General features: G+C 72.2%; 109 protein-coding genes and 4 pseudogenes (1 of these 113 cut by a window edge). 49 read left to right on the top strand and 64 right to left on the bottom strand.

Annotated elements, in window-relative coordinates; translation table 11 throughout:
• On the top strand, window positions 1-268 hold a 268-nt coding region (locus GGG17_RS04250), incomplete at its 5' end, for a transposase (RefSeq protein ID WP_154592522.1).
• A gap of 57 nt (window positions 269-325) precedes the next feature.
• Here the strand turns inward: GGG17_RS04250 and GGG17_RS04245 are convergent.
• Genes GGG17_RS04245 through GGG17_RS04220 form a run of 6 tightly spaced genes read right to left on the bottom strand, consistent with a single transcriptional unit; the run spans window position 326 to window position 6,359 of the window.
• Window positions 326-1,789 (bottom strand): ArnT family glycosyltransferase, encoded by a 1,464-nt coding sequence (locus GGG17_RS04245; RefSeq protein ID WP_154592521.1) that lies wholly within the window; start codon window positions 1,787-1,789, stop codon window positions 326-328.
• Window positions 1,790-3,046: an NAD(P)/FAD-dependent oxidoreductase gene (locus tag GGG17_RS04240; RefSeq protein ID WP_195849110.1), complete on the bottom strand. Its 1,257-nt coding sequence runs from the start codon at window positions 3,044-3,046 to the stop codon at window positions 1,790-1,792. It lies immediately after the preceding gene.
• Window positions 3,033-4,667, bottom strand: coding sequence for an FAD-dependent oxidoreductase (locus GGG17_RS04235; protein ID WP_375804499.1), 1,635 nt, complete (start codon window positions 4,665-4,667; stop codon window positions 3,033-3,035). The genes GGG17_RS04240 and GGG17_RS04235 overlap by 14 nt, the downstream gene beginning before the upstream one ends.
• Window positions 4,664-4,966 carry a lycopene cyclase domain-containing protein gene (locus GGG17_RS04230; protein WP_050347193.1) on the bottom strand — a complete coding sequence of 101 codons (303 nt, stop codon included), beginning with the start codon at window positions 4,964-4,966 and terminating at the stop codon, window positions 4,664-4,666. Before GGG17_RS04230 ends, GGG17_RS04235 begins: the two co-directional genes overlap by 4 nt.
• Window positions 4,959-5,327: a lycopene cyclase domain-containing protein gene (locus GGG17_RS04225; RefSeq protein WP_050347192.1), complete on the bottom strand. Its 369-nt coding sequence runs from the start codon at window positions 5,325-5,327 to the stop codon at window positions 4,959-4,961. The genes GGG17_RS04230 and GGG17_RS04225 overlap by 8 nt, the downstream gene beginning before the upstream one ends.
• 48 nt (window positions 5,328-5,375) lie before the next feature.
• Complete coding sequence (locus GGG17_RS04220; RefSeq protein ID WP_154592519.1) at window positions 5,376-6,359, bottom strand: Rieske (2Fe-2S) protein; 984 nt, start codon at window positions 6,357-6,359, stop codon at window positions 5,376-5,378.
• 155 nt (window positions 6,360-6,514) lie between these two features.
• On the opposite strand from GGG17_RS04220, the gene GGG17_RS04215 reads away from it, so the two are divergent.
• Window positions 6,515-7,576, top strand: coding sequence for an NAD(P)H-binding protein (locus tag GGG17_RS04215; RefSeq protein WP_154592518.1), 1,062 nt, complete (start codon window positions 6,515-6,517; stop codon window positions 7,574-7,576).
• 58 nt (window positions 7,577-7,634) lie between these two features.
• Here the strand turns inward: GGG17_RS04215 and GGG17_RS04210 are convergent, their stop codons facing one another.
• The 4 genes from GGG17_RS04210 to GGG17_RS04195 form a co-directional block, all read right to left on the bottom strand.
• Window positions 7,635-8,039 carry an SRPBCC family protein gene (locus GGG17_RS04210; protein WP_154592517.1) on the bottom strand — a complete coding sequence of 135 codons (405 nt, stop codon included), beginning with the start codon at window positions 8,037-8,039 and terminating at the stop codon, window positions 7,635-7,637.
• A gap of 518 nt (window positions 8,040-8,557) precedes the next feature.
• Window positions 8,558-8,935 (bottom strand): hypothetical protein, encoded by a 378-nt coding sequence (locus tag GGG17_RS04205; protein ID WP_154592516.1) that lies wholly within the window; start codon window positions 8,933-8,935, stop codon window positions 8,558-8,560.
• A gap of 133 nt (window positions 8,936-9,068) precedes the next feature.
• Entirely contained in the window at window positions 9,069-9,242 is a 174-nt protein-coding gene (locus tag GGG17_RS04200; RefSeq protein ID WP_154592515.1) for a hypothetical protein, read from the bottom strand.
• 142 nt (window positions 9,243-9,384) lie between these two features.
• Window positions 9,385-9,792, bottom strand: a complete 408-nt coding sequence (locus GGG17_RS04195; protein ID WP_154592514.1) for an SRPBCC family protein — start codon at window positions 9,790-9,792, stop codon at window positions 9,385-9,387.
• A gap of 54 nt (window positions 9,793-9,846) precedes the next feature.
• Here GGG17_RS04195 and GGG17_RS04190 point away from each other — a divergent pair, with 54 nt between their 5' ends.
• Window positions 9,847-10,251, top strand: a complete 405-nt coding sequence (locus GGG17_RS04190) for an SRPBCC family protein (protein WP_154592513.1) — start codon at window positions 9,847-9,849, stop codon at window positions 10,249-10,251.
• A 39-nt stretch (window positions 10,252-10,290) separates the two neighbouring features.
• Entirely contained in the window at window positions 10,291-10,884 is a 594-nt protein-coding gene (locus GGG17_RS04185) for a GNAT family N-acetyltransferase (protein ID WP_154592512.1), read from the top strand.
• A gap of 33 nt (window positions 10,885-10,917) precedes the next feature.
• On the opposite strand, the gene GGG17_RS04180 is transcribed toward GGG17_RS04185, so the two are convergent.
• Window positions 10,918-11,706 carry an SDR family NAD(P)-dependent oxidoreductase gene (locus GGG17_RS04180; protein ID WP_154592511.1) on the bottom strand — a complete coding sequence of 263 codons (789 nt, stop codon included), beginning with the start codon at window positions 11,704-11,706 and terminating at the stop codon, window positions 10,918-10,920.
• 234 nt (window positions 11,707-11,940) lie between these two features.
• Between GGG17_RS04180 and GGG17_RS04175 the strand changes: the two genes are divergently transcribed.
• The 4 genes and pseudogenes from GGG17_RS04175 to GGG17_RS16265 all read left to right on the top strand — a co-directional run.
• Window positions 11,941-12,333 (top strand): YciI family protein, encoded by a 393-nt coding sequence (locus GGG17_RS04175; RefSeq protein ID WP_288798490.1) that lies wholly within the window; start codon window positions 11,941-11,943, stop codon window positions 12,331-12,333.
• A gap of 1 nt (window position 12,334) precedes the next feature.
• The gene (locus GGG17_RS04170; protein WP_154592509.1) at window positions 12,335-12,721 is read left to right on the top strand and encodes a YciI family protein; all 387 of its coding nucleotides are present in this window, start codon (window positions 12,335-12,337) and stop codon (window positions 12,719-12,721) included.
• Window positions 12,718-13,962, top strand: a complete 1,245-nt coding sequence (locus GGG17_RS04165) for an RNA polymerase sigma factor (RefSeq protein ID WP_288798491.1) — start codon at window positions 12,718-12,720, stop codon at window positions 13,960-13,962. Before GGG17_RS04170 ends, GGG17_RS04165 begins: the two co-directional genes overlap by 4 nt.
• Before the next feature lie 54 nt (window positions 13,963-14,016).
• Window positions 14,017-14,550 (top strand): annotated as a pseudogene (locus GGG17_RS16265) (sigma-70 family RNA polymerase sigma factor); the annotation flags it as partial.
• A gap of 533 nt (window positions 14,551-15,083) precedes the next feature.
• Here GGG17_RS16265 and GGG17_RS04155 read toward each other — a convergent pair.
• Window positions 15,084-15,479, bottom strand: coding sequence for a type II toxin-antitoxin system VapC family toxin (locus GGG17_RS04155; RefSeq protein WP_288798492.1), 396 nt, complete (start codon window positions 15,477-15,479; stop codon window positions 15,084-15,086).
• Window positions 15,470-15,691: a type II toxin-antitoxin system Phd/YefM family antitoxin gene (locus GGG17_RS04150; RefSeq protein WP_154592507.1), complete on the bottom strand. Its 222-nt coding sequence runs from the start codon at window positions 15,689-15,691 to the stop codon at window positions 15,470-15,472. Before GGG17_RS04150 ends, GGG17_RS04155 begins: the two co-directional genes overlap by 10 nt.
• Window positions 15,692-15,810: 119 nt before the next feature.
• Here GGG17_RS04150 and GGG17_RS04145 point away from each other — a divergent pair.
• Window positions 15,811-16,698, top strand: a pseudogene (locus GGG17_RS04145) (NADP-dependent oxidoreductase); the annotation flags it as partial.
• Between the two features lie 112 nt (window positions 16,699-16,810).
• On the opposite strand, the gene GGG17_RS04140 reads toward GGG17_RS04145, so the two are convergent.
• Genes GGG17_RS04140 through GGG17_RS04130 form a run of 3 tightly spaced genes read right to left on the bottom strand, consistent with a single transcriptional unit; the run spans window position 16,811 to window position 18,552 of the window.
• Window positions 16,811-17,320, bottom strand: a complete 510-nt coding sequence (locus tag GGG17_RS04140; protein WP_288799779.1) for a putative immunity protein — start codon at window positions 17,318-17,320, stop codon at window positions 16,811-16,813.
• 31 nt (window positions 17,321-17,351) lie between these two features.
• Complete coding sequence (locus tag GGG17_RS04135; protein ID WP_154592506.1) at window positions 17,352-18,173, bottom strand: PhzF family protein; 822 nt, start codon at window positions 18,171-18,173, stop codon at window positions 17,352-17,354.
• 37 nt (window positions 18,174-18,210) lie between these two features.
• The gene (locus GGG17_RS04130) at window positions 18,211-18,552 is read right to left on the bottom strand and encodes a DUF2200 domain-containing protein (RefSeq protein WP_154592505.1); all 342 of its coding nucleotides are present in this window, start codon (window positions 18,550-18,552) and stop codon (window positions 18,211-18,213) included.
• A 61-nt stretch (window positions 18,553-18,613) separates the two neighbouring features.
• Here GGG17_RS04130 and GGG17_RS04125 point away from each other — a divergent pair, with 61 nt between their 5' ends.
• The 3 genes from GGG17_RS04125 to GGG17_RS04115 all read left to right on the top strand — a co-directional run bounded on the left by GGG17_RS04125 (window position 18,614) and on the right by GGG17_RS04115 (window position 21,279).
• Window positions 18,614-18,844 carry a ribbon-helix-helix protein, CopG family gene (locus GGG17_RS04125; RefSeq protein ID WP_154592504.1) on the top strand — a complete coding sequence of 77 codons (231 nt, stop codon included), beginning with the start codon at window positions 18,614-18,616 and terminating at the stop codon, window positions 18,842-18,844.
• The gene (locus GGG17_RS04120) at window positions 18,841-19,269 is read left to right on the top strand and encodes a TA system VapC family ribonuclease toxin (RefSeq protein WP_311966405.1); all 429 of its coding nucleotides are present in this window, start codon (window positions 18,841-18,843) and stop codon (window positions 19,267-19,269) included. Before GGG17_RS04125 ends, GGG17_RS04120 begins: the two co-directional genes overlap by 4 nt.
• A gap of 588 nt (window positions 19,270-19,857) precedes the next feature.
• The gene (locus tag GGG17_RS04115; protein ID WP_154592503.1) at window positions 19,858-21,279 is read left to right on the top strand and encodes an HNH endonuclease signature motif containing protein; all 1,422 of its coding nucleotides are present in this window, start codon (window positions 19,858-19,860) and stop codon (window positions 21,277-21,279) included.
• A gap of 182 nt (window positions 21,280-21,461) precedes the next feature.
• Here the strand turns inward: GGG17_RS04115 and GGG17_RS04110 are convergent, their stop codons facing one another.
• Window positions 21,462-23,030, bottom strand: coding sequence for a PA0049 C-terminal domain-containing protein (locus GGG17_RS04110; protein WP_154592502.1), 1,569 nt, complete (start codon window positions 23,028-23,030; stop codon window positions 21,462-21,464).
• 68 nt (window positions 23,031-23,098) lie between these two features.
• On the opposite strand from GGG17_RS04110, the gene GGG17_RS04105 reads away from it, so the two are divergent.
• The gene (locus tag GGG17_RS04105) at window positions 23,099-23,419 is read left to right on the top strand and encodes a carboxymuconolactone decarboxylase family protein (protein ID WP_154592501.1); all 321 of its coding nucleotides are present in this window, start codon (window positions 23,099-23,101) and stop codon (window positions 23,417-23,419) included.
• A gap of 13 nt (window positions 23,420-23,432) precedes the next feature.
• Here the strand turns inward: GGG17_RS04105 and GGG17_RS04100 are convergent, their stop codons facing one another.
• Both GGG17_RS04100 and GGG17_RS04095 read right to left on the bottom strand, forming a co-directional pair.
• Window positions 23,433-24,305 carry an alpha/beta hydrolase gene (locus GGG17_RS04100; RefSeq protein ID WP_154592500.1) on the bottom strand — a complete coding sequence of 291 codons (873 nt, stop codon included), beginning with the start codon at window positions 24,303-24,305 and terminating at the stop codon, window positions 23,433-23,435.
• Window positions 24,306-24,332: 27 nt separating this feature from the next.
• Window positions 24,333-24,746, bottom strand: coding sequence for a MarR family winged helix-turn-helix transcriptional regulator (locus tag GGG17_RS04095; RefSeq protein ID WP_154592499.1), 414 nt, complete (start codon window positions 24,744-24,746; stop codon window positions 24,333-24,335).
• A gap of 41 nt (window positions 24,747-24,787) precedes the next feature.
• Here GGG17_RS04095 and GGG17_RS04090 point away from each other — a divergent pair, with 41 nt between their 5' ends.
• The 3 genes from GGG17_RS04090 (at window position 24,788) to GGG17_RS04080 (ending at window position 28,343) form a co-directional block, all read left to right on the top strand.
• Complete coding sequence (locus GGG17_RS04090) at window positions 24,788-25,828, top strand: ABC transporter substrate-binding protein (RefSeq protein ID WP_154592498.1); 1,041 nt, start codon at window positions 24,788-24,790, stop codon at window positions 25,826-25,828.
• 89 nt (window positions 25,829-25,917) lie between these two features.
• Window positions 25,918-27,327: an APC family permease gene (locus GGG17_RS04085; protein ID WP_311966404.1), complete on the top strand. Its 1,410-nt coding sequence runs from the start codon at window positions 25,918-25,920 to the stop codon at window positions 27,325-27,327.
• A complete protein-coding gene (locus GGG17_RS04080) occupies window positions 27,327-28,343 on the top strand; it encodes an acetamidase/formamidase family protein (protein ID WP_154592497.1) in 1,017 nt (338 codons plus the stop codon). The genes GGG17_RS04085 and GGG17_RS04080 overlap by 1 nt, the downstream gene beginning before the upstream one ends.
• Window positions 28,344-28,748: 405 nt before the next feature.
• Here GGG17_RS04080 and GGG17_RS04075 read toward each other — a convergent pair.
• From GGG17_RS04075 to GGG17_RS04040, 9 genes and pseudogenes are all read right to left on the bottom strand, one after another.
• Window positions 28,749-29,290: pseudogene (locus GGG17_RS04075) on the bottom strand (AAA family ATPase); the annotation flags it as partial.
• A 176-nt stretch (window positions 29,291-29,466) separates the two neighbouring features.
• Window positions 29,467-30,030: a GNAT family N-acetyltransferase gene (locus GGG17_RS04070; protein ID WP_154592496.1), complete on the bottom strand. Its 564-nt coding sequence runs from the start codon at window positions 30,028-30,030 to the stop codon at window positions 29,467-29,469.
• Between the two features lie 90 nt (window positions 30,031-30,120).
• Window positions 30,121-30,954, bottom strand: coding sequence for an ABC transporter ATP-binding protein (locus tag GGG17_RS04065; RefSeq protein ID WP_154592495.1), 834 nt, complete (start codon window positions 30,952-30,954; stop codon window positions 30,121-30,123).
• Entirely contained in the window at window positions 30,951-32,042 is a 1,092-nt protein-coding gene (locus tag GGG17_RS04060; RefSeq protein ID WP_288798170.1) for a taurine ABC transporter substrate-binding protein, read from the bottom strand. Before GGG17_RS04060 ends, GGG17_RS04065 begins: the two co-directional genes overlap by 4 nt.
• A gap of 59 nt (window positions 32,043-32,101) precedes the next feature.
• Complete coding sequence (locus GGG17_RS04055) at window positions 32,102-33,040, bottom strand: ABC transporter permease (RefSeq protein ID WP_154592492.1); 939 nt, start codon at window positions 33,038-33,040, stop codon at window positions 32,102-32,104.
• Window positions 33,037-33,192 (bottom strand): hypothetical protein, encoded by a 156-nt coding sequence (locus GGG17_RS04050; protein WP_154592491.1) that lies wholly within the window; start codon window positions 33,190-33,192, stop codon window positions 33,037-33,039. The genes GGG17_RS04055 and GGG17_RS04050 overlap by 4 nt, the downstream gene beginning before the upstream one ends.
• 137 nt (window positions 33,193-33,329) lie before the next feature.
• On the bottom strand, window positions 33,330-34,226 hold the full coding sequence (locus tag GGG17_RS04045; RefSeq protein WP_154592490.1) for a TauD/TfdA dioxygenase family protein: 897 nt from the start codon (window positions 34,224-34,226) through the stop codon (window positions 33,330-33,332).
• Between the two features lie 60 nt (window positions 34,227-34,286).
• Complete coding sequence (locus tag GGG17_RS16830) at window positions 34,287-34,421, bottom strand: hypothetical protein (RefSeq protein ID WP_283809745.1); 135 nt, start codon at window positions 34,419-34,421, stop codon at window positions 34,287-34,289.
• A gap of 94 nt (window positions 34,422-34,515) precedes the next feature.
• Complete coding sequence (locus GGG17_RS04040; protein WP_154592489.1) at window positions 34,516-34,665, bottom strand: putative leader peptide; 150 nt, start codon at window positions 34,663-34,665, stop codon at window positions 34,516-34,518.
• A gap of 179 nt (window positions 34,666-34,844) precedes the next feature.
• On the opposite strand from GGG17_RS04040, the gene GGG17_RS04035 reads away from it, so the two are divergent.
• Complete coding sequence (locus GGG17_RS04035) at window positions 34,845-35,297, top strand: RrF2 family transcriptional regulator (RefSeq protein WP_288798168.1); 453 nt, start codon at window positions 34,845-34,847, stop codon at window positions 35,295-35,297.
• Window positions 35,298-35,343: 46 nt separating this feature from the next.
• Window positions 35,344-35,664, top strand: coding sequence for a hypothetical protein (locus GGG17_RS04030; RefSeq protein ID WP_154592488.1), 321 nt, complete (start codon window positions 35,344-35,346; stop codon window positions 35,662-35,664).
• Here the strand turns inward: GGG17_RS04030 and GGG17_RS04025 are convergent.
• A complete protein-coding gene (locus tag GGG17_RS04025; RefSeq protein WP_154592487.1) occupies window positions 35,628-36,554 on the bottom strand; it encodes an alpha/beta hydrolase fold domain-containing protein in 927 nt (308 codons plus the stop codon). The genes GGG17_RS04030 and GGG17_RS04025 overlap by 37 nt on opposite strands.
• A gap of 118 nt (window positions 36,555-36,672) precedes the next feature.
• Between GGG17_RS04025 and GGG17_RS04020 the strand changes: the two genes are divergently transcribed.
• The gene (locus GGG17_RS04020) at window positions 36,673-37,578 is read left to right on the top strand and encodes a DMT family transporter (protein ID WP_311966403.1); all 906 of its coding nucleotides are present in this window, start codon (window positions 36,673-36,675) and stop codon (window positions 37,576-37,578) included.
• On the opposite strand, the gene GGG17_RS04015 is transcribed toward GGG17_RS04020, so the two are convergent.
• Together GGG17_RS04015 and GGG17_RS04010 are read right to left on the bottom strand one after the other, a co-directional pair.
• Window positions 37,556-38,203, bottom strand: a complete 648-nt coding sequence (locus GGG17_RS04015) for an NUDIX hydrolase (RefSeq protein WP_195849108.1) — start codon at window positions 38,201-38,203, stop codon at window positions 37,556-37,558. The two genes, GGG17_RS04020 and GGG17_RS04015, sit on opposite strands and share 23 nt — an antisense overlap.
• Window positions 38,200-38,640, bottom strand: coding sequence for a nuclear transport factor 2 family protein (locus GGG17_RS04010; protein WP_154592485.1), 441 nt, complete (start codon window positions 38,638-38,640; stop codon window positions 38,200-38,202). Before GGG17_RS04010 ends, GGG17_RS04015 begins: the two co-directional genes overlap by 4 nt.
• A gap of 246 nt (window positions 38,641-38,886) precedes the next feature.
• Between GGG17_RS04010 and GGG17_RS04005 the strand changes: the two genes are divergently transcribed.
• The 5 genes from GGG17_RS04005 to GGG17_RS03985 all read left to right on the top strand — a co-directional run bounded on the left by GGG17_RS04005 (window position 38,887) and on the right by GGG17_RS03985 (window position 45,001).
• Entirely contained in the window at window positions 38,887-39,309 is a 423-nt protein-coding gene (locus GGG17_RS04005) for a DUF1810 domain-containing protein (protein ID WP_154592484.1), read from the top strand.
• A 152-nt stretch (window positions 39,310-39,461) separates the two neighbouring features.
• Window positions 39,462-40,982 (top strand): dihydrolipoyl dehydrogenase family protein, encoded by a 1,521-nt coding sequence (locus tag GGG17_RS04000; RefSeq protein WP_154592483.1) that lies wholly within the window; start codon window positions 39,462-39,464, stop codon window positions 40,980-40,982.
• 110 nt (window positions 40,983-41,092) lie between these two features.
• Entirely contained in the window at window positions 41,093-41,728 is a 636-nt protein-coding gene (locus GGG17_RS03995; RefSeq protein WP_154592482.1) for a TetR/AcrR family transcriptional regulator, read from the top strand.
• Between the two features lie 68 nt (window positions 41,729-41,796).
• The gene (locus tag GGG17_RS03990) at window positions 41,797-44,283 is read left to right on the top strand and encodes an MMPL family transporter (RefSeq protein ID WP_154592481.1); all 2,487 of its coding nucleotides are present in this window, start codon (window positions 41,797-41,799) and stop codon (window positions 44,281-44,283) included.
• 91 nt (window positions 44,284-44,374) lie between these two features.
• On the top strand, window positions 44,375-45,001 hold the full coding sequence (locus GGG17_RS03985; protein WP_154592480.1) for a CueP family metal-binding protein: 627 nt from the start codon (window positions 44,375-44,377) through the stop codon (window positions 44,999-45,001).
• Window positions 45,002-45,014: 13 nt separating this feature from the next.
• Here GGG17_RS03985 and GGG17_RS16260 read toward each other — a convergent pair whose 3' ends face one another.
• Window positions 45,015-45,281: a hypothetical protein gene (locus tag GGG17_RS16260; protein WP_230082653.1), complete on the bottom strand. Its 267-nt coding sequence runs from the start codon at window positions 45,279-45,281 to the stop codon at window positions 45,015-45,017.
• Window positions 45,282-45,315: 34 nt separating this feature from the next.
• Window positions 45,316-45,570, bottom strand: coding sequence for a hypothetical protein (locus tag GGG17_RS16255; protein ID WP_230082651.1), 255 nt, complete (start codon window positions 45,568-45,570; stop codon window positions 45,316-45,318).
• Between the two features lie 96 nt (window positions 45,571-45,666).
• On the opposite strand from GGG17_RS16255, the gene GGG17_RS03975 reads away from it, so the two are divergent.
• Window positions 45,667-46,050, top strand: coding sequence for a DoxX family protein (locus GGG17_RS03975; RefSeq protein ID WP_154592479.1), 384 nt, complete (start codon window positions 45,667-45,669; stop codon window positions 46,048-46,050).
• Window positions 46,051-46,345: 295 nt separating this feature from the next.
• On the opposite strand, the gene GGG17_RS03970 is transcribed toward GGG17_RS03975, so the two are convergent.
• A complete protein-coding gene (locus GGG17_RS03970) occupies window positions 46,346-46,882 on the bottom strand; it encodes a TetR/AcrR family transcriptional regulator (protein WP_154592478.1) in 537 nt (178 codons plus the stop codon).
• 398 nt (window positions 46,883-47,280) lie between these two features.
• Entirely contained in the window at window positions 47,281-48,840 is a 1,560-nt protein-coding gene (locus GGG17_RS03965; protein ID WP_154592477.1) for a GGDEF domain-containing protein, read from the bottom strand.
• A gap of 127 nt (window positions 48,841-48,967) precedes the next feature.
• Here GGG17_RS03965 and GGG17_RS03960 point away from each other — a divergent pair, with 127 nt between their 5' ends.
• Genes GGG17_RS03960 through GGG17_RS03950 form a run of 3 tightly spaced genes read left to right on the top strand, consistent with a single transcriptional unit; the run spans window position 48,968 to window position 50,207 of the window.
• On the top strand, window positions 48,968-49,150 hold the full coding sequence (locus GGG17_RS03960) for a hypothetical protein (RefSeq protein WP_154592476.1): 183 nt from the start codon (window positions 48,968-48,970) through the stop codon (window positions 49,148-49,150).
• Window positions 49,143-49,979, top strand: coding sequence for a pentapeptide repeat-containing protein (locus tag GGG17_RS03955; RefSeq protein WP_289032693.1), 837 nt, complete (start codon window positions 49,143-49,145; stop codon window positions 49,977-49,979). Before GGG17_RS03960 ends, GGG17_RS03955 begins: the two co-directional genes overlap by 8 nt.
• 54 nt (window positions 49,980-50,033) lie before the next feature.
• On the top strand, window positions 50,034-50,207 hold the full coding sequence (locus GGG17_RS03950) for a CsbD family protein (RefSeq protein WP_154592475.1): 174 nt from the start codon (window positions 50,034-50,036) through the stop codon (window positions 50,205-50,207).
• 84 nt (window positions 50,208-50,291) lie between these two features.
• On the opposite strand, the gene GGG17_RS03945 is transcribed toward GGG17_RS03950, so the two are convergent.
• Window positions 50,292-51,350 (bottom strand): quinone-dependent dihydroorotate dehydrogenase, encoded by a 1,059-nt coding sequence (locus tag GGG17_RS03945; RefSeq protein ID WP_311966402.1) that lies wholly within the window; start codon window positions 51,348-51,350, stop codon window positions 50,292-50,294.
• A 40-nt stretch (window positions 51,351-51,390) separates the two neighbouring features.
• Here GGG17_RS03945 and GGG17_RS03940 point away from each other — a divergent pair, with 40 nt between their 5' ends.
• Window positions 51,391-51,957: a DUF402 domain-containing protein gene (locus tag GGG17_RS03940; protein ID WP_195849107.1), complete on the top strand. Its 567-nt coding sequence runs from the start codon at window positions 51,391-51,393 to the stop codon at window positions 51,955-51,957.
• Between the two features lie 63 nt (window positions 51,958-52,020).
• Here GGG17_RS03940 and GGG17_RS03935 read toward each other — a convergent pair whose 3' ends face one another.
• On the bottom strand, window positions 52,021-52,578 hold the full coding sequence (locus GGG17_RS03935) for a DUF2382 domain-containing protein (protein ID WP_154592473.1): 558 nt from the start codon (window positions 52,576-52,578) through the stop codon (window positions 52,021-52,023).
• A 209-nt stretch (window positions 52,579-52,787) separates the two neighbouring features.
• Between GGG17_RS03935 and GGG17_RS03930 the strand changes: the two genes are divergently transcribed.
• The 3 genes from GGG17_RS03930 to GGG17_RS03920 are packed head-to-tail and all read left to right on the top strand — an operon-like array spanning window position 52,788 to window position 54,893.
• Window positions 52,788-53,225 (top strand): ATP-binding protein, encoded by a 438-nt coding sequence (locus GGG17_RS03930; protein WP_154592472.1) that lies wholly within the window; start codon window positions 52,788-52,790, stop codon window positions 53,223-53,225.
• A 39-nt stretch (window positions 53,226-53,264) separates the two neighbouring features.
• Window positions 53,265-54,128: a DUF5926 family protein gene (locus tag GGG17_RS03925; protein ID WP_154592471.1), complete on the top strand. Its 864-nt coding sequence runs from the start codon at window positions 53,265-53,267 to the stop codon at window positions 54,126-54,128.
• Window positions 54,129-54,140: 12 nt separating this feature from the next.
• Window positions 54,141-54,893 (top strand): glycosyltransferase, encoded by a 753-nt coding sequence (locus GGG17_RS03920; protein WP_311966401.1) that lies wholly within the window; start codon window positions 54,141-54,143, stop codon window positions 54,891-54,893.
• Between the two features lie 133 nt (window positions 54,894-55,026).
• On the opposite strand, the gene GGG17_RS03915 is transcribed toward GGG17_RS03920, so the two are convergent.
• Complete coding sequence (locus GGG17_RS03915) at window positions 55,027-57,174, bottom strand: hypothetical protein (protein WP_154592469.1); 2,148 nt, start codon at window positions 57,172-57,174, stop codon at window positions 55,027-55,029.
• A 64-nt stretch (window positions 57,175-57,238) separates the two neighbouring features.
• Here GGG17_RS03915 and GGG17_RS03910 point away from each other — a divergent pair, with 64 nt between their 5' ends.
• The 6 genes from GGG17_RS03910 (at window position 57,239) to GGG17_RS03885 (ending at window position 63,514) form a co-directional block, all read left to right on the top strand.
• Complete coding sequence (locus tag GGG17_RS03910; RefSeq protein ID WP_154592468.1) at window positions 57,239-58,621, top strand: sensor histidine kinase; 1,383 nt, start codon at window positions 57,239-57,241, stop codon at window positions 58,619-58,621.
• A 243-nt stretch (window positions 58,622-58,864) separates the two neighbouring features.
• A complete protein-coding gene (locus GGG17_RS03905) occupies window positions 58,865-59,482 on the top strand; it encodes a response regulator (RefSeq protein ID WP_230082661.1) in 618 nt (205 codons plus the stop codon).
• A 126-nt stretch (window positions 59,483-59,608) separates the two neighbouring features.
• On the top strand, window positions 59,609-60,490 hold the full coding sequence (locus GGG17_RS03900) for an ABC transporter ATP-binding protein (protein WP_289032909.1): 882 nt from the start codon (window positions 59,609-59,611) through the stop codon (window positions 60,488-60,490).
• Window positions 60,487-61,743: an ABC transporter permease gene (locus GGG17_RS03895; RefSeq protein ID WP_154592466.1), complete on the top strand. Its 1,257-nt coding sequence runs from the start codon at window positions 60,487-60,489 to the stop codon at window positions 61,741-61,743. Before GGG17_RS03900 ends, GGG17_RS03895 begins: the two co-directional genes overlap by 4 nt.
• A gap of 67 nt (window positions 61,744-61,810) precedes the next feature.
• A complete protein-coding gene (gene pheA, locus GGG17_RS03890; RefSeq protein ID WP_154592465.1) occupies window positions 61,811-62,743 on the top strand; it encodes a prephenate dehydratase in 933 nt (310 codons plus the stop codon).
• 81 nt (window positions 62,744-62,824) lie between these two features.
• Complete coding sequence (locus GGG17_RS03885) at window positions 62,825-63,514, top strand: Type 1 glutamine amidotransferase-like domain-containing protein (RefSeq protein ID WP_154592464.1); 690 nt, start codon at window positions 62,825-62,827, stop codon at window positions 63,512-63,514.
• Here the strand turns inward: GGG17_RS03885 and GGG17_RS03880 are convergent.
• The 4 genes from GGG17_RS03880 to GGG17_RS03865 are packed head-to-tail and all read right to left on the bottom strand — an operon-like array spanning window position 63,483 to window position 66,637.
• A complete protein-coding gene (locus tag GGG17_RS03880) occupies window positions 63,483-63,959 on the bottom strand; it encodes an SRPBCC family protein (RefSeq protein WP_154592463.1) in 477 nt (158 codons plus the stop codon). The two genes, GGG17_RS03885 and GGG17_RS03880, sit on opposite strands and share 32 nt — an antisense overlap.
• Window positions 63,956-64,651 (bottom strand): phosphatase PAP2 family protein, encoded by a 696-nt coding sequence (locus GGG17_RS03875; RefSeq protein WP_154592462.1) that lies wholly within the window; start codon window positions 64,649-64,651, stop codon window positions 63,956-63,958. The genes GGG17_RS03880 and GGG17_RS03875 overlap by 4 nt, the downstream gene beginning before the upstream one ends.
• A 1-nt stretch (window position 64,652) precedes the next feature.
• Window positions 64,653-65,435 carry a phosphatase PAP2 family protein gene (locus GGG17_RS17070; protein ID WP_154592461.1) on the bottom strand — a complete coding sequence of 261 codons (783 nt, stop codon included), beginning with the start codon at window positions 65,433-65,435 and terminating at the stop codon, window positions 64,653-64,655.
• Window positions 65,432-66,637 carry a diacylglycerol/lipid kinase family protein gene (locus tag GGG17_RS03865; protein WP_154592538.1) on the bottom strand — a complete coding sequence of 402 codons (1,206 nt, stop codon included), beginning with the start codon at window positions 66,635-66,637 and terminating at the stop codon, window positions 65,432-65,434. The genes GGG17_RS17070 and GGG17_RS03865 overlap by 4 nt, the downstream gene beginning before the upstream one ends.
• 191 nt (window positions 66,638-66,828) lie before the next feature.
• Here GGG17_RS03865 and serS point away from each other — a divergent pair, with 191 nt between their 5' ends.
• The 6 genes from serS (at window position 66,829) to GGG17_RS03835 (ending at window position 73,093) form a co-directional block, all read left to right on the top strand.
• Window positions 66,829-68,163: a serine--tRNA ligase gene (gene serS, locus GGG17_RS03860; RefSeq protein ID WP_311966400.1), complete on the top strand. Its 1,335-nt coding sequence runs from the start codon at window positions 66,829-66,831 to the stop codon at window positions 68,161-68,163.
• 21 nt (window positions 68,164-68,184) lie between these two features.
• Window positions 68,185-68,967 carry an HAD family hydrolase gene (locus tag GGG17_RS03855; protein ID WP_154592536.1) on the top strand — a complete coding sequence of 261 codons (783 nt, stop codon included), beginning with the start codon at window positions 68,185-68,187 and terminating at the stop codon, window positions 68,965-68,967.
• A 186-nt stretch (window positions 68,968-69,153) separates the two neighbouring features.
• A complete protein-coding gene (locus tag GGG17_RS03850; RefSeq protein WP_154592460.1) occupies window positions 69,154-70,590 on the top strand; it encodes a M15 family metallopeptidase in 1,437 nt (478 codons plus the stop codon).
• A gap of 8 nt (window positions 70,591-70,598) precedes the next feature.
• Entirely contained in the window at window positions 70,599-71,399 is an 801-nt protein-coding gene (locus tag GGG17_RS03845) for a hypothetical protein (RefSeq protein WP_154592459.1), read from the top strand.
• Window positions 71,400-71,598: 199 nt separating this feature from the next.
• Window positions 71,599-72,414, top strand: a complete 816-nt coding sequence (locus GGG17_RS03840; protein ID WP_154592458.1) for an RNA methyltransferase — start codon at window positions 71,599-71,601, stop codon at window positions 72,412-72,414.
• 43 nt (window positions 72,415-72,457) lie between these two features.
• Window positions 72,458-73,093: a VOC family protein gene (locus GGG17_RS03835; RefSeq protein WP_154592457.1), complete on the top strand. Its 636-nt coding sequence runs from the start codon at window positions 72,458-72,460 to the stop codon at window positions 73,091-73,093.
• 290 nt (window positions 73,094-73,383) lie between these two features.
• On the opposite strand, the gene GGG17_RS03830 is transcribed toward GGG17_RS03835, so the two are convergent.
• The 9 genes and pseudogenes from GGG17_RS03830 to GGG17_RS16825 all read right to left on the bottom strand — a co-directional run bounded on the left by GGG17_RS03830 (window position 73,384) and on the right by GGG17_RS16825 (window position 81,034).
• Window positions 73,384-75,660 (bottom strand): heavy metal translocating P-type ATPase, encoded by a 2,277-nt coding sequence (locus GGG17_RS03830; RefSeq protein WP_154592535.1) that lies wholly within the window; start codon window positions 75,658-75,660, stop codon window positions 73,384-73,386.
• Window positions 75,661-75,671: 11 nt separating this feature from the next.
• Window positions 75,672-75,890, bottom strand: coding sequence for a heavy-metal-associated domain-containing protein (locus GGG17_RS03825; protein ID WP_154592456.1), 219 nt, complete (start codon window positions 75,888-75,890; stop codon window positions 75,672-75,674).
• Window positions 75,891-75,917: 27 nt separating this feature from the next.
• Complete coding sequence (locus GGG17_RS03820) at window positions 75,918-76,235, bottom strand: metal-sensitive transcriptional regulator (RefSeq protein WP_154592455.1); 318 nt, start codon at window positions 76,233-76,235, stop codon at window positions 75,918-75,920.
• A 68-nt stretch (window positions 76,236-76,303) separates the two neighbouring features.
• Window positions 76,304-77,002 carry a class I SAM-dependent methyltransferase gene (locus tag GGG17_RS03815; protein ID WP_195849106.1) on the bottom strand — a complete coding sequence of 233 codons (699 nt, stop codon included), beginning with the start codon at window positions 77,000-77,002 and terminating at the stop codon, window positions 76,304-76,306.
• A gap of 450 nt (window positions 77,003-77,452) precedes the next feature.
• Window positions 77,453-78,086: pseudogene (locus GGG17_RS17415) on the bottom strand (GTP pyrophosphokinase); the annotation flags it as partial.
• Window positions 78,087-78,141: 55 nt separating this feature from the next.
• Complete coding sequence (locus GGG17_RS03805; protein ID WP_154592452.1) at window positions 78,142-78,699, bottom strand: guanyl-specific ribonuclease; 558 nt, start codon at window positions 78,697-78,699, stop codon at window positions 78,142-78,144.
• Window positions 78,700-78,704: 5 nt separating this feature from the next.
• On the bottom strand, window positions 78,705-79,229 hold the full coding sequence (locus GGG17_RS03800) for a barstar family protein (protein ID WP_195849105.1): 525 nt from the start codon (window positions 79,227-79,229) through the stop codon (window positions 78,705-78,707).
• Window positions 79,230-79,455: 226 nt separating this feature from the next.
• Complete coding sequence (gene purB / locus GGG17_RS03795) at window positions 79,456-80,862, bottom strand: adenylosuccinate lyase (RefSeq protein ID WP_154592450.1); 1,407 nt, start codon at window positions 80,860-80,862, stop codon at window positions 79,456-79,458.
• Window positions 80,863-80,902: 40 nt separating this feature from the next.
• Window positions 80,903-81,034 (bottom strand): hypothetical protein, encoded by a 132-nt coding sequence (locus tag GGG17_RS16825; protein WP_283809744.1) that lies wholly within the window; start codon window positions 81,032-81,034, stop codon window positions 80,903-80,905.
• A 379-nt stretch (window positions 81,035-81,413) separates the two neighbouring features.
• Here GGG17_RS16825 and GGG17_RS03790 point away from each other — a divergent pair, with 379 nt between their 5' ends.
• Entirely contained in the window at window positions 81,414-81,932 is a 519-nt protein-coding gene (locus GGG17_RS03790) for an Lrp/AsnC family transcriptional regulator (RefSeq protein ID WP_019285356.1), read from the top strand.
• Between the two features lie 172 nt (window positions 81,933-82,104).
• A complete protein-coding gene (locus GGG17_RS03785) occupies window positions 82,105-84,153 on the top strand; it encodes an NAD(+) synthase (protein ID WP_154592449.1) in 2,049 nt (682 codons plus the stop codon).
• A gap of 35 nt (window positions 84,154-84,188) precedes the next feature.
• Here the strand turns inward: GGG17_RS03785 and GGG17_RS03780 are convergent, their stop codons facing one another.
• The 8 genes from GGG17_RS03780 to GGG17_RS03745 form a co-directional block, all read right to left on the bottom strand.
• A complete protein-coding gene (locus tag GGG17_RS03780) occupies window positions 84,189-85,427 on the bottom strand; it encodes an MFS transporter (protein WP_195849104.1) in 1,239 nt (412 codons plus the stop codon).
• A 52-nt stretch (window positions 85,428-85,479) separates the two neighbouring features.
• Window positions 85,480-86,211 (bottom strand): ABC transporter permease subunit, encoded by a 732-nt coding sequence (locus tag GGG17_RS03775; RefSeq protein ID WP_154592447.1) that lies wholly within the window; start codon window positions 86,209-86,211, stop codon window positions 85,480-85,482.
• Complete coding sequence (locus tag GGG17_RS03770; RefSeq protein ID WP_154592446.1) at window positions 86,208-87,122, bottom strand: ABC transporter ATP-binding protein; 915 nt, start codon at window positions 87,120-87,122, stop codon at window positions 86,208-86,210. The genes GGG17_RS03775 and GGG17_RS03770 overlap by 4 nt, the downstream gene beginning before the upstream one ends.
• Window positions 87,119-87,994, bottom strand: a complete 876-nt coding sequence (locus tag GGG17_RS03765) for an ABC transporter permease (RefSeq protein ID WP_154592445.1) — start codon at window positions 87,992-87,994, stop codon at window positions 87,119-87,121. The genes GGG17_RS03770 and GGG17_RS03765 overlap by 4 nt, the downstream gene beginning before the upstream one ends.
• Window positions 87,991-88,965, bottom strand: a complete 975-nt coding sequence (locus GGG17_RS03760) for an ABC transporter ATP-binding protein (protein WP_154592444.1) — start codon at window positions 88,963-88,965, stop codon at window positions 87,991-87,993. Before GGG17_RS03760 ends, GGG17_RS03765 begins: the two co-directional genes overlap by 4 nt.
• A gap of 227 nt (window positions 88,966-89,192) precedes the next feature.
• On the bottom strand, window positions 89,193-89,918 hold the full coding sequence (locus GGG17_RS03755) for a maleylpyruvate isomerase family mycothiol-dependent enzyme (protein WP_154592443.1): 726 nt from the start codon (window positions 89,916-89,918) through the stop codon (window positions 89,193-89,195).
• A 69-nt stretch (window positions 89,919-89,987) separates the two neighbouring features.
• Window positions 89,988-90,773, bottom strand: coding sequence for a VOC family protein (locus GGG17_RS03750; protein WP_154592442.1), 786 nt, complete (start codon window positions 90,771-90,773; stop codon window positions 89,988-89,990).
• A gap of 124 nt (window positions 90,774-90,897) precedes the next feature.
• A complete protein-coding gene (locus GGG17_RS03745) occupies window positions 90,898-91,392 on the bottom strand; it encodes a low molecular weight protein-tyrosine-phosphatase (RefSeq protein WP_154592441.1) in 495 nt (164 codons plus the stop codon).
• Between the two features lie 49 nt (window positions 91,393-91,441).
• Here GGG17_RS03745 and GGG17_RS03740 point away from each other — a divergent pair, with 49 nt between their 5' ends.
• Window positions 91,442-92,404, top strand: a complete 963-nt coding sequence (locus tag GGG17_RS03740) for a hypothetical protein (protein WP_154592440.1) — start codon at window positions 91,442-91,444, stop codon at window positions 92,402-92,404.
• A complete protein-coding gene (locus GGG17_RS03735) occupies window positions 92,401-92,796 on the top strand; it encodes a GntR family transcriptional regulator (RefSeq protein WP_154592439.1) in 396 nt (131 codons plus the stop codon). The genes GGG17_RS03740 and GGG17_RS03735 overlap by 4 nt, the downstream gene beginning before the upstream one ends.
• 121 nt (window positions 92,797-92,917) lie before the next feature.
• Here GGG17_RS03735 and cydC read toward each other — a convergent pair whose 3' ends face one another.
• The 5 genes from cydC to galE form a co-directional block, all read right to left on the bottom strand.
• Window positions 92,918-94,531, bottom strand: a complete 1,614-nt coding sequence (gene cydC, locus GGG17_RS03730; protein WP_154592438.1) for a thiol reductant ABC exporter subunit CydC — start codon at window positions 94,529-94,531, stop codon at window positions 92,918-92,920.
• The gene (gene cydD, locus GGG17_RS03725) at window positions 94,528-96,177 is read right to left on the bottom strand and encodes a thiol reductant ABC exporter subunit CydD (protein WP_311966398.1); all 1,650 of its coding nucleotides are present in this window, start codon (window positions 96,175-96,177) and stop codon (window positions 94,528-94,530) included. The genes cydC and cydD overlap by 4 nt, the downstream gene beginning before the upstream one ends.
• A gap of 120 nt (window positions 96,178-96,297) precedes the next feature.
• Window positions 96,298-97,392 carry a cytochrome d ubiquinol oxidase subunit II gene (gene cydB / locus GGG17_RS03720; protein WP_154592437.1) on the bottom strand — a complete coding sequence of 365 codons (1,095 nt, stop codon included), beginning with the start codon at window positions 97,390-97,392 and terminating at the stop codon, window positions 96,298-96,300.
• 18 nt (window positions 97,393-97,410) lie between these two features.
• The gene (locus GGG17_RS03715) at window positions 97,411-98,850 is read right to left on the bottom strand and encodes a cytochrome ubiquinol oxidase subunit I (protein WP_154592435.1); all 1,440 of its coding nucleotides are present in this window, start codon (window positions 98,848-98,850) and stop codon (window positions 97,411-97,413) included.
• A gap of 493 nt (window positions 98,851-99,343) precedes the next feature.
• A complete protein-coding gene (gene galE, locus GGG17_RS03710; protein WP_154592434.1) occupies window positions 99,344-100,360 on the bottom strand; it encodes a UDP-glucose 4-epimerase GalE in 1,017 nt (338 codons plus the stop codon).
• 117 nt (window positions 100,361-100,477) lie between these two features.
• Between galE and GGG17_RS03705 the strand changes: the two genes are divergently transcribed.
• Window positions 100,478-100,527 carry the start of an iron-siderophore ABC transporter substrate-binding protein gene (locus GGG17_RS03705; protein ID WP_311966397.1) on the top strand. It continues 1,018 nt past the right edge of the window, so only the first 50 of its 1,068 coding nucleotides appear in the window; it begins with the start codon at window positions 100,478-100,480; its stop codon lies beyond the right edge, outside the window.

The raw sequence follows: 100,527 nt of genomic DNA, 5'->3' as shown, positions 1-100,527 counted from the left end.
GGCTCCGATCCCAGCCTCTTCGGGCAAGACCCACCGACACCGGCTCAACCGAGGCGGTGACCGACAAGCCAACGCCGCGCTCTACCGGATCGTGCTGTGCCGGCTGCGCTGGGATCCCCGCACCCAGACCTACCTGCACCGCCGCACTGCCGAGGGACTCTCGAAGAAGGACATCATCCGCTGCCTCAAACGACTCATCGCCCGCGAGATCTACTACGTCCTCACCCGGGAGCGCATCGAGCCCGGACACCTCGCTACCGCCGCTTGACATCCATAGGAGCATCCTCGCGCAGCCGATCGTCAGCACGGGATGGGCGCCCTGGAGTCATGCCCCATGGAAGCGGAACGCCGGCCACACCCGGGCCCACCCCCCGGACGGGGAGTCGCACCGCACCAGGGGCGCGCCGGCCACACCGAACGGATCGCTCTCTCCGCGGGCCAGGGTGCCGACGTCGACGCAGCGCGCGAAAAGGTGGCGCAGCCCTGCGGAGCGCTCCCCGACGAGCAGGACCGACTCCGTCGAGGGCGGCCCCGACCCCGACAGCGCGTTGTGGCCGGAGGCGACCCGGTCGGCCGGGATGCCGCGCGTCGGCCCGTAGAACGCGACGGCCCCCGCCAGCGCATAGGAGTCCGTGACGACGGTGGCCTGGCTGCGTCCCCGGGGAGCGCTGATCTGCTGGACATACCCGTCCCAGCCGGCCTGGTCCCGCTGGACGGGGTTGACGGCGGACACCAGCCGGAAGACCGTCGACGAGGTCGGGGCGAGGGGTAGGCAGACCAGGAGGGACACGACCGCGTTGGCGCCCACCACGACCCACCGGCGACGCCACAGCGCCCAGTCCGCCTCCGCCGCAGCCCCCCACCCGATCGACAGCGCCGGCAGGAACGCCGCGACCGGGTAGTACGGCTGGGCGGGGAACAGCACCGTGAACCCCGTCACCAGCGCAGCAGCCACTGCGAGCACCGGCACGCCCAGGCCGTGGGCACCCGGTCGCCGGCATCGCTCGGACATCCTGGGCCCCCAGGACAGCCCCCGCCACAGCACGCGGACGTATGGCGGGCCGATGAAGATCAGGACCAGAGGTACGACGAACCACCGCGTGGACGCGCCGTGGCGCGCGATCAGGTCAGCCGAGACCGCGGACATCGGAAGCCCGTGCCAGAGCTGGGCCGCCACCTGCGGACCTGCCAGCACGGCGAGAGCGACCAACCCGGTCAGGGCCCCGCGGGTGCACAGCAGCCGTGGGTGCGACGCCGCGAGGGCCACGACCAGGCCTGCGACGAGGACCATGACCAGGAGCTTGTTCCAGCAGCCCAGACCGGCCACCGCCCCCGCCCATGCCAAGGCTGACGGCCTGCCCTGGATGCCTCGGAGCACCAGCAGGATGACCGCCTGCCACACCACCAGGTCGATGCTTGCGGTGAGGAAGACGTGCCCCACCAGCAGGGGGTAGACGGTGGTCGCGTGCGCCCACGCGGCGACGCGCTGCACGCGGGCGGGATGCCCGAGCAGGCGCGGACCCGCCGCGGCCAGGAGCACCCCCGCCATCGCTGCCAGGATCGCCGGCACCCGTTGGAGCCAGGCGGCCCCGCCGAGGCCGGCCAACCGTGACAGCCACACCGTCATCGGCGGCTGGTCGTCGTACCACCAGGCCCACGGGAGCATCCGGAAGTACAGCTCGTCGCCGTGGAGCCCGTAGCGTCCGGAGGTGGCCAGCAGGACGGCCCCCATGGCCAGCGCGGCCGGAGCCGCGACCCTCACGATGCCGGCGGGCGAGGGGGTGCCCACCTACAGGTCGCCGCCGAGGTGGGCGAGGACGCGGCGTGCCGTGCGCAGGCCCGAGGCCAGAGCCCCCTGGATGGACCCGGTGTCCCGGTGGTCGCCGCAGACCATCGTGACCTCGTCGACGTCGACCGGCTGACGGAGCGTGAGGGGTGGCGGCTGGACGGGCAGAGCGTCGGGCACGTCGTGACGGACCACCAGCTGCCAGGCGTCGGCGTCGCACGCGTAGATCTCGCTCAGACGGCGGCGCAGCTCCGACTCCGTGGGCACCCCCATCGCCATGACGGCCGTTGCCTGCACCAGGTGGCGACCGCGAGGGGCGTATGACGGTGCCGCGTTGCTGACCACCGCGGTGTTGACCAGCCCACCCGCGTCCCGCCGGGCGTCCAGGATGAGCATGTCGAGGTCGGTGGGCCGCGCGTCTGCGGCGAACCACCACGTCACCAGGCCCTTGGTCGCGACGCGCGGCAGGGGGGTGAGCGTCCCTACCTCCTGCGGTGACACGGCCACGACCGATCGGCGGGCGCGCAGCGTCCTGGCCTGGGTCTCGACGACGGCATGGTCGCCCTGCTTGCGGACGCGGTTGACTCGCTCGCGGAAACTGACCCGATCCCCGAGCCGGTCCGCGAGCTGCCCTGGTAGCGCGGCCATGCCGCGCCGCGGCAGCCCGGGGGTGCCGAGCACGAAGGCCCGGATCAGCAGCTGCACGTACGTCGTCGACGACGTCCCGTCCCCCTCGAGGATGACCCCCGCCAGGAAGCGGTCCAGCACCTCGCGGCGCAGCCGCCCGGTCACCCCGGCCTGGTCCAGCGTCATCCCCCACCCGGCATCCGGTGCTGCCGCGAGTCGCTCGACCCGTCCGAGCGCCGGGATCACCCAGCGAGCCAGACCGAGCAGCTCTCCGGGGTCGAGGTAGCCGGAGGTGATCGTGTCGAGGAGACGGCCTGGGTGCCGGATCGGGTCCGCCACCAGCGAACGGCCTCGGTCGTGCATGACCCCCGCCCCCCGCCCGAAGGGCTGCAGCCCCAGCGCGTCCAGGTCCGTGTCTGCCCGGATCCGAGGGTAGGAGGGGTTGAGGACCTGGAATCCCCTGTCGCACAGGAAGCCGTCGACCTGGTCGGTCCGGATGCGACCGCCGACTCTGTCGGAGGCTTCGAGGACGAGGACGTCCAGTCCGTGCGCCTGCAGCTCCGTGGCGCAGCGCAGGCCGGCCAGCCCGGCGCCGACGACGATGACATCGGTGTCGATCTCATGGGTGGTCATGGTGACGTGCTCCTTGGGTCGGGCGGCGGCGTCGGACGGTCGAGCCGGGCAGCAGGTCGAGCCGGCGGGCCAGGCGCCGAGCGAGGTGCACGCCGGGACCCCACCGGGCCGAGGTCGGCACGCTCCAGACGTCATGCCCGGCTCGACCCCACTGCTCGAGCAGGGCATTGGCCGCCTGCACCCCGGTGGTGGCCGCACGCTCCATGAGGGCCACGGGTAGCTCGCACCGGATCCCGTCCCCGGCCAGCACGAGCTGCTCCACGGGGGTGCGCACCCCGGGGCGGTCCAGCCAGGGGTCCGTGCCGGCGAGTGGGCAGTCCTGCTGGACGAGCACCTCCTCATGAAGCACCCGCGCCTCGACCAGCTCCGGGTGCAGCCGGTGCAGCTGGGTCCGCAGGTCGGCCAGGACCTCGGCGTCCGTCACCGCGTCGGGCACGGCATACGCGTGGAGCTCGATGACACTGCCACCGGTGCGCCGGGCCCAGGCCGCGGCGCCGACTTCCAGCAGGTGCATGGCCGAGAGGTTGTCCAGGAACCCCAGAGCCGCCGTCCCCAGGAAAGCAGGCGTGTCGTCTCGGACCGGGCGGTCCAACCACAACCGCTGCACGACGAAGCGAGGGGCCATCCGACCGCGAGCGACGGCGGCGCGCCAGTCGGGGGTGCCGACCCACCCGCTCTCGTCGACGATGGCCTGCAGGGAGGGCCGGGTCACCGCGAGCACCACCCCGTCGGCGGACATGTGGCCTCCATCGCCCAGGACGACCTGTATGTCGTCGCCGGGCCCGTCACGGTCCAGCCTCAGGACGGGCGCCTCGCACCGCACCTGGACCCCCCGCTCGTGCAGCCACCGTCCCAGGGGTGCCCACAGGGTGGTGTCGAAGTCGTCCCGGGCCACGTCGAAGAGCAGCCCTTCCGCCGATCCCAGGAAGTAGGTGTGGAACATCGCCACGAGCTCGCCCCCGGAGAACTCCCTGGGGTCGGCGAAGAAGCTGCGCGCGAAGACCTCGAGGGCGAGAGCCCGCATGGGGCCGGGGAAGTGCAATGCGTCCAGGACGTCCTGCGCGCTCACGCCATCATGCTCGACGAAGGTCTTCGGGAAGTCCACGTCGAGCAGCGCGAGCGCCCGCTCCACGTCCACCCGCCGTAGGTCGGCGAGCCGGCAGGATGGGCTGAGTGCCACGAACCCCAGGGCATTCCACGGGGGACGCCGGGGGATGCGGGTGAAGGAGTCCCTGGTCCCGTCCGCATGCAGCAGCGGGTAGTCCCGGACCGGTTGGAGGATCGACAGGTCGGGGTCGATCCGGCGGAGCAGCGCGCGCAGGTTGTAGTACTGACGGAAGAAGGCGTGGAAGCCGCGGCTCATGGCGGACGAGTCGTCGTCACCGGCGACCTGGACGGGCCAGGAGGCGACGCGCCCGCCGAGCTGGCGGTCGCGCTCGAGCAGGGTGACGCGCACCCCGCGCTCTGCCAGGCAGACCGCCGCATTCAGGCCGGCGATGCCTCCGCCGACGACGACCACGTGCGGATCAGCGGGAGCCTGTCGGGCTCGTCCCGCGTCCGGTGCCACCGCGGGGATGCGGACCGCGCGACGGTCCCTTCCCGGCCTCTCGGCCCCGCTCACGTCCGCCCCGATCGCACCCACAGGAGGATGGCCAAGGTCACCATCGAGAATCCGAACAGGTAGTCCTCCACCGGAATGTCCCACGGAAACCTCACTCCCAGGTGTTGCTGCGGGTCGTACATCACGATCGGTGCGCTCAGCTTGGTGAGCCACCCGTCGACCAGGGCCTGAAAAAACGCCACGATCGCCATCGCGCACCAGTACTGCTTCGTCCGGAACACGCCCGTGCGGAGCACCTGGCACTCGAGGAGGACGACCAGGATCACGGAGAGGACGGCCAGCGCGGTGTACTCAGGCACGGGATCGCTCCTGCCCCTGCTCGGTCGCGCCACGGCCGAGGCGCAGGACCGTGCCGACGGCCTCGTACGTCAGCAGCCCGCACACCGGGATCACCACGAAGAACACCAGCTCCTCGATGGGCATCCCGAGCGGCAGGTGAACCCCGGTGGTGTAGCGCGCCGAGTAGGACCAGTGGTCCCGCCAGATCCCGAGCACGTCCCAGGCCGAGAAGATCGCCACCACAGGGACCAGAGCGACCAGCAGACGCCGTGGCCGCTGGTACACCCTGGCCCGTAGCACCAGCTCCAGCGGCAGGGTGATGAGCAGGCATCCCCCCATGAGAGCGAGGTACTGCCAGTGGTCCCAGGAGTCAGGCCACATGGGTGCCTCCGGCGCAAGGCCGTGCCGGCCCGGGACGTCTTGACCGGCTCACGTTGCCACCCGCCCGGTTCGCACGAGGAACCGGCGCTCGGCATACGCCAGATCGTCATCCCAGAGGCGCGCCTGCGTGCGTTGCACCAACGGCCGAAGCACCGGAGACAGCCGCCGCGCGGCGGTGAAGCCGGGACGGGGCGAGGAGGCGATCGTGGCCTCCGTCATGACGGTGAGGGGAAGACCGTTGGCGTCGTGGCCGACCGGGGTCGCGTGGGTCTCCACCACGCTGCCCTCGCCCTCGCCGTCGGTGATCGTCATGACGACGGTGCGCGAGTCCGGGCAGGTGAACTCGGCCCGCACGGGGACCCCCCAGGTGCGGCTCAGCCGGAAGGTGACGTCGGTGACCAGGCAGTGGTCGGTCGACGCGTCCTCGTCGACCGTGAGGTGACTGAAGGCGTAGGGGTGGAACCAGGCGCCGTGCCACGGGTCCAGGCGGTTGGCGATGATGTCCTGCGCCTCGCACCGGGCCAGGCGCACATGGACGGCGTCGAAGGACGCGCTTGCCGGTGGCCGGGGGGCTGTGCGAGGGGCTGAGCTCGGCTCCTCGCCCGAGGTCGGCACCTGCACCCACAGCAGGACGCCGTCATCATGCGCCGGTAGGGGTGCCCAGGTGCCGGGCCACTCGGAGGGCAGCCGCAGGCCGTGCCACCGGCACACGACGTCGGTGCCGTCGGTGTCGCAGCCCTCGAGACGGGCACCCATGTGCGGGCAGGCGCCGGGACCTGCGAGCACCGACCCGTCGTGGGCGCGCCAGAGCGCGACCTCGCGGTTGCCGACGCGACGCACGAGGGAGCGCCCGGCCCGAAGGTCTCGGGATGCACCCAGGACGTACCACCCTCCCGCGTCCTCCGATCGCGCCGCCGCAAGGGCTCGCTCGATGCGGGGCAGCGACGCCTCCCGCCAGGTGGACCTGACGGCGTCGGGTGATGGTTGCGGGATGCGTCGGACTGGGATGTGCCGGGAAGCGGCAGTGGGCATCAAGCGCGTTTGCCTTCCGGTGGGCTGGCCAAGCAGCAGCTGCTGCAGCGGAGGTCGGGTCCTGGTGGGGGTCAGGCGAGCCTGCCTGTCTTCAAGACGGCAGGGTGGGCAGGTAGCGTCTTGGCCATAGTAGTTCCATCGGCGAAGGAGTGCTGATGAGGGTGCTGGTCACCGGTGCTACCGGATATGTGGGGGGCAGGCTGGTGCCGCGTCTGCTGGATGCCGGCCACGAGGTGAGAACTACGACGAGCAACCTGGCCAAGCCGTCTCCGTGGTGGGCCGATCGGGTCGAGACCGTCGTCATGGACATCACCGACGAGGGCCAGGTCGACAGCGCGGTCGATGTTGTCGACGCCGTCTACTACCTGGTCCACGGGATGGGAGGGGGTGGGGACTTCGCAGAGAAGGACCGGCACGCCGCGCACAACGTCGCCCGGGCGGTGCAGTCTCACAGCGTCAGCCGAGTCGTCTACCTGTCCGGCATCCTGCCTCCCGTGCAGGTCGGGCAGCTGAGTGAGCACCTCGAGTCGCGGCACGAGGTGGAGCAGATCCTTGGCTCCACCCCCGCCACCACCGTCACGTTGCGGGCGGCCGTGGTGATGGGCAGTGGATCCACGTCCTTCGAGATCATCCGACAGGTCAGTGAGCGGCTGCCGATCCACACCGTCCCGTCGTGGATGAACTCGGAGGTCCAGCCCATCGCGGTGGTCGACGCCGTCGAAGCCCTCGTGGGCGCCCTGACCGTGCAGACCTGCACCCGCAGCTATGACATCGGTGGCCCGGACAGGATGTACTACGCGGAGCTGCTCGACCGGTATGCCGGCGTCGCGGGCTTGACGCGTCCACAGGTGCCGGTGCCCCTGGTCCCTGCGGACCTGGTGGGCCTCCTGGTCGGCGCCTTGACCGACGTGCCCACCCCGACCGTGCAGGCCTTGGTGGAGAGCTTGCACCACGACATGGTGTGCCGCGAGGAGGACTTCCGGCGCGACCTCCTCCCCACCGGGTATCACCTGGTCGGGGTGGATGAGGCCATCCGTCGATCGCTGGCCGACCCCCGCACCCACGTCCAGCATGACCCGTCCTCCGCTGACCCCATGGGCCCTATGCCGGACGACCCGTCCTGGGCCGCCGGTGGTGAGGACCAACCACTTCTCGGCAGAGCGCTGGACGCGGTCTACGACGCTCTCGGGCGGGACCCGTCCGCCTGGCGGTGGTGAGCCAGGTGGGTGTGTGCCGGGGCCAGCACATCGTTGCGCTTGCAGCAGAACTCCCTGGTCAGACGGCCTTCTGGATGGTCTGGGAGAGCCCGTCGACCGCCTTATGCAGCTCTTGCTCGATGGAGTCGGACTGCCTGTCGGTCCAGATGCGCACCGTCAGGGTCGAGGCGTTGGCGTCGTCCTCGTCCACGTCCAGCTCGCCGTGGTAGTTGTTGGGGCCCTCGGAGCCCCACTCCACGGTCATGCCATCCGAGCCCACGCGGAACCACGCCGTGCCCTGGACGTCCTTCTCCCCCTCCTCGGCGGTCTCGACGTGGGCCGTGGTGCGGATCGTGTCGCCGTCCAGCTTCTCCACGGACGTGATCTGGGGGAAGTGCTCCGGCAGCTTCTCGACGTCCTTCACGTAGTCGAAGACGTCTTGAGCAGGGCGAGGGATCTGGACACTTCGCTCGTACTGCGACATGACATGCACTCCTAGAAGTCGGAGGCCGGTCAGTAGCTGCCCCTCGGCCCCGAGTCGGCAGGGCCCTTCGGCCCCGTCAGCGCCGCGCCGGCGCCTGCGTCTCACCCTTGCCGCCCTGGCCAGGGACCGCCACCCCAGCGATCACATCCCGCTTCTGCGCCGCGCCGTCCTGGACCACCTCGTCGCATCAACGCATGTGGTTGGCCACGTCGGCACCGCCAGACCGCTGGGGTCTCCCCCACGGCGTGAGACCGCGCGGTTTGACGACCGAGAGCTACACCATGAGCACGAAGCTCGCCAAGTTTGCGCCACTCAAAGCGAAGAGAGCGACCGCGTGGGCCGCGCCCTGCCCTGTCTCGAGGCGGGCGATGGTGTCCTCGACCCAGAAGCCGACACCGGAACGAGCCAGTGATGACCAGGATCGTCAGGGCAAACTTGTTCAGCACCCACCAGTGTTTGATCAGGGGATCGTGCAACTTTGGGGCATCGGCCCGTGGCGCTGCACCCGTGCGGGCTCGTCAGCTGTAGAGCGGCCGGTCCTCGTCCAGGGGGTCCTCGGTCGCCTGGACGTCGGGGTCATGGGTGGCGGGCGACCAGGACGGGTCGCCGTGTAGGACCTGGCCCTCGTCGGTCACGACCGTGAGTCGTTCTCCGTTGCGGAGGTTCTCGGCCATGCTCTCGACCACCGGGCGTGGCTGCTCGATCCCCAGCGACTGCAGACGCTCGGCGAGCAGGTCCGCCACGTCGCCCTCGCGGCCGCCGCGGCCAGACAGCTCGACCAGCGCGGCGACCAGGTGCCGCACGCGCGACTCGTCCAGCTCGGCCAGCAGCGGCGTGCTCAGCGTCAGCACTGCGCCGCGGCCCTCGTGCTCGTGTCCGGTCTCGATCGTGGGCATGCGAACTCCGTCCGGTGCGTGGTGGTCGATGGCCCGTCAGGGAGTCATCTGCAGCCCACTCTACGCACTATTTCGACAGTGGAAAGACTTGCCAGCGCCTTGACCGGGGCCGGCGGAGCGCGAGCCCGCGAGGCTAGTCCTCCTTGGCCGCGTCGGTCAGCTCGCGCATGCGCTCCTCGGCAGCGTTGCCCTGCGGGCCCTCCTGCTCCTGCCCCTGCTCCTGCTCTTGGTTCTCACGGTTGACGTCGGACCGCTCGTTGCTGTCGCGGTCGAGGCCGGTGTGACCCTCGTCGGACTGTGCCGTCACGTCATACGTCCTTTCCTCGGGCGAGGCGCGCCCGGCGCGAGGGCCTGCGCGCCCACCGGGGGTGGGTGGTGCGCCACTGTAACCACGTCGACCCGCGCCGTGCAGGGCCGGCGAGCGGCTGAGCCGAAGTCGGCGGCACCGGTCAGGGCGTGACCAGACGCTGCAGCGCTCGCGCCGCGATCGGCAGGTATGCCGCCACGACGAGCCCGGGCCCCTCCACGCTCAGCCCGGTCGAGGTGCCGCAGTCGCGCGCGCCGGTCACGGTGTGCTCGAGATGTAGCCGGACCGGGCCCGTGCGCACCGTCCACGACCACGAGCGGGCGGCCTCGTCGACCTCGGTGACGACGAACCGAGCTCGCACCACGTGCAGCGCAGTGACCGTCCCGGTCGTGCCCGCCCTGATGACGGGCGTCGAGGCCTGCACCCCCGTGAGGTGGGGCGCCCACTGCGTCCACCGCGTCGGCGTGGAATACCTCTCCCACACCACCTCCGGCGCCGCGGCCCCGGTGGCGCGGCAGGACCGCCGTGTGGCCCAGATCGTTGCCGCCATACGCATCCAGCCTCTCGAGGGGTGGCCGCTGCTGCCCGAGGGTACCTTCACGCCATGACCACCTATGAGTCGACGACGACCATCGATGTCCCCGCTGCCGAGCTGTTCGCCTACCTGTCCGATGTGGACAACCTGCCCACCTACTTCCCCCGCGTGACCTCCGCCATGCGCACCGAGGGCGACAAGGTCACCGTCACGGCCCGCATCGAGCACGACGGCGAGCAGCGTGACGTCGAGGGCGAGGCGTGGATCAAGGTCGAGCAGGCCGACAAGACCCTCACGTGGGGCTCGCAGGGCCCCAACAACTACACCGGGCAGGTCGATCTCGACCCCATCCACGACAGCTCGTGCTCCGCCACGGTCCGCATCAGCACCGACCGCCAGGGCGACCGCATCCAGGACGGCGTCGACGAGGCGGTGGCCGGGATCAAGGAGGCCGCCGAGAAGGCGCACGCCTGATCGGTCGCCGTGACCGTGGTGAGCGCGACGACCACAGCCATGAGCATCACGACGGCGCCCGCCAACGAGGTGCCCTGCTCGGCCCTCGACGCGATCTTCGGCACGCGTGGCGGCGCGGCCGAGTGCCGTTGCCAGCGCTACCGGCTCGCGCGCGGCGAGGCCTTCGGCAACACGCCGGTCGAGGTCCGCGCGGAGCGGTTGCGGGAGCAGGCGGCGTGCGGCGACGCCGACTCCCCCCGCACCAGCGGCCTGGTCGCGCACCTCGACGGCGAGCCGGCCGGGTGGTGCGCGGTGGCCCCGCGCTCGGCATACGAAGGTCTGGTCCGCAACGCCAACCGGACCGCCTGGCGCGGTCGCCACGAGGACCGGCTGGACCCGGACGTGTGGGCGATCACCTGCCTGCTCACCCGCCCGGGGATGCGAGGTCAGGGGGTGGCGCGGGCGCTCGCGGCCGCCGCCGTCCCGCACGCCCGCTCGGGAGGGGCGCGGCGGCTCGAGGCCTACCCCATCACGGTGCCGGACGCGACGTGGGGCGAGGAGCACCCCGGCCCGCTGTCGGTCTACCTCGACGGGGGCTTCGAGGTGGTCCACCGCCCCTCGAAGCGCCGCGCCGTCGTCGCGATCGACCTGTGAGCCCACGCCAGACGATCGCGGCCCACGGACCCCTCACTGGTCGGGCCGGCTCGACCGCGCGAACCGGGCGGCCTTGACTCTGTCGGGGAGGAGCCGGTCGCGCAGGGCGCCGCGCACGGTCCTGGCGTCGCCGCCGACGACGTGGTTTTTGCCGGCGAGCAGCGCGTCGATGCCCTTGGTGGCGACCAGGACTGGATCGTTCTTCCAGTCGTTGGAGCCGAACTTCGTGTTGCCCATCCCGGCCGTGCTGTGGAACTCCGTCGCCGTCGCGCCGGGCAGCAGCACGGTGACGCTGACGCCGTACTCCTTCAGCTCCTCGCGCAGGCCCTGCCCGAAGCTGTTCATGAACGCCCGCGTGGGTCCGTAGATCGACTCGTACGGAGTCGGCGTCAGGGCCGACAGGGAGGACGTGATCAGGATCCGGCCGTGCCGCTGCGCGGCCATCAGTCGGGTCACCCGCTTGGCCAGCATCACCTGACCGGTGCCGTTGAGCGCGAGCATGTGCAGCTCGTCGTCCAAGTCGGTGTCGAGGAAGGCGCCGCCCAGGCTCTTGCCAGCGTTCAGCGCCGCCACGTCCAGCGGGCGCCCCAGGCTCTCGAAGCGCTCCCAGAGCTCCTCCACGCCCGCCGCCGTGCTGAGGTCCACGCGCACCGGCGTCACCGAGACGGTGGGCAGGCGCTCGGGAAGGGTGTCGATGCGGTCGCTGGCGCCGACCCCCACGATGTCGTAGCCGCGGGCCGCCAGCCCCTTGGCCAGCTCGAAGCAGATGCCCGCGGAGGCCCCGGTCACCAGGGCCAGCGAGCATGCGTCACCAGTCGTCATGTCTCTCCTCCAGGGGCTGTCGAGCGGCCGAGGTCGTTGGGGGCGGACCACGTCCGAGACGTGGTCGACCACTCCCGACGGTGGCCCGTCACGCCTTCTGGCGCAAGCCGAGGGCCCCCGCGGCGCGACGGGACCGTGAACCGGCCCCCGTCAGGGTGTCGTATCCGGCGTCCGGCGTTCGTGAAGATGATGAGTCCCCGACGGGGGAACATCGATCTACCGAAGGAGCCAGAGGTGACGCAGTACCTGATCTCGTTCAACGACGAGTGGGTGGCCCCCCACACGCCGGAGCAGCTGCAGGAGAAGTCCGTCGCCGGGATGACGGTGATCCGGGACATGGAGGAGGCGGGGGTCTTCGTCTTCGGCGACGGTGGTCTCGACGCCTCGAGCGTCCTGTGCCACGTCGAGGCCCGCGCCGGGGAGCCCGCCTTCACCGACGGGCCGTATGCCGAGTCCAAGGAGCACCTCGGCGGTTTCACCGTCGTGGAGGTGGCCGACGACGAGGCCGCCCGCTACTGGGCGGGACGGCTCGCGGTCGCGCTCGACTGGCCGCAGGAGGTCCGCCGGTTCCCCGCCCCCATCGGCGCGGCAGCAGACCGCGCAGCCCACACCACCAAGGAGAAGTGACATGCCCCGCTACCTGCTGTCCGTCCACGGTCCCGCCGAGCGCGGCGACTTCGGCGACTACGAGTCCAAGGAGGCGATGCTCGAGGCGTTCGCCGACACCGGCGCGTTCAACGACATGCTCCAGCGCGAGGGCCACCTCGTCTTCGCCGACGGCCTGGAGCCCGTGGCCACCGCCACCACCGTCGACGGCCAGGGCGACGAGCCGATCCTCACGGACGGCCCCTACCTCGAGGCCAAGGAGTACCTCGGCGGCTTCTGGGTGATCGACGCCCGCGACCTCGACGAAGCCCTGGCGCTCGCGGCCCAGGGGTCCAAGGCCTGCCGCGGCAAGGTCGAGGTGCGCCCCTTCCAGACCGAGGAGTCCGTCCGGGAGATGCTCGGCGAGTGACCGGCTCACCCGTCGAGGAGGCGATCACCCGCACCCACCGCGAGGAGTGGGCGCGGGTGGTCGCCTCCCTCGCGCGCCGCTTCGGTGACCTCGACCTCGCGGAGGAGGCGGCGGCCGACGCCTGGGTCGCGGCGGTCGAGCGGTGGCCCCGGGACGGCATACCGCCCAACCCCGGAGGCTGGCTCACCACCACCGCCACCCGCCGGGCCATCGACCGGCTGCGGCGCGAGCTGAAGCGCGACGCGAAGCAGGAGGCGGCGTCCCTGCTGGTCGACGACAGCCCGCTCGCCCCGACCGGCCCGGTGCAGGACGACCGGCTGCGGCTGCTCTTCACCTGCTGCCACCCGGCGCTCGCCCTGGAAGCCCGAGTCGCCTTGACGCTGAGGCTGATCGGCGGTCTCACGGTCGCCGAGATCGCTCGCGCCTTCCTCGTGCAGGAGACGACGATGGCGCAACGGATCACGCGCGCCAAGGCCAAGATCAAGGCCGCGCACATCCCCTACCGCGTCCCGTCGGAGACCGACGTGCGGGCGCGCCTGGCCGGGGTGCTGGCGGTGGTCTTCCTGATCTTCAACGAGGGCTATCTCGCGACGTATGGCGACGAACCCCTCCGTGCCGACCTCTCCGACGAGGCGATCCGGTTCGGGCGGCTGCTGCACGCGCTGCTCCCGGACGACGGGGAGGTCACCGGGCTGCTCGCCCTCATGCTGCTGACCGACGCCCGCCGCGCCGCTCGCGTCGACGACGGTGGGGAGCTGGTGACCCTAGGGGAGCAGGAACGCGCGCGGTGGGACGCCGCGCTGATCCGCGAGGGGCACGTGCTCGTGCGCGAGTGCGTCGACGCGGTGGCGGCGGGAGGGGCGCCGCCTGGCCGCTATCAGCTGCTGGCGGCGATCAACGCCGTTCACACGCAGGCGCGTTCGGCGAGTGCGACCGACTGGGGGCAGGTGGTCACGCTATACGACCGGCTGGTGGCGCTGGACCCCTCGCCGATCGTCCGGCTCAACCGAGCGGTCGCCGTGGCCGAGCGGTATGGCGCCGCCCGGGGCCTCGCCGAGGTGGACGAGGTGGCCGCGGCCCTCGTCGGCTACCACGCCTTGCACGCCACCCGCGCCGACCTGCTGCGGCGGCTCGGACGCGAGGGGGAGGCACGGGCGGCCTACGACCGGGCGCTCGCGCTGACCGACAACCCGGCCGAGCAGGCCTACCTCGCCCGCCGCCGCGCCGACCTGGTCGGCTGAGCAGCCGGCGCGGGTGGTTACCTCTCGACCGCCCCGCCCGTCATCCCCCTGACGATGCCGACGGAGGAAGGTGGGGACATGGATGACGGGGCCGCAGAGCTCGGTGAGCAGGGAGGCGAGGACCTCCTCGCCGCGGCGTTCGACGCGCACCGGGGCCGGCTCGAGGCGGTCGCGGTGCGGATGCTCGGGTCACGCGCCTACGCCGAGGACGCCCTGCAGGAGGCGTGGTTGCGGCTGTCGCGGCAGGAGGCCGGGAGCATCGACAACCTCGGGGGCTGGCTGACCACGGTCGTCGGTCGTGTCTGCATCGACGTCCTGCGGTCCCGTGCGAGCCGGGGCGGGTCGGCATACGACCTGCACACCCTGCCGCTCGTCGTGGTCGAGGACGAGGGCCCGGCCCCGGAGGAGGAGGCGGTCCTCGCGGAGGCCGTCGGGCTGGCGATGCTCGTCGTGCTGCAGACCCTCACCCCGGCGGAGCGGCTGGCGTTCGTGCTGCACGACATGTTCGCGGTGCCGTTCGCCGACATCGGACAGATCCTCGGCCGGTCCACGGACGCCACCAAGATGCTGGCCAGCCGGGCCCGGCGCAAGGTCCGGCGGACGGAGGCGCCGGGCGACGGGCAGGCGGAGCGAGCGGTCATCACGGCCCTCCTCGCGGCGGCGCGGGAGGGTGACTTCGACCGGCTGCTCACGCTCCTGGACCCCGAGGTCACGCTGCGGGTCGAGGGGCCGCGCGGCACCAGCGTGCGCATCGGCGCGACGGACGTCGCGACCTCCGCCGAGCGCCATGCCCGCGGGCGCGCGGCGATCTCCCCGGCGACGGTCGACGGCCTGCCCGGGGTGGTGTTCCGCAGCAGGGACGGCAGGGCGTTCGCCGTGCTCGGGGTCTCCGTCGTGGACGGGCGCATCGCGGCGATCGTGGCGGTCAACGACCGCGTCCGGGTGCGGCCGGCGGCGTGCGAGACCGGCGGCCGGCGGGATGACGGTGTGACGTCGGCCGCCGGGCCCCCAGATCGCGATCATCAACGCCTTCAACCGGTTCAACGTGATGACCCGGCAGCAGGGCGGGCACTACGAGGTGGGCCAGTTGGCCTGAGTCACTGCGTGGCCGCGGCTCCGGATCACCAGCTGAGCAGCGTGGGGGCGGGGAGGTCGGCGAAGGCGGCGTCGACGCTGACCAGCGTCGCACCCTCGTGGATGGCGACGCTGGCCAGGAGCCGGTCGAAGGGGTCCCGGTGGGGCCAGGACATGCTGCCGGCCGTGATGGCGTGCTGGCCGGTCAGCGGCACCTCGACGGCTCCCATGTCGTCCAGGCGGCGGGGCCAGGCCTGGACGAGGCCGACGTCGGGGAGCTTGCCGAGCCGTGTCTTGGTGGCGATCTCCATCGCGGACACCGCAGACACCAGCAGGTCCACGGCCGGGTCGGCGAGGACCTCACGGACGCGGGCCGGAACGCGCTCCGGCTGCCCCAGCAGCCAGAGCATGACGTGCGTGTCGAGCAGGTACCTCACTCCCACGCCGCCAGATCCTCCTCGCTCAGCGGCGCGTCGAAGTCGTCCGGCACCTCGAACCGCATCGCCCCGAACGTCCGCGGCGATGGCGCGACCGCGGGCACCAGCCGGGCCACCGGCTGCTTGCCCCGCAGGATGGTGACCTCGTGCCCTGCCTCCACCTCGACGAGGATGCGCGAGAGGTGGGTCTTGGCGGACTGCACCGTGTGAGTGCTCATGCACCTAGTCTGGTTGACTAGGTTTGGTTGGTCAACCTCTGTCCTCGTCGGGCGCCAGAGTGAGGTCCGGTGGAGACTGCGATGACGGAGTGTGGCGGCGCGCGCGTGGAGGAGAGCTGATGCGCATCTATGGATTCACGGAGTATGGCGGGCCGGAGGTCGAGGGGTTCCTGGACGCCCCGGACCCGGTGGCCTCGACGCGGGCCGTGCTCGTCCGGATGCGTGCCGCCGGGCTGAACCCCGCCGACCTCAAGGTCCGCAGCGGGCAGCGCCAGGGCACGGTCGAGGTGCGCTTCCCGATGGCCCTGGGTCGTGAGGCCGCGGGGGCCGTGGTGCGGGACCCGTCGGGGAGGTTCCGCGCGGGTGAGCTCGTGTTCGGTTCGTGCGCATCGGGATCCGGGGCGCTGGGTGACCTGGTCCTGCTCGTCGTCGAGCAGACGGCGCGAGTGCCGGAGGGGGCGACCCCTGAGCAGGCGGCGTGCATCCCCGTCGCTATCGAGACGGCCTGGGACGCCCTCGCCGAGCTCGAGGTCGGGCCAGGGGACACGGTGCTGATCCTCGGGGCAGGCGGTGGCGTGGGGGTGCATGCGGTGCAGCTCGCACGCCACCTGGGCGCCCGCGTCATCGGGGTCGCCGGCGCGGGCAAGGCCGAGCTCGTCGCGAGCGCGGGTGCGGAGCACGTCCCCTCCGGGCCCGGGTGGAACGAGGCGGTGGCAGCGCTGGCCCCTGAGGGCGTCGACGCCGTGATCGATGCGGTCGGTGGGGACACGGTGCGCGAGGCGGCGACCCTGCTCCGCGACCCGGGGCAGATCCGCAGCTCGGCGGCACCCGCGCTCGCGTCCGAGCTCGGCGGGTCAGGAATCACGCGTCGCCGCGACGCCGGCGTGTATGCCGAGCTTGCCGAGCTGGTGGCGCGCGGCGTCATACAACCCGTCATCCACACGACCTATCCGCTGTCCGAGGCGGCGGCAGCCGTGGCCACGGTCGCGAGCGGGCATGCCACCGGCAAGACCGTCATCACCGCCGCGACGACCCACGATCTCTCGTGGAGAGGCGACAAACGGGGTTATGACGGTCGCATAACCCCAATCCGTCGCTTCTCAATGATGAGGGCCGCGGTCAGTCCGCGAAGGCTGACCAGCAGATGTCGTCGCGGCGGCCCTGGTCCTCGAGGACGAGCTGCCGCACCGGCGGCGGGAGCTGGTCGCGCTGCCAGTCCCGCTCGGCGCGGCCCGCGCCCGGGTCGTCGGGGCGCGCGGCACGAATCGCCTTGATGGCGTAGGCCGCCGCCCCGAGGTCGTGCTCGGCGACGTGGGGGACGCAGGCGGCCTGGCCCGCGGCATACGCCGCGAAGCGCGCTGCTCCCCTGAGTGGTCGCGCCGCTCCCATGGCGTGCCCACCGAGGGCGCGCGCCTGCATCATGGGCAGCTCGCCGCGCGCCCATCGGCGGGCGGCGTCGATCGCCTCCCGCGGTCGCGGGTCGTCGGGCCGCTGCGCCTCGAAGAGGGGCAGGACGTGCTCGGCGCAGGTCGCGGCCCAGAGGGCGAGGAGCTGGTGGTCGTCGTCGGTGAGGGTGCCACCGCGGCGGATGGTCACCATGCGCGGGTCGCGGACGGCGGGGAGGATCACCGGTCGTCACCGCAGCGGGCGCGAGGGCGCGTCACATCGCCAGCCGCCCGTCGACAACGACGATCGTGTCGCCGCCGATCCAGATCTCCTGGCCGTCGTCGTGCACGTGCACCCGTCCGCGGCGCCCGATCTGGCTGCCCTGCGCGACGACATACGACTGGGGCACCTCCTCGCGCTCGCGGAGCCACTGCGCGAGCGCGCCGTTGAGGCTCCCGGTGACCGGGTCCTCGTATGTCGGCCCGAAACCCCTGACCTCATAGGCGCACTCGCCTCCCGGTGCCTCCAGGCCGATGACCCCGATGCGCAGGTCGCCCCGATCAGCCTGGGGGTGCAGGGAGCGGACCGCGTCGGCGTCGCGCAGCTGCACCAACCGCCACTGCGGGCCGTTGGCACCCCAGGCGTGGGCGACGATCTCGGTCGGGTCGATCGCGAGAGCCGTTGCGACGGTGGCCACCTCGTCGTCGGTTAGCGGCCCGGTGCGCGTCCGCGGTGGCGTGGCGAAGGCCAGCCGGTCCTCCTCCAGGCGCACCGGGACCAGCCCCGCGTCGCACTCCTGGACCAGCCGGCCGGGCGTCCTGGGCGTGCCGCCGAGCTCCAGCCAGGCGCGGGCCGACCCGATGGTCGGGTGCCCGGCGAAGGGGTACTTCTGACTGGGGGTGAAGATGCGGATGCGGTAGTCGGCCTGCGAGCTCGTCGGCGGGAGCAGGTAGGTCGTCTCGGAGAAGTTCGTCCACGCCGCGAGGCGCTGCATCTGCTCGGTGGTGAGTCCGTCAGCGTCGGCGACCACGGCGAGCGGGTTGCCGGTGAGCCGGCCGGAGCTGAACACGTCGACCTCGAGGAACCGTCGCATCATGCGGCTCATTGTCCTGCAGGTCGCCGGGCCGGTCGCGTCAGGAGCGCAGGACCTTGTCCATCGCCTTGCCCCTGGCCAGCTCGTCCACCAGCTTGTCGAGGTAGCGGATCTGCTGCATGAGCGGGTCGTCCACGTCCTCGACGCGGACGCCGCACACGACCCCCTTGATCAGCCGGGCGTCGGGGTTGAGGCGCGCGTCCGCGAAGAAGTCCGCGAAGGTCGTGCCCGACTCCAGGTGTCGGGTGAGCTCGGCCTGGTCGAAGCCCGTGAGCCATCGGATGACCTCGTCGAGCTCGGCCGTGGTGCGCCCCTTCTTCTCGACCTTGGTGACGTAGTGGGGATAGACCGAGGCGACGCTGGTGGTGAAGATGCGACTCATGGTCCAGGAGGCTAGCCGCTCCTGCTCCTGGTCCTGCATCAGATGCGATAGCATCAGATGCATGCGAACCACCCTGAGCATCGACGACGATGTGCTCTCAGCCGTCAAGGAGCGGGCACGCAGCGAGGGGCGCACCGCAGGGGAGGTGCTGTCGGCGCTCGCTCGGCAGGCACTGACCAGCTCATCTCGTCCTGTCTCGAACCGCCGCAACGGATTTCCCATCCTGCCGGCCCGAGGGGTCACCGTGTCCGACGCCGCCGTCGACCGCATGCGTGACGAGGAGGGCGTGTGAGCCGCTCGCTCCTCGACGTGAATGTCCTGATCGCCCTGATGGACCCCGACCACGTCGCCCACGAGCGCGTCCATGACTGGGCCGCGGGCGGTCTCGAGGATGGGTGGGCGACGTGTTCGTTGACCCAGAACGGTTTTGTCCGTGTCATCAGTCAGCCGCGCTATCCCAGCCCCGTGCCGGTGGCGGCTGCGGTCGAGCTGCTTGCCGGAGCGACGGCGGACCCTCGGCATGAGTTCTGGTCGTGCGAGATCGAGCTGACCGACGCGTCGATCACTTCCTCACGGCTCGTGGGACACCGACAGATCACGGACGTGTACCTCCTGGCCCTCGCTGTCGCCCAGCAGGGCTCGCTGGTGACCTTGGACGGGCGGATAGACCTCACGACGGTGGACGGCGCCGACGACCGCAACCTGGTGGCGCTGTGACGCGAGTTGAGGTCATGCGGGGGCCACGGAGTCGGTGATGTCTCGCGACTGCCGACGCCCGCCGAGACGCGTCGACGCCCTGGCCGGCACGATGGACGGGTGCCGGACGTCATCGCTGATCTCGCCGCGACCATCGACTCCACCTGCCGCCTCAGCGGGCAGTTCACGCTGCGCAGCGGTCTGACGGCGACCGAGTAACGGTCCACCCCTGCGCCCACGAATCCGCCTCCCACTGCTCGTCACTCACGCAGGCGAGGTCGTCTATCAGGGCGCGTCGCTCGGCATGGACCAATGCCCAGGTGTCGGTCTGGCTCCAGCCTGTCGTCCTCCGGCAGCGACGACAAGCCTCATGCCGTATGCCGTCTGCCGCCTGCCCTCGGCGCCGCGAGGTGACTCGGACCTGGAGGTGCTCGCGGCCAGGCGCGGGTGGGCGTGGTGGGTGGTGTGCGGGGTGGAAGTGACTGTGTGTCATGGGTTTTGGACGGGTGGGTGTGCGGCGCGGGGTCGCTCGGGCGCACCGCGTCAATGTCCGCGCGACCAGGTGACTCGATCTGTTGTTCCCAACGCGTGTTCGATAGAATCGGGGCCATGTCCTACCTCGAGGTGACCGCCGCGACCGAGGCCCTGCCGGGCCTGGTCGAGGTGGTGCGCACCCTGGTCGAGGGCATGGACCACGTGCAGACCCAGGACCTGGGACAGGTCGCCGCGCAGGCCGGGGCGCTGCTGACCGCGGCGCGGGGCCTGGTCCTGTCGTGCGCGGCCGAGGCCACGACCCGCGGCAGCGTCCGCGAGTCCGGGTCGGGGTCGACCGCGCACTGGTTGACCGACCAGGGCACGGGCCTGACCCGGGTCGACTCGTTCGTGATACGGCGGGCGTTGCTGGCGTGCGACGCGCCGGCGCTGGCCGGGCTGCGTGAGGGCTTGCTGTCCGGGCGGGTCACCCCGACCGACGCGGTGCACGCCGCGCGGGTGCACGCCGAGCTGGTCGGGGCGCTAGACCCGGCGTTCCACGAGCAGGTCGCGGCCGGGGTCGCGGACCTGGCCGGGCGGGTGGACGCGCGCGCGGAGCTGGACGGGTTCCGCACGACGATGTTGGCGCGGTACGCCACGGTCGCCGACCAGGACCGGCGGGACGCGCACGAGCAGTCCCGGCGGGGGATGTCGACGTTCACTCCGACCGGGGACGGGTTGTGGGCCTTCCGCGGGATCGTCGGGGATGTCGACAAGGCGCGCCTCGCCGCGGCGCTGACCGCGTTCAGCGCCCCGCAGGCCGCCACGTTGCCGGATGGGAGCGTGGTCCGCGACGAGCGGACCGCGGCGCAGCGCCGCCTGGACGCGTTGTTGACGATCACCATGATCGCGGCGTCGGCGGCCACGCGCGGCCCGATGGGCGCGACCGCGCGGGTGTCGCTGGTGCTGACCCCGGCCGCGTTGCTGCTGCCGTGCGAGCACCGCGCCAAGGACGCGTTCGGGATCTGGCGGGCCGTCCCGGGGCAGGAGTGCGACTGCCCGCTGCCCGACGCGACCCGCGACGACCTCGGCGCGGTGCTGGGGCCGCGCGCGGCGCGGGAGTTGACCTGCGGCGCGGACCTGACCCCGGTGTGGCTCGACCCGCTCGGGCGGCCGGTCGACGTGGGCCGCACCACCCGGTTGGCGACCGCGCGGCAACGACGAGCGTTGGAGGTCCGCGACGGCGGGTGCAGCTTCCCCGGGTGCGACGCCCCCGCGTCCTGGTGCCAGGCCCACCACATCACCCACTGGGCCGACGGCGGCGCCACCGACGTCGACAACCTGGCCCTGCTGTGCGGGCACCACCACCGGTACATCCACACCCACCACATCACCGGCCGCGTCACCCCCGACCAGTCCCACGTCCACTGGGACGTGATCCACACCTGGACCGGCTGGCACCCCGCCCCACCCCCCAACCCCGGCGCCGACCCACCCGGCGGGCACCCCACACCACCACCAGACAGCGACCCACCGGACAGGCACGCCCTCACCGCCTGACCACCAAGACCACCCACCCCGACACACCCGCCCACCCGGACAGCCACCCCAGGCTGCTCGGGCAGAGGCGCGTCATGGGTGCTGGTGCTCGTGGCCGGCGCCGTCGCCCGGGTCGTGAGCGCCCGCCGCCGTCCTCGCTGAGCGACGGGTGCGGCGGGCGCTCACGGCATACGGCGATCTCGTCAGCTCCCGGCGCGCTCGGCCCCCGTCCGCACCAGGGCCGCGGTCTGCGCGACGATCACGCGCCGCCACGCGTCGAAGGTCGGGTCGCTCGGCGCGAACCGGTTGCCCTCGTCGAAGTGCTGCATGATCGGCGTGTGGATGTGCCCGGCGGGGATGTCACGTCCGAGTCGGTCGCGCAGCAGCGTGTTGCGGTAGCCCGACTCGTTGGACAGGTAGGTGCCACCGCCCCCGGCGTACGCGCACGACCCCTGCGAGGGAGGGGTGCCCGGCTGGGAGGGCTGCATCCCGCCGTCGGGCGCCGCGTTGCGCGTGACGCGCTCGGGGGAGTCGCAGCGCGGGAACTCCGTGAAGCTGGTGTTGCGGATCACCGGGAAACCCTGACCGGCGGTCCACGGCGCGCCCGGCGGAGGTGTCAGGTTGGCGCCAGTCCCGCCGTCGATCATGCGCTGGAAGGGCAAGGACGCCGTCGTCCACTGCGGCGGGTCGAACAGGTCGAAGACGCGCGGGTTGCCCCAGCGCGCCGGCGGCTGCGTGTTGCAGCCGGGGTTGTTGATCGCCAGCTGCGGGACGCCGCCCACCGGCCGGCAGGGCCAGCTGCCGTCGTTGCCGGCGGAGACGCCGTGGTAGCGGCCGTTCCACACCTCGAGGTCGAACCGACCCTCGCGCCCCTGGCTCATGGTGAACGACGAGGTGAGGGCCCGCGGGCCCGGCTTCATGTGCGGGCCGACGGTGTCCTCGATCCACCCGGCCGCGAACTCCGTGTAGTTGACCGGAAGGACGTAGGCGTGCACCACCTGGCGACGGCCGTCCGCCCCGACGCGGGTCGTGCCGTCGATGGCGAGAGCCGTTGCGCCCGAGGGGTTCCCGTGGCGGATGTTGTTGCCGGCAGCGCCCGGCGCGTCACCGGCGTCGCCGCCGTCGAGCGTGTAGGGGTCGAAGCCGCTGGCGAGGACCCGCGCAACCCGCGGGCCGGCGGGGTAGGAGATGTCCGTCATGCCGCGGGAGGCCTTCTCGAAGGTCTCGATGATCTGCTCGCGCTCGGCCGCCGTGATGCCGCCGCGAGGGCGCCACTGCCGCAGCGCCGCCGTCACCTGCAGGCGGGTCCAGTAGAGCGGCCGGTCGTCGCTGCGCGGCAGGCTGCCCCGGACGGCGCCCGTGGACTGCACGCGCCGGACGGCGGCCTGCCACAGCGCGCGGCCCTCCTGCTCGGCGAGCCTGCGCGCCGCCCGGGCGTCGCGGGTGCGGCACAGGCGGTCGACGACCTGGGGAGCCACACGCTCGAAGCCCCCACCGGCGATCATTTCCTGCGCGAACGGCATACGGCTCAGTCGAGACGGTGCAGCGGGGTCGGGCATCCGCGCGGCGAGGCGCTGCTCCTCGACGGTGAGGGGGACGTTGCGGTCGAGGCAGCCGGCGGACAGGGCGGCGGTGGGGCCGGGGCGGGACGTGGCAGGAGCGGTGGAGCCGACGGGGGTGGCCTGCGCGTATGGCGCCAGGGCGGTCGCCCCCAGCGCGGCCACGGACAGGGCTGCGGCGGCGCGATTCTCGAGGGTGCGGCGGTGCGACATGGGAGTCTCCTTGGCTCGTCGTCGAGTTCGCGTGATCGTGTCACCGCGGGGGAGGGCCCGGCAAGGCCGTGTCCGAAACGACTCATTCGTTTCAGCAGCTGAGTGCTGGGACCGGCTGGCGACGGACCGGGTTCGCCCCTCGTCTGCCGTCTGCCGCGCCGTGGTACGTAGTCGAGGAGGTCTTCGCGCGCCTGTTCGGGGTCCGCGACACCAGAGCCTCGCACCTGGATCCCGAGGTCGGTCGGATCCTGCGGACCCCGGTCGAGCTGCGCGAAGCCGTCTACCAGCTCGCGACGCTGATCGGCTTCCCGTGCGCGGTCAACGCCATCCGCCTCCTCGGCGAGCACCTCCGCGACCAGGAGCGGGAGCAGGAGCGGGAGCAGGAATGACGGCCGGAGGGGGTCAGCGGCGCCGCAGGAACTCCGCGGCGCGGGCGATGTAGCCGGGCCGATCCTCGAAGTAGGCGCCGCAGTGCTCGACGCCCTCCACGATCCGCAGCTCGCAGCCCTCGCCGGCCGCCTCCGCGAGACGGTGGGCGTGCTCGACGGGGATGACGGAGTCGTCGGTGCCGTGGACGAGGAGCAGCGGTCGCGGCGCGATCGCCGCGACGACCTCGACGGGCTCGACCTCGTGGAACCGGTAGCCGTAGCGCAGGTGCGTCGCGCGATCCACCAGGTCCACCAGGGGCATCGGCGGCAGCCGCAGCCCGCGCGCCGCCGCCGCGACCACCCCACGCACGTCGGCGAAGGAGGAGTCGGCGATGACACGGGCGACCCGCTCGTCCCGCGCAGCCACGAGGATGGACACGGCGGCACCCATCGAGAAGCCGACGACGTCGATCTCCGCGTCGGGGCGCCGCTCGGCCACCAGGTCGATCGCCGCCTCGAGGTCGCGCTGCTCGTAGTGCGCCAAGGACTGCGGCCCGTCGGCGGACGCCCCGTTGCCGCGGAAGTCGAACATCAGGACCGTGAAGCCTGCCCGCCACAGCCCCGGCCCGATGCCGAGCATGTCGGCCTTGTTGCCGCGATGGCCGTGGCAGACGATGACGACCTGCTCCGAGCCCGGCCGGTCGAGCCACCACCCGGCGAGTCGTATGCCGTCCGCCGCCGTGAACGTCACGTCCTCGGAGTCGACCCCCACCTCGAACGGCGTGAACCCGTAGTCGAGCGCCGGCCGCTGGGGTCCGCTGATCTGTCGGGCGGCGAGCAGGGCGCCGACCCCCAGGCCGGCGACCGCGCCGACACCGAGGGCCGCGAGGCCGGTCGTGGTGCGCATGCGCTCACCCTAGTGGCGCATGGGGAGTCATCGAGGGGCCGTTGGCACATGCTCTGCGTGCTGGTGCTGCCCCCGCGCTCGCGACAGCAGAGCCGCGGAGTGCTCCGACACGATGCTGTCGGCGCGTCGAGCCAGCTGGGCGCCCTCTTGCGTCTGCAGGACGAGGACGCGTCGGCGATCTCCGTCGGTGGCGCGGCGGTGCACCAGACCACGGTCCACCAGGGAGTCGACCAGGCGTGTGGTGGTGGCCGCGGGTGCACCCAGACCCTCGCCCAGGTCAGTCATCGTGACGCCGGAGAGCGGGTCGAGGCGCCGGAGTGTGCGCCACTGGTCGACCGTCAGGCCCAGGTCGGGCTCGAGGATGCTGGACAGGTCTCTGGTCAACGAGCGGGCCGCCGTCAGCAGGTCATCCACGGGGCACGGCCGGTCGGGCATCGCCATGGGTCCTTTCTGACGTCAGTCGTCCGACCATACTTGACCCGATGCCTGACTCTCCTCTGATCGTGGACTACCTCGACTCGCTCGTCCTCGGGCCGTCGGGGGAGTTCCGCGTGGCCCTGGCCCTGCCCCGGTCCGGGGCCCTGGGGCTGGCCCGGCCGGCCGCCCTGGCTGCGTCCCTCCTGGCGGCCGAGGAGATCAACGACGCGGGCGGAGTCCGGGGCCGTCGGCTCACGGTGACGCTCGTGGATGCCGGTCAGTCGCCGGCAGGCAGCGCCCGGGAGCTGGGCCGGCTGGTCGACGCGGGGTCTGTCGACGCCGTCGTCGGCTTCCACACGAGCGATGTCCACCGGGCCCTCGAACCGGTCGCCTCCGGCCGCGTTCCCTACGTCTTTGCCGCCCCGCACGAGGGCGGGTCCAGGCTGCCGGGGGTGGGGCTGATCGGCCCTGACCCCCGCCGCCAGCTGGCCGCTCCGGTCCGATCCCTCGTGGACGCGGGTCTTCGGAGCTGGGCACTGGTGGGTAATGACTACATCTGGCCGCAGGCGGTGCACCGGATGGCGACCCGGCTCGTGCGGGAGGCGGGCGGCGTGGTGCGCGGCTCGACCCTGGTGCCGCTCGGGGAGGTCGACGGCGAGCGTCTCGTCGACTGGCTGGGCGGCATCCGGGTGGACGTCGTCCTGCTCTCGCTGGTGGGGCGCGATCTCGCGCACTTCAACCGGGCGTTCGCCGGGTCGCGGCTGCTGGGCAAGGTCGTCAGGGTGTCGGGCTCGCTGGACGAGGTGGGTCTCCTCGAGGTGGGAGGTGACGGCAGCGGAGAGCTGTATGCCGCGATGGACTGGTACGTCGGTGACAGTGCCGACGGGTTCGCGGCACGCTACGCGGCTCGCTGGGGGGCTGCCGCGCCGCAGCTGGGTGTCTACGCGCGCGGGTGCTACGACGCGCTCCACTCCGTGTCGTCGGCAGCTCGAGCGGGCGGCCTGTCCGCCATACGACCCGGCGCCGGTCTGCCGCCTCTGCCGGCTCGCCCCTCGAGGCTGGCGTGCGCGGACGGGCTGGACCTCGTCCCTGTCGCCTCCGTCTGACCGAGATCTGAGAAGGCCTTGCCGCTTTGGTGGACCCGGCCGGATGATCCTTCCATCTGGAATCGTTCCATCTGACACTAGGAGTGGCCGTGAGCACCACATCCACGCCCTCGCACGACCACCACGGCCAGCACACGCTGGAGGAGTTCGGCTACAAGCAGGAGCTGCACCGGTCCCTGACCTTCACCGACCTGCTCGTCTACGGCCTCATCTTCATGGTGCCGATCGCGCCGTTCGGCATCTTCGGCAGCGTCTACCAGTCCTCGGGCGGGATGGTCGCGCTGACCTATGCCATCGGCATGCTCGCCATGATGCTCACCGCGAACTCCTACGCCCAGATGGTGCAGGCGTTCCCGATGGCCGGCTCCGTCTACACGTATGCCGGACGCGGGTTCCGTCCGTGGGTGGGCTTCCTCACCGGGTGGGTCATCCTGCTGGACTACGTGCTGATCCCCGCCCTGCTCTATCTCGTGGCGAGCGTCGCCATGAGCTCGATCGTGCCGGGCATCCCCGTGCCCGTGTGGCTCGTGGCCTTCATCGTGCTCAACACGATCGTGAACTACATGGGCATCGAGATGACCGCCAAGGTCAACAAGGTCATGCTGCTCGCCGAGCTCGTGGTGCTGGGGATCTTCCTGGTCATCGGTCTCGTGGCGGTGGCCCAGGGCAAGGGCAACGGGTTCAGCCTGGACGCGTTCTTCAACCCCGGCACCTTCACCTGGCCCCTCGTCCTGGGAGCCGTCTCTGTGGCCGTCCTGTCCTTCCTCGGGTTCGACGGCATCTCGATGCTCGCCGAGGAGAACCGCGAGGGCACCAGGACCATCGGGCGCGCCATGGTCGCCGCGCTGCTGCTCGCGGGCACGCTCTTCATCGTCCAGACCTGGGTCGCCAGCATGCTGGTACCGGACGCTCCGGCCCTGCTGGCCAACGGTGATCCGGACGGCACCGCGTTCTACGACGCGGCCCGGGTCGGTGGTGGCGCCTGGCTGGCCACCCTCACCGCGATCGCCACAGCGATCGCCTGGGGTTTCGCCAACTCCCTGGTCGCGCAGGCGGCCACGTCCAGGCTGCTCTACGCGATGGCGCGTGACCGCCAGCTGCCGTCCTTCCTCGCCGTGGTGAGCAAGCGGCACGGGGTTCCGGTCAACGCCACCTTCGTCACGGCTGCCGTGTCCCTGGTCGTCGGGCTGTACATGGCCGCGCGGGACGACGGGATCACGCTCCTCAGCACCCTGGTCAACTTCGGCGCCCTGTCGGCCTTCCTCGTGCTGCACCTGGCCGTGATCAACCACTTCGTCCGTCGCCAGGGCAGCCGCGACTGGCTGCGGCACCTGGTCTACCCGCTGATCGGCTTCGGGATCCTGCTCTTCGTGGTGATCAATGCGAAGGTGGCCGCGCAGGTCCTGGCCTTCGTGTGGCTGGCCATCGGCGTCGTCATCCTGCTCGTCTTCAAGTCCCGCAACCGAGAGCCGCAGCTGGCCGGCATGGAGGATTCGTGATGACCGAGGTGTTCTCGCTCGAGCCCACCGCTGACAACGTCGCCTACACCTTCGGGGGCCATGCCCCGCGGTTGCGGGTGCCCGCCGGGTCGATCGTCCAGGTCGACACCGAGGACTGCTTCGGCGGACGCATCCGCACCACGGAGGACCTGCCCTCGCAGGTGTGCGACCTCGCCCACCTCAACCCGGTGACCGGGCCGATCCATGTCGAGGGGGCCGAGCCCGGCGACACGCTGGCGGTGCACTTCGCCGAGATCCGACCCCGTCGTGACTGGGCCGTGTCGTCGACCTTCCCGCACTTCGGTGCGCTGACCTCGACCGGCACCACGGCGATGCTGCACGACGCGCTCGAGGAGCGAGTCTGGGTCTACGACGTGGACACCACCCGCGGCGTATGCCGCTACCAGGCCCGGCGCAGCGACTTCAGCGTCGAGCTGCCCCTGGACCCGTTCCACGGGACGGTGGGCGTGGCGCCGGCGGCCGGGGAACGCACGATGTCCATCACGCCCGCCGCGCACGGCGGCAACATGGACACCCCCGAGCTGCGGTCCGGCACGACGGTCTATCTCCCTGTCAACGAACCAGGCGCGCTGCTCGCCATCGGCGACGGGCACTGCCGACAGGGCGAGGGCGAGGTGTGCGGGACGGCCGTCGAGGCGGCCATGTCCACGACGATCGTGGTCGACGTCATCAAGGGGAGCCCGCTGTCGTGGCCGCGCCTGCAGGACGACACCTTCATCATGTCCACGGGCTCCACGAAGCCCCTGGAGGACGCCTTCCGGGTGAGCCAGCGCGACATGGTGCTCTGGGTCTGCGAGCTGACCGGCCTGGACCTGCTCGATGCACTCCAGCTGGTCAGTCAGGCGGGCCTGGCGCCCGCGGGCAATGTCGTGGACACCAACTACACGATGGTCGCGAAGATGCCCACGCAGCTGCTGGGTGGCGGTGCAGCAGTCTTCGACGGAGTCCATGCACGTCTCGCGGACGTGGCGCGCCAGCACCTCGCGCACCGATGACAGGAGACGCTCGCGCGAGCGCCAGACGGTGATCGCGCTTGACCTCCCGGGCCTCTCGCCATGCGTGGCGGTGTCGAGATCGGGTGAGTCTGGTGATGGCCTACCCATCGCAAACTCGCCCGATCTCGAGCATCGGTGGATCGGTGCTGAGGTGATCGCCGAGCACATGACCCGCGCGACCTCCGCCGGCCCCTTCTGCCTCGCTGCCTGAGCAGCGTCAGGCCTGGTCATCCGTGCGGGCCGTGACGAGGGCATCCACCACGCCGTAGTCCAGCGCACCCTCGGGCGGTGGGGACGGAAGGGTTTGCAGGGTCGTTGGGGGTTGCGGGGTGTGGGTCGCAGCAGTGAATGGCGTGGTTGTTGCTACGGTACGTGGCCTACTGAGGCTGTGCGCGGGTCGGTGACTCAGGACCCGATGACGAGGGTGCTGGCGGCCGCTTCGATGACGTCGTCGGTGATCGTGGCGAGCTCGTTGATCTTGAGGACGCGTTGGATCTGTGGGAGCAGTCGTTCGAGGAGCCGGAAGTTGCCGCGGGTGATGCGTTGGACTACGGCGATGGCTTGGCTGTCGGTGTAGTCGTCGGGGTCGAGGTGGTGGCCGAGTCGTTGCCAGTGTCGGTCGAGGACGAAGGGGAGTTCGTCGTTACTGGGTGGCGGTACTGGTGGGCGAATCCGAGGCGGCTGTAGAGCTGGGGGTAGCGGCTGAAGCGTTTGTCGAGGCCGGGCATGCCGATGAGGATGATCGCCAGGTTGGTGCGATCGTGCCGGTCGCGGAGCAGCTCGAGGGCGGTGGCGTTGAGGCGCTCGGCTTCGTCGACCATGAGCATCTGGACGTGGTCGCTGTCGTTGCCACGGTGGTGGATGTCGGTGTCGTTGCGGCGTAGGTGTTGTCCGATGCAGATCCCGACCCTGCTGATGAGGTGATCGAGATCGGCTTCGACGGCTCTCCCCCACCGAGTCCTACGACCCGGCACGGGAATGTGCGCTCTTCGACCATCTGGATCGGATCACCCGGGAGCTCGACCTCCCGCACCCGCCCCATCCTGATCTGCCGCTGGCGGCGCGTGACAGATGTGTCATGCCGAAAGTCGGATGTGCCGACAGGGCGTGAAGGGCAGTGTCGTCAGCTGGCGAGAATCGCCATGTAGTGGACGTCAATCCGCTGGTCGTCGAAGCGCAGCGCCTCGCGGCCGGTGCCTTCGTGGACGAAGCCGACCTTCTCGTAGACGTGGCGGGCGCGCGGGTTGAAGTCGTAGACCTCGAGGGTGATGCGGTGCACGCCCATCGTCGTCAGGCCGTGCTCGAGGATGAGCCGCGTGGCCTCCGTGCCGAGCCCGCGGCCTCGGCCGGCCGCGCCGATGAAGGTGCGGAAGTCGCAGGACTCGTTGTCCTCGTCCCACTCGTTGAGGACGACCTCGCCGACGAGGTCACCCGTCGCGTTGTCGATGACGGCCAGGACGAGCCGGTCATCGGCGACGGCCCAGGCTCCGTAGATCTCGCGCAGTCGCTCGATCGGCATCCCTGCGGGCTTCTCGGTGCTGGAGTGCACCGAACCGGTCAGCCGCGCGATCTCGTCGTCGGTGCGGATGATCGCGTCGATGAGGTCAGCGTCCTCCGCACGGATAGGGCGCAGCGTCACCAGCTCGCCTCGCAGGGTCGGCTTGTCCGTGAACGGGGTCGTCTCCATGCCAGCACCATCAGGGCTCGGCATTGCTTCGGTCAACGCAGTTGCGGGGTGTGTCGTCGGGGCCGGGGCGATCATGGGTCAAGGTGATCGTTATCGGGTCGCTCCGTCCTGGGCGCGGTAGATGGCCTCGGTGACGGTGTCGCGCAGCTCGATGAAGTTGGCTTGCGAGCGCAGTTCCGGCACTGCCACGCCGTCGGAGGTCAGCTGCACGGGGAGGTCCAACATCACCCTGCCCGGGCGGGCGGTCATGACGAGCACCCGCGTCCCCAAGAAGATCGCCTCCTCGACATCGTGAGTGATGAAGACGACCGTCGTGCGTCGCTCGCGCCAGATCTGGCTCAGCTCCATCTGCATCCGCTCCCGGGTGAGGGCATCCAGTGCGCCGAATGGCTCGTCCATGAGGATGACGTCGGGTGCGTTCGCGAGCACGCGGGCGATCTGCGCGCGCTGCTGCATGCCACCCGACAGCTCGTAGGGCTTGCGGTCGGCAAACTTCGTCAGCCCCACCATTTCCAGGTACTGGTCGGCCACCGCGCGGCGTTCGGCCTTGGCGACCCCGCGCAGGCGCGGGCCGAGTTCCACGTTCGCGCGGGTGGTGAGCCACGGGTACAGGTTGGCCTGCTGGAACACGACACCGCGATCTCTATCGGGTGCCACGACCGGCGCGCCGTCCGTCAGCACCCGGCCGGTGGTGGGTTGGTGGAAGCCGGCGAGCATCTGCATGAGCGTGCTCTTGCCACAGCCCGACGGGCCGACGATGCAGACGAACTCACCCTCGTCGATCGACAGCGTGGTGGACGCCAGGGCCTGCACGCTGTCACCGGAGTCGGTGCGGTAGGTCTTGGTCACCTCCTCGAACTCGATCTTGTGCCGCGTCCCCGGTGCACCGGACGCCGGCGTGGGTGCCGGGCTGATGGTCGTCATGAGGCCACCTTCGTGATCGCGGTGGTGTAGACGCCAGCTGTGTAGGCGTTGAGCGAACCGACGGCGTCCACCCCCTGTTGGGTCTTGAGGAACTGGGCGGTCGCCAACAGCTGGCTGGGCAGCTTCTTGACGAGCGACACCTGCTGTTTCGCGGTCGGATACACATAGCCCTTGAGCTGTGTGGTCACCGAATCCGTCGTGCTGCCGAGCTCCACGGCGATGGACTGCGCCGCGGTGTCGGGATGCGCAGCGAGTTGGCCCACGGCGTAATCCTCCACGCTGGTCCACGTCTCCATGAACGAGGCGTTCGACTGGATGAACGAGGTGGTGGCGCCCTCCAGGTCGAAGGTCGGGTGCCCGGAGGCCGCGGTGGCGTCACTGCCGGTGATGATGTGGCCGGTCGTGGTGAGCTGGCTGAGCACGGGGTCCCAGACCCAGGCGGCATCCATCTGGTTGCCCTGCCATGCCGCCATCATCTTGTCCGGTGCGAGGTTGACCAGTTTGACGTCGGTGCTGCTCAGGCCCGCGGCGCTGAGCGCTTGCAGCAGGCTGTAGTGCGATGTCGACCCGAACGGCGTCGCGATCGTTTTGCCCCTGAGCTGCTGAATCGACGTGACGCCGGATTCGCGCACCACCAGTGACTCGGCCTTGCCGATGATGTCGTCGATCCACACCACCTGTATGGCGATGTCGAGCGGGGCGGAGAGGGCCTTGGTGGCGGGGCTCGATCCGAGGGTGGCCAGGTCGACGGAGCCTGAGCCGAACGCCTGCACGACGTCGGCACCGGAATCGAACTTCAGCCACGAGATGGTGGCGTGCGGGAAGCAGTTTTCCAGCCAGCGTTGATTCTTCACCAGCAGGTTCGCATTCGGCACAGCTTGGTAGCCGATGCGCACAGTGCCGGTGACGTCGCTATTGGTCGTCACGGGGCAGGTGGTGGTGCTCAGGGAGGCGTTCGCGTTGGCCTCGGCCTCCTGGGCGGTGGTGCATCCGGTGAGCACACCGGTCCCCAGCAGTGCCACGGCCGCGGCTGCTGCCAGGGCATGCAGGCTCCTGCTCCGGGCGGGTGATGCGGAGGGTGAGGGCACGGTGCCACTCCTTGGACTGGTGACATGGGCAGGGCGGGCGGTGGGCTTGTGCGGTCTGGTCATGCGCGTCCCTGCCATGGCACCAGCAGCGAGGTGATGCGCTTGATCAGCGCGTCGAGCAGGATCGCCGCGATGCCGATCACGATGATGCAGGCAATGGTCAAGGGTGTCTGCAGCTGGGTGCCGGACAGGTAGGCGAGGCCACCGATTCCCGGGATGCCGTTGTTGAGTTCCGCCGCCACGACCGTGGTCCAGGCGAACCCGGTGGCGAGCCGGACGCCGCTCATGATCGACGGCAGGCTGGCGGGCAGAATCACGAACCGCAACACCTGCATCCTGCTGGCGCCCAGGCTTTGGGCCGCGTGGACGCGATCACTGCGGATGCCCTTGACACCGTCGATGGTCGCCAGGGCAATCGGTGGGAAGGCAGCCAGGAACAGCAGCCAGATCTTGGAGGTGTCACCGATTCCGAACCAGACGATGAGCAGGCCGATGTAGCCGAGCGGCGGCAGGGACCGCAGGAAGCTCAGGTAGGGCTCCACCAGCCGATCGAGCACCGGGACGAGTGCCATCGCGAAACCCAGCAGCACTCCCACCGCGATGCCGGCGAGGACGCCGATGCCGATGCGTTGCAGGCTTGCCAGCAGGTGCTCCCACAGGAAGTAGCCCTGCTCGCCGCAGACGACGCGCGGGTTGCCGGCCGCGATCGGACGGCAGGAGTTCGCCTCCGTGAAGGCGCGTACCACCGACTGGGGGCTGGGCAGGAACAGGGGCTGGATCATCTTGCTGCCGGTGAGGGCCCACCAGACGAAGAGGACAACCAGGAAAGCGGCAAGGTCGGTGCCCCAGAGCCTCAGGCGGGTGCGTCCCGGCCAGGGAGGCCGCCGACGGGTGGGCTCGTCCGGACCGGACGAGGGGCCCGGCCCGGACTGGGCCAGTTCAGACGCGGTGGCGGCTCGCGTCGAGGCGGTGGTGCTGGTGACTGGCTTGGCGGTCATGGCGTAATGGGCTCAGGCGTACGCGTGTGCGGGCGTCCGAGTGCCACGACGAGGCCGGCGATGGCAACGGTGCCGATGATCAGCCCGGGTGGTGGGGCGCCGAGCAGCGCGAGTGTTTCGAGGGCAGCGAGGCCCGTGACGGTGAGGGACATGCGCAGGCTTCCTGTGAAGGCGGAGGGGAGGGCATTGATGGCAGCACGGGTGCGAACCGACCGCGGGTTCTGCGGGCGTGGGTCCGTTTCCGCGGTGCAGAGGCCACCACGGACACGGGCCTGATGTGCGGACTGCGTCAGCGACCGGGCACACCAGCCGGACCTTGGGGAACGTCCCCGCGTAGGGTCACGCGTCGCATCACCCGGGGTGCCGTGTAGTCGCGATTGGCGTAGTGGGCGGTGCTGCGGTTGTCCCAGATACCGACGTCGCCCGGCGACCAACGGTGCCGCACGAGGTGCTCCGGCTTCGTGAGGTGGGCATACAGCAGGTCGAGGATGGCGCGGCTCTCGGCATCGGAGACCCCGACGATGTGGGAGGTGAACCCGGGCTGCACGAACAGCCCCTTCTCACCGGTCTCGGGGTGCACCCGCACCACCGGGTGCTCGACGGGCGGGATGCTGGTCACCTCGACGCCGTCCCACACATTGCCGCGGTTCTCGTGCCGACGCAGGTAGGCACCCCACTCCCGGTTGCCGTCGTGGACTGCGGTGAGCTGGTCAACCAGGTGCTGCACCGGCTCCGCCAGCGAGCGGTAAGCGGCCTGGCTGTCGGCCCACTGCGTGTCACCGCCGGTGGGCGGCAGGGTCACGGCGCGCAGGATGGAGCCGGCCGGCGGGCGCTGCACGAAGGTGACGTCGGTGTGCCAGACGTCGGAGAAGCTGAATTCGGGGTCGGTGCTGTCGATGTTGTAGATCTCGGCGCGGCTGCCGTTCGACTTGGCGACAGGGTGGCCCGCGGTCAGGTCGCCCAGGCGATTGCCCAGCGCCACCTGGTCGTCATCAGTGAGCTCCTGGCCGGAGAAGAACAGCACCTTGTGCCGCAGCAGGGCCTCGTGGACAACGGCGACGTCGCTGTCAGTCAACTGGCGCAGGTCGACGGCGCGCACCCTGGCCCCGATGCAGGGACCGAGCGGTTCGATGCGCGGGCCAAGGTTGGTTGTGCCGGTGGTGGGCTTGTCAGTGGTGATGGTCATGGGAATTCCTCTCGCGGAAGAACCGGGGGTGCTTTGAGGGACGTACGCGGTGTGGCTGGTTCAGCCGCTGATGGTCTCGTCGGAGGCGCGTCCGGCCAGGCGAAGCAGGGTGCCCCTGGTGATGCCGACGAGGGAGATGAGCACGCTGCCGGCCAGCACCAGCGGGGTGCAGATCCGTGCGGCGACGTTGGTCACGTGGACGCAAGGCCGTGCTGAGGGACCATGCATGTGTGCGGACTGCAGCTGGCACGCCGCTGGCTGCTGCGGACTAACGGGACGAACGTCAGGATCAGCGACAGAGCGCCGAGGAGACCCGCAGGAGGTCGACGTGACGACGAGCGGTGAGGTACCTACCGACGGGCCGGGACATCCCCGGTCGGTGCTGCATGCCCACCGTGGCGCGCGTCAGCACATCGTGGTGCCGTGCGGTGTGGAGCATCGCGAAATCCTTCATCGTCGTTTCCTAGTTAGTACATCGGTTTTATAGGATTTAGCCCGAGGGTGCAACCGACGGTCCCCAACTGTCCGGATTGCAGGACGCACTTCAACCTCGGGGAGTCCGGTCCTAGGCGACACCCACCCCGGTCCGTGAGCGCGGTGCTGGCAGAATGCTCCATCGTGAACGTGTCCACCCGCGTCGAATACGCCGTACGGGCGCTGCTGTACCTCGCCGCCCAGCCTGGCTCGTCGTCGGTGGCCGCCATCGCCGAATCGCAGAACATCCCGCGCAAGTTCCTCGCGGCGATCCTGGCCGACCTCAGGCGTGACGGGTTGGTCACCAGCCAGCGCGGACCGGCAGGCGGATACCAGCTGGCCGAGGACCCTTCAGAAGTGTCGATCGGCGAGATCTTCCGCGCGGTCGACGGACCGCTGGCCCGGGTCCACGGGCTACGGCCGCACGAGACGTCCTACGAGGATCTGGCCAGCCACCTTCCCGAGCTATGGGTCGCATTGCGCGTCGCACTACGGCAGGTGCTCGACGACGTGAGCCTCCAAGACGTCCTGAGCGGGCGGTACCCCGAGCACATCCGACAACTGCTCACCGCGCCAGACGCTTGGCAAAACCGCTGACCCCTGTCGAACCCGACCACCCCCACGTCACATCTCGACATGCCGTGTGTCGCAGGTCGTCGGCCTGGATGGCGATGTCCTGGCCGTGCTGGTGCGCCTGCAGGTGCTCGACGACGACAGCCCCTTCGAGGCGTGGCACCACCGAGACCTCTCACCGTTCCTGCCGCCGGGGTCACCCTCGCGGCTCCACCTGCGCCATCACGTGCTGAGCACGCCCGTGGGTCTGGCGAGCGTGGCGCACGACTGCCCCTTGGCTGCCCCGGAGGACCCGCCCGGGCCCCGGCCCTGGGCGCCCGAGGTGGGCGTAGGGATCACGGACGTGTCGCTCGGCTACGGGGTGGAGATCCGGCCGGGCCCCTCGATGTGACGGGCCAGGGTGGACACGATCGAGGCCCGGGCTGCTCGTCCCTCGGGGGTCGGCGTGAGGGGATACACGTGCACGAGCCCCTCCTGCTCGTGGTAGTCCACCTCGACGCCGGCCTCTCGGGCCCGGGCGATCAAGAGCTTCGCGTCGGGCCACAGGATGTCGTGGGTGCCGGCATACAGGCTGATCGGGCCCAGGCCGGTCAGGTCCGCTGCGAGCGGGCTGACGAGCGGGTCGTCCAACGGCAGCCTCGCGCGCCACAGGTCGATGAAGACCCGCGTGCCGTCGCGACCCAGCCACGGGTCGTGGGGCTGGACCGTGTCGATCTCGGGGTTGCTCAGCGACAGGTCGAGCGCCGGGGCGATGAGCGGGGTGCGGGGAAAGGTGCGAGCGTCCCTGTCCCGCAGCAGGATCGCCGTCGACAGCGCGATCTGGCCGCCGGCCGAGTCGCCGGCGAGGGCCGTGGTGCCCCAGCGCTGCTCGCTGCGCAGCACCAGGTCGGCGAAGGCCGGCACCACCTGCGCCGCCGTCCCGTAGGGCACCAGGGGATAGATCGGCACGGTCACCGCCACCCCCGCCTGCGCGGCGACCTGGGCCGTGAGCTCCCAGTGCTGGCGGGCGATCTCGGCATACCACCCGCCCCCGTGGGCGTAGACGACGCCGCCGCGCGGCTCGCCCGACCGGGGCCGGACCGTGTAGACCGGCCAGCCGCCGACGCGCTCGACGTCGATGCGAACGTCCCTGCGCAGCAACCGAGGTGGGCCGTAGGCCTCGGGGCGGGTGGTCCGCTCGGCCAGCCGCTGTCGGGCGCCGCGCTCGGTGCGGAACGGCCGGTTGGCGCGGGTGGCTCGCAGCAGCAGCGGCAGGACGGCGTGGGACATCAACGAGGGCATGGCTTCACCGTATGCCGAGCCCCCCCTACGAGACCTGGGAGCGGGTCGTCAGGACGTCCACCACGCGACGGCCGACGGGCTGCTGATGCCGGCCGGCTTCGAGGGAGATGATCAGACCGTGACCGCACCCACTGCCCCGACCCATGTGACGACGCGCGACCAGGCCAACGAGCCGCGCGTGCTGCTCGCCGCCGCCACGACCGTCGTCCTGTGGGCCTCGTCGTTCATCGTGATCCGGTATGCCGGGCCGCACTACGACGCCGGCTCGATGGCGCTGCTGCGCATGCTCGTCGGCGCAGTCGTGCTGGGTCTCATCGCCGCCCGCTCCGGGATCCGCTGGCCCCAACGCAGATCCGTGCCCCTGGTGATCGCGTGGGGCGTCGGCTGGTTCTGTCTCTACCTGTTGGCGCTCAACGTCGCCGAGCAGACCGTCGACGCGGGCACTGCCGCGATGATCGTCAACCTCGCGCCGCTGATGGTCGTGGTCTTCGCGGGTCTCTTCCTCGGAGAGGGGTTTCCGCGTGGGCTGCTGATCGGCGCGCCCGTGTCCTTCGTCGGCGTGGTGCTGATCGGCCTGGAGTCCAGCGGCGGCCACCTCGCGATCACCGGACTGCTGCTGGCGCTCGCCGCGGCCGTCCTCTACGCCGGCGCCACGCTGCTCCAGAAGCACCTGATGCGCTCCGTCGACTCCACCACCCTGACGTGGCTCGGCGCGACCGCCGGCGCCGTGGCGCTTTTGCCGTGGTCGGGACGCCTGGCCCACGACCTCGCCACGGCGCCGCTCGGCGCGACGCTGGCCATCGCCTACATGGGCGTGCTGCCAACGGCGTTCGCGTTCACGACCTGGGCCTACGTGCTCATGCGGACCTCGGCCGGGCGCACCTCCGCGACCACGTATGTCGTCCCCGCCGTCGCCATCGTGCTGTCCTGGCTGCTGCTGGGGGAGGCCCCGACGCCCGTCATGCTGCTGGGTGGCGCGCTGTGCCTGCTCGGCGTGGCGATCACCCGGATGATGCGGCGGTGACGGCGGCGTCCTCCCGCCATACGTCCGCGAGGGCGAGCGCCCCGAGACTGATGCCGTCGCGCAGCCGGCCCGTGGCGATGAGCTCGCGGACCTGGGCGCGGGTGAACCACCGCGTCGCCTCGACCTCGGGCTCCTCGTCGTCCTGGCTCCCCTCCTCGCGGACGAACCCCGCCAGGACCACGGCCACCGATCCCGCGAACACCCCGGTGTCTGGATAGATCTCGCCCAGCTCAGCCTCGAGCGAGGCCACCATGCTGGTCTCCTCGCCCAGCTCGCGCAGCGCCGCCTGCGCAGGGGAGGCGTCGCCGGGGTCGACCATCCCGCGCGGGATCTCCCACAACCGCACCCCGGGCGCCGGTCGCTCCTGGTCGACGAGGAGCACGCGCGCCTCACCACCCCCTGCGCCGTCGCGACGGATGCACACGCAGGCCGCGCCAGTGAGGCGGCGGTCCTCGTCGCCGAGCTGCAGGCGCAGGTTGGTGCGCGTCCAACCGTCCGTCTCGCGCGTGGCGGCCTCGACCTGCCAGCCGCCGTGACGCTCGTCCGTCCACAGGGTGTCCCAGTCGAGCTGCTCGCTCGGCGGGGACGTGCGCTGCCAGTCGTCGTGGGTAGTGGAGTCCCTCACCAGGCGGGGAGCTCGCCCGCGCCGGGCGTGACCCGCAGGTCGCTCTCGACGATGGCCGTGTCGTTGATGGAGGCCTCGCGCCGCGCCATGTAGCCCAGCTCGTCGAACTCCCACAGCTCGTTGCCGTAGGACCGCCACCACTGCCCGTCGGCGTCGCGCCACTCGTACTGGAAGCGCACCGCGATCCGGTCGTCACCGAACGTCCAGAGGTTCTTGCGGAGCCGGTAGTCCAGCTCGCGCTCCCACTTGCGGGTGAGGAAGGCGGTGACCTCGTCGCGGCCGCGCAGGTGGTCGTCGCGGTTCCGCCAAACGGTGTCGACGGTGTAGGCGCCGGCGACGCGCTCGGGGTCGCGGGTGTTCCACGCGTCCTCCGCCGCCTGCACCTTGGCCAGGGCGGTCTCACGGGTGAACGGCGGCACGGGCTGGCGGGGTTGCATCGGTCCTCCACGGGAGTCGTCGGGTCTCGGCCCACGCTATCGCCCGGCGTCGGTCTCTCGGACCCCCGCCGATGGTTGGATCGATTACTCTCGCCGCGGGCTGGTGCGCGGCCGCCCGCCCCGCCACCGCCGGAGCCGGCGCCGCCGCCCTACGATGCCGACCACGGCCATGATCCCGATCCAGGCCACGACCTCATGGCCTGAGCAGCGCACCCTGCCTCGCCGGCCGGTGGCAGAGTGGTGCGCATGGACGACCTCTCGCGCTTCGTTCAGGCCCAGGATGCTCACGGCGCCTACGACCAGGCCCTGGCCGAGCTGCGCCGCGGGCGCAAGACCAGCCACTGGATGTGGTTCGTGCTGCCGCAGGTGCGCGGGCTGGGCAGGAGCGGCATGGCGGTCCGCTACGGCATCGCGGACCTCGACGAGGCCGGCGCCTACCTCGCGCACCCCGTCCTCGGACCTCGCCTGCACGAGTGCTGCGAGGCGCTCCTCTCGCTCCCTGCCGCGGCGACCGCCGACGCCGTCATGGGCGGCATCGACGCTCTCAAGCTGCGCTCGTCCATGACGCTCTTTCACCGGGCCGACCCCCAGGACCCGGCGTTCACAGCCGTGCTGGAGCGCTACTTCGGGGGAGCCATGGACGACGCCACCGACGCCCTGCTTGCCTGACCGGCGTCATCGGCACTGCTGCCGGAGCCACGCCTGGGCGACCCCGTGGGCGGTGTAAACAGCCCCTCCGGGGGCCGGGACCGCGGCCATCGTCCTCAGGTCGAACGCTCGTTAGAGCGCGGTATGACCCCTGACGCGGGCAGACTGGCGGCATGCGCAGCGACCAGACCTATGACGTCGTCGTCCTCGGGGGAGGCCCCGTCGGTGAGAACGTCGCCCAGTACGCGACCGAGCACTCAGGGCTCACGGCCGTGCTCGTCGAGCGGGAGCTCGTGGGCGGTGAGTGCTCCTACTACGCATGCATGCCCAGCAAGGCACTGCTCCGCCCCATCGAGGTGGCGTCGACCGCCGCCCACCTCGGTGGCCTGTCCCGCCCCCACCTGGACGTCGCAGCCCTGCTCGCGCGGCGGGACGAGTGGGTGTCGCACTACGACGACGCGAGCCAGGTCGACTGGGCCGAGGGCGCCGGCATCGACGTCGTGCGAGGTCACGGCCGGATCACCGGCCCGCGCACGGTGGAGGTCACGCGTGACGGGGAGGGCCCCGTGGTGCTGCACGCCCGGCACGCCGTCGTGATCGCCACCGGCAGCAGCCCCGTCGTGCCCGAGCCGTATGCCGCCGCCCTGCCCTGGGGATCGCGTGACGCCACGGGCGTGGTGGAGGTGCCCGAGCGGCTGGCGATCGTGGGTGGGGGCGTCGTCGCGTGCGAGGCCGCTACCTGGATGGCGGCCCTGGGCTCCCACGTCACGATGCTGGTGCGCGGCGACCGGCTGCTGGGCGGTGCGGAGCCGTTCGCGTCCGAGGCGGTGCTGGAGGCCCTCCGCGGGGCGGGCGTCGACGTGCGTCTCGGCGTGGAGGTGTCGCGGTGCCGCCGCGAGGACGCGCGGGACACCGGTCTCGGTCGCGTCCACGGCGGGATGGTGCACCTGCTGACCACCACCAGCGCTGACACCGGCGCCGGCGCGCCCACCGGCGACCAGACGAGCCCTGCAGCGGACGGCGAGGCGGGTGCGGGCGAGGTGGTCGAGGCCGACGAGCTGCTGGTGGCCACGGGGCGTCGGCCACGCCTCGAGGGTCTGGGGCTCGAGACGGTGGGGCTGGACGCGCAGGCCCTCCTCCGTCATACGAGCTCGCCGTCCGAGAGCAGCCGGGGGGAGGTGCCCGACTGGCTGTTGGCCGTGGGCGACGCCAGCGGCGAGGCGCCGCTCACCCACTGGGGCAAGTACCGCGCCCGCGTCCTGGGTCAGCATCTCGCTGCCCGGACCACCGGCGCGGAGCCGGAGCCGGTGCCTGACGACGTGCCGGTGCCGCAGGTCGTGTTCACCGATCCCCAGGTCGCCTGGGTCGGTCTCACCGCGTCCGCGGCTCGGGAGCGGTTCGGCGAGACCGAGGTGGAGGTGGTCGAGGTGCCCTTCACCGGCGCTGCGGGCGCGGCTCTGCTCCGTGACGACGCGTCGGGCACGGCCTCGCTGGTCGTCGACCGCGGCTCGCGGACGGTTGTGGGCGCGACCTTCGTCGGGCCCGACGCCGGCGAGCTGCTCCACGCGGCGACCATCGCGATCGTCGGCCGGGTCCCGGTGTCGGTGCTGCGGCATGCCGTCCCCAGCTATCCGACCGCCAGTGAGCTGTGGCTCCGTCTGCTCGAGGGCCTGCCGCGGGACCTGCGCCGCTGATGCACTGGCGCGGTCCGGCTCCGCGGCTGACTGCTGCGCGCCTGTCCGGCGCAGCCTGGATGCACACTGTGCATTTGGTGCACTGCGTGCAATGAGCCTAGGCTGGCCACGTGCACAACAGACGCGACCTCGCCAAGCGCGAGACCAGGGAGGCCTTGGCCGACGCGGCGATCGCCATCGCACGGGTCGACGGGGTCGCCGCGCTCACCGCGGACGCGATCGCCGACCGGGCGGGCGTCTCGCGCCGCACCTTCTTCAACTACTTCCCCACCACGGACGCCGTCCTCGCGGTCCCGTCCATGGACTTCGTCACCCGTGCGATCGAGAGCTTCGAGGCGCGTCCCCTGGACGAGCCGGTGCCCACCGCCGCCGTCGAGGCCCTCCTGCACGGAGCCGGTCCCGACGACCTGGCCCGGCTCGCCGACGTGGTGTGCCTGTGCCGCGACGACGCCGCGGCGTTGCGCGTGGAGCGCGACGCCTGGGGCTCCGCCGAGGAGGGGATCGCCAGCGCCCTGGCCAGGCGCCTCCCCGCGGGCACCGAGCCGCTGCGCCTGCGCGTCCAGGCCTCGATGATCGCCGCGGCCGGCCGCGCCGCTGTCCAGGCCTGGGCGGAGGAGCTGGACGCCGACGGTCGGGGTGAGCTGCCCCCGGAGGCCGTCGACCGCCTCCGCGCGCTGCTGCTCGAAGCCATCGGCTACCTGGCCGACGGCTTGAGACCAACGCTGACCCCACCTGACCACCGCTGACTGTCGCCGGCACCCGGCGCGCAGCACCCACCGTCTGAACCACCCCCCTTGATCGGAGCGACCCACCTATGGCCACCCTGCTCTATCGCCTCGGCCTCCTGTCGGCTCGCAAGCCCTGGGCCGTCATCGTGGCCTGGCTGCTCCTCCTCGGCGGCGTCACCGGCGCCGCCGCGGCCTTGCGGACCCCGCTCAGCAGCACCATGACCGTCGAGGGTCTCGAGTTCCAGCAGACGCTGGACACCCTCAAGCGGGAGATCCCGGACGCGGCGGGAGGGATCGGCACCGTCGTCTTCCGCAGCGACTCCGGGCGCTTCACCCCGGCCCAGCAGGCCGCGGTCGCCACGGCGATCAAGGACTGGGAGGCCCTGCCGCAGGTGGCCGATGCCATCGATCCGTTCGCCACGCAGAAGCAGCTCGACGACGCTCAGCGCAAGACCGCGGAAGGTCAGAAGCAGCTCGACGCCAGCGAGAAGCGGCTGCGCGCCGGCGAGGCCGAGCTGGCCCAGGGCAAGGGGCAGGTCGACGGCGCGGCGCGGCTGGGCCTGCTCAAGGGGCAGCAGCTCACGGACGCCCGCGCCAAGATCGCCGCCAGCACCAAGCAGCTCGAGGACCGCCGGACCCAGCTCGAGCGCGGCAAGCGCGAGCTCGCGCTGGGGCAGCGCGAGGTCGCCCTGACCAAGGACACGCGGTTCGTGTCCGCGGACGGCACCGCGGCGATGACGCAGGTCCGGTTCCACCAGGAGATCCACAGCGTCTCGCCCGAGCAGCGCCAGCAGGTCACGGCGCTCGAGCGCCAGCTGGCGGACGCCGGCGTCAAGACCTACTTCGGCAAGGAGCTGGTGGAGGACGTCTCGAGCGTCATGGGGCCCGGCGAGATCATCGGCATCGTGATCGCCGCCATCGTCCTGCTCGTCATGCTCGGCACCCTGGTCGCGGCCGGGCTCCCCCTCCTGATGGCCATCGGCGGGGTCGCGCTCGGCACCGGGACGACCCTGGCGCTCAGCCAGGTCGTCGAGCTCAACTCCGTCACGCCCGCCCTCGGCCTCATGATCGGTCTGGCCGTCGGCATCGACTACGCCCTGTTCATCGTCAACCGGCACCGCGAGCAGCTCAAGACCGGCATGGCCCGCACGGAGTCGATCGCGCTCGCGGTGGGGACGGCGGGCAACGCGGTGACCTTCGCCGGGATGACGGTGTTCATCGCGCTGGCGGCGCTCGCGGTCACCGGCATCGGCTTCCTCGGCACGATGGGCTTCGCCGCTGCCGGGACGGTCGCCTGCGCCGTGCTCATCAACCTGACGCTGCTGCCCGCCCTGATGTCACTGGCGGGCCACCGCATGCTGCCGCGCCGGGTGTGGCGCTCGCACGGCTTCAACGCTCGCGGCGAGTCTCTGTCCGACGCCCATCCTCGCGACTCCGAGCACGCCGACCGCGGCTGGGGTGCCGTCGTCACCCGACACCCCTGGCTGGCGATCGTGGCGGGTCTCGCTCTCGTGGCCTTCCTCGCCGTGCCAGCCACCGGCCTGCGGCTCGGGCTGCCGGACGGTGGCTCGGAGCCCGAGTCGTCCACGGCATACCAGGCCTATGCCACCATCGGCGAGAAGTTCGGCGCCGGGGCCAACGGACCCATCGTCGCGGTGGCGTCCCTGCCGGCCGGTCTCGACGAGCTGGCCACCAAGGACAAGCAGCTCGACGTCGCCGAGGCCCTCAAGCTCGACTCCGGCCTGGTCAGCGTGATGCCGGCCGGTCTCAGCAAGGACGGTCGCACGGCCGTCTACCAGGCCATCCCCAAGGGTGGCCCGGCCGACCAGGCGACCGTGGACACGGTGCACCGGATCCGGGAGGACGCGGCGTTCATCAAGGACGTCACGGGCGCGGACGTCAAGGTCACCGGGCAGACCGTCGCCAACATCGACATCTCCCAGAAGCTCGCCGACGCGCTCCCGCCCTACCTGCTCATCGTGGTGGGCCTGTCGCTGGTGCTGCTGCTCATGGTGTTCCGCTCGGTGGTGGTCCCGCTGATCGCGACGGGAGGCTTCCTGCTGTCCCTGGCCGCGGCCTTCGGCGGCATCGTCGCCGTCTACCAGAAGGGCACGCTCGGGTCCCTCTTCGCGGTGACCCACCCCGGCGCCATCCTCAGCTTCCTGCCGATCCTGCTCATCGGCGTCCTGTTCGGCCTCGCGATGGACTACCAGATGTTCCTCGTCTCGGGCATGCGCGAGTCCCACGTCCACGGCGAGGACGCGCGCCGAGCCGTCCGCACGGGCTTCAGCCACGCGGCGGCCGTCGTCACGGCGGCGGCGATCATCATGGTCTCGGTCTTCGCCGGGTTCGTGCACGCCGAGCTGGCGATGATCCGGCCCATCGGCTTCGGCCTGGCCCTGGGCGTCCTCATCGACGCCTTCGTGATCCGTATGACGCTGACGCCCGCCGTCATGCACCTGCTCGGGGAGCGCGCGTGGTGGATGCCTCGCTGGCTGGACCGGATCGTGCCCGACGTCGACGTCGAGGGCGTCAAGCTGGTCGACCGCGTCCAGGGTCACCCCCACGCCTGACGAGGGGGGCGGTGCGGCGGCGCCCGGGGGCGGTTGAGACCATGGAGTCTCGACCGCCCCCGCCCATCACCTCCCAGGAGAACGAGTCCCCATGCGCACCCGCGACCTCACCGCCGCCGTCCTGGCCACCAGCCTCGCCCTGGCCCTCACCGGGTGCTCGACCGCGCCGAACCAGACCGCGTCGGCGTCCCCAACGTCCCCAGCGCCCTCAGCGTCGTCAGCGCCCTCAAGCCCGGCCGACACGCAGGCCTTCCTCGCCCGCAACGGCCTCGCCGGCAAGGACGTCAAGACGATCGTGTCCGAGCTGGACCGCACCCAGGACGACAAGGCCAAGGGGCTCAAGGGATCCGTCCGGCAGGGAGAGCTCCAGCTCACCGACGCCTCCGGCGCCACCGCCGCCGTGCCGATCCCCGCGGACTCGTTCTACCTGTCCATGGCGCCCTACGTGTCGCGGACGCACGAGTGCTTCTATCACCACCTCACCGGCTGCCAGGGCGAGCTCGCTGACAAGGCCATGCAGGTCACGATCACCGACGCCGCCGGCAAGACCCTCGTCGACGAGCAGGTGCGGACCTACGCCAACGGTTTCGTGGGCTTCTGGCTGCCGCGCGACGTCACCGGCACCATCACGGTGGTGTATGACGGGAAGACGGTGAAGGCACCCTTCGCCACCGGCGCCACGAGCCCCACCTGCGTCGCGACGCTGCAGCTCGCCTGAGGCTCCGCACGCCTCACGCCAGCACGGTGACCAGGTCGTGCGCCCCGTCCGGGCGGATCATCTCGGCATACCACCGGGTCGTCCCGTCCGGCAGCGCCCTGCCGTCCCCGTCCGCGTCCGCGACCGCCAGGCCGGTCGTCTCTCGCCGGTTGTGCGCGGCGTCCGGGCGCCCGTCGTAGGTCAGGGTCAGCGGGTGGTCCCCCAGCCAGGCCGTGACCCGGGCGCCCGCTCGTCCCAGCGACCCGGCCGGCCCGCGAGCACCTCGCCCTCGTCGCGCCACGTGAGGCCGTCGGGCGAGGTGAGCAGGCGCGTCGTCATACGGTCCTCGTGGCCCACGACGTCGAGGGGGTGGCAGCACAGCCAGCAGCGCCAGCCGGACCCGTCCCGGACCACCACCGGGTCCAGTGCTTGGAGCCCGGGGTCGCGCAGGAGAAGTAGAGTCGCCAGCCGTCGTCCAGGCGCACCAGCGCCGGACGCTCGAGCGAGGCCGCGCCGAAGGACTCGCGGTCGAGCGTCACGACCGGGTCGAACCCGACGCCGTCGCGGGAGCTCGCCACGACGACACCCACGCCACGGCCCTCGTCGACGGGTCGGCGGAGCGCCGTCCGGCCTGTCCCGCGCAGTAGCGTGGACCCGACGCACCCCGACCCCACGGAGGCTTCCCGATGATCCACCCCGTCAAGGCTGCCGCCCGCCTGATGCTGGGCTCCCTGTTCGTCATGGGGGGTCTCAACCAGCTCAAGGACCAGACCTACACCGGTGGTCTGCTCGACGAGGCGAGGCAGCGATACGGGTTGCCGGAGGTCGCCGCCCCGGCCGACCTGGTGCGGCTCAACGGGGCCGCCATGCTCACGTGCGGCGCGTCCCTGGCCCTGGGCATCGCGCCGCGGACGTCGGCCCTGGCCCTCGCCGCCCTGCTGCAGCCCACGAACGTCGTGGGTCATGCGTTCTGGTCGATGGACGACCCGCGCAAGGCCTTCGTCGAGCGCAACCACTTCATGTCCAACGTCGCGATCAGCGGTGGGCTGCTGGCTGTCGCTGCGGACTGACGTCGGCGGAGCCGATGGGCCGGTGGGCCGTTGGGCCGGCGGGGATCGAGCCAGGGCCGTCTCGGCGGGGAGGTCGGCCTGGACGTGGCGGCGCCGGTCGCGCCGGTTGAGGGTGTCGACCACGTGGGCGGTGGCCGCGTCCCCGGTCACGTGCCGGTGTGGATGGGGGGGCCGTAGAGAAGCATCAGGCGGGAGAGGAGCAGGTGATCTTGATCGTCGAGCCGGGGTTGCTGGTTCGCGCGGGGGTGCTGGTGCGCGGGTTGTTGCTTGGCGCTGTCGCTGCGCGGGGTTGGGGTCAGTGGCCGAGCAGCGTGCGCAGCGCGAGCCGGGTGGCCTCCTCGTCCAGCTCGAGCTGACCCGTCATGAGGTGCAGCACCGTGCCGTCCATGAGCGCCGACACGGTCAGGGCGACCCGGTAGGGGTCGGGAGTGCCGACCGACGCCACGAGCTCGGCCAGTCCTGCGACCTGGCGGCGGCGGTGCTCGGAGAGGTCCCGGCCACCTCCGGAGGCGAGCGCGAGCCGGGCCCGGGTGTGCACCCCGCCGCCCTCCAGCGCGGCCACCCGGACGAAGGACACCAGGGTCGCCACCACATCGTCCACATCGTGGAGACCGCTTCCAGGATCCATCTGGTGGTACGCCTGGAGGTCTCGAGCCTCGATCTGGAGGAGGATCGCCTCGACCAGCGACTGTCTGGTGGGGAAGTAGTTGGCGGTGCTGCCCAAAGGGATTCGCAGCGCTCGATCGATGGCGCGATGTGACAGCCCCTTGGCGCCCCCCTCGGCCAGGAGCTGGATGGCGGCCTCCAGCACGGCGGTGCGACGATCCGGCATGTGCCCATTATCGGCACAACAGGTGTTTTAACCTGGCCATACGAACGGGCTCCCCAGGCGGACGCCCGGTCGGGCGCGCGAGGGGGAGGCGCCCGGCCGGATCGCCACGGGGAGCCCGGTCGCGTGCACGCTGGGGTGGCCATTGCGTGAACGCTGGGGTGGTCCGAGGTGGTCGAGGTGGCCCTGGCGGCAGCGGCTTGCCTCCGGTGGCTCACCCGGCCGACAGGTCCCTACGGCGGTAGCCGACCAGGCCGAGGATCATCAGCGCCAGGGCGGCGAGGCCCACCCCCCGCCCCGCGAGGACCTGCGGCAAGGCCATGGCCCCACCGGGGTCGCGCTCAAGGACGCGATGCAGAGCTGGCGCGAGACCCACCCGGACTGACGGGGCCCACCACCGCTCAGGTGCCCGGCTCGCGGGCCACCTGCGCGCCGCCGCGCTGCTTGGCGAGATACATCAGCTGGTCCGCCCGGTCGAGACCATGCTGGAAGTCGCCGTCCTGGACGGTGGTCACGCCGATGCTGGCCCTCACCGGGTCCCCGTCGCGCACCGCGCCGAGCCGGGTGAGGCTCTCCAGGTCGTCCGCGAGCGAGCCGCCGACCCCGGCCGGGCGCACGACGACGAACTCGTCGCCCCCGTAGCGGGCGCACAGGTCCTCGGGCCTCGCGGCGGCCCGCAGCGCGGCCGCGAACTGCCGCAGCACCGCGTCACCGGTCGCGTGCCCCCTGCTGTCGTTGACGGCCTTGAAGCCGTCCAGGTCGGCGAGGGCCACCTGCGCGGCCGGCTCGTCCGGCGGCGTCGCCGTCATCTGCTCGCCCACTTCCCACAGGTGCAGCCGGTTGTGCAGCCCGGTCAGCACGTCCCGGGTCGTCATCTCCCGGACCTGCTCGTGGTTGCGGCGCAGGTCGGCCATGGCCGCACGCAGGCCGTCGGCGCGCTTGTTGGCCTGTCGCGCGAGCTCCTCGGCAGCGCGGGTCCGGTGCCACACCTCGAGGGCGAGCACAGCGGTGCGGGCCTGCGAGGCGTGACAGGTGAGGATCGCGTCGGAAAGCCGCCGCGACGCCTCCAGGGCCCCCCGCAGGTCGCCGGCGCTCTCCCGCAGCCCCACGAGGTCATCCAGCAGCTCGATCTGGAAGGGGAGGGACACCCGGTGGAGGACGGCATCGATCAGGGCGCACCCCTCTTCGGGGTGACCCTGCACGCCGCTGATCACGGCTCGGGTGCGGACCACGCTGATGGCGTTGGTGACGTCGCGCATGGAGGCGGGGTCCGGCAGGTCCCGGGCCAGCTCGAGGGCGCCCTCCGTGTCGCCGAGCTCCAGCCGCGTGCGCACGCGCACCGCGCGGATGTGGTGCCCCAGCTCGGGCCAGCCATTGCGCGCGAGCTCCTCGGCCGTCGCTAGGCCGGGGATCTCGGGCGCGAGGCGGATGCCGTGGCGCAGCTGCACGTCGTGCAGGTTGCTGATGGCCAGCGCCTCCATGGCCATGGACTCGGTGCTCGCCGACGGCGTGTGCTCCTCGCGGAAGGTCCGCGCCAGCTCGATCGCCTCGAGGTAGAAGTGGCGGGACTGGTCGGGGCTCGCGAACTCGAACGCGTTGCCCAGGTTGGTCAGCCCGCGGGCCAGGCCCACGGTGTCGTCCTCCTCCTCCGCGAGGCGGCACTGCTCCCGGTGGGCGGCCACGCCCTCCTCGACGAGGCCTAGCTCGACCAGCACGACGCCCTGGACGCCCCTGGCACGGGAGCGCCAGCCCCAGGCGAGGTGCGGGGTCTCCAGGATCTGCGACACCATCGTCAGCGCCTCGTCGAGCCGCTGCTCCCGCCAGGCGAGGAAGGCCTCGAGGACGAGCCTCTCCGGCGAGTGGGGGACGATCGCGAGGCCGTCGGCGAACGCCGCAGGATCGACGTACCTCCAGGACCAGACGCGCTCGAGACGTCGGACGTCGTCGGGGCTCGCTGACATGCGGACAGAATAGGTTGAGCCTCCATCGAGGTCCCGGTGATGTCCGCACCTGGTGCTGGGAGCTGACGCGAACGCCCTGTCGGTGCCGCTGGCTAGGCTGGGACCGACGGCACGACCACCCTGGAGCGTGCCTCGGCCGGAGGCCCCGCGGACCTTCAGGTTCACCTACGAGGAGATCGGGATGGGTGACGGCGACTACTCCCTGTTCACCGGCCTCGGCGGCGACCGGCCGGCCGGGGGCATCGGCCAGACCGGGGCGGACCAGACCGGCGGCGAGACCTTCACCCTGCTCACCCCTCCCCGTGACTGAGCTGCGCCCCGACTGCGCCCGCTGCGTCGGGCTGTGCTGCGTCGCGCTGCCCCTGACCCGCGGGGCGGACTTCCCCGTCGACAAGCCCGGCGGCGTGCCCTGCGGCAACCTGCTCGCCGACGACCGTTGCGGCATCCACGACCGGTTGGCCGAGACGGGCTGGCGCGGCTGCGTGGCCTACGACTGCTTCGGAGCCGGGCAGCGCGTCACGCAGCAGACCTTCGCCGGACGCACGTGGCGGGACGACCCCGACCCGGGCCTGCCGGGCCGGATGTTCGCCGCCCTCCCGGTCGTGCACCAGCTCCATGAGATGAGCTACCTGCTCGCCCAGGCGATCTCGTATGACGCCGCGCCCGATCTCACGCGTCGGTGCAGGCAGCTCGCGGCAGAGGTGGATGCCCTCGCCGGCGGCGCGGCGCAGGACCTGCTCGCGCTCGACGTGACCGCGGTGCGGGCGCGCGTGGCCCCGGCCCTGCGCGACGTCAGCGCCGTCGTGCGCGGGGCGGGGCGCAGCCCCCGGCATACCCGCGGTCGGGGGAGCGCTCGCACCGACCGTCGGATCAGGCCGGGCGCCGACCTGGTCGGTGCCCGGCTGGCCGGCGCGGACCTGCACGGCGTGGACCTGCGCGGGGCCCTGCTCATCGCGGCCGACCTGCGCGACGCCGACCTGACCGGGGCGGACCTGCTGGGTGCCGACCTGCGGGACGCGGACCTGCGTGGGGCCAGGGTGTCCGGGGCACTGTTCGTCACCCCGCCGCAGCTGGCGGCGGCGAGGACCGACGAGCGGACGACGTGCCCGCCAGGTGTGAACGATCTTCACGAGGGGTAGGTTCGTGTGAACCGGTCGTCACGGACCGGGCCAGTCGAACGAAAGGGAAACCTCATGGGTCTCGACGACAAGATGGACAACAAGGGTCAGGACCTGTCCGGCAAGGCCAAGGAGGCCACGGGCAAGGTCACCGGCGACGAGGAGCTGCAGGCCGAGGGCAAGGGCGACCAGATGGGCGCCAACCTCAAGCAGGCCGGCGAGAAGGTCAAGGACGCCTTCAAGAGCTGACGCGCCGAGCAGCACTCACGCCGCCGCCGCACCTCCGCCTGCCGCTCGTTCGGCTCGCGGGTGCGGCGGCGGTGCTCTGCCCGCTCAGGCGAGTGCGCGCGCCAGCTCCCGGACCACCGACGGTCCGTGCAGCGCGAACGCCGTGTAGACCTGCACCAGCGATGCCCCGGCGTCCCGCATCGCCGACGCGTCTTCGGCCGAGCGCAGCCCGCCCACCCCGATGACCGGCAGCGCGCCCGCCGTCTCGTCGTGCACGAACCTCACCACCTCGACCGCACGGGCACGGAGCGGAGCACCCGAGAGGCCGCCCGCCTGCGCGGCATACGACAGCTCGGTCTGGTCCAGGCCGGAGCGGGACAGCGTGGTGTTGGTGGCGATGATGCCCGCGACCCCCACCTCGAGGCAGACCCCGAGAAGCTCGGCGAGGGCCGGGTCGGTGAGGTCGGGCGCGACCTTGACCCAGATCGGCACCGCCTGCACCGCCTGTCCCGCCTCGTGGCCGGCGGCGCTGTCGCTCCGCAGCGCGGACAGGATCTCGCGCAGCGCGTCCTTGTCCTGCAGCTCGCGCAGGCCGGGCGTGTTGGGCGAGGACACGTTGATGGCGACGTAGTCCGCGTGCCGGGCCAGGCGACCGAAGGAGTAGCGGTAGTCCTCCACCGCCTCCTCCAGCGGCGTGACCTTGGACTTGCCGATGCTGATGCCGAGCGTGCCCGCGGGGCGGTGGGCGTCGAGCCGGTCCGCGAGGGCGTCGGCTCCGGCGTTGTTGAAGCCCATGCGGTTGATGACGGCGTCGGACGCGGGCAGGGCGAACAACCGGGGGCGGTCGTTGCCGGGCTGGGCGTGGCGCGTCACGGTCCCGACCTCGACGAAGCCGAAGCCGAGAGCGGGCCAGACCGACAGCGCCTGCCCGTCCTTGTCCATGCCGGCGGCGAGGCCCACGCGGTTGGCGAACCGCACCCCGCCCACCTCCACGGGCGCGGCGGTCGCCAGCGCCGCGCGCAGCGGCGCCAGCAGCTCGGGTCGACGGTCCGCGAGCGCCATGAGGCGCAGGGTGCGCGCGTGGACCCGCTCTGCGTCACCTCCCGACACGGAGTACAGCGCCGGGCGCAGGAGATCGTCGTACAGGCGGGAGAGGAGGGGCACGTGCCCATTGTCGCAAAGGCCGGGGGCTAGTCTCTGGCAGGTGACCGACCAGCAGCCTCCAGGGCCCCTGACCCTCGTCGAGGGCGAGCCCGTCGCGATCCGCTTCGTCAAGTGGGACGGGAGCCAGCACTGGACGTATGACGGTGCCTACCTCGGCCGGGACGAGCACGGCCACTGGGTCGCGGTGCCCGTCGGCGCCCCGATCGCCCGTCCCGGGCGGTCCTTCGACAACGAGCACTACAGCGTGGTCTGCGTGCCGCTCCAGTCCGGACACGTGCTCACCACCAACGCCGACCCGCACAAGGTGCGGCACTACGTCGACATCACGACCGTGCCGCTGTGGTCACGCGTCGACGGCACGGCCACCGTCTCGATGGTGGACCTCGACCTGGACGTGGTGGAGCGCCGTAACGGTCGGATCTACGTCGACGACGAGGACGAGTTCGCCGACCACCAGGTCGAGTTCGCCTACCCGCCGGAGCTCGTCACGTCGGCCGAGGCCGAGGCGCGACGGGTGCTCGTGCTCGTCGAGACGCAGGCGGAGCCGTTCGCGACGGTGGCGGAGGGCTGGCTCGACCGGCCGATCCCGGGCCGGTCAGCGCCCTAGCGCTCAGCCGGCCTGCCTGCCCGCCGTCCGGGCCAGCGGTGGGCCGGTGGGCCGGTGGGCCGGTCAGCGGTCGGTGCGGCGCGCGCGGTCGTCGGTGCCCGGGGCGTCGTCGCGCTCGATGGTGACGACCTCCTTGGCGAGGTCCTCCTCGACGACCTGCTCGCGGGTCACCCGGTCGACGTAGACCCGGACGCGCTCGATCGGCACCACCCGCGTCACGACCTGCTCCTCGTGCAGGACCATCTCGATGGCCGCGTCCTGCTGCAGCTCGCCATCGTCGTCCCGGTGGCCCTGGGGCCGGTGCGCCTCGCCGGCAGCGAGCGCGGCCTCCTTGGCCGGGTTGAGCCGATCCTGGCCGCTCGACACCCCGTCGTGGTCAGCGGGCAGCTCGGCCCGGGCCGGGAGCTCCTCGACGACGAGCTCCTCGCGGCGCACGGTGATCGTGCGCTCCTCCGTGACGACACGCTTGGACACGCGGACCCGACCGGTCTCGACCGGGCGGGTCGTCACGAGCAGCTCCTCCTCGCTGCGGGTGACCGAGACCGGGACGTCGTGCCGGTCGCGCTCACGGCCGAGGCCCTCGTGGGATCGTTCGGTGCGCATGTCCTGCTGGTCGCTCATGGTGGCTCCCTTGGCTCGCGGCGACGGATGTCCCGCTCACCTACCCCTCGCCACCGGCCCCTATGCGCCCGCGCTGGCCGGTCCGGCCGCGCGGAGCCTGGGGCACGAGGGTTCCCCGCACGCCTCGCGGGGTATCCGTGCGACGACGACGTGCGACGACGACGTGCGCTGACGAACCGACGAGACGCAGGAAGAAGACGGAGGGGCCCATGCCGCCGCGGGTGCGCAACCTGGACGAGGTCGACCAGACCGTGACCGTCCCCTGGGACGCCGCCTCCGCGGAGCAGGCGCGCTCCCGCCTGAGGGCCAGTCTGGAGCACGAACGGGTCGACGACACGACCCTCGACGAGGCCGTCCAGGTCGTCTCCGAGCTCGTCGCCAACGCCGTGCAGCACGCCGGTCCGATGCCGGGCGACGTCCTGCGGGTGCACTGGACCCTGCGCAAGGGGGTGGTCGAGGTGGACGTCACCGACGGGGGGTCCTCGTCCACGCCCCACCCCGTGCGGCAGACCCCCTGGCAGACCCGCGGTCGCGGGCTGCGGATCGTGCGTGCCTACGCCCACGAGTGGGGCTACCTCGACCAGCCCAACGGCTCCCGCACGGTCTGGGCCGCGCTGGGCGGCCCGTCCCGACGCCGCACCCGCTGACACCGGCCGGCACCCTGGCGCCCCGCTAGGGTGACCTGCATGGGCAAGGCATCTCGTCGCAAGGGCGACACCAAGAAGACCCGTCCGGCACCGTTCGCGCGCCGCCCCTTCGAGGGCCTGGTGGGCGAGACCGACCTCGTGGCGATGCGCGAGATCGTGCCGGCGGCCACGGCCGCGGTGACGCTGCGCGAGCCGGTGGGGGAGGTGTCGACCGCGACCCTCGTGACCGTGCTGCCCCTGGCCTGGCCCGGGCTGCGCAGGGCGGACGGCGAGGTGCTCGTGGGTCTGCAGTCGGGCACGAGCAGCGGCGACGCCGGTCGCGACCTCGCCCAGGTGCTGCTGGCCGCCGCCGAGACCGAGCCGGGCAGCCCGGTGGCGACGCTGCCCCTCGCCACCGCCGACACCCCGCGCCTGCAGGACCTCCTCGACCCGACTGCAGCCCTCGAGATCACGGTGCACGAGGGCTTCGACTTCTGGGTGGGCGACGGCGACCTGGACGAGGAGGGACGGGAGTCCCTGCAGCGCGCCAACGACAGCGCCATCCCCACCGTCAAGCTCGACGGCGTCCGCTCGGCCTACTGGTGCCTGATCGGTGACCGCGCCTACGTCCGCCAGGTGCTCCCCGACGACGAGGACGCCGCCACCGACGCCCTCGCGCGGCTGCACGCCCGCGGCGAGAGCGCCCTCACCGACACCCACCGGCTGCTGGGCGCGTTCCGCGCCTGTGGCCTCCTCATCCCCGTCTGGGAGGTCGACCCCGGGGCGGACCCCGCGTCCTTCTCGGAGCCCACCCAGCGGATGCAGGAGCGGTATGCCGAGGCCCTGGCCGACAGCACGCCGCTGTCGGCGGACGAGCGGCGGGCTCGCTCGGGCCTGCTGAGCCGCCAGATCACCCTGCGCTGACTGGGGTCCGCCGTGAGCGGTGACCACGGGCGGCCGGTGGCGGTCGTCATACCGGCCAAGGACGAGGCCGAGCGGATCGGCGCCACGATCAGGGCTGCGGCCTCCCTCCCCGGCGTCGACCTGGTCGTCGTCGTGGACGACGGTTCCCGCGACGACACGCAGTCCGTCGCCCGTCAGGCGGGGGCCGTGGTCGCGCGGCATTTCCGCAACCGCGGCAAGGCCGCCGCGATGCAGACCGGGGCCGCCGTCGTCGAGCGGCGCGACCAGCACGAAGGCCGGGCCGGGGCCGAGCGTCGGTTGCTGCTCTTCGTCGACGCGGACCTCGAGGACTCCGCGGTCGAGGTGGGGGTGCTCGTGCCGCCGGTGGCCGGCGGCGAGGCGGACCTGGCGATCGCGACCCTGCCGCCGCAGCGGTCGGCCGGCGGTGGCCGCGGCTTCGTGGTGCGCCTGGCGCGCGAGGGCATCCGGTCGCTGACGGGGTGGACGCCCACGCAGCCGCTGTCGGGGATGCGCTGCCTGAGCCGTGAGGCCTACGACGCGGCGCAGCCGTTCGCTGCGGGGTGGGGCGTCGAGACCGCCATGACGATCGACGTGCTCGCTGCGGGCCTGCGGGTGGTGGAGGTGCCGTGCGCGCTGCACCACCGCGTCACCGGCTCGGACTGGCGCGGGCAGCTCCATCGCGCCGCGCAGTACCGCGACGTGTGGCGGGCGCTCGCCGTGCGACGTCTGCGTGCCCGCCGGGCCGGTCGACGGGCGCCGGACTGATCGTTCACCTCGTCGCGGTGGCCAGACGGCCGCCAGCACCCGGCCTCGCTCGTCGTGCCGTCCGAGGACGATCAGGCAGCGCGATCCGACCACGGACGCTGACGCGAGGCGCCGATCGGCGGCGCTGGTCCGGTCAGGGTCTCGGCGCCGGCTGCTGGTCGGTCCGTCGAGCGTCCAGGACGATGGCGATGATCAGGGGCACGAGCACCGTGGCGCCGACGGCGGGGATGGCGGTGCCGGAGTCGTTCATGACGAAGCCGATCAGCCACATCACGACGATGCAGATCAGACCGGGGCGCAGCAGCGGCACCCGCTCGTAGGCCGGCAGGAGAGGCCGCCCCAGCGCCGAGCGTGGTCTCAGCAGAGCGATGACCACCAGGGCCAGGCCGACGGGGATGAGCGTCGCCAGCGGTGACCCGGTGAGCAGGTCGAGGTTCTGCTGGGCCTTGCGGGAGACGACGTCCACCGCCCCGCCGTCCAGCACCGTCTGGACGAACCGCCCGAGGTGCGTGCGGGACGACGCGGGGCGCAGGTAGTCCGCCACCGCCAGCCCCACGAGGACCAGGACCGTCACGACGCCGACGAGCAGGACGCGCCCCCAGCCGAGGCGCAGCCCGAGGGCGACGACGACCAGGCCGGCGACGGCGGGCAGCAGTGCTGCCGGCCCGCCGAGGTCGGCCCCCCAGGAGGGCGACCCGTCCACCACCACCGCGACGAGCCCGATCGCCAGCGCGGCGAGGGCGCCGGCTCGCGGATGCCCCCGTCGCGCGCCCAGGTCGGCCACGGCCACGCACAGCAGCAGGGTCGCGGTCGCGAGCAGGGCGAACGCGACGTTGCCGAGGCCGTAGAACCGCCCGCCGATCGTCGGCTGCTCGCCCATGAGGGTCGACAGGGTGAGGTGCGAGCCGGTGACGGCGTCACCCGCGATGACCATCACCGTGAGAGCGGCGACCGCTGCGGGCGACCCGAGGGGATGACGGCGCCAGGGGCCGACGAGCGCGACGGACCCGAGGACCAGCGCGATGGCGGCCACGACGGCGCTGAGCGTCAGCAGCGGGGGCCCGACCCGCCACCACGGCACCAGCCCCGCCAGGTAGGTCGCGGCGGGCACGCAGGCCGCGACCACGGCGACTGCCCGCACGCCGCGGGCCAGCCTCGAGCGCGTCGTGTCGTCGGCGGACCGGCGTCGCGCGAGGAGCAACGCCCCGAGGTAGAGCACGAGCTGCCCGATCGCCCAGGTCTTGAAGAAGGGGTCGGCGAGCGGCTGCACCCGGTGGGCTGCCTGCGCGGTGTCGACCATCGCGTCGCGGCGATCCTCCGCCGCCCCCTCGTCGGGCAGGACGGTCCACGCCTCGCCGGTCCAGGCGACGGGCGGGGTGCCGCCGCGCAGCGCGACGGTCTCGGGGGCCAGGTCCGTCAGCAGGACCACGCCGTCCTGACGGGTAGCTGAGGACCGCAGCGTGCCGGGCACGATGTCCGGGCCGCGCTCGAGGACGACGCGCACGCGCTCGGCGGGCCCGTCGTCGGCCAGGCCCGCGACGATGACGGTGACGCGCTCGGGTGCGGCGGCGAGCACCTCGCCGAGCCGCGCGTCCAGGCCCGCCAGCTGGGCCGCCCGGGCATCCCGGTCGCGGGTGGTCAGCCCGCCCGGGTCGACGAGCGTGACCGGGCAGCGGGCCAGGTCGGACGGCAGGGTCGCCGGCGCGTATGCCGTCGCCCGGCCCACCCGACCGTCGCCGTCGGCGGCGCCGACCGCCGCTGCGGGCCCGATCGCCGAGACGCAGTCCCCGCGCTGCCGCAGCGTCGTCGTGAGGCTGCCGAGCCGACTGGCCTGGCGGGTGCGGGCCGCCGCGTCGGCATAGCGCTGCCACCCGGTCAGCACGCCCCCCTCGCCCACCGCCGGGATCGCCGAGCAGGGCGGACGGGGGTCGTCACCCTGGTCGGGCTGGGCCGCGCGCCCGCCGGCGCCGAGCGTGAGCCACCCGTCGACCGGGCAGGTCGTCAGGTGCACCGACCGCACGATCAACGAGGCCGATGCGCCATGCTCCAGCATCGACCACAGGTGAGGGGTGCGGGCGGGGTCGAGGTCCTCGGCGTCCAGACCCGGCATGCCCACCACGACCACTGGTCCGGGGGCCGGCCGCTCGGTGGCCGCGGCGGCGCGGGCAGACGCCTGCGGAGCGCCTGCGGCGGCCCCGGTCCCGGCGACCACGCCGAGCAGCACGACGCACAGGGTCGTCATACGGCCCAGCAGGGCGAGCAGGCGGGAGGGGAGGGTCACGGCGTCAGCCTAGGACGCACCCCTGACATCCCCTCTCCTCTCAGGCGCCCCTAGGATCTCGCGCATGACCACCTCCCTGACCGTTGCGGGCGAGCGCCTCCGGGCGTTCTTCGCCGTCGACGACCTGTGGGAGCGCCCCAGGCCGACGGCCGCGCAGCGGCGCAACGACCTGTGGATCGCCCTGGCGCTGTGGGTCTGGGGAGCGCTCGGCATGGAGCTCGTGCGCAGCATCGCGGATCCCCGCTACGTCGACCACCCGGTCTGGGTCCAGCACCTGCTCATCGCGCTCGGCACGCTGCCGCTCGTCTGGCGGCGCAGCCACCCGCTGCTCGTCATGGGGCTCCTGCAGCTGCACATGTTCCTCGTCGGCATCACGGTGAGCGAGGTCATGCGGGGGTTCACGATGCAGTGCGTCTACGTCTTCGCGTTGTTCACCGGGGTGGCCTGGGCGCGCTCGCGACGCGCGATGGTGGGCCTGGTGGCGGCGGTCCTCGTGCTGATGTTCGGCTGGATCGCGTGGCAGTACGCCCTGGGCACGGCCGTGCAGGAGATCCTCGACCGTCGCGAGGACGCCCGGCCCGCGCACGGCCTGTTCCCGCTCGTCCCGGCGGCCGTGGCGTTCGACGTGCTCACCAACCTCGTCTACTTCGGCGGCGGCATCGTCGGCGGCCAGGCCGCGTGGCGGCAGGCGCGCTCGCGCGACCAGCTCGAGCGCCAGTCCGTCCAGCTCGAGCAGCAGGCCGACGAGCTCGCCGACCGCAAGGTGGTGGAGGAGCGGCTGCGGATCGCCCGGGAGCTGCACGACGTCGTCGCCCACCACGTGTCCGTCATGGGCGTGCAGGCCGCGGCCGCGCGGCGCGTCCTGGACCGCAACCCCGAGGCCGCGGCCGCAGCGCTGGGCCAGGTCGAGGAGTCCTCGCGCCAGGCCGTCGGCGAGATGCGCGGGCTGCTGGGCACGTTGCGCCGCACCGACCGCATCGCGGGCACCCCCGGCGACGACGCGCGGGCCGAGGGCACCGGCCCGGATCGCGCCCCCCAGCCCGGTGTCGACCAGGTCGCCGAGCTCGTCCACGCCGCGTCGAGCCCGGGGTTCACCGTCACCTACCAGGTGGTCGAGGACCGGCCTGGTGCGCTCACGGAGGTGCCGATGCCCGTGGGGCTGTCGATCTACCGGACGGTCCAGGAGGCGCTGGCCAACGTCCGGCGCCACTCCACCGCGCACACCGCGGCCGTGGTCGTGCGGATCGACCGCGAGGCGGGGCGCAGGTTCGTCGAGGCGGAGGTGCTCGACGAGGGGCGACCCCGCTCGGGCACGTCCGGGTCCGGGCTGGGGCTGCTCGGCATGCGCGAACGCATCGCCTCGCACGGCGGCACCTCCGAGATCGGACCCCGGGCGACCGGTGGCTACCGCGTGCGGGTCAGGTTCCCCCTGGCCGCGGGCTCATGACGGTGCCGACCATCGTGGCCCCGCCGCGGCCCTGGCCTCGTCCCGCCCGTCACCCTGGCGGTCGCTAGGGTGGCGGCCATGGGGGACGACCAGGGGAGCTCGACCGCCGGCGGCCGGACCAGAGCCGGCGCCAGCACCGACATCAGCACCAGCGCCCGGCCGCGCACCGAAGGACCGGGCGTGACCACGCTCAGGGTGCTGCTCGCGGACGACCAGGCGTTGGTGCGCAACGGTTTCCGGCTGATGCTGTCGGTCGAGGACGACCTCGAGGTCGTCGGTGAGGCTGCCAACGGCGCGGTCGCCGTCGACCAGGCCCGCAGCCTGCGCCCCGACGTGGTCCTGATGGACGTGCAGATGCCGGTCATGGACGGGATCGAGGCGACACGGGCGATCGCGGCCGAGGACCTCGCCAAGGTCCTGATCCTCACGACCTTCGACAACGACGACTACCTGTTCGACGGGCTGCGGGCGGGCGCCAGCGGGTTCCTGCTCAAGAACGCCGACCCCGACCAGCTCGTCGACGCCGTCCGTGCGGTCGGTCTCGGCCACGCCCTGCTCGCGCCCGAGGTGACCCGCCGGGTCATCGCCCAGATGGCGGCAGCCGAGGGCCCTGCACCGACCGGGCCGGCGGCCGGCGGCCGGCATACCGCCGCCCTCGCCACCTTGACCGAGCGCGAGCGCGAGGTGCTCGTCCTCGTGGGCCGGGGGCTGTCCAACGCCGAGATCGCCCGCGAGCTCTTCGTCGGCGAGGCGACCGTCAAGACGCACGTGTCCAGCTGCCTGGCCAAGCTGCACCTGCGGGACCGGGTGCAGGCCGTGGTCCTCGCCTACGAGTCCGGGCTCATCCAGCCGGGGGAGTAGCCCCGCGTCGAGATCATCCTCGCGGGGGAGGTGCCCACCCTCGCGGCCTCCTAGGTTGGGTGGTGCGAGCAGGCCGTATGCCGGAAGAACCACTTCCGGGGCCACTCGCACGAGGAGGGGTGAGACGTGATCGAGGTCCAGGACCTGACGCGGCGGTTCGGCGACCACACCGCCGTGGACCACGTGTCCTTCGCGGTGCCGCGGGGGCAGCTGCTCGGCTTCGTCGGCGGCAACGGCGCCGGCAAGACGACGACCATGCGGATGATCATGGGCCTGCTGCAGATCCACGAGGGCGAGGTGCGCTGGGACGGTCACGAGGTGACCACCGCGGACCGCCGCACGTTCGGCTACATGCCCGAGGAGCGCGGCCTCTACCCCAAGCAGGGGATCGCCGACCAGCTCGTCTACCTCGGTCGGCTGCACGGGATGTCTCGCCCGGACGCCCAGCGGGCGACGGACGAGCACCTCGAGCGGTTCGGCCTGGGTGACCGCGCCAAGGACAAGCTCGAGTCGCTGTCGCTCGGCAACCAGCAGCGCGTGCAGATCGCCGCGGCCGTGCTGAGCCGGCCCCGCGTGATGATCCTGGACGAGCCGTTCTCCGGGCTCGACCCGGCCAGCGTCGACACGATGGTCGACCTCCTGCGAGAGCACACCCGCACCGGCGTGCCCGTGCTCTTCTCCAGCCACCAGCTCGACCTCGTGGACCGTCTGTGCGACGGACTGGTCGTGCTGAGCAAGGGCCGCGTCGTCGCCCAGGGCACCGCCGACGAGCTGCGGTCGAGGGGGCCGCAGCGTCATCGCATCGTCCTGGGCGGCGACGCCGGATGGGTGCGGTCCCAGCCAGGGCTGCACGTCGTCGACGTGGACGGGGCCGCGGCGCTGGTAGAGCTGCTGGAGCCGGGAGCCGACCGCCACCTGCTGACCGAGGCCCTCGCGCGCGGTACGGTCACCGAGTTCGCCCGCGTGCGCCCCAACCTGAGCGAGATCTACCGAGAGGTGACGGCATGAGCACCCAGATGGCCCCCGGGACGCATCCCTCCCCGTCGACGCCGGCAGCTCAGGGCGCCGCGGCCCCGGGCGGAGGCCGCGCGCCCCGCAACGCCTGGCAGCTGGTCGCCGCCCGGGAAATGGCGGTCAAGCTGCGGGACAAGAACTTCCTGGTCGGCACCCTGGTCACGATGTTCCTGCTCGTGGGGGTGATGGGCCTGCAGGGGTGGATGGCGAGCCGGTCCACCACGACCAGGATCGCCGTCGTCTCGGCGGAGGGCAGGGCCCTCGCGGACGCGGTCGGCGCCGCCGTGAAGGGCGCGGACCAGGACGACGCCGTCGAGGTCACCCAGGTCGCCGACCAGGCCGCCGCAGAGTCGCTGGTCACCGAGGACAAGGCCGACGTGGCCGTCGTGCGGTCCGGGCAGGGCTGGCAGCTGCTGGGCAAGGACACGCCGGACAGCAGCCTCACGACCACGACGCGACAGGTGCTGCAGTCGCAGGTCCTCGCGGCCACCGCCGCCAAGGCCGGCACGACGCCCCAGCAGGTGCAGGAGCAGACGGCCGTCACGACCCGGGCGTTGTCCGGCACGGACGAGGGGACGACGATGACCGCTCGGGTCGTCGGTCTCGTCTTCGCGATGCTGTTCTACTTCGCGGCCCTGATGTTCGGCATGCAGATCGCCCAGTCGGTGATCGAGGAGAAGCAGTCGCGGATCATCGAGATCCTCGCCTCGGCGATCCCGGTCCGTCAGCTGCTCGCCGGCAAGGTGCTCGGCAACACCGTGATGGCCATGGGGCAGATCGTGCTCTACGTCGGCGTCGGGTTGATCGGCATGTCCTTCACCCCGCTCAAGAGCATGCTGGCGGGGATCGCCGGTGGCGCGGTGTGGTACCTCCTGTTCTTCCTCGCGGGCTTCCTCGCCCTGGCCTGCATCTGGGCCGTCGCCGGCTCGCTCGCCACCCGCAACGAGGACCTCCAGCAGACCACGACCCCGCTGACGATGGTGCTGATCATCGGCTTCTTCGCCTCCTTCATGGCGGCGGGGGTGTGGCGGGTGGCGCTGTCCTACGTGCCGGTGCTCTCCTCGATGCTCATGCCCATGCGCCTCCTGGACGGCTCGGCGCAGTGGTGGGAGGGCGTCATCGCCCTCGCGCTCACCCTGGCCTTCGCCGCCGTCGCGATGGTCCTCGGCGAGCGGATGTACCGCCGCTCGCTCATGCAGACCTCGTCTCGCATGACGTTCAGGCAGGCGCTGACCGCGTCCGACTGAGCCATGATCGTGGACGCCTGCCCCCGCCCCCGCGGCGGCGGGCGTCCGTCCGCGTCGAGGAGTCCACATGCGCTACGCCTATCTCGGTCCCGCCGGGACGTTCACCGAGCAGGCCCTGCTGCAGCGGCCCGAGGCGTCCGCCCCCGACGCCGAACGCGTGCCGCACGGGTCGGTCGACTCCGCGCTCGCGGCCCTGCGCGCGGGCGAGGTCGATGCCGCGGTCGTCCCCATCGAGAACTCCGTCGAGGGCGGGGTCAGCGCCACCCTCGACGCCCTCGCCACCGGCGACCCGCTCGTGGTGGTCGGCGAGATGCTGGTCCCCATCACCTTCGTCCTCGCGGCGCCGGCGGGGGTCACGCTCGCGGACGTCCGCGCGGTCGGCACCCACTCCCATGCCTGGGCCCAGGTCCGCGGCTGGATGTCGACGCGGCTCCCCGAGGCGGCATACGTGCCGACCCTGTCGACGGCGGCGGCCGCGGCCGGCCTCGGGACGGCCGTCGAGGAGCAGACCCCGTATGACGCAGCCGTGTGCGCGCCCGTCGCCGCGACCGTGCACGGGCTGGAGCTGCTGGCGAGCGACATCGGCGACAACCGGGCCGCCGTCACGCGCTTCGTGCTGGTGTCGCGCCCGGGCGGCGGGCCGGCACCGACGGGGGCGGACAAGTCGACGATGGTGCTCTACCAGCACGAGGACCACCCGGGCGGGCTGCTCGGGCTGCTCGAGCAGTTCGCGGTGCGCGGCATCAACCTCACCCGGCTCGAGTCCCGTCCTACCGGGGAGGGGATGGGGCGCTACTGCTTCAGCATCGACATCGAGGGGCACGTGGACGACGAGCGGGTGGGCGAGGCGCTCATGGGGCTGCGGCGGGTGTGCGCGGACGTGCGCTTCCTCGGCAGCTACCCGCGGGCAGACCGACTCGCGGCGACGGTGGCGGCGGGCACGCAGGACACGGACTTCCAGCAGGCCCGGTCCTGGCTGCGCTCCCTGCGCACCCCCTGAGCGCCGGGGTGTGGGCGGTCTCACCCGCGCCGGAGCAACCCCTGCCGCGCGACGGTCGGGGCCGCTGGCTATGGTCGAGCCATGACCCACATCCTCTGCATGGGGGGCGGCGGCTTCTCGATGTCGCCCGACAACGCGGCCACGGCCCTCGACCGCTACGCCCTCGAGCTGACGGGCAAGGACAACCCGCTCGTCTGCTTCGCGCCCACGGCGTCGGCGGACGACCCGGAGTACGTCCACCGCTTCCTCACGGCGTTCGGTGCCCTCGGCGTGCAGACCATGGTCCTCACGCTGTGGGAGGACGCCCGGCACGCCCTCGAGCGCTTCGGGGACATCGACCTGCTGTATGTCGGGGGCGGGTCCACGGTCAACCTCGTGGCGCTGTGGGAGGCGCACGGCGTCAGCCAGGCGGTGCGGGATCTGCGGGCGGAGCGCGACGTGGTGTTCGCGGGGACCAGCGCCGGCGCCAACGTGTGGTGCGAGGCGTGCACGACGGACTCGTTCGGTGGCGTCGACCCGTGGCGCGGGGGGCTGGGCTTCGTGCGTGGTTCCTTCTCGCCGCACTTCGACAGCGAGCCGGAGCGGGCCCCGCACTACCTGGGCTGGGTGCGCGACGGGGAGCTGCCCGTGGGCTGGGCGGCCGACGACGGCGCGGCGCTGCACGTCCTCGACGGCAAGGTCCAGGCGTGCGTGGCCGAGCGCGACGGCGCCAAGGTCTATCGGGTGGACCGGGGCGGCATCACGGCGCAGCAGATGACGCGCCTCCCCTGAGGGCGAGGTACTTGCGCAGCCCCCGCTCGCCGGCTCGCATCATGTGGGTGTGGTTGATGCGCAGCAGGCGGTGGCTGGTCACCGGCATGCGCTCGAGGTGCTGGTTGGTGAGGTAGACGTCCTGGGTCCAGCGGGCGGCCGTGGTGGTGTCACCCTGCCAGGACAGGTCCCACTGGGCGTAGCCGACGAGGTCCTGGGCGAGGCCGACGCGCAGCAGCCCGGCCTCGCGGTCGAGGATCTGCTTGGTCGCCACGACCTTGAGGGTCACGGGGATCAGCGACCGTACGGACAGGCGTCGGGCGTCGTCCGTGAGCGGCTCGGTGGCGCGGATCTGGGGCCACCACTGCTCGTACCCGTCGACGTCCGCGAGGACGTCGTAGGCCTCGCCGAGCGGCAGCGGCACCTGCCACACGTGGTCGAAGTGGTAGTGGTGCGGGGCCATCATGACGAGCGAGCCTCCTTGCGACGCAACCAGAGCCAGGCCATCAGCGCGCAGAGGACGCCGTTGAGCAGGCCCACCGCGATGTCGATGACGTGGTGCATCCCACGGTAGGCCCTGGCGTAGGCCACGAGGAGCGGGATGATCACGCAGACGGTCTGCACGAGCCGGCGCAGGACCACGTTGTCGATGCGGTGCGCCATGAGGGCGAGGGAGAGGTAGAGCGCGGTGGCGGCACCCACGTGCCCGCTGGGGTAGGACGAGGTGGGGGGCGCGGGGTCGAGCTTGCTGACCTGGGGGCGGGGGCGCCCGGTGAGCTCGGTCGCCGCGACGAAGATGCTCGCCTGCAGGGCGATGGCGATGCCGGGGATCACGGCATACCACCACTCCTTGGTGCGCCACCAGACCAGGGCGATCATGAGCAGGCAGAAGCCGATGGCGTACTCCGTGTTGCCGATGTGCGACCAGACCATCGTGATGGAGTCCCAGACGCTGGTGCGGCTCGCCTCGAGGTTCTTGCTGATCGGCTCCTCGGCGGTGCCCCAGCTCTTGAGCGGGCCCATCAGGGCCAGGCCGAAGCCGTAGATGGCGAGGAACAGCACGATCCCTGGCGTGATGGCCCGGACGAGGAGGTCCTTGAACGCCGCACCGACCCGGGGGTGGGAGCGGTCGAGGTCGTAGCGCAGCAGGAAGGGCATGTCAGGTTCTCCTCGGCCCGAGAGCGTCGGTGCGCTCGGTGGTGGGGTCGGTGGGGTCGGTGGGGTCGGACGGGTTGGCCGGTACGGCGTCCTCGCGGGTCGCCGGCACGTGCACGAAGCCGCGCCACGAGCCGTAGACGAAGGCTGCCGCGAGGAGCAGGCCGGCGGTCACGTCGGAGGGGAAGTGGACGCCGAGGTAGACGCGGTCGAGCAGGACCGTCACGGTCGCCACGGACGCGAGCACCACGGCGCAGGTGCGGCGGGCGCGGGTCCGCAGCAACGGCCACAGCAGGACGACCAGGACCATGCAGATGGCCGCGGTGTTGGCGGCGTGCCCGGACGGGAAGCTGTAGCCGGGCGCGTGCGACACGGGATCGTCCACCACCGGCCTGGCCCGCTGCACGAGCAGCTTGACCTGCAGGAAGAGGTTCCAGCCGAGCATCATCGTGATCCAGGCCCACCAGGAGCGGGCGGTCATGCCGCGGGCGCGCCAGGTCCACAGGCACACGAGCGTCGCGGCGAGGTAGGCCCGCCACGGCTGCCAGATCTCCTGCCACAGGACGAGGGCCGAGCGCAGGCCGGGGTGGGCGCGGGTGAGATCCGTGGCGGCGGCGATGGCGCGCTGGTCGAGCTCCATCAGTGGTGCGTAGCGTTGCTGCACCAGCACCGCCAGGGCGATGACAGGGGTGCTGAGGACGACGGCGGTCATCACGGCGCGGACCAGCTGACGCGCGTGGTGGCGACGCAGCCTCCCCCGCAGGCTGATCTGCCGGACGGGGCTCACGCGGCGACGTCCTCCTTGGAGGCGCCGGTCGCCGGGGTGGCGGAGGCGACCCGGACGCGCAGGGCACCCGGCAGGACGTCGGCGGTGATGGCCGTGCGCTCGCCGATCGTGTCGCCGTCGAGCTGCACCTGCACGGCGCGGTTGGCCCGGACGGTGATGTGGCGGGTGGTGTGGTGCGTGACGCGGTGGTGGCCCTTGCGCTTGGCGGTGACCAGGCGCAGGAGCACCGCGCCCCAGCCGATGCCACCGTCGGGGGACAGCATGAGGGCGTCCAGCTTGCCGTCGTCGACCTGGGCCTCGGGCATGAGCGCCAGGCCCTGGATCTTGCCGCAGTTGCCGATGATGACGCTGCGCGTGCGCCGGGAGAAGGTCTCGGTGTCGGTCGTGACCTGGGCCTTGAACTGGGAGCCCCACAGGTGCTTGGCGCCGGACACGAGGTAGGCGGCCCAGCCCACCTTGGACTTCAGGCCCTCGGGCGCGTCGGCCATGATGTCCGCGTCGAAGCCCATGCCGGCCATGACCAGGAAGTGCAGCTCCTCGGGGCCGGTGTCCTCCGGGGCCAGCGCCTCGGCGTCGACGGGCTGGTCATCGACCTCGCCCTCGCCGTCCATCGGGGCAGGGTTGACGCGGAGCACGCCGACGTCGATGACGCGCTCCTCGCCGGTCAGGGCGATGGCCAGGGCGTCGCGCAGCGAGTCGACCGGCAGGTCGAGGTTGCGGGCCAGCAGGTTGCCGGTGCCGCCGGGCAGCAGGCCGATCGGGACCTCGGAGCGGGCGCGGGCCATCTCGCTCCCGACCGTGCGCACGGTCCCGTCGCCGCCGAGCGGGCAGATCACGTCGACCCCCGCGTCGAGCGCCTCCTTGGTCTGGCCCGAGCCCGGGTCGTCCTCGGTCGTCTCCAGCCAGAGCGGCTCGTCCCAGCCGGTCTCCTGGCACAGCGCGCGGACCTCGTCGCGGACCTTGGCGACGTCGTCGAACTTCGTGGGGTTGACGATCACCGCGGCGCGGGGGAGCGGCTCCGGGTCGGGGGTGGTCTCGCTCGCGACGCCGGTCGAGGCGCCACCAGCCCTGTCGGTGCTGTCGGTGCTGTCGGAGCTGCCGGCCGCGTCCGACGGCCGCGCTGCACCCGATCGTCCCCGGGTGGCGAGGACGAGCACGAGCAGCAGGACGGCGACGGCGACGCCGATGACGAGGATCCACATGTCTGGCACGCCTGAACGGTACCCGTGCGAATGCCTGGGCCAACCCCGTTTGGGCCCGATCGGTGCCGCCTCGTGGCCCCGGGTCGTATGCCGCGTCCCGCCACCGGGGCCGAGGCGGCGACCACGCGAGCGTCCGGCCCGTCCGGCATACGAGGTGGAGGGGTGTCGTCGCAGGCCACTAGGCTGAATCCGTGATCGACATCAAGCTGCTGCGCGACGACCCCGAGCGGGTCAGGAAGTCGCAACGTGCCCGCGGCGAGGACGACACCCTCGTCGACCAGATCCTCGAGCTGGACCAGCGTCGTCGCGCGGCGCAGTCCCGGTTCGAGGCGCTCCGGGCGGAGCAGAAGTCGGTGTCCAAGGACGTGGGCGCCCTCATGGGTCAGGCGCAGCGGGCCAGGAAGGCCGGCGCCGACGACGCGGAGCAGCTGAGGCAGCAGGCCGAGGCGGCCCGGGCCACGGCCGGTGAGCTGAGCACGCAGGTCAAGGAGCTCGAGCAGGCCGCCGACGAGGCCGCTCGTGAGATGGACGTCATCGCCCACCGCATCGGCAACGTCATCGTCGACGGTGTGCCCACCGGCGGCGAGGAGGACTTCGAGCTGCGCGAGACCGTCGGTACGCCACGGGACTTCGCGGCCGAGGGGATCGACGTCAAGGACCACGTCGAGCTCGGCACGGCGCTCGGGATCATCGACCTGGAGCGCGGGGCCAAGGTCGCGGGCAGCCGTTTCTACTACCTCAAGGGCGACGGGGCGCGGCTGGAGTACGCCCTCATGGGGCTCTGTCAGCAGATCGCCGCCGAGGAGGGCTTCGTCCCGCTCGTCGTCCCCAACCTGGTCAAGGGGCAGACGATGGCGGGCGCCGGCTACCTCGACAGCCACGCCGACGAGGTCTACCAGCTGCCCGCCGACGAGCTCTACCTCACCGGCACCTCCGAGGTCGGCCTCGCGGGCTACCACCTCGACGAGATCATCGACCTGTCGGACGGCCCGCTGCGCTACACCGCGACCTCGACCTGCTACCGCCGCGAGGCGGGCAGCCACGGCAAGGACACCAAGGGCATCTTTCGCGTGCACCAGTTCCAAAAGACCGAGATGTTCGTCTACTGCCGCCCCGAGGACGCCGAGGCCGAGCACGACAACCTCCTGCGCATCGAGCGGCGGATCCTCGACGCGCTCGAGCTGCCCTATCGCATCATCGACGTCGCGGCCGGCGACCTCGGTGGCCCGGCGGCGCGCAAGTTCGACTGCGAGGCGTGGGTGCCGAGCCAGGAGCGCTACCGCGAGCTGACGTCGACGTCCAACTGCACAACCTTTCAGGCGCGCCGGCTCGCCATCCGGGAGCGCGACCCCCAGGGCAGCGGCACCCGCGTCGTCGCGACGCTCAACGGCACGATGGCCACCAACACCCGGCCCATCGTCGCCCTCCTGGAGAACCACCAGCAGGCCGACGGGTCCGTGCGTGTGCCCGACGCCTTGCGGCCGTGGCTCGGTGGCCGCGAGGCCCTGACGGCATCGGGTCGCTGACCCGTGCGCCACGGCCCCCGGATGGTCTGCCTCGACATCGACGGCACCACCATCAACCACGCCCGTGAGCTGTCCCCTGCCGTCCAGGAGGCCGTCCAGGCCGTGGCGGACGCCGGGGTGCACGTCGTCGTGGCGACCGGACGCGCCTGCGTCGCCACGATGCCGATCATCCGCGCGCTCGGGATCGAGCAGGGTCGCGCCGTGTGCTCCAACGGCGCCGTCACCCTCAAGCTGGACCCGCACAAGCGCAAGGGCTACAAGTTCACCGAGGTCGTGACCTTCGACCCCGGCCCGTCGCTGCGGCTGCTGCGCGACAAGATGCCCGGCGCCCTGGCCGCGGTCGAGGAGCTGGGCAAGGGCTTCAAGGTCAACGCGCCCTTTCCCGACGGCGAGCTGGACGGCAAGATCCGCGTCGTCGGCTGGGACGAGCTCATCGACACCCCCGCCACGCGCGTGACGCTGCGCCAGCCCGATGCCCCGGTCGAGGACTTCCTGGAGCGGGTGCACGCGGTGGGACTGCACGGGGTGTCGTATGCCGTGGGCTTCTCCGCATGGCTGGACATCGCACCCGAGGGCGTCTCCAAGGCGTCCGCGCTGGAGCTCGTGCGCCGCAAGCTCGGCGTCGACCCCCGCGACACCGTCGCCGTCGGCGACCAGCGCAACGACCTCGAGATGCTGTCGTGGGCCGCGCGTGGCGTGGCGATGGGCAATGCGCCCGACGAGGTCAAGGCCGCGGCGGACGAGGTCACGGGGCACGTCGACGACGACGGGCTCGTGCCGGTGCTGCGGTCCCTGCTCGACTGACGCCCCCGCCGACTGGTCACCTCCCGCCGACTGGTCACCTCCCGCCGCCCGCCCGGCGCCATGGGGACGTTCGTGCTCGCAAACCGGGCACAGACGTCCCCGTTGCGGCATGCGGCAGCATGAGGCGACCCCTGAACATGACCGCGCGTGTGTCTATCATCGACAGACAGTCAGGTTGGGGGACCGATGATGCGCCGTTCTGCTGCACTCGCCATGGCCGCCGTGCTCGTGCCCGCCGCCGGAGCGGTGGGGGTGATGCCATCCGCCTCCGCGCTCGTCGAGGGCACGCCTGCACAACCCGCGGTGGGCAACCCGCCGACCGCGCCGCCGACGGACACACCCACCGTGCCGAGCGACACCTCCACCACTGCGCCCACCACTGCGCCGCGTGACACCCCTGCCGCCCCGCCCCCGGCCACGTCGAGCGACACACCCACCACCACGCCCTCGTCACCTCCCACCCCACGGCCCACGTCCCCCAAGACCAACGACACGCGGCAGGTGCGGATCTCGCTGCAGTGCTCGGGTTGCCCGGGTCCGCTCCAGTTCGTCACCGGGGTCGGCCAGCTGCGCCTCGTGGGGACGACCCTGCCGGCTCGCCCCGGCGCACGCGTCAGCATCCAACGCCGGGCGCCGGGCGGCTCGGCATACGGGCAGGTCGCGGAGGTGACCACCGACCGGACGGGCGCGTTCACGTGGACCGGCCCGATGGGCCCGGCCGGGACCAGCAGCTATCGAGCCGTGCTGCCGGGCCAGGCCACATCCTCGGTCGCCTCGGCCACCGTCGTCGACGCCGCCATCATGGCGAGCGCCCCGGCGGGCCAGGACACGCTGGTCGACCCGACGGTCAGTGGGGTCGCGACGCCGCGGGCGGCGGGGCTGCAGGTGCGCACCGAGGTCCTGACGCCGGTCGGCTGGCGGACCTCGCAGGTGGGGACGACGCGATCTGGTGGAGGGTTCGCGCTGCCGCTGACCTATGGCCGAGGGGCGGTGGGCGTGGTCACCGTGCGCACCGCCATGACGCTGCCGGGCGGGCGGGTCGTCGCGAGCCCGTCGCGCGCGGTGAACCGGCTGGCCGTCCTCAACCCGGTGGTCCGTCAGACGGTGGCGGCCGACGTTCCCCGCACCTACCGCGCGGGCTGCCCCGTCGGGCCGGCGAGCCTGCGCACCATCGACATGAACCACTGGGGCTTCGACGGGCGGATCCACCGCGGTCGCCTCGTCATCCGGACCGCCAACGTCACGCCGATCCTCACCAGCTTCCGGACCGCGTTCGACGGCCGCTTCCCGATCCGGGAGATGCGTGACGCCAGCGTCTACGGCGGCGACGACATCATCTCCATGGAGCACGACAACACCAACGGCTTCAACTGCCGTCGCGTGACGGGCAACCCCTACCGGCTGTCGCCCCACAGCTACGGCACGTCGATCGACATCAACACGGTCGAGAACCCCTACCGCATCCCCTCCGGCGTCTGGCTGCCCAAGAACGGCCAGGCCTACGTCAGGCGCACCCCCTATCGCCCCGGGATGCTGACCCCTTCGACGCCGTTCACCAAGGCGCTGCTCGGCAACGGGTTCACCTGGCTGAGCGGGTTCGACTGGCAGCACTTCCAGCGATGAGCGGTCGTATGCCGGCCCGCCCCCTCGCGGCGCTGGCGCTGGTGTCCCTGCTGGGGGTGACGGCCGCCTGCTCAAGCGGGTCGCCGGGGTCGGCGACGCCGGTCACGACGACGAGCAGGGCTGCGGCGCAGGCGTCCTCGTCGAGCGGGACCCCTTCCTCCGCCTCGCCGATCGGGGCCCCGTCGGCCGCTTCGGTCGGCGCCTCGTTCGGCGGCCCCGGCCAGGGCGCGGTCACGACGCAGGAGCCCGCCGTCGTCGAGCCGCCCACGCCCACCGCGCCCGCCGCGACCAGGGCCGGGTCGCTCGACCAGCGCGCCCTGCCCAGCCCGTCCGGGTGGTCGACGGCGGCCGGGGACGGTGCCGACGGCGGCTACATCCCCAACGGCACCTGGGTCAACGCCCGCGACCCGCGCTCGACCGTCCACGAGCTCCTCGGCCTGGCGTGCCAGGGGGTCCCCGCCGGCTACCCGGTCCCGGTGGCGGCGCTCGAGGGGACCTATCGCGGGCCGGGTGGGGCGTCGGGCACGACCGTGGCGCTGGAGCTCGCGGACGAGGGGTCCGCTCGTCTGGTCGAGCTCTATCGCCTCCAGGCCGAGTCCTGCCGCGGGCGGGGCGACGCCCCGTTCACGTACGCGCTGCTGCGGGCCGGCCCCGACCTCGTGGACCGCCGCACCTTCGCCGGCGAGAGCGGGACCTGGCTCGAGGTCGTCGGCGTCCGGGGCCGGCGCGCGACCTTCTTGCTCCTGCAGGAAGGGGCAGGTCCGCTCACTCCGCTGCAGGTCGACGGCGTGATCGTCGCGCTGCGCTGAGCGCGCCCGTCGGGGCCGCCGCGCGGAGCAGCGGGGACGTTCGTGCCCGCTCAGCGATCACCGACGTCCCCATTGCCCGCGGCGGCGCCGGGTCGGCGCCCCTGCAGGGCGTCCAGGGCGAGGTCCAGGAGATCCCCTCGCCGCGACCTGTGGGCCCGCCCCTCCGGTCGTGCGCCGCCCGTGGCATGCTGGGTGCCCTATGCACGAGCTCGTCATCACCTCCCCGGCCAACCCGCGGCTGCGCGCCCTGACCGGGCTGCGCCGTCGGCGCGCCCGCGAGGAGAGCGGGGTCACCCTGCTGGAGGGCTACGAGGAGCTCGAGCTGGCGCTGTCGGCGGGGGTGCGCCCGCAGTCGCTGTTCTATTGTCCCGAGCTGATGCTCGACCCTGACCTGCAGTCGCGCGTGGTGCGGGACGTCCGGGCCGGAGGCGCCGAGGTGGTGCGGCTGGGCCGCGCCGCCTTCGAGAAGGTCGCCTACCGCGAGGGCCCCGACGGCTTCCTCGCCGTGGTGCCGTCCGTGGGCCGCGGGTTCGAGGAGCTGACGCTGCCGGCCGACCCCTTCCTGCTCGTGTGCCAGGGCGTCGAGAAGCCCGGCAACCTCGGCGCCATGCTCCGCACCGCCGACGCCGCTGGCCTCCACGCGGTCGTCGCGGCCGACCCGGTCACCGACTGGGGCAACCCCAACCTCGTGCGGTCGAGCAAGGGCACGGTCTTTTCCGTGCCGGTCGCCTCCGCGTCCACCGAGCAGACCCTGGCCGAATGCCGCTCCCGGGGCGTGCTCGTGGTCGCCGCCACCCCGGACACCGCCGTCGAGCACACCGACGTCGACTACACCGGGCCGGTCGCGATCGCCGTCGGCACGGAGAAGGCGGGCCTCACCGAGGACTTCATGGCCGCGGCCGACGTGCGGGTGCGCATCCCCATGACGGGGCGGGCCAACTCCCTCAACGTGGCGACGTCCGCGGCCATCGTGATCTACGAGGCGGTGCGTCAGCGTCGGGCCTCCGCCCGCTGACCTGGGTGCGAGGGCACGGCAGCACCTGTGTCACCATGTGGCCATGCGCCTCGACCACGTGTCCTATGCCGCCGAGCCGGACGGCTCCATCGCGACCGCCGAGCGGCTGGCGGCCCGGCTCGGGGTGGACCCGGTCTACGGCGGGGTGCACCCCCGCTTCGGCACCCGCAACATCATCCTGCCGCTCGCGCACGAGCGCTACGTCGAGGTCGTCGAGGTGCTCGACCACCCGGTGACCGACAAGGCACCCTTCGGCCAGGCGGTGCGGCTCCGGTCCGAGCAGGGCGGCGGCTGGATGGGGTGGGTCGTGTGCGTCGACGACATCCGCGAGGTGGAGCAGCGCGTGGGCCGCGAGGCCGTGGCCGGCAACCGGACCCGCCCCGACGGCGTCACCCACACCTGGCGCCAGCTGGGCGTCAAGGGCCTGATCGCCGACCCGCAGCTGCCGTTCTTCGTGCAGTGGGACGAGGACAGCGTGCACCCGTCGACCGACGCGACGAGCGAGGTCACCATCAAGCAGCTGACGATCGGCGGCTCACCGGATCGCGTGCGCGACTGGCTCGGCATGGACGCCGACGCGACGTCGTCGGTCATCGACTTCGAGTTCGTGGCGCCGGCCGGTCACCCGGGTCTGCTGGCCGTGACCTTCCAGACCCCGACCGGCGACGTCACCATCTGACCTACCGGGGGTAGGGGCATCGACCGGCCTTCGTTCGCCAGGTTGATGATCCCGCCGGGGGTAGGGGCATCGACCGGGCTTCGTTCGCCAGGTCGATGATCCCGCCGGGGGTAGGGGCATCGACCGGCCTTCGTTCGCCAGGTCGATGATCCCGCCGGGGGTAGGGACATCGTCGGCCTTCGTTCGCCAGGTCGATGATCCGGCCCCCGGCGGTTTGGCCGTATGACGGGACCCCCCCGCCACCAGACGTGGCCTCTGGTGGCGGGGGGCGCTGGGCGCATACGACCGCGTCAGGCGCGCGACCGCCCAAAGGCCTTGAGCCGCAGGCTGTTGGTCACCACGAGCACGCTCGACAGGGCCATCGCCGCGCCGGAGACCATGGGGTTCAGCAGGCCGAGGACGGCCAGCGGGATCGCCACGACGTTGTAGCCGAACGCCCAGGCGAGGTTCTGCTTGACGATCGCCAGCGTGCGCCGGGACAGGCCGATGGCGTCGGCCACCGCACCGATCTCGGGTCGCACGAGCACGATGTCGGCGGAGTCCATCGCGACGTCGGTGCCGCTGCCCATCGCCAGGCCCAGGTCGGCCTGGGCGAGCGCAGCGGCGTCGTTGACCCCGTCGCCGACCATGGCGACGACGCGGCCCTCGCGCTGCAGGCGCGCGATCGCCTCGTGCTTGTCGCTCGGCAGCACCTCGGCGATGACGTCGGCGGGGTTGATGCCGACCTCCTCGGCCACCTGGCGCGCCGTCCGCTTGTTGTCGCCGGTCAGCAGCATCGTGCGCAGGCCGAGGTCGCGCAGCGCCTCGAGCGAGGCGGGCGAGGTGGGGCGGACCTCGTCGGCGACGGTGAGGGCGGCATAGGCGACGCCACCCCACCCGACGTGGACGGTGGTGCCAACCCGGTCCAGGCTCTCCAGGTCGCCGGGGACCACGTCGAACAGGCTCGCCTTGCCGACGGTCACCTCGGTGCCCTTGATGGTGGCGCGGGCCCCCATGCCGGGCAGGTTGGTGAAGTCGCTGATCGGCCGCAGCTCGATGCCGCGCTGCTGGGCGGCCCGGACGATCGCCTGGGCGACGGGATGCTCCGAGCCGGCCTCGACGGAGGCGGCGGCCTGCAGCGCGGCGGTCGGGGTGAGCCGCCCGCTCGGCGTCACGTCGACGAGGGTGGCCTTGCCGGTCGTGACGGTGCCGGTCTTGTCCAGCACGACGGTGTCGATACGGCGCGTGGACTCGAGGATCTCCGGGCCCTTGATGAGCACGCCCAGCTCGGCGCCCCGGCCGGTGCCGACGAGCAGCGCCGTGGGGGTGGCGAGGCCGAGCGCGCAGGGGCAGGCGACGACGAGCACGGACACGGCGGCCGACAGCGCGGCGGCGGCGCCCTGCCCGGAGACCAGCCACCCCGCGAAGGTCAGCACCGCGATGACCAGCACCACCGGCACGAAGACCGCGGAGATCCGGTCGGCCAGCCGCTGCACCGGAGCCTTGCCGGTCTGGGCGGCCTCGACGAGGCGGGTGATCGAGGCGAGGGTCGTCTCGGAGCCGACGCGGGTGGCGCGGACGATGAGCCGGCCGTGCGCGTTGGTGGTGGCGCCGGTGACCTCGTCGCCGGGTCCGACGTCGACCGGGACGGACTCGCCGGTGACGACCGAGCGGTCGAGGGCCGAGGTGCCGTCGACGACGACGCCGTCGGTGGCGACCTTCTCGCCGGGGCGGACGACGAACTGGTCGCCCACCTGCAGCTCCCCGATCGGCACGCGGACCTCGCGCGTGGAGCGGGTCTGCGGGTCGATGCGCTGCACCGCCACGTCCTTGGCGCCGAGCTCGAGCAGGCTGGTCAGGGCGGAGCGGCCCGAGGTGCGGGCCCGGTGCTCGGCGACGCGGCCGGCGAGCAGGAAGGTCGTGACGACCGCCGCGACCTCGTAGTACATGTGGCCGGCGCTGCCCGCCAGAGTCGCGACGAGCGACCAGAGGAAGGCCGCGCTCACCCCGATCGACACCAGCGTGTCCATCGTGGAGGCCTTGTGGCGCGCGTTGATGATGGCGGACCGGTGGAACGGCCAGGCCGCCCAGATCGCGACCGGGGTCGTGAGCGCGAGCTCGGCCCACGGGCGGATGCCGCCGAGCAGGTGGTGCGCCGCCGGCACCATCGCCATGACGACGACGAACACCGTGAGCGGCAGGGCGATCTCGAGCCGGGTGCGCAGGGACGCGCGGCTCATCACCTGGTCGATGCCGTATGCCGGACCGCTGCCGGCCTGGGCCGCCGTCTCGGTCTCGGCAAGGCCCTCGCGGGGTCCGCCCGCTGCGCCTCGGCGCAGCTCGGTCGCCGTGTAGCCGGTCTGCTCGACGACCGCGACCAGGTCGGCGACGGTGAGTGCGGTGGGGTAGGTGACGTGGGCCTTCTCGGTGGCGAGGTTGACGCTGGCCTGGACACCGTCGAGCTTGTTGAGCTTGCGCTCGACGCGGCTCGAGCAGGACGCGCAGGTCATGCCGCCGATGGCGAGGTCGACCTCGTGCAGGTCTGCGCCGCTCTGGGCGGCCGGGGTGGCGGCCGGGCGCGGCGTCATACGGGTGGAGGTCACTTGACCACCGTGTAGCCCGCCTCGTCCACGGCGGCCTCGATCGCGGCCGGGTCGACGGGGCTCTCGCTGGTGATGGTGACGGGGGAGTCGCCGCCCGCGACCAGGTCGATCTGCACGTCGGTGACGCCCTGGACCTCCTTGAGCTCGGAGGTGACGGCGCTGGTGCAGTGGCCGCAGGTCATGCCGCTGACGGTGATGGTGGTGGTCTGGCTCATGACGGATCTCCTTGGCGTGGGGTGGGTTCAGCTCTTGACGAGGCGGGCGATGGCGGCCGAGGCCTCGGCCACCTTGACGGCGGCAGCCTCGTCGGACTCGCGAGCGGCGTCGACGACGCAGTGCCCGATGTGGTCCTCGAGCAGACCGAGGCTGACGGCCTGCAGGGCCTTGGTGATGGCCGAGATCTGGGTGAGGACGTCGATGCAGTAGGTGTCCTCGTCGACCATCCGCTGCACACCGCGCACCTGGCCCTCGATGCGCTTGAGGCGCTTGAGGTAGGCGTCCTTGTGGTCCGTCTCGACGTACGCCGGGGCGGGGTGGTGCGGGCACGTGTCGCTGCTCATGATGAGGTCAACTGTATACCCCCATGGGGTATTCCTTACGCCTCTGGGCCCCTGGGCCGGTGGGCCGGTCAGCGCGTCGGCCGCTGCAGGACGCGGCGGACGTTGACGGAGCGCAGCTCGTAGGCCCGGCCGTCGCGCTCCTCCGTCACGCCGAAGCCGGACTCGTCGCGGCGGTGCTCGGTCCACCCGGCATACACCTCGTCCACGATCCTGATCGCCTCGTCCGCGCCGAGGTCCAGCTCGGTCTGGGCCGGCCGCGTCTCGCCGTCGGCGACCTCGTGCCGGTCGGTGGCGATCACCAGGACGTCCACGCCGCCCGGCGCGGTGGCGTCGCGCATCCGCTCGAGCAGCCCGCGGAAGGCCTCGACGCTCGACACGTGCTCGAGCGTGGACACCCCGACGACGAGATCGGCTTCGCCCCTGTCGAACTCGTAGGTCTCCTGGTCCGCCACCACCGGGATGATGACGTCCGCCACCGACTCGTGGGCCGCACGCTCCTTGAGCTGCTGGATCGGGAGGTCGAGCAGGTCGACCGCCACCACGCGCGACCCGGTGGGCAGGGTCCGAGCGAGCGGTATGGCGTGCCGCCCCGATCCGGCGCCCAGGTCATAGACGCGGATCGGCCTCGAGCGGTCCAGGTGCGCGAGGGCGTCCATCACGATGGGGGCCGGCCGGTTGAGCCAGGCGTCCGGGTCCTTCGCGTCCGGCGCGGAGTAGAGCTCCTCGTGGTATCGGATCGTCTCGTCCCGGCCCTCGTCGAATCCCATGCCTTTCACCCTAGGTCGAGCCTCCCCGTCAGCGGGGCGTGAGGATCTCGCGTCGAGACCGCAACGTGTGCACGTGGGAGAGGGGTCAGGCGTCGCCGCGCAGGCGCGCCAGTCGGGTCTCGAGCAGGGGACGGCGGTGGGCGTTGCCGTGGAGCCCGACATACCGCTCGCCAAAGGCCCACAGCAGCGCGTCGTCGAGGCGGCGGACCGCGCCGGGCGGGTAGTGGTAGCCCATCCGCGACTCGATGGCGGCGTGGTCGACGCCGCGCAGGACGTCGCGCAGCTCGGCGAGGGAGGTGATGCCGAGCTCGAGCAGCAGTCCCGACACCCACGAGTAGTGGTCGGTGCGGGACCACCCGGCGTCGGCGAACTGTCCCGCGAGAAAGGCCGCGAGGTCCGAGCCCCCGATGCGGGGGTCGTCCTCGTCCTGCTCGGTCGAGGGGCCGCTCGCCTCGCGCAGGCGCTCGCGGATCGTGGAGAACTGCTGGTCGGCGAGCTCGAGCAGGCCCGCGGCGAGGGTGAACCGGCGGTCGAGGTCCGGTGCATGCTCCTCCGGCACCGACCCCTTGTAGCGGATGTCGTGCTCGAACTCCGCCCACGCGTGCTGCAGGACGGTGCGGACCTGCACCGAGGCCTTGCGTCCGGCCATGGGTCCGCCGGCGCCCTCGCGCGCGGGGTCGAGCTGCACGAGCAGGTGGCGGCTGGAGTAGCCGAACCGGCCCTCGGCGGCGGTCTCGCGCCCCATGTCCCGGTCGTCGAGGAGCACGAGCTGGGCGCCGAGCAGCTGGGCGACGGCTTCGACGTCGGCGAGGACATAGGTCACGACACGGACGCCGACCTGGTCGGTGATCTCGGTCTCGGGGTGGCGGTGGACGAGGCGACCGGCGACGCGGCGGGCGGCCTTGGCGGCATACGACTCGACGGACTTGGCCCGCCCGGTGACGGTGAGGTAGTTGATGCCGGCGTCGTCGAGGAGCTGGGTGACGAGCGCGACGTAGGCGTCGGTCGCCGCCTGCACCCGAGGGAGGTCCTCGGCGTAGCGTGCCGTCGCCTTGCTGATCCGCTGCGCCTGCTTGCCTGCCATGCGGCAAGCCTGCACCACGCGGGCGGGTGCGCGAGCCGGTGTCCGACGGCAGACCCTAGGCGTCGCCGATCTCGCAGAAGCTCTCGTAGTGGTCGGCCGTGTAGTACCAGTGCAGCGGGCTGCGCGCCGAGCCGCCGCCGGTGATGATCCGTCGGGTGCCGCGCGTCGAGGCGCCGGGCGTGTCCACGGTGTACTCCCGGTAGTAGCCGCGTGCCTCCTGCGGAAGCAACCGCTCGCGGTTGCCGAAGGTCACGCCGTCGTTGCGGGGGTGCCGGAACGGTCCGCCCGCACGGATCGCCGCGATCACCGGTGGCACCTCGGCCGGCAGCTCCTGCGGCGAGCAGGGCGGGATGGCCCGGCCCGTCGAGCGGGGCGCGCTCGGGCGGGGAGCGGTCGATCGGGGAGCAGTGGAGCGGGGAGGAGTCGAGCGGCGAGTCGCGCTGCCGGGCGCGGAGGTCGCGGGGCTCGCAGACCGTATGCCGGTGGCCCCCGTCGTCGCCCGGCCGCCGTCATCGCCCTGGGTGGCGGGCGTCGTGCACCCCGCGAGCCCGCCGCCGCCCACAAGCACGCCGCCGCCGAGCAGCAGGGCCGCGAGTCGGCGGGCGGGCGGCATACGCGTCACTGGATGGCGGGGTCGGTCGGGTCCATGGGTGCGGCGTCGGAGGCGGGGACGAGGACGGTCTCGAGGACGCGTTCGTGCTCGTCGCCGGTGACTGCCGCGTCGCGCTCGGAGCGCCAGAGGCTCTCGTGCGCCTCGGACAGCACCGACACGAGCTCGGCGAACCCGTCGGGGTCGGCCTCGCGCAGCACCTGGGCCTCGGACCAGAGCAGGACGATGCGACGGGTGCGCGGCCACCACAGGTCCAGGTCGCGCAGGGCGTCGACCAGCCCGTCGAGGTTGACGGCGGCCGAGCCGGGCAGACGCAGGGCGGCGGCGATGGCGGCCTGCGCCTGGCGCATGGTGGTGAGGCGGTCGCCCTTGAGGGGGACCACGGCGAAGTCGTCGTCCAGCAGCAGCGCCCGCGCGCGAGAGGCGTCGATGGCCTCGTGCCGGACCCACCACACGCCGGGCGCGAGCGACTCGGAGCAGCGGCGCAGGCGGCGCGGGACCGTGACCCACGTGTCGATCGGGTTGGTGGACATGAGCGACCTCCTTGCGCGGACCAGGGCAAGCCCGTGGCCTGGACTTCTCGTCAGTGTGCCTCCGGTGGGCGCGCGGGTGCGGGACCTGACCGCCATGCGGCCCCCGCCCCGACGAGGTGACAACCCGACATCGGGGCTCCTTCTGGTGGCTGTCACCACCAGAAGTGGTCCCGGTCTTGCGCGCGGGGGGAGTCGTCAGAGGACCGCGCTGGCGGGCGGACGCACCTCAGCGCAGGCGGTCGACGAGCGCGGGGGCCTGCCCGACGTAGGTCTGCGGCGTCATCGCGGCGAGCCGCTCCTCGACCTCGCTCGGCAGCCCCAGCCCGCGCACGAACTCCACCAGCTCCGCCTGCCCGATGCGGCGGCCGCGGGTCAGCTCCTTGAGCCGCTCGTAGGGGTTGTCCATGCCGGCGACGCCCTGCGCCCCGAGCGCCCGCATCGCCGACTGCACCGGCTCGCCGAGCACCTCCCAGTTGCCGTCGAGGTCGGCGGCCATGCGCTCCGGCACCGCGTCGAGGCCGGCGAGCCCGCGAGCGACGTTGTCCAGCGCCAGCATCGAGTGGCCGTAGGCCGTCCCGACGTTGCGCTGCATGGAGGAGTCGGTGAGGTCGCGCTGCAGCCGCGACTGCACGAGCGTGGAGCCGAGCACGTCGAGCAGCGCGCACGACACCTCGAGGTTGGCCTCGGCGTTCTCGAAGCGGATCGGGTTGACCTTGTGCGGCATCGTGCTCGACCCGACCGTGCCCTGACCGCGCACCTGGGCGTAGTAGCCCATGGAGATGTAGGTCCAGAAGTCGGTGCACACGTTGTGCAGGATCCGGTTGAAGCGGGCGGTGTCGGCATACAGCTCGGCCTGCCAGTCGTGGCTCTCGATCTGCGTGGTGAGGGGGTTCCAGGTGAGGCCGAGCCCCTCGACGAAGGCCTCGGAGATCGCGGTCCAGTCGGCGTCGGGGACGGCGGCGAGGTGGGCGCCATACGTGCCGGTGGCGCCGTTGAGCTTGCCGAGGAACTCCTGGCCCTCGATCCGCCGCAGCTGCCGGCCGAGGCGGTGCGCCATGACGGCGATCTCCTTGCCCATGGTCGTGGGCGTGGCGGGCTGGCCGTGCGTGTGGGCGAGCAGCGGGACGTCGCGCAGCGCCCGCGCCATCTCGGCGAGCTGGTCCACGACCGACCGGGCCTTGGGCAGCCACACCTCGCGGACCGCCCCCTGGATCATCAGGGCATGGCTGAGGTTGTTGATGTCCTCGCTCGTGCAGCAGAAGTGGATGAGCTGCTTGAGCTGGGCGGCGTCCTCGGGCGCGATCCGGTCGACGCGACGCTGCAGGTAGTACTCGACCGCCTTGACGTCGTGGACGGTCTCGCGCTCGATCTCGGCGAGCTCGGCGATGTCCTCGGCCCCGAAGTCCCCGACGATCGCCCGCAGCTGCGCGACCTCGGCGTCGGTGAGCTGCCGGACGCCGGGCACGACCTGGTGCTGCGTGAGGTGGATCAGCCACTCGATCTCGACGTGCACGCGCGTCCGGTTGAGCGCGGCCTCGGACAGGTGGTCGACCAGCGGCGCGACGGCCTTGCGATAGCGACCGTCGAGGGCGCCGAGGGCGATGGGAGGGGTCACGTCAGCGAGGGAGGCCATGGTCGTCATTCTGCCAGCCAGGCCGTATGCCGCCCGCCGCTCAGTCCTCGCCGGGCAGCTCCCGGCGGTCGGACTCCTCGAGCTGGGCGCGAGCGGCCCTGCGCCGGCGGGCGTTGTCGATCAGCATCCACACGGTGCCGACGAGTCCTCCGCCGACGGCGCCGACCAGCATCCCTCGGAGCCAGCCCCGCTGGTCACCGCTCCCGGCGGGTGTGCTCGCATGCAGCAGGGGCGCCGACGGTGTCGTCGGCGCCCCTGGCGCTGGTGCTCTCGAGGAGGTCCGCAGCGGGTGGGCTGCCGGCTGGTCCGCCGCTCGGCCTCGTGGGCGTCGCGCCGTTCCTCTCGGGTCGACGCTCGTGGTGGTGAGGCCGGCCCGGGTCGTCGAGATGGTGTCCCGTCGACCCTGCTGACCTCGATCAGACCGTATGACGATCAACCTGCGCAACGCCGATCGCTGCAATTAGTCGATATGATTGATGCGTGCGCGGCGAGGTGCGCAACATCGATCAGACCGACCACCGCGCGAGGGCGTGGTGGGACAGGAGGCGTTCATGGCCCTGGACGAGACCGACCGTCGGATCGTGCTGGCGCTCGACGAGGACCCCCGCATGACGGTGATGCTGCTCGCGCAGCGCACCGGCCTCGCCCGCGGCACGGTGCAGGCCCGGCTCGAGCGGCTGCGCGAGGACGGGGTCCTGCGACGGCACTCGTCCCGCGTCACGCCGGAGTCGTTGGGCTACGGCGTCTCGGCGCACGTGGCGGCCGAGCTCGACCAGCACCAGATCGACGCCGCCATCGCGTCGCTCAGCCGCATCCCCGAGGTCGTCGAGTGCATGGCGCCGGCCGGCGAGACGGACCTGCTGGTCCGTGTGGTGGCCACCGGCCCCGACGACCTCTATCGCGTCTCGGAGCTGATCCGCCTGTCGCCCGGCGTGATTCGCACCTCCACCACGATCTACCTGCGCGAGGTGATCCCCTATCGCACCGACCTGCTCGTGGCCCAGGGCGTCGCAGCGCAGCATCGCCCGCGCCGTGGCCGGGCCACCGGGCGGCGACCCCAGACGCGGTAGGCCCCTCCGCCATACGGCCCAGGATCCCCAACCGCCCGATCAGGCCTCCACCATTGGTCACCAGTGACGTTTTGGATCGTTCAATCGGGGCTCCGGGACGTCATTGGTGACCAATGGCGCGTGGAGCGGCGACGAGCAGGGCTCCGCGCGGGCCGGGTGGCAGGATGGCGGCATGCCAGCCGAGAGGTTCTACAACGCCTACCACCACGGCTTCGCGCGCGTGGCCGCCTGCACCGCACCGACCGCGATCGCCGATCCCGCCCGCAACGCCGACGAGATCGTGGCGGCGGCCCGCGAGCTGCACGACGACGGCGTTGCGGTGGCGGTCTTCCCCGAGCTCGGCATCAGCGGCTACGCCCTGGACGACCTCTTCCTGCAGCAGCCGCTGCTCGAGGCCGTCGACCGCGAGCTCGGCCGCGTCGCCGCCGAGACCGCCGCTCTGACCACCGTGCTCGTCGTGGGGGCGCCGCTGCGTCACCGCAACCGGCTGTACAACTGCGCGGTCGTGATCCACCGCGGCGAGATCCTCGGCGTCGCCCCCAAGTCCAACCTGCCGACCTACCGCGAGTTCTACGAGCGGCGGCACTTCGCACCCGGCGACGACGTCCGCGGCGAGATCGAGGTCGCAGGCGTCCGCGTGCCGTTCGGCCCGGACCTGCTCTTCGACGCCACCGACGTGCCGGGCCTCGTGCTGCACGTCGAGGTCTGCGAGGACATGTGGGTCCCGGTGCCGCCGTCCGCCGAGGCCGCTCTCGCCGGCGCCACGGTCCTCGCCAACCTGTCCGGCTCCCCGATCACGGTCGCCCGTGCGGAGGACCGCAAGCTCCTCGCGCGCTCCGCCTCCTCGCGGTGCCTGGCGGCCTATCTGTATGCCGCGGCCGGCGAGGGTGAGTCGACCACCGACCTGTCCTGGGATGGGCAGACCTTCGTCTACGAGAACGGCGACCTGCTCGGCGAGTCCGAGCGCTTCCCGGACGGCCCGGCCCGCTCGGTGGCCGACGTCGACCTGGAGCGGCTCGTGGCGGAGCGGCTGCGGCAGGGCACCTTCGACGACAACCGCCGCACCCACGCCGACCGCGTGTCCGCCTTCCGCACCATCGAGCTCACACTCGAGCCGCCCACCGGCGACATCGGGCTGCGGCGCAAGGTCGACCGCTTCCCGTTCGTCCCGGACGAGGCGGAGCGGCTGGCGCTGGACTGCTACGAGGCCTACAACATCCAGGTGTCCGGGCTCGAGCAGCGGATGCGGGCGATCGGCCACCCCAAGGCCGTGATCGGGGTGTCCGGCGGCCTGGACTCGACCCACGCGCTGCTCGTCTGCGCGCAGGCGATGGACCGGCTCGGTCGCCCCCGGACCGACATCCTGGCCTACACCATGCCGGGGTTTGCGACCACCGAGCACACCAAGACCAACGCCCAGCGGCTGTGCGAGCAGCTCGGCGTGACCTTCGCCGAGCTCGACATCCGGTCGGCGGCGACGCAGATGCTGACGGACATGGGCCACCCCTTCGGGCGCGGCGAGGAGGTCTACGACGTCACCTTCGAGAACGTCCAGGCCGGGCTGCGCTACGACTACCTCTTCCGCCTCGCCAACCACCAGGGCGGCATCGTCGTGGGGACGGGCGACCTGTCGGAGCTGGCGCTCGGCTGGTGCACCTACGGCGTCGGCGACCAGATGTCCCACTACGGCGTCAACACCGGCGTGCCCAAGACGCTGATGCAGCACCTCATCCGCTGGGTCGTGACGTCGGGCCAGTTCTCGGACGAGGTGGGGGAGACCCTGACCTCGATCCTCGGCACCGAGATCACGCCGGAGCTCGTGCCGACGCGCGAGGGCGAGAAGCCCCAGTCGACCGAGGCGTCCATCGGGCCCTATGCGCTGCAGGACTTCTCGCTCTACCACGTGCTGCGGCGCGGCTACCGGCCGTCCAAGATCGCCTTCCTCGCGTGGCACGCCTGGCACGACGCGGGTGTCGGCGAGTGGCCGCCCGGGTTCCCCGAGGACCAGCGGGTCGCCTACGACCTGGCCGAGATCCGGCGCTGGCTCGAGGTGTTCTGCAAGCGGTTCGTGACGCAGCAGTTCAAGCGGTCGGCGCTGCCCAACGGCCCCAAGGTGGTCAACGGTGGGTCGCTGTCGCCGCGCGGCGACTGGCGCATGCCCTCCGACGCCTCGCCCCGCCTGTGGCTGGCCGAGCTGGAGGCAGGGGTCCCCACGGCCTGACCCAGCCGGCGGGCGTCGGGGGGAGCGCCTGCGGGTCAGCCGGTGTGGGTGGTCACGCCATACTGATCGCGGGTGCGCAGCGCCCATCCCGCCAGAGGGACGCACGCCGCCCCGGCTGCCATCATCACGGCGGCCAGGACCCACCACCCCACAGCGCCGTGGTCGACGCACAGCCAGGCGATCAGCGGCGGCGCGGCGATCCCCGACAGCGAGAACGGCAGCGAGCCGAAGGCCTGGTACTGCCCCTGGCGCTCCTGCGGGGCGAGCCCGAACTGCACCCCCCACTGCCCGCCGGACGAGATCATCTCGCCGACCGTGTGGACGACCGCGCCGGCGAGCGCGAGCACCACGAGCGCGGTCCCGCCCAGCCACGCCCCGAGCCCATACAGGACGAATCCGCCCGCCACCCAGATCGATCCGCTGAGCAGCGTCCGGCGGCCCGTCAGCACCGAGTCCGAGCTGCGCGACAGCCGCACCTGCAAGGTGGCGCACATGACGGTGTTGATCAGCAGGGTCGCCGCCACCAGCCACGTCGGCGCCCCGAAGGCGTTGACCAGGGAGAGCGGGATGCCGACCTCCATGATGATGAAGTGCATCGACAGCACGGAGATGGCGAGCGTGACGGCGACGTAGGGGCGGTCGCGGAAGACCTGCCAGCGCGACCCCGGCGTGTCGTGGGTGACCAGCGGCACGGTCGGCAGCCGCCGCGCCAGCACCGCGACCAGCGCGAAGGATGCCGCGTCGAGCGCGAAGGCCATGAGATAGGCCGCCGTGGTGTCGAGGAACAGCGCGGCCCCGCCGAGCGTCGCCCCCGCGGCCATGGCGGTGTTGGTCACGGCACGCAGGTAGGCCTTGAAGCGAACGCCCTCGCCGCCCACCGCGATCCGCGGGATGAGGGCGTTGCGGGCGCCGTTCGACAGCCGCTCGCACAGCGTCTGCACGGCCACCATCGCGACCAGCGCCCACGCGGAGTGCACGAGCGTCAGCAGGCACACCGAGACGGCTGCACCGAGCGAGGCGACGGTCACGATCGCCCGCGGCTGGCGGATGTCGGCCAGGTGGCCCGCCGGCACCGACACCAGCACCGCCACGAGGGCCGCCGTCGACAGCGCCAGCGCGACGTCGTGCGCCGACAGCCCCACGCTGCGGGTGAAGTAGACCGCGAAGATCGTGAGGTAGGCGCCGCTGCCCATCCGGTCGATCAGCGTGATCGCGGCCAGCGAGCGCAGCCGGGGGTCGAGGGGGATGCCCCGTCGGGTCAGCGGTTCCGTCATACAAGAAATCTTGACAGGGGATATCTCGATGTCAAGCAAAAATCGAGGTTGATCAGTCGTCCCCGGTGATCGACAGGCCGCGCAGGCGGTATGCCGCCCAGACGGTCCCCGCCACGAGGACCACGCCCGACGCGACCCAGGCATAGCCGAGGGGCGCGCTGTCGGCGCTGATCACCGACATGTCGCCCGCCCACCCCGCGATGCGGGTGCTCCACGACCGGATGCTGAGCCACGAGATGCCTTCGAGGAGGGTGGCCAGGGCGCCCTCCCACACGAGGAGGTACATCAGGCCCCAGACGACCGAGTGCTTGGTCATCGACGACAGCGCGAGGAACAGCGCGGAGTACGCCACGGACGCGACGGCGGCGCCGACCGCCCACCCGAGCGCCTTGCCGGGATCGGTGTGGTCGAGGATCAGCGAGGCGAGCGCCATCGAGACCGCCCCCAGCAGCAGCGTCGTCGTGATCGCGGCGACGAGCTTGCTGACGACGATGTGCCAGCGGGGGATCGGCTTGGACAGCAGGTAGGCGATGGTGCCGTCGTCCATCTCGTTGCCGAGCAGCTGGGCGGCCACGAGCAGCGCGAGCAAGGGGACGACGACGGCGAGGCCGAGACCGGACAGGACGGCGCGCCCGAGGGTGCCGTCGGAGGACTGGGGCTCGCCGCCGGCCAGCCGGGCCAGCAGGCACACCGCGAGCAGCACGAGCGGCAGGGCCAGCAGGCCGAGCGAGCGGGCGCGGCCGAGCAGCGAGGAGAACGCGAGGCGGACCACGGTGGGATTCATGAGGACACCAGGTAGGAGAAGACGCTCTCCAGCGACTCGTCGGTGGGGCTGACCTCGACCAGGCGGACGTCGAGGTCGCGCGAGACGCGGGGCAGCACGTGGGTGAAGCGGCCGAAGTCGGTGGCCTCGACCTCGAGGCCTCCCGTGGGCCGCAACGAGACGCCGCGCACGCAAGGGTCGGCGACCAGGGCGGCGGCGAGCCGGCGGTCGTCGGAGGAGCGGACGACATAGTGGTTGGGTCGGTCGGTCATCAGCCGCCGTATGGCGCCGAAGTCCCCACTCGCGGCGTGGCGTCCGGCCACGACGACCTCGATCTGGCGGGCGACCTGCTCGACCTCCTCGAGGATGTGCGAGCTGAACAGCACGGTGCGCCCGTCGGACCCCATCTGCCGCAGCAGCTCCATGAGGTGCATGCGCTGGCGGGGGTCCATGCCGTTGAACGGCTCGTCGAGCAGCAGCACCGCCGGCTCGTGGACGAGGGCGCTCGCCATCTTGATCCGCTGCCGCATGCCCTTGGAGTAGGTCCGGATGACGCGCGACGCCGGGTCGTTCATCTCGACGAGCTCCATGGCGCGCTCGGCGGCGGCGCCGGGATCGGGCAGGCCGTGCAGCTCGGCGTTGGCCCGCACGAACGCCCGCCCCGTCAGGTGCTCCATGACGGACTCGCGCTCGGGCACGAGCCCGAGGTGGCGGTAGACGCCGGGGTTGCGCCAGGTGGGCTCACCGTCGAGGGTCACCGACCCCGCCGACGGCGACAGGAAGCCCGACATCAGCGCGATGAGGGTGGACTTGCCGGCGCCGTTGGGGCCGAGCAGGCCCGTGACGCCGGGTCCGATGTCCATCGTGACGTCGTTGACGGCGACGAGGTCGCCGAACCAGCGCGAGACCTGGTGCAGGGCGAGGGTGCTCATGCCGACCCCACCTTCGCGTAGCGGCGCAGCAGCAGCGCCGTGCCGCCGAGGACGACCAGGGCGGCGACGCCGAGGTAGACGGCGCCGTCGGCGAGGTCGCGCGGCGGCGCGAGGGTCGGGGCGAGGTCGAACCACCAGGTGCCGAGCCCCCCGACCAGCGTCCACGGGTTGAGCGCGCCGGCCCACACCCCGTGGATCGGCGTGGAGCCGTCGGCGGACTGGGCGATCGCGGCGATGGCGTTGGCCACGCCCGAGCTGACGAAGAGCGTGGCGACGATGGCGACGACCGCGATGCCCCGGCGGGTCGTGAGGCTGGACAGCAGCCCACCGATCACCGCGAGCAGCGCGGCGAGGATCACGAGCAGGGGCAGGGTCTTGAGCATCTCGCGGGTCTGGTCCTGCCAGGGGAGCCGGCCCAGCAGCGCGCCGAGCCAGAGCACGACGACGGGCAGGGTGACGACGATCAGGATGGCGGTGAGCAGCGACGCCAGCCGGGTCAGGACATAGGTGCTGCGGCGCATGGGCCGCGCGAGGTAGAGCGGCAGCGTGCGGAAGCGCAGGTCGCGCGAGAACAGCACGGGCGCCTGCGCGGCCACGAAGATCGCGGTGATCGTCTGCATGGTGTCGGCATACCGGTCGTAGGTCATCGGCAGCCGGTCCAGCTTGACGAAGACCGTGATCGCGACCATGACGAGCGCCGGGAGCACGGAGACCGCGAGGAGACCGAGGGGCAGCAGGCGGGACCTCATCGACCGGCCGAGGCCGAACGCGTGCCGCAGCCCGAGGACGTAGAGGGACCGGGCGACGGCGCCGTCGGACAGGCGCTCGCCGTCGTAGCCGCGGTAGCCGAGGTCGTGGATGCGGGCCGTCATGGCTGCGCCACCTCCTCGCGGACGGCGAAGACGTCCTGGATCCGGTGCCGTCCCTCCTGGATGCGGACGAGACCGAGGTCGAGGTCGATCACCGTGTCGCGCACCAGGTCTCGTACGTCGACCCCGCCGACCTCACCGCCGGGTGGCGGCACGACCTCGACGGCGCCGTCGACGGGGTGGCACTGCAGGCCGCGCTCGGCGAGGGCGTGGCCGAGCCGGTCGCGCTCGGTCGTGGTGCCGAGCACCTCCACCAGCAGCGTCCCGGTCGCCTCGGTGAACTCGGACGTCGCCGAGGACCGCAGCAGCCGCCCGCCGTCCAGCACGACGACGTGGTCGCTGACCCGCTCGAGCTCACCGAGCAGGTGGCTCGTGACCAGCACCGAGATGCCGAAGTCCGTCCCGATGCGCCGCACCAGGTCGAGCATGTCGTCGCGGCTGGCCGGGTCCAGGCCGTTCGTCGGCTCGTCGAGCAGGACGAGGTCGGGGTCGTGCACGAGCGCCTGGGCGAGCTTGGCCCGCTGCTTCATGCCCGTGGAGTAGCCGCCCATCACGCGGTAGCGCTCCTCCGCCAGCCCCACGTGCCGCAGCACGTCGGCCGCTCGTTCCCGGGCCACCGTGTGGGGCAGGCCCGACATACGGCCCATGTGCACGACGAACTCGCTGGCGCTCACGTCGGCCGGCAGGCAGTCGTGCTCGGGCATGTAGCCGACACGGGCCCGGATCGCCGCGCCCTGCGAGCGCACGTCGTGGCCGAGCACCTGCGCGTCACCGCTGGTCGGCGCCAGCAGGCCCAGCAGCACCTTGATGAGCGTCGACTTGCCGGCCCCGTTGGCGCCCACCAGCCCGGTCACGCCCTGACCCACGTCGAGATCCAGCGCGTCCAGCGCCCGCACCCGGGGGTACTCCATGGTGATCCCGCGCGTGCGGATCACCGGTGTCCCCCGGGCGACGCTCTCCCCCTCGCCTGTCATGCTCCTCACCCTAGGGCGCGCCGCCCGGGCCGGCCTATGGGTGATCCCCCTGACCCGCCGGGGGTAGGGGCATCGACCGGCCTTCGTTCGCCAGGCTGATGATCCCGCCGGGGGTAGGGGCATCGACCGGCCTTCGTCCCCCAGGCTGATGCCCCCGCCGGGGGTAGGGGCATCGCCCGTGTGGGACGAGACGCGGGTGCGCCGTCGCCGCTGACAGACCGGCCCGATCAGGGGCAGAGCTGCTGCTTCAGGAAGCCGCGTGCCGGGGCGGCCTCCCCGTCGACGTGCAGGGCCTCACGGCTGGTGCGGCCCCACAGCGCGAGATAGAGCTCCACCGCCTCGCCGCGGATCTCGGCGACCGACTCGCCCTCCTCGCCGCGCCCCGCCGACACGACCCCGTCCGACTCCTGCACCCACCACACGGAGCCCGTGTCGGTGGCCCGGATCTGCAGGGGCAGGGGCAGCGCGGTCTGCGGGTCCTCGACCCGTCGCGGCACGAAGAGGTGCAGCAGCTCGTCGACCCCGTCGTCGGCCACGGCGTCGCTGATGTCCGCCTCGATGCCGTGCGCGCGCGCGAGGTCGACCCAGTGGATCGTCGTCTCGTGCAGCTGCCGCCGGATCCAGAAGCCCACCGTGCGGTCGTCCCGGTCGAAGGTCCAGCACTCGGCGGCGGGGTCGACCTCGCGCAGCCGGTCCACCAGCCGGCGGCCGCAGTCGGCATACCACTCGCCCAGGGTCAGGTCCCCCTGCTCCCGCTCGCCCATCGATGGGCGCTCGGTGCCCCGCGTGGCCTCGGCGGCCCACAGGTGCACCCGCCCCAGGTGGTCGACCAGGTCCTCGACCGTCCAGTGGGGGCAGGTGGGGCAGTCGACCTCGGCGGCGAGGTTGGCCCCGTTGGCGGAGATGGCGTCGACGGCGGCCGTGAGGGCCTCGAGGCGCTGCGCTGCATCCATGGCCCCGACCCTAGCCAGTTCGGACGGGGCCGGCCGCCGGTCGGCCGCACTATCGGGCCGGGTGGGCGCTCAGTCCTCGTCGACGTGGTCCGGTCGGATGACGCTGAACACCTCGCCCTGCGGACCCTCCAGCACCGCCAGCTGCCCGAACGGCCCTTCGACGACGTCCATCAGCACCCGCCCGCCGAGGCGCTGGACCGCGGAGACCGTGGCGGTCGGCACGTCGCTCAGGAAGTAGGTCATCCAGTGGGGGCGGAACTGATCGCCGTACTCGTCGCCGATGCGCCCCAGCCCGCACACCAGCCGCCCGTCGGCGGTGACGACCTGGGCGTAGGCGAACGACCCGTCGTCCTCCTCGATCACCTCGTAGGAGTGGCCGAAGACCTCGCCGTAGAAGCCCATCGCCTCCTCGTGGTCGCGGACCATGAGCTCGTTCCAGACGAGCGACCCGTGCTCGTTGTAGCGCTCGGCGCCGACCCCCGGCGCGGCCTGCCACAGGCCGTGATGGGCGCCCGTGGGGTCGACCAGCAGCGCGATCCGCGCCAGGCCGGGGATGTCGGTGGGCCGCAGCAGCTGCTCGGCACCCTGCTCCTGCTCGAGGGTGGCGACACGGTCGGTGTCGTCGACGGCGAGATAGGTCGTCCACACCGCCGGCCACGGCGCGGTCGGCGGCTTGGGGCCGATCCCGGCGACCCGCAAGCCGTCGCGCAGCATCAGCAGGTAGGCGTCGGGCCCCTCCTCGACCTCCCACCCGAACAGCGTCGCGTAGGTCCGTGCCGCCGCCCTCGGGTCGTCGCACATCAGGTCCGGCCAGCAGGGCGTGCCGAGCGGCCAGGGGGTCTCGCGGACGGACATGGATGCTCCTCGGTCGGCTGGTCGGGTGGCGTGGACGGTGGCGCAGGGTCCAGTCCAGCAGAGGGACTGCGGCTTGTCAGTCAGTTGCCGCCCGTATGGCGCCGCGCCCTCCCGCTCGCGTGGCTCACGCGTCGAGCTGCTCGCGCACGTGCTCCACGACGCCGCGCATCGCCGCCTCGACCTCGTCCCGGCACCGGTCGAAGTCCGCCGCGTCGCCGTAGTACGGGTCGTCGACCTCCAGCGTCCCCGCCGCCACGGCGTCGTCGTCGAACTCCCGCATCAACCGGACCTTGTCGCGGTCCTGCTCGGTCGGGGCGTGCCGCTGCAGCTCGCGCTCGTGCCCGCGGTCGGCGACGAGGACGAGGTCGCGGTCGGCGTACCAGGCTTGCTGCCACTGGCGAGCGCGGTGGGCGGACCCGTCATACCCGCCGCTGGTCAGCGAGGTGAGGGTGCGCGGGTCGGCGCCGTCACCCTCGTGCCAGCCGCCGGTGCCGGCCGAGTCGACCTCGACACGGTCACCCAGCCCGGCCTCGTCGAGCAGGTGGCGCAGGATCACCTCGCCCATGGGGGAGCGGCAGATGTTGCCCGAGCAGATGACGCAGATGCGGTAGTCGGCCATGCCTACCAGTATCTCGCGGTTGTTTGTGCTGCCCTATTGACACAAAGGCGTGGCAGGCGCACAGTTCTTTGTGTTAAACATCTGGCACAAGCAGGAGGTCGTCATGCTGGCTCTCTATCCCTTGTCCGTCGTGGTCGTCGTGCTGGTCGTCGCCTGCCTCGTGGCCGCGCTGGTCCTCAGCCTCGGCGGGCGCCCGGTGGTCGTCGACGACCATCTCGGACGTCTCCTGCGTGCTCAGGCTCTCGTCCGACGTTCTCGCCTCCTGGCCGTCCTGCTCGGGCTGCTGGCGGTGGTGGGGCTCGCCGCCACGGGCCGCGGTCGGCTGATCGCGACGGCACCGGTGGCCGGGGTGGTCGTCGGCCTGCTCACCCTGGTCCTCGGTCAGCTCTCCATCGGCCGTATGGCGACGGGCCCCGCCGCCGGGCTCGAGCACCGGCGGGTGAGGGACTACGTGCCGCGCGGCCAGGCGGTGGTGTCCGGGATCCTGGCGCTCGCCCTGCTGGCGGCCGTGATCATCGGCCTGCGCCTGCAGGGGACCGACGGGCGGCAGCTGACCTATGCCTGCACGACGCCCGAGGGCTGGGCCGCGAGCGGGGGCTCGAGCCCGTGGTTCGGCTCGTTCTACCTCGCCCCGGCGCTGCTGGTCTGGCTCGTCGGTCTCACCGCCACGGCCTGGGGTCTGCGCCTCGTCGCGGGGCGTCCGCGTGACGGCAGTGACGCCGACCTGGTGCGGGCGGACGACGCGCTCCGACGGTGGTCCGCCGGGGCGCTGGTCGCCGGCGCCGGGCTGGCCTCCGGGGCGCTGGCGGGGCCGGCCCTGCTGACCTCCTGGATGCGTCTGGCCCACGCCGGGGACGGGATGTGCGCGAGCAACCCCTTCGGCGCATCAGGGACCGTCGTCGGTGGCCTCGCCGCCGTTGTGACGGTGCTGACCCTGTGGAGCCTCGTGAGGGTCCTTGCCCCGCACCGGGTCTCGTTGGTGGCACGTCCTGTCACCGGGGTGTCGGCATGAGCGTGGGTCTGCGGGTCGACGCGGGCGACCCCACGCCGCCCTACGAGCAGCTGCGGCGCCAGGTGCTGGTGCACGTGGCGACCGGTGTCGTGACCGAAGGGGCGCGGATGCCGCCCGTGCGGCAGCTGGCCGCCGACCTCGGGGTGGCGGCGGGGACGGTGGCGCGGACCTACAAGGAGCTGGAGGCGTCCGGGATCGTGCGGACGGCCCGCCGCGCCGGGACGACGATCGCCGCGGGTGCCGCCGAGCTCGCTCGCTCGTCGCTGGCCGTGGCCGACTCGGGGCCCGGGGTGGACGAGCTGGCGCTGGGTTTCGTGGCGACGGCGCGCGCGGCGGGGGCAGACGACGCGGCCATCGAGGCGGCCGTGCGCTCCGCCCTCTCGCGCCCCTGACCTCCCACCCCGCGCCCCCGCACAATGACCCCGATCGTGAGGGTTCCTTCCAGCATTCTTGGACGAGACGCTCACGATCGTGGCGGGGGCGGGGGACGTGCGCGGGGGCACGTGCGCGGGATCAACCGAGTCGGAGCTCGCGCCCCAACCCCGCCACGGCGTCCTCGCGGTGGCTCACCATCACCAGCGTCCGCCCCTCGCGCGCGGCGAGCAGGTCGTCGAGCACCTCGGTGGCGGTGGCGTGGTCGAGGTGGGCGGCGGGCTCGTCGAGCAGCATCACGGGCCGCCCCGAGAGGATCGCGCGAGCCAGCCCGAGGCGGGCGCGTTCGCCGCCGGAGACGCCGCGGTGGCCGGTGCCGAGCATCGTGTCGAGCCCCTCGGGCAGCCCGCGCAGCCACCCGCCGAGCCCGGCGCGCTCCAGGGCCGCGGTCACCTCGTCGTCCGTGGCGGACGGGCGGGCGAGACGGAGGTTCTCGCGCACGGTCGACGCAAAGACGTGCGGCTCGTCGTCCAGCACCGCGACCCGCGCGCGCAGCGACTCGACGGACGCGGACCGGCTGTCCAGGCCGTCGAGGCGATAGCTCCCGGACGCCGGGTCGAGGTGGGTCGCGAGCACGGCGAGCAGCGTGGACTTGCCGGCGCCGTTGGGCCCGGTGATCACCACGGACTCGCCGGGCTCGATGGCGGCGGTGACGGGTCCGACGGCGTCGCGGTCCGCCGTCCAGCGCGCCGTCACCTCGTCCAGAGCCAACCGCGGCGGTATGCCGGAATCCCCTGGCGCCTCGACGGATCCGTGCACTCCGAGGGGCGCGTCCTGGGCGAGGAGGCGGTCGAGGCGGACCCGGCTCCCGTCGGCGCGGGCCCAGGCGCCCATGGCGTCCGGCAACGGCGTGAACGCATCGGCCGCCGCCACGGGGGTCAGCACGAGCAGGGCCGCGATGGCGTCGTTGAACCCGCCCGCCACCAGCCCATGTGCGTGCACCGCCATCGCGACCGTGCCTGCGCCGCAAGCGATCCCGGTGAGTGCCATGCCGAGGGCTCGTCCCCGCGCCCGCCGGGCGTTGGCCGCGGCCAGCCGGGCCTGCGCGTCCTGGATCCACACGCCCGACGCGGAGGTCGCCCCGATCGCCTGCAGCTCCAGCGCATTCGCGGTGACCAGGCCGGCGACGCGGGTCACCTCGGCGCGGGCGTCGAGCCAGTCCCGTTGCGCCGCGCGCTCGCTCGCGAGGACGAGCCACGCCACGAGCCCGCACGCCACGAGCACGGCGGCGACGATCACCGCCCCGACATAGCTGAACAGCGCCGTCGCCAGCACCGTCAGCAGCCCCGCGACGAGGGATCCGAGCACGGGGACGACGACGCGGATCTCGGCATACACGCGGTCCTCGAGATCGTCGACCGCGCCGCCCAGGACCTCGCTGCGCGAGCGCCGCCCGAGCCGGGCGGGCGTGAGCGGCACGAGCGCGTCGTAGGCCGCGACCCGCTGCTCCGCCAGGTCGCCCAGCGCGGCGTCGTGCGACCGCACCCGCTCCCAGTAGCGGAACACCGGCCGCGCCATCCCGAACGCCCGCACCGCCACGATCGCCGCCATCAGCGTGAGGATCTGCGGCCGGTGGGAGGCGGCGACGATCAGCCAGCCGGAGGTCGTGGTGAGCGCGATCCCGCTGGCGGTGGCCAGCCCGCCGATGATCGCGGAGCCCCGGATGCCGGGGGGCGTTCGCCATACCGAGCTCATCGCGCGACCTCCTGGGCGACGGGGGAGAGGGTGACGTGCTGGTCGGCGTGCGCGACGAGACTGGGGCGGTGAGTGACGACGACGACCGCCCGGTCGCGCGCGAGCGAGCGCACGACGTCGTCGATCAGGGCGGTGGACGTGGGGTCGAGGTGGGCGGTGGGTTCGTCGAGCGCGACGAGCGGCGCCGACGAGAGCAGGGCCCGCGCCACCCCGAGGCGGGCGCGCTGCCCCGCCGACAGCCCGAACCCGTCGTCCCCCAGCGGCGTCCCGAGCCCATCCGGCAGCCGGCGCACCAGGTCCTCCAGGCCGACCTGCCGCAGCGCCGACCACAGACGGTCGTCGGTCGCCTCGTCGGTCGCGTCGCCGGCGAGGGTGAGGTTGCTGCGGATCGAGCCGGCGGTCAGGAACGGGCGCTGGGTCACGAGGTGCGAGGCGATGGGGGAGGCCTGGCCGGTGGTGGGTTCGCGCAGCCCGCAGAGCAGCTCGAGGGCCGTGGTCTTGCCCGTGCCGGACGGGCCGGTCACCACCGTCAGGCCGCGGGGGACGCGCAGGGTGAGGTCGCGGAGCACGTCGCGGCCGGTCCCGGGGTAGCGATAGGCGACGTCCTCCAGCCCTGCCTCCCACCCTCGTCGACTGGTCAGCTCTGGACCCACTCGTCGACTGCTCAGTTCCGGACGGGTTGGGGTGTGGGCATCTGACCGGTCGGTGGGGGTGGGGGACGTCGACGTCAGGATGTCCTCGAGCGCCTGCGCCCCGTCCGCGGCCGCGTGGAACTCCTGCCCCACCCGCCGGATCGGCCAGTACGCCTCGGGCGCCAGCAGGATCGCCGCCAGGCCCGGCCCCAGCTCGATCGAGCCCCAGGTCAGGCGGATCCCGACCGACACGGCCACCAGCGCGACCGAGATCGTGGCGAGCAGCTCCAGCGCCGCGGAGGACAGGAAGGCCAGCTTCAGCGTCGCCACGGTCGCGGTCCGGTGCCGCTGCGAGACCTCGCGGATCGTCGCGCTCTGGCGGCTCGCCCGGCCGTATGCCGAGAGCGTCGGCAGCCCGCGCATCATGTCCAGGAAGTGCCCCGCGAGGGCGGCCATCGCGCGCCACCGCCGGTCCGAGGCGTCGGCGGTCGCCTTGCCGATCAGCGCGGCGAAGACCGGCAGCAGCGGCAGCGTCAGCACCACGATCAGCGCCGACCACAGGTCCACGAACGCCAGCGTCACGACGGCCAGCACCGGCAGCACGGCGGCGGCCACGAGTGCGGGCAGGTAGCGCGCGACATACGTCTCGACGCTGGTCGCCCCCTGGGTGGCGAGGGTCTGGGCCGCGGCCGGCTCGGGTCGCTGGTCGGCGGACCGGGCCAGCCACGTGCGCAGCAGCAGCGTTCGCAGGCCGGCGCTGACCTCGGTGCCGGCCCAGGACGAGACGAGCTCGGTCGCGCCGGTGAGCAGGGCGCGCACCACGAGCACGGCGGCCAGGAGCCCGAGGGGTCCCCACAGGGCCGTATGCCGTGCCACCGCCACCACGACCGCCGCCACCGCGAAGGCCTGCACGATGGCCGCGACGCCCTGCGCCACCCCGATGGCGCCGAGGGCCAGGACGGGTCGGCGGGCACCGGGCAGCAGCCGTAGCAGGCGGGAGTCGAACGGCTTCACGTGGTCGTGCTCCTCGTCGTCTCATCCCCCACGACGATCGTGAGGGTCTCGCCCAACATCGTTGGACGAAACCCTCACGATCATCGGGAGGTGCGGGCGGACCCGGCGGACCCGGCGGACTCAGCGGTCGCGGTGCGCTCCGCCGACCTCGCCTGCCGCCACGTGCTCGGCCTCCAGCTCGCCCACCTCGCGCGGCTCGTGCGCGGGCGGGATGTGGTGGGTGGAGATGCGCTTGCGGAAGATCCAGTAGGTCCACGCGGTGTAGGCGAGCACGATCGGCGTGAAGACCACGGCGGCGCCCGTCATGATCTTGAGCGTCAGGTCGGTGCTGGCGGCGTTCTCGTGGGTGAGGCTCCAGGCCGGGTCGGTCGAGGAGGGCATCACGTCGGGGAACAGCGCGGTGAACAGCGCCCACACGGCGAGCGCGATCGCGGCGGCGGTGCCGGTGAAGGCCAGCCCGTCACGGCCGAGGCGCGTCATGAGCAGGCCCACGACGAGCGCCACGGCGGCGAGGACCGCGAGGATCCACGAGCCGGTGTTGCCGGTCAGCATCATCACCCAGACGAGGAAGACGACGGCGACGACGGCCGCGGCGATGCCGACCTTCCAGGCGAGGGCCCGCGCCTCCTCGCGGATCTCGCCGCTCGTCTTGAGCGCGACGAAGACCGCACCGTGGGTGAGGAAGAGCAGCAAGGTGGTCACGCCGCCGAGCAGCCCGAGCGGGTTGAGCAGGGTGAACAGGTTGCCGGTGTACTCCTTGTCGGCGTTGATCGGGACGCCCGCCACGATGTTGGCGAACGCGACGCCCCACAGCAGCGCGGGCAGGAACGAGCCGACGATGATGCACAGGTCCCAGTTGCGACGCCACTGGTCGTCGTCGCGCTTGTGGCGGTACTCGAAGCCCATGTTGCGGATGATCAGGGCGACCAGGATCAGCAGCAGCGGCAGGTAGAACCCCGAGAACAGCGTGGCGTACCAGTGCGGGAAGGCCGCGAAGGTGGCGCCGCCCGCCGTGAGGACCCACACCTCGTTGCCGTCCCAGTGCGGGCCGATGGTGTTGAGCAGGACGCGGCGGCGGTTGTCGGTGTCGAGCTCGTCGCGGCCCTTGCCGAGGATCGGCAGGAGCATGCCGACGCCGAAGTCGAAGCCCTCGAGGACGAAGTAGCCGGTCCACAGGACGGCGATGAGGATGAACCAGATGACGGTGAGTTCCATGGTGTCTCTCCAACGTCCTCAGTAGGCGAAGACGAGGGGCTTGTCCTCGCCGCTCTCGGCCGGGGTGTCGGTGTCGGCCGGCTCCGCGCCGACGCGGGTGTACTTCAGGAAGAGCTTGACCTCGACGACCATCAGCGCGCCATACAGCAGCGTGTAGACGGCCATCGAGACGAGCACGGACCAGGCGGGCACGGACGGGCTGACGCCGTTGGCCGTCGTCATCTCGCCGAAGACGATCCACGGCTGGCGACCCACCTCGGTGAAGATCCAGCCGAACGAGATCGCGAACACCGGCAGCAGCGGGCTCCAGATCACGACGTGCCGCCACCAGCGGCCGCTCGGCGGGGTCGTGCCCTTGCGGGTCGCCCACAGCGCCAGCGCCGAGAGCGCCATCGACACGAAGCCGACGCCCATCATCAGGCGGAAGGTCCAGTAGGTCGTCGGGATGTTGGGCACGTAGTTGGTGGCCTTGTCCGCCGTGCGGGCGTTTCCGGCATACCTCTGCTGGTAGTCGGCCTGGACGTCGCGGATGCCCTTGACCTCGCCGCCGAACGACCCGGTCCCGAGGAAGCTGAGCAGGCCGGGGACCTCGATGACGCGGGTGGCGTTCTGCCCGTCGAGGGAGCCGATCGTCAGGATCGAGAACGGCGCGGACTTCTCCGTGTGGTAGAGGCCTTCGGCGGCCGCCATCTTCATGGGCTGCACCTCGGTCATGACCTTGCCCTGCAGGTCGCCGGTGACGACGACGCCGAGCGAGGCGACGAGGGAGACGATCGCGCCGACGCGGACGGCCTTGCGGTACATCTCGCGGTCACGGTCGGCGATCGGGCCCCGCCGCAGGTAGTGCCACAGCGCCACGCCGACGACGACGGCGCCGCCGGTCATGTAGGAGCTGAGGATCACGTGCGGGAAGGTCACGAGCTGGACCTTGTTGACCAGCACCGCGACGAAGTCGGCCATCTCGGCGCGCCCCGACTCGGGGTTGAACCGGTAGCCGACGGGGTTCTGCATGAACGAGTTGGCGGCGAGGATGAAGTAGGCGGACAGCACGGTGCCGATGTGGACGATCCACATCGTCCACGCGTGCAGCCGCTCCGGGATCCGGCCCCAGCCAAAGATCCACAGGCCGAGGAAGGTCGACTCGAGGAAGAACGCGAGCAGCGCCTCGAACGCCAGCGGGGCGCCGAAGATGTCGCCGACGAACCGCGAGTAGTCCGACCAGTTCATCCCGAACTGGAACTCCTGGACGATGCCCGTCACCAGGCCGAGCGCGAAGTTGATCGTGAAGAGCTTGCCGAGCCACTTGGTGAGCCGCAGGTACTCGGGCTTGCGGGTCCGCACCCAGGCGGTGTGGTAGCCGGCGACGATCGCCGACAGGCCGATGGTGATCGGCACGAAGAGGAAGTGATAGACGGTGGTGATGGCGAACTGCCATCGCGCAAGGTCCAGGTTGTCCATGACATCTCCGGAGGTCAGACCTTTGGGTTACCCGTCGAGCCTACTCAGAGCAGGACATGCGCCCGACCCGGTCCGGGGTTCGCAACCCGCCCGTGACCTGCGGTTTTAGGCAACATCAGCGTTGTGCAAATCGGCAGTGACGCCGTATGCCGGTCCGCCCGTGAGGTATTCGCGAACGGCGTCATCGCGGCGCCGACCCCGCCTCACGCCGCTTGTGACAGACTTCACAAGCTCAGGACCGTATGCCGATCCGGCCGCCGGTCAGGGTGTTTCACCCCATCACTCATTCGACGGAGAGCGTCGGTTCGGCCAACTCCCGGCACCCTGCAGCATCCGACACCGGCCTCGTGGCTCCGTCGGTCTGCCGAGCTGCGCGGAATGGCCCGTTGTCAGGGGCGGGCCTTCTCGGTTCTCGCAACACCCAGGGATGGGAGTTGTTGGACCGTGTCGATCTCGGAGTGGAAGCAGGCGTCCGTCATACGGCCGACGACCCTCAGCTGGGGTAGCCCTCGGGGTTGCCGGACTGCCAGCGCCAGGTGTCGGCGCACATGTCGTCCACCGTCTTGGTGGCGTGCCAGTCGAGCTCGGCGTTGGCGCGGGACGGGTCGGCGTAGGACGCGGCGATGTCGCCGGGGCGGCGCGGGGCGACCTTGAACGGCAGCTCGCGACCCACGGCGCGGCTGAAGGCCGCGAGCATCTCCTTGACCGAGGTGCCGTGGCCGGTGCCGAGGTTCCAGGTGGACACGGGGTCGCTGACCTCGCCGAGGCGGCGCAGCGCGGCGACGTGGCCCGCGGCGAGGTCCTCGACGTGGATGTAGTCGCGCAGACCCGTCCCGTCGGGGGTGTCGTAGTCGTCGCCGAAGATGTTGAGGTGCTCGCGCCGCCCGACGGCGACCTGGGCGATGAAGGGAACGAGGTTGTTGGGGATGCCCTGCGGGTCCTCGCCGATCGTGCCGGACGGGTGGGCGCCCACGGGGTTGAAGTAGCGCAGCAGCGCGATCCGCATCTGCGGGTCCGCGACCGCGACGTCGCGCAGGATCTGCTCGATCATCACCTTGGTCCAGCCATAGGGGTTGGTCGCCGAGGTCGGGAAGTCCTCCTTCATCGGGACGGGCGCATCCTCGCCGTACACCGTTGCGCTGGAGGAGAACACGAGCTTCTTGACGCCATGGCGCTGCATCGCCCGCACGAGGGAGAAGGTCGAGCCGAGGTTGTTCTCGTAGTACTCGAGCGGCTTCTCGACGGACTCTCCGACGGCCTTGAAGCCCGCGAAGTGGATGACCGCGTCGAACCGCTCCGTGGCAAAGAGGTGCTCGGTCTTGTCCCGGTCGGTCAGGTCGAAGCCGTGCACCTCGATCGGCTGCCCCGCGAGGGCCTCGAGCCGGGCCATCACGGACGGCTTGGCGTTGGAGAAGTTGTCGACCACGACCACGTCGTGACCGGCGGCAAGGACCTGGAGGGTGGTGTGCGAGCCGATGTAGCCGGCGCCACCGCTGACGAGAACGCGCATGCTCCCCACCCTAGGGGTCCCGCCTACGAGCACGCTGTGGGACGGGTCGCACGCCGCCGAGCGATAGGGCTAAGGTTTGCCTAACTTAGGTAAGCCTTACCGACGATTGGACCTCTCGTGCCCCTGACCCGCCGTTCCCTGCTGGTGCTCACCTCCGCGACGCTCAC

The sequence above is a fragment of the Arsenicicoccus cauae genome, from assembly GCF_009707125.1.
In the GTDB taxonomy this organism is placed as follows: domain Bacteria; phylum Actinomycetota; class Actinomycetes; order Actinomycetales; family Dermatophilaceae; genus Arsenicicoccus; species Arsenicicoccus cauae.
The sequence above is the reverse complement of the archived record's forward strand: the minus strand, read 5'-3'. Positions and strand labels throughout refer to the sequence as shown.

Excerpts from the sequence above, each read along its gene's own strand:
- GGG17_RS03910 (WP_154592468.1), top strand. The coding sequence starts at position 57,239 with ATGACCACCTCCCTGACCGTTGCGGGCGAGCGCCTCCGGGCGTTCTTC.
- GGG17_RS04055 (WP_154592492.1), bottom strand. The coding sequence starts at position 33,040 with ATGACCGCCAAGCCAGTCACCAGCACCACCGCCTCGACGCGAGCCGCC.
- GGG17_RS03815 (WP_195849106.1), bottom strand. The coding sequence starts at position 77,002 with ATGGGATTCGACGAGGGCCGGGACGAGACGATCCGATACCACGAGGAG.
- GGG17_RS04220 (WP_154592519.1), bottom strand. The coding sequence starts at position 6,359 with ATGCCCACTGCCGCTTCCCGGCACATCCCAGTCCGACGCATCCCGCAA.
- cydC (WP_154592438.1), bottom strand. The coding sequence starts at position 94,531 with ATGAGCTCGGTATGGCGAACGCCCCCCGGCATCCGGGGCTCCGCGATC.
- GGG17_RS04185 (WP_154592512.1), top strand. The coding sequence starts at position 10,291 with ATGAGCATCACGACGGCGCCCGCCAACGAGGTGCCCTGCTCGGCCCTC.
- pheA (WP_154592465.1), top strand. The coding sequence starts at position 61,811 with ATGCGCTACGCCTATCTCGGTCCCGCCGGGACGTTCACCGAGCAGGCC.
- GGG17_RS04070 (WP_154592496.1), bottom strand. The coding sequence starts at position 30,030 with ATGGAGACGACCCCGTTCACGGACAAGCCGACCCTGCGAGGCGAGCTG.
- GGG17_RS03785 (WP_154592449.1), top strand. The coding sequence starts at position 82,105 with ATGCCAGCCGAGAGGTTCTACAACGCCTACCACCACGGCTTCGCGCGC.
- GGG17_RS03850 (WP_154592460.1), top strand. The coding sequence starts at position 69,154 with ATGATGCGCCGTTCTGCTGCACTCGCCATGGCCGCCGTGCTCGTGCCC.
- GGG17_RS04150 (WP_154592507.1), bottom strand. The coding sequence starts at position 15,691 with ATGAGCACTCACACGGTGCAGTCCGCCAAGACCCACCTCTCGCGCATC.
- GGG17_RS04000 (WP_154592483.1), top strand. The coding sequence starts at position 39,462 with ATGCGCAGCGACCAGACCTATGACGTCGTCGTCCTCGGGGGAGGCCCC.
- GGG17_RS04100 (WP_154592500.1), bottom strand. The coding sequence starts at position 24,305 with ATGCGCACCACGACCGGCCTCGCGGCCCTCGGTGTCGGCGCGGTCGCC.
- GGG17_RS03985 (WP_154592480.1), top strand. The coding sequence starts at position 44,375 with ATGCGCACCCGCGACCTCACCGCCGCCGTCCTGGCCACCAGCCTCGCC.
- GGG17_RS03905 (WP_230082661.1), top strand. The coding sequence starts at position 58,865 with ATGCTGTCGGTCGAGGACGACCTCGAGGTCGTCGGTGAGGCTGCCAAC.
- GGG17_RS03855 (WP_154592536.1), top strand. The coding sequence starts at position 68,185 with ATGGTCTGCCTCGACATCGACGGCACCACCATCAACCACGCCCGTGAG.
- GGG17_RS03825 (WP_154592456.1), bottom strand. The coding sequence starts at position 75,890 with ATGAGCCAGACCACCACCATCACCGTCAGCGGCATGACCTGCGGCCAC.
- GGG17_RS03750 (WP_154592442.1), bottom strand. The coding sequence starts at position 90,773 with ATGTCCGTCCGCGAGACCCCCTGGCCGCTCGGCACGCCCTGCTGGCCG.
- GGG17_RS04005 (WP_154592484.1), top strand. The coding sequence starts at position 38,887 with ATGGACGACCTCTCGCGCTTCGTTCAGGCCCAGGATGCTCACGGCGCC.
- GGG17_RS03925 (WP_154592471.1), top strand. The coding sequence starts at position 53,265 with ATGGGCAAGGCATCTCGTCGCAAGGGCGACACCAAGAAGACCCGTCCG.
- GGG17_RS03790 (WP_019285356.1), top strand. The coding sequence starts at position 81,414 with ATGGCCCTGGACGAGACCGACCGTCGGATCGTGCTGGCGCTCGACGAG.
- GGG17_RS04225 (WP_050347192.1), bottom strand. The coding sequence starts at position 5,327 with ATGTGGCCTGACTCCTGGGACCACTGGCAGTACCTCGCTCTCATGGGG.
- GGG17_RS03800 (WP_195849105.1), bottom strand. The coding sequence starts at position 79,229 with ATGTCCACCAACCCGATCGACACGTGGGTCACGGTCCCGCGCCGCCTG.
- GGG17_RS03950 (WP_154592475.1), top strand. The coding sequence starts at position 50,034 with ATGGGTCTCGACGACAAGATGGACAACAAGGGTCAGGACCTGTCCGGC.
- GGG17_RS04090 (WP_154592498.1), top strand. The coding sequence starts at position 24,788 with ATGCCTGACTCTCCTCTGATCGTGGACTACCTCGACTCGCTCGTCCTC.
- GGG17_RS03745 (WP_154592441.1), bottom strand. The coding sequence starts at position 91,392 with ATGGCCGACTACCGCATCTGCGTCATCTGCTCGGGCAACATCTGCCGC.
- GGG17_RS03835 (WP_154592457.1), top strand. The coding sequence starts at position 72,458 with ATGCGCCTCGACCACGTGTCCTATGCCGCCGAGCCGGACGGCTCCATC.
- GGG17_RS03840 (WP_154592458.1), top strand. The coding sequence starts at position 71,599 with ATGCACGAGCTCGTCATCACCTCCCCGGCCAACCCGCGGCTGCGCGCC.
- GGG17_RS04045 (WP_154592490.1), bottom strand. The coding sequence starts at position 34,226 with ATGACCATCACCACTGACAAGCCCACCACCGGCACAACCAACCTTGGC.
- GGG17_RS04110 (WP_154592502.1), bottom strand. The coding sequence starts at position 23,030 with ATGTCGCACCGCCGCACCCTCGAGAATCGCGCCGCCGCAGCCCTGTCC.
- GGG17_RS04190 (WP_154592513.1), top strand. The coding sequence starts at position 9,847 with ATGACCACCTATGAGTCGACGACGACCATCGATGTCCCCGCTGCCGAG.
- GGG17_RS04130 (WP_154592505.1), bottom strand. The coding sequence starts at position 18,552 with ATGAGTCGCATCTTCACCACCAGCGTCGCCTCGGTCTATCCCCACTAC.
- GGG17_RS16825 (WP_283809744.1), bottom strand. The coding sequence starts at position 81,034 with ATGCTGGTCGGCGCCGTCGGCGGAGGACTCGTCGGCACCGTGTGGATG.
- GGG17_RS03780 (WP_195849104.1), bottom strand. The coding sequence starts at position 85,427 with ATGACGGAACCGCTGACCCGACGGGGCATCCCCCTCGACCCCCGGCTG.
- GGG17_RS04040 (WP_154592489.1), bottom strand. The coding sequence starts at position 34,665 with ATGCTCCACACCGCACGGCACCACGATGTGCTGACGCGCGCCACGGTG.
- GGG17_RS04050 (WP_154592491.1), bottom strand. The coding sequence starts at position 33,192 with ATGTCCCTCACCGTCACGGGCCTCGCTGCCCTCGAAACACTCGCGCTG.
- GGG17_RS03885 (WP_154592464.1), top strand. The coding sequence starts at position 62,825 with ATGACCCACATCCTCTGCATGGGGGGCGGCGGCTTCTCGATGTCGCCC.
- purB (WP_154592450.1), bottom strand. The coding sequence starts at position 80,862 with ATGGCCTCCCTCGCTGACGTGACCCCTCCCATCGCCCTCGGCGCCCTC.
- GGG17_RS03715 (WP_154592435.1), bottom strand. The coding sequence starts at position 98,850 with ATGGACAACCTGGACCTTGCGCGATGGCAGTTCGCCATCACCACCGTC.
- GGG17_RS03805 (WP_154592452.1), bottom strand. The coding sequence starts at position 78,699 with ATGCCGCCCGCCCGCCGACTCGCGGCCCTGCTGCTCGGCGGCGGCGTG.
- GGG17_RS04195 (WP_154592514.1), bottom strand. The coding sequence starts at position 9,792 with ATGGCGGCAACGATCTGGGCCACACGGCGGTCCTGCCGCGCCACCGGG.
- GGG17_RS04215 (WP_154592518.1), top strand. The coding sequence starts at position 6,515 with ATGAGGGTGCTGGTCACCGGTGCTACCGGATATGTGGGGGGCAGGCTG.
- GGG17_RS03775 (WP_154592447.1), bottom strand. The coding sequence starts at position 86,211 with ATGAATCCCACCGTGGTCCGCCTCGCGTTCTCCTCGCTGCTCGGCCGC.
- GGG17_RS04095 (WP_154592499.1), bottom strand. The coding sequence starts at position 24,746 with ATGGCGATGCCCGACCGGCCGTGCCCCGTGGATGACCTGCTGACGGCG.
- GGG17_RS03880 (WP_154592463.1), bottom strand. The coding sequence starts at position 63,959 with ATGATGGCCCCGCACCACTACCACTTCGACCACGTGTGGCAGGTGCCG.
- GGG17_RS04115 (WP_154592503.1), top strand. The coding sequence starts at position 19,858 with ATGTCCTACCTCGAGGTGACCGCCGCGACCGAGGCCCTGCCGGGCCTG.
- GGG17_RS03755 (WP_154592443.1), bottom strand. The coding sequence starts at position 89,918 with ATGGATGCAGCGCAGCGCCTCGAGGCCCTCACGGCCGCCGTCGACGCC.
- GGG17_RS03970 (WP_154592478.1), bottom strand. The coding sequence starts at position 46,882 with ATGCCGGATCGTCGCACCGCCGTGCTGGAGGCCGCCATCCAGCTCCTG.
- galE (WP_154592434.1), bottom strand. The coding sequence starts at position 100,360 with ATGCGCGTTCTCGTCAGCGGTGGCGCCGGCTACATCGGCTCGCACACC.
- GGG17_RS03930 (WP_154592472.1), top strand. The coding sequence starts at position 52,788 with ATGCCGCCGCGGGTGCGCAACCTGGACGAGGTCGACCAGACCGTGACC.
- GGG17_RS04025 (WP_154592487.1), bottom strand. The coding sequence starts at position 36,554 with ATGCCCTCGTTGATGTCCCACGCCGTCCTGCCGCTGCTGCTGCGAGCC.
- GGG17_RS03965 (WP_154592477.1), bottom strand. The coding sequence starts at position 48,840 with ATGTCAGCGAGCCCCGACGACGTCCGACGTCTCGAGCGCGTCTGGTCC.
- GGG17_RS03990 (WP_154592481.1), top strand. The coding sequence starts at position 41,797 with ATGGCCACCCTGCTCTATCGCCTCGGCCTCCTGTCGGCTCGCAAGCCC.
- GGG17_RS03735 (WP_154592439.1), top strand. The coding sequence starts at position 92,401 with ATGAGCGTGGGTCTGCGGGTCGACGCGGGCGACCCCACGCCGCCCTAC.
- GGG17_RS03765 (WP_154592445.1), bottom strand. The coding sequence starts at position 87,994 with ATGACGGCCCGCATCCACGACCTCGGCTACCGCGGCTACGACGGCGAG.
- GGG17_RS04125 (WP_154592504.1), top strand. The coding sequence starts at position 18,614 with ATGCGAACCACCCTGAGCATCGACGACGATGTGCTCTCAGCCGTCAAG.
- GGG17_RS04080 (WP_154592497.1), top strand. The coding sequence starts at position 27,327 with ATGACCGAGGTGTTCTCGCTCGAGCCCACCGCTGACAACGTCGCCTAC.
- GGG17_RS04135 (WP_154592506.1), bottom strand. The coding sequence starts at position 18,173 with ATGATGCGACGGTTCCTCGAGGTCGACGTGTTCAGCTCCGGCCGGCTC.
- GGG17_RS04205 (WP_154592516.1), bottom strand. The coding sequence starts at position 8,935 with ATGCCCACGATCGAGACCGGACACGAGCACGAGGGCCGCGGCGCAGTG.
- GGG17_RS04180 (WP_154592511.1), bottom strand. The coding sequence starts at position 11,706 with ATGACGACTGGTGACGCATGCTCGCTGGCCCTGGTGACCGGGGCCTCC.
- GGG17_RS03875 (WP_154592462.1), bottom strand. The coding sequence starts at position 64,651 with ATGCCCTTCCTGCTGCGCTACGACCTCGACCGCTCCCACCCCCGGGTC.
- GGG17_RS04210 (WP_154592517.1), bottom strand. The coding sequence starts at position 8,039 with ATGTCGCAGTACGAGCGAAGTGTCCAGATCCCTCGCCCTGCTCAAGAC.
- GGG17_RS03845 (WP_154592459.1), top strand. The coding sequence starts at position 70,599 with ATGCCGGCCCGCCCCCTCGCGGCGCTGGCGCTGGTGTCCCTGCTGGGG.
- GGG17_RS03935 (WP_154592473.1), bottom strand. The coding sequence starts at position 52,578 with ATGAGCGACCAGCAGGACATGCGCACCGAACGATCCCACGAGGGCCTC.
- GGG17_RS03820 (WP_154592455.1), bottom strand. The coding sequence starts at position 76,235 with ATGAGCAGCGACACGTGCCCGCACCACCCCGCCCCGGCGTACGTCGAG.
- GGG17_RS03975 (WP_154592479.1), top strand. The coding sequence starts at position 45,667 with ATGATCCACCCCGTCAAGGCTGCCGCCCGCCTGATGCTGGGCTCCCTG.
- GGG17_RS04240 (WP_195849110.1), bottom strand. The coding sequence starts at position 3,046 with ATGACCACCCATGAGATCGACACCGATGTCATCGTCGTCGGCGCCGGG.
- GGG17_RS04010 (WP_154592485.1), bottom strand. The coding sequence starts at position 38,640 with ATGCAACCCCGCCAGCCCGTGCCGCCGTTCACCCGTGAGACCGCCCTG.
- GGG17_RS03770 (WP_154592446.1), bottom strand. The coding sequence starts at position 87,122 with ATGAGCACCCTCGCCCTGCACCAGGTCTCGCGCTGGTTCGGCGACCTC.
- GGG17_RS03895 (WP_154592466.1), top strand. The coding sequence starts at position 60,487 with ATGAGCACCCAGATGGCCCCCGGGACGCATCCCTCCCCGTCGACGCCG.
- GGG17_RS04065 (WP_154592495.1), bottom strand. The coding sequence starts at position 30,954 with ATGACGACCATCAGCCCGGCACCCACGCCGGCGTCCGGTGCACCGGGG.
- cydB (WP_154592437.1), bottom strand. The coding sequence starts at position 97,392 with ATGGAACTCACCGTCATCTGGTTCATCCTCATCGCCGTCCTGTGGACC.
- GGG17_RS04170 (WP_154592509.1), top strand. The coding sequence starts at position 12,335 with ATGCCCCGCTACCTGCTGTCCGTCCACGGTCCCGCCGAGCGCGGCGAC.
- GGG17_RS03760 (WP_154592444.1), bottom strand. The coding sequence starts at position 88,965 with ATGACAGGCGAGGGGGAGAGCGTCGCCCGGGGGACACCGGTGATCCGC.
- GGG17_RS03865 (WP_154592538.1), bottom strand. The coding sequence starts at position 66,637 with ATGTGGATCCTCGTCATCGGCGTCGCCGTCGCCGTCCTGCTGCTCGTG.
- GGG17_RS03830 (WP_154592535.1), bottom strand. The coding sequence starts at position 75,660 with ATGACGCCGCGCCCGGCCGCCACCCCGGCCGCCCAGAGCGGCGCAGAC.